This is a genomic window from Brenneria tiliae (genome assembly GCF_023347575.1).
GTDB lineage: Bacteria > Pseudomonadota > Gammaproteobacteria > Enterobacterales > Enterobacteriaceae > Brenneria > Brenneria corticis.
This window is the reverse complement of sequence record NZ_JAKPCB010000090.1, coordinates 1-115,343: the sequence shown is the minus strand read 5'-3', so window position 1 is coordinate 115,343 and position 115,343 is coordinate 1. Positions and strand designations below refer to the sequence as shown.

Here is a 115,343-nt window from a genome sequence, read left to right as displayed (position 1 = left end):
GCGGACCTGGCGGTAAAGGCCGCCTGCGTGGAAGTTTTCGCGCTCGGCGGCCGCGCCAAAAGCGATGACGCCGCCGAGTCCGCCTATTATGCCTCCCGCGCGGTGCTGGCGGATATTACCAAACACGCCGCGCGCGAGCTTATTGATATCGCCGGTAAAAAAGGCGCGGAAAAAGCGTCGGCCAGAATCACCACCTCCCAGGCGGGAAGAACGCTGGCCAGAGTGATCGACGCCGTCGCCGCGCGGCTGGGCATTACCATCACTGAGAAAATGGCCGCGCAAATCGTCCCGGTTATCGGGGCGGCGAGCGGCGCGGCCATCAATACCCTGTTTATCAACCATTATCAAAATATGGCGCGGGGACACTTCATCATCAAACGCCTGGAGCAAAAATATGGCGAAGATGAGATCAAGGCGGCCTATATCCGGCTAAAAGAGGAGATTCGGCCGCTCTGATGGGGTGCCAATGGCAATAACCCGCAACGCATAACCCTAAATATAGGGTTATACATCAATTTGCTCCATCGCCTGCAGTACGCGCTTGTCCGATACCGGGAACGGGGTGCCCAACTGCTGGGCGAAATAGCTTACCCGCAGTTCTTCGATCATCCAGCGCACCGCTTTCACGTCCTCGTCGTCGCGGCGCTCCGCCGGCAGCTTGTCGCACCACTGTCGCCACGCCTGCCGCACCTGCTCCACCTTGAGCATCTGCGCCCGGTCGCGGTGCGCATCCTGCGCCAGTTTTTCCAGCCGCCGCTCAATAGCCTGCAAATAGCGCAGCACGTCCGGCAGCCGCCGCCAGCCGTTGGCGGTGACGAAGCCGCGGAACACCAGGCCGTTGAGCTGGCTTTTGATATCGCTCAACGCCAGCGCCATCGACATATCCACCCGGCCCTTCAGGCGCTTATTGATGGCAAACACCGCGGTCAGGATCTGTTCGACCTGCCGGGCGATATCCACCACCGACTCGTTAAGTTCGGCGCGCACCTTTTCATGCAGGCGGCGGAACGCCTCTTCCTGCCACACCGGCCCGCCGAATTCGTCAATCAGCTTATCCACCGCGCAGGCGATGCAGTCGTCAATCAGATCGAGCACTTTGCCGTAAGGATTAAAATAGAGCCCCAGCTTCGCCTTATTGGGCAGTTTCTCATGCAGATACTTGATCGGCGACGGAATATTCAGCAGCAGCAAACGCCGCAACCCCTGCCGCATCGCCTGCTGCTGCTGGCGCGGCGTATCGAATAAACGGATCGCCACGCTCTCTTTTTCGTCCACCAGCGCCGGGTAGGCTTTCACCGAATAGCCGCCGCGCTTCTGCTCGTAGCAGTCCGGCAGCGAACCGAAGCTCCAGAGGTGCAGACCGCTCTGCTCCAGGCCGTCGTCCGCCACCGCGGAGAGGGTTTGCTGCACCTGGTCTTTAAGCTGCTCTTTCAGCGCGGACAGATCCTTTCCCTCCCGCAGGGTACGATTTTTTTCATCCACCACGCGAAATGTCACTTTTAGATGATCGGGCACCTGTTGCCACTGCCACTCGTCGCGCGGCACCGTCACCCCGGTCATCAGCCGAAGTTCGCGCTCCAACGCGTCCAGCAGTCCTCGTTCCAGCGGCGTGGCGCGCGCCAGAAACGCTTCGGCGTAATTGGGCGCCGGCACAAAATTACGCCGCATCGGTTTGGGAAGGGATTTAATCAGCGCAATAACCAGTTCGCGGCGCACGCCGGGGATTTGCCACTCAAACCCCTCTTCCCGCACCTGATTAAGGATCGGCAGCGGGATATGCACCGTCACGCCGTCCGCATCGGTGCCCGGTTCGAACTGATAGGAGAGGCGCAGCTTCAGGTCGCCCTGATGCCAGAAATTGGGGTAATCCAGCGCGCTGATATCGTCCGCCCCGTCCTTGATCAGCATGCTTTTTTCAAAGTTCAGCAGATCGGCATCCTGACGGCCGGCGGATTTCCACCACTGGTCGAAATGGCGGGCGGAAATGATATCGGGCGGCAAGCGCTGGTCATAAAAGGCAAACAGCGTTTCGTCGTCCACCAGAATGTCGCGGCGGCGGGATTTATTTTCCAGCTCCTCAACTTCCGCCAGCAATTTCAGATTGGCGCGAAAAAAGGCGTGACGCGTTTGCCAGTCGCCCTCCACCAGCGCGTGGCGAATAAACAGCTCGCGCGCCAACGGCGGGTCGATCTGGCTGTAGTTCACCTTGCGCGCCGCCACAATCGGCAGACCGAACAGGGTGACTTTTTCCTGCGCCATCACCGCGCCCTGCGCTTTTTCCCAGTGCGGATCGCTGTAGCTGCGCCTGATCAGGTGCTGGGCCAGCGGTTCGATCCATTCGGGATCGATACGCGCGGCGATGCGTCCCCACAGCCGGCTGGTTTCCACCAGTTCGGCGACCATCGTCCATTTGGGCGGTTTTTTAAACAGGCCGGAGCCGGGAAACAGGGCGAAACGGGCGTTGCGCGCCCCGCTGAACTCCTGCTTATCCACGTCTTTCTGGCCGATATGCGACAGCAGCCCGGTCAGCAAGGCGCAGTGGATGCTGCGATAGTCGGCGGGCGCGCTGTTGATCGGCAGCCCCTGCTCCTTCACCACCTGCCGCAGCTGGGTGTAGATATCCTGCCACTCGCGCACCCGCAGATAGTTGAGATATTCGCTGCGGCACAGACGGCGGAACTGGCCGGACGACAGCGCCTTCTGCTGCTCGCGCAGGTAATCCCACAGATTGACGAACGCCAGAAAGTCGGACTCCTTGTCCGCGAAGCGGCGGTGCTTTTCATCCGACGCCTGCTTTTTATCCATAGGGCGCTCGCGCGGATCCTGAATGGACAACGCCGCGGTAATCACCATCACTTCGCGCACACAGCCGGTGTTGCGCGCTTCCAGCACCATGCGCGCCAGGCGGGGGTCGATGGGGAGCTGCGCCAGTTGGCGCCCCTGCGGCGTCAGCTGATAATGGCCGTTTTCCGCCAGTTGGATCGCCCCAAGCTCCTCCAGCAGGCGCACGCCGTCCTGAATATTGCGTTTATCCGGCGCCTCGACAAAGGGAAACGCCGCGATATCCCCCAGCCCCAGCGCGGTCATTTGCAGAATGACCGACGCCAGATTGGTGCGCAGGATTTCCGGATCGGTAAATTCCGGGCGCGACAGGAAATCCTGCTCGGAATAGAGGCGGATGCACACCCCGGCGGCGACGCGTCCGCAGCGCCCTTTGCGCTGATTGGCGGAGGCCTGCGAAATGGCCTCAATCGGCAGACGCTGCACCTTGGTGCGGAAACTGTAGCGGCTGATGCGCGCCGTGCCGGGGTCGATAACATAGCGGATGCCCGGTACGGTCAGCGAGGTTTCCGCCACGTTGGTCGCCAGCACGATGCGGCGGCCGTGGTGCGACTGAAATACCCGGTTCTGTTCCTGATTCGACAGCCGGGCATACAGCGGCAGCACTTCCGTATGGGGTAAAGCCAGCTTGTTCAGCGCATCCGCCGTATCGCGAATTTCCCGCTCGCCGCTCATAAAGATCAGGATATCCCCCGGCCCTTCCCGGCTCAGCTCATCCACCGCGTCAAAAATCGCCTGCAGCTGATCGCGGTCGCCGTCCTCCGCGTCCTCCGCGTCCTCCACCACCGGACGGTAACGCACGTCGACCGGATAGGCGCGGCCGGAGACTTCGATAATCGGCGCGTTGGCGAAATGACGGGAAAAACGCTCGGGATCGATGGTGGCGGAGGTAATAATCACCTTCAGGTCGGGGCGCTTCGGCAGCAGCTGGCGTAAATACCCCATAATAAAGTCGATATTCAGGCTGCGTTCGTGCGCTTCATCGATGATCAGGGTGTCGTACTGCATCAACAGGCGATCCTGCTGGATTTCCGCCAGCAGAATACCGTCGGTCATCAGCTTCACCAGCGTATTGTCGCCCACCCGATCGTTAAAACGAACCTTGTAGCCCACGCTGCCGCCCAGCGGCGTTTCCAGCTCGGTTGCAATGCGCTCGGCCACCGTTCTGGCGGCCAGACGGCGCGGCTGGGTGTGGCCGATCAGCCCGCGCACGCCGCGGCCCAGCTCCAGGCATATTTTCGGCAGCTGGGTGGTTTTACCCGAGCCGGTTTCCCCGGCGACGATGATCACCTGATGGTCGCGCAGCGCCTGCAGAATACGATCTTTTTTCTGGCTGACGGGCAGTTGCTCGGGGTAACTGACGGCGGGGCGGGCGGCGCGGCGGTTTTCCACTTTCTGGCGGGCGATGGCGATCTCACCTTCGATCTCCTGGGCGATGGCGGCCTGCGCCTGCGGCGCGCCCACTTTCGCCGCTCCCTGTAAGCGGCGCTGCAGACGTTGTCGATCGCGGAGCATTACCTCGCTTAACTGCGAAGATAATGCGTCGAGAGGTGATTTCACGTTGTCATTCCTTAATGCTTGTTGCTATGGCGGCGGTGGGAACGCCTTTATTTTTCGGCGGGCATGGTAGCACATCGGCGGCGATGGCTCTAACCGCGGGCGATGAACCCTTATTCAATAAAATTGAACGATGTGCTCGAAATATTGCCCTTTCAAGCCATTGATGAGGCGGATAAGATAGCGATCAACATCATTGTTATCCTGCATTACTTTTGTGCTTGGCTGTTTATTGCGCGCCGGTCGGCGCGCTTTTCTTTATCTCTTCGCCCGCCGCGCCGGGTGATTTTTCCAGCAGCTGCGTCGCCTCTTTATCCGCCCGGATATAAATATCATGATCGATTTTAACGTTCATATTGATGGTTATCGGCTCTTTGGGCGCCGCGACTTCTATCCGCGGCACACAGCCCGTCAGTAAAAACAGGACGCCAAAGGTTCCCGATACCGCATAGAGATTTTTCATCATTCCGTCCTGAATTTAGTCATTCGCCTGCCGCTCCAGCGTGTCCTGCAAATTATCGCCGAAACGTAAACTGCGCCATAGCTGGAAAATATTCTCCTGATGGCGGTAGTTAAGTATCACCTGCCGCTCGGCGCTGAGCAGGGGATTTTTCCCCTGAATCTGCGCGTCAAGGGACAGCGCCCCCTGATTATCCAGCTCCACCGTCGCATGGGAGCGGCCGATCTCCAGGTAGCGCAGCCAGCGGATTGCCGCGCCGCTGGCCATATTTTTACTTTCCAGCTCGTCGGCGAACTGCTTATCCAGCCGCAGCGTGAGGAAACGATCGTTGGTGATTCGCCCTCCTTGGATCAGCATTTTCGGGTGGTTGAAATCAAGCGGCAATACCCCGCTCACCCGCCCGGACATCGCCAACTGCTTTATTTTCAGCAGCGGAAACAGTTCGCTGAGCTCCACGCTCTCCACTTTGAACAAAGCCGCTTCCCGCTGCGGCCAGCGCAGGGCGGAAAGCCCGACGTGCCCGCTTAATACGTCCATGGCGGCCTGCGTCATGGTCAGCGGCCTCTGTTCGCTGTAGGGGTAGAAACCTTGCAGATCGACGCTGATATTGGTCATCTTGAACAGATTATCCAGCATATCGATACGCAGCGTGACCGGCTGTTTCACCCCCAGTTGCCACTGCTGATCCTGAAGGCGGTAAGGAAGAATAAAGTTAACGCCGTCGACTTCGCCATCCTGCAGCCACAGCCCGCCGTCTTTCACTACCCAGTGGCCCCCGGCGCGGAACCCTTCCCCGCGCGCCGCGGAAAAGACGGACTGGGCATAAAACCAGCCGCCGCGGATCCTCATTTTCAGGTTGGTGGACAGCAGCGGCTGAAAGACTCGCAGCGGCTGTTGCGGCCACCAGGCGCCGCCGCGCAGCCGTTCGCCATCCCAGCGGCCGCGCAGCGCCACCGGACCAATATCCTGCGCCCGCAGATCTCCCTGCCACAGGAAGTCGCCGGGATCGCGCCCGCGCAGCTTAAGCGTTAAGCGCGACGGGGGAAGATAGCCGCCGTTATTGAACTCCGCCCGTTCGGCGGCAAGCTGCAACGCCCCCTGAAAATCGGCCCCCGCGCGGGCGCGCTGCCAGCGCAGCGGCTCGGTGATAATCAAGCGCGGCCGATGCACCTTCACCAGCCCATAGTTCAGCTGATCCAACCCGCTGGAAAGCTGCTTAATCTCGATAAGGGTATCCTGCCAGCTGCCGCGCCCGGCCAGGTCTCCCCTACTTTGTAGCGGCGGCAGCTGCCCGTTGCCCCAGTAGCGCCACTGCCAGTTTCCCTTATCCGGCCAGAAATCCTGCGCCTTGCCGTCAAGGTGTAGCTTGAAGCTTCCCCAATAGTCGTCCCGCGCCCTGACTATCGCCTGCAAACGGCCGTTCACCCCCGCGGCGCTCACTCGCAGCCCGGCCAGCGGCCAGCGGGCTTCCTCAAGCCGCAGCTGCGGCGCCGGCGTGCCCCAGGCCCGCAGCAGCGCCCCCGGTAAAATAGACAACTCCGGATCCAGCGCCGATCCCTGAATGATGCCCGGCAATGACGCCGTTAACGACAGGTCCGCCAGATTGGCCTGGCCGGTCAGCCGGAAGCGCAGTTCGCTGTTAATCAGCCCCAGATTACCCGGTCCCAGCACCAGCACCGCGTTGGCCTTGCCGTTGTGCCCCTGGGTCAGCATATTTATCCGGGCGTCAATCCGGGTTTTATCCAGCCCCTGACGCCAGTTTTGCAGGGTGAGGGACACCTTGCCGGAGAGCGGCTGCGCGGCGTAGGGCCAGCGCCAGACGCCGTCATTAACCTGAATGGCGTCTTCGCTCAGCCGCCACGGCAACGCCGCCAGGGGTTCGCCGCCGCCGACCGCGTGCAACGCCAGCTCCCCCTGCCGCGCCTGCCAGCGTAGTGTGACGGTAAGCGGGTCCGGCGCCTGTCCGCTATCCAGCTGCGCCTTTAATTCGCCCCGCACCGGCGGCAGCGCCAGGCTATCCGCCAGATCCAGCTCTCCGCCGACCCGCAGGCGGGAATCACCCGCCGGGGTCGCCAGCATGCCGTTGCGCAACGTCAGGTGCCGCTGCTTCAATTCAGCCTGCAAAACCAGCCGCTCCCCCTGATAATACAGCGTTTGCCGCCGGTCGCCGTCGGTCGTCAGGCTCATCCGGCCGGCATACTCCGGCCAGGGGCGCAGGGTGAACGTTTTAATGGCGACCTGCGCGGCGGGCAGGCGCCGCTGCCACTGTGAAAGCAGCGCCGGCGCGGCGTTATCATCCGCAGACAATAGCGGCAGGCAGTCGCTGTCCAGCGTAACGGCGTCCGCCTCGACGTGCCATCGGCCCGACTGCCGCCGCAGCGAGATGTCGCTCACCTCAAGCAGCGAGCAGTCGCCGGCCTGCAGACTAAAACCATCGCTGCGCAGCCCCCCGTCATGCCACTCGGGAGAGGCGTTGAGCGTCAGCGAAATCCCCGACGGCAACCAGGCGTTCAGCAAACGCGGCAACCATTGCGGCAGCGCCCACCATGATGCGACCAACAGCAGTAGCACCAGCGCCAATCCCGTCAGCGAGTATTTTTTAATCATCAGCGGCTATTAAGCATCCTAATTTCATTCAGGCACGTATACAGATCGCGCTCCGTTCTACCATTATGGATTAACTATTTGCTTTTTTTCATTCCCCGGCGGTTACTGTTAGCCGGGCAACAATTTGTCTATTCACTATTTTCTGATAGTTTAACCAGAGGATGTTGCGGAGAAACAGGTTATGAAACTGGCAGTTTACAGTACCAAGCAATATGACCGTAAGTATTTAGAACAGGTCAATCAGCAGTTTGGCTATCAGATAGAGTTTTTTGAATTTATGCTGACCACGCGCACCGCCAAAACCGCGGCGGGCTATCAGGCGGTGTGCATTTTTGTTAACGACGACGGCGGCCGCGAAGTGTTGACCGAACTGGCGGAGCTTGGAGTGAAAACCGTCGCGCTGCGCTGCGCCGGCTTCAATAACGTCGATCTCGACGCCGCCAAAGAGCTGGGGATCAAGGTCGTCCGGGTGCCGGCCTACTCGCCCGAAGCCGTTGCCGAACACGCCGTCGGGATGATGATGTGCCTTAACCGCCGCATTCATCGCGCCTATCAGCGTACCCGCGACGCCAACTTCTCGCTGGAAGGGCTGATTGGCTTTAATATGCACAATCGCACCGCCGGGATTATCGGCACCGGCAAAATCGGCGTCGCCGCCATGCGCATCCTGAAAGGGTTCGGCATGCGCCTGCTGGCGTTCGATCCCTACCCTAACCCGCAGGCGCTTGAACTGGGCGCCGAATATGTCGATCTGAAAACGCTGTACGCCCGTGCGGATGTGATTTCGCTGCACTGCCCGCTGACGCCGGAAAACCATCATCTGCTTAATCAGGCGGCCTTCGCGCAGATGAAAACCGGGGTGATGATCGTCAATACCAGCCGGGGGGGATTAATTGACTCGCAGGCGGCCATTGATGCGCTGAAACAGCAGAAAATCGGCTCGCTGGGCATGGACGTCTACGAAAACGAACGCGATCTGTTCTTTGCCGACAAATCCAACGACGTGATCCAGGACGACGTATTCCGCCGCCTGTCCGCGTGCCACAACGTGCTGTTCACCGGGCACCAGGCATTTCTGACGGAAGAGGCGTTAACCAGTATTTCCCAGACCACGCTGCAAAACCTGCAGCAGATAAGCCGGGACGATGAGTGCCCCAATCTGTTGAATCCCTGAGCCGGCCTGACTGATGACCTGCGGCGGACCGGCGCTGCCGCGGGCGTCAGCCGGCGGGACAAGTTCCGTTCAGCAGCGCCTGTTCGTCGCAGCGCTTACCGTTGGCCAACTGGCAGGTTCCCACGCTGGCGCCGTTCAGCTGCCTTGACGTCGCCATCGTGCCCCCCGCCAGCACACAGTTAACCTCGGCCGGCGTACTGCTCTTTAGCAGCACAATGGAATTTCTGTCGTTATCCGCCGCGGCGCCCTGCCGCTCCGCGGCCGCGTTTTTTTCACCATTACTGCAACCGGCCAGCAGCAGCGCAGCGGCAGCGAACAGCCATTGATACCATTTCATTCTCTGGCTCCAGTACGTTTTTATGATGTGACCTAACTCGTTATCCGGCGTCATTCTATAACGAACGCCGAAATCACATAAAGCAATTATCCCTGGAATTCAAATTTAGCCTATAACCCTGACCATAGGAAAAAGTAATGAAATATTAATTCATTTTCTTTATAGCCAAAAGCCGGCGTTTAATCGCCTCAATGGGTAAAAAATATGTACTTGAAACGGATTGGGAATATATTAATAGGATTCATAAAGTCACAGGTTAATTAATTTACCATAAGGATATTTTATATGATGGCCGGTATAGATAAAGAGGCATCCGTTGAAAAAGGCGGTTTGGCATATCAAGCTTTTTCAGGGCTGGCGGCAGAGTTGATAAATCAGGATGGGAAAAGAAAGCTGCTGACTCAGGCCTGGGATTTATCAGAACAGGACGCCGTATCCGCGCTTTTTAACCAGGTTAACGCGGTAGCGGAAAAAGATCGCGCCATTCATAAACTGGCGCACGATTTGGCCTCATCATTAAGAAAGAAAAAGGTCGCCAAAAACCGCGCGGCCATCGTGCAAAATCTATTACAGGAATATTCGCTCTCTTCCAGGGAAGGTATTGCATTAATGTGCCTGGCCGAGGCGCTATTGCGCATACCCGATAATGATACCCGCGACTTGCTGATAAGCGATAAAATTTCCGGCCGCGACTGGAAGGCGCATATCGGTAAGAACCGGCCTCTATTCGTTAACGCGGCGTCGTGGGGTTTAGTGCTCACCGACGCGCTCGTCAGCTATAACCATAAACCACAAGCCGCGGGCGGCCTGAAAAAAATCATCCGCATCTGGTCGCCGGCGCTGCTCAGAAAAGCGATGAATACCGTGATGCACGTGATGAGCGAGCATTTCGTTACCGGAGAAACCATAACGCAGGCATTGGAATACTCGGAAAAAATAGCAGAGCAAGGATTTACCTACACCTATGACATGCTGGGAGAAGCCGCGTTAACCCAAAGCGACGCGCAGGATTATATTCAACGCTGCCGGAATGCGCTGCATGAGATCGGTAAACGCGCCGTCGGCAAGGGAATATATTCCGGCCCCGAGTTTTCCCTTAAGCTGTCGGCATTGCATCCCCGTTATACGCGTCATCAGTATCACCGGGTATTAAATGAAATATACCCGGAGCTGAAATCATTAGTGATACTGGCAAAAGAATACAACGTTGCCATTACCATTGACGCCGAGGAAGCGGAACGTTTAGATATTTCACTGGATTTACTGACCAAACTTTGTCACGAGCCGGAACTTCAATCCTGGAACGGCATTGGTTTCGTGGTGCAGGCATATCAAAAACGCTGTTACTACGTAATAGATTTTTTGAAAACCCTGGCGAAAACCACCGGGCGGCGGCTGCGCGTCCGCCTGGTCAAAGGCGCCTATTGGGATAGCGAAATCAAACGCGCCCAAATCGCCGGACATAAAACCTATCCGGTATTTACCCGTAAAGTGTATTCTGATATCTCCTATCTGGCCTGTGCCGGCTCCCTGTTGTCCGAACCGGAACTGATTTATCCGCAATTCGCCACTCACAACGCCCAAACCCTCGCCGCCGTATACCATATCGCCGGAGATAATTTTCAGCCCGAGCAGTATGAATTTCAGTGTCTGCACGGCATGGGGGTTCCGCTTTATCAGGAAGTGGTAGGTAAGGCAAAATTGGATCGCCCCTGTCGCATTTATGCGCCGGTGGGGTCACATGAAACGCTGTTGCCCTATCTGGTGCGGCGCCTGCTGGAAAACGGCTCCAACAGCTCTTTCGTCAATAAAATCGCCGACTTAACCATTCCCCTCGATGATTTGGTGGCCAGCCCGGTGCATGAAGTCGAAAACCTGGCGCAAATAGAGCATGAACTAGGATTACCCCATCCCAAGATCCCGCTGCCTCGCGATATTTATGGCGCCTCCCGCGCCAACTCCGCCGGCTTGAATTTATATGACGAAGATTGCCTGCACCATTTATCCCATGCCCTAACCGCAAGCTCGGCGGAGCCGATTACCGTTACGCCGCTTATCGCCGCAGCCTCTGCGCTTTCGACGCCCAAACCGATAATCAACCCGGCGGAGTCGCGGGATATTATCGGCCAGGTTTACGATGCCGGCGATGAGGATATCGCTATCGCGCTGGCGGCGGCTGAAAAGTCCGCCGCCGGCTGGGCCGCCGTTCCTCCCTCCCGCCGCGCGCAAATCCTGCAACAGGCCGCCGAGATCATGGAGCAAAGAATGGGCGAACTGATCGGCGTGCTGGTCCGGGAAGCGGGAAAAACCTACGGCAACGCCATAGCGGAAGTCCGTGAAGCCATCGACTTTCTGAATTATTACGCCGGGCAGGTCAACGACAGTTTTGATAATCAAACCCATACGCCGCTCGGGGTCGTTGTTTGCATCAGCCCGTGGAATTTTCCGTTGGCCATTTTTACCGGCCAGGTGGCGGCGGCATTAGCCGCGGGCAATACCGTTATAGCCAAACCAGCCGAGCAGACGCCGCTGAACGGCTATAACGCCGTCAAAATTCTGCACCAGGCCGGTATCCCCGTCGATGTTCTGCAGCTATTGCCCGGCCGGGGCGAAACCATCGGCCAAAAGCTTATCGCCGATGACAGAGTGAAAGGGATTATGTTCACCGGCTCGACCGAGGTGGCCTCTTTTATTCAACGACAGATCGCCGGCAGAGTGGATGCGTCCGGCCGCCCAATACCGCTGATCGCCGAAACCGGCGGTATTAACGCCTTGATTGTCGATTCATCCGCCCTGCCGGAACAGGTTATTCTCGACAGCATTAATTCGGCTTTCGATAGCGCCGGCCAACGCTGTTCGGCATTAAGATTAATTTGTATTCAAAATGATGTCGCCGATCGGCTGTTAAACGCGCTGCGCGGCGCCATGGCCGAATACCGCATGGGAAACCCGGAACGGTTATCCAGCGATATCGGTCCCGTTATCGACGCCGAGGCGATGAATAATATCAATTCGCATATCAAGGAAATGGCTGATAAGGGATTTCAGGTACATCAGAGGGCGGCCAACCTGACATCTGATGATGTCGCCGCCGCAAGGGGCTGTTTTATCGCCCCGACGTTAATTGAAATAAACCACCTCGACGAGTTGCAAAAAGAGGTATTCGGCCCGGTTCTGCACGTATTAAGGTACCACAGCCGGCAGCTTCCTTCCCTGGTGGAAAAAATAAACGCCTCAGGCTACGGACTGACGTTCGGCCTTCATTCCCGTATCGACAGCACTATTGATGCAGTAACAAAAAATATTAAAGCCGGGAATATCTATATCAACCGCAATATCGTCGGAGCCGTGGTCGGCGTGCAGCCTTTTGGCGGCGAAGGGTTATCCGGCACCGGCCCCAAAGCCGGCGGGCCGCTGTATCTTTATCGCCTGCTGGCGGCCTACCCAGCCGATGCGCAACTCAAGGGGCTGAATTACACCTCCCCCTCGCTGCCCGAAAAAACCGCCGGACGGACTGCACTGCTGGCCGTGCATACCGCCTTGTCATCATGGCTGGAAAAAAATGAGCCCGCCGTTTATCCGCTGTGCGAGCAGTTTATAAAAAACAGCGCCAGTTTCACCATCAGCGACTTACCGGGTCCGACGGGAGAAGCCAATAGCTACCGCTTACTCCCCAGAGAAAGGGTCTTGTGTTTAGCGCAAAACCGGCAGGATATTTTAGTGCAGCTTGCCGCGATAACCAGTATCGGCGGCAAAGCCTTGTGGCCGGATGAACCTCACTACCTTGAGATCTATGGCTTGCTGCCCGATGCCGTGCGACAGGTTGTGGACATCGAGCCTCTGTCCGGCGTCTTTGCCCGCCCCTTTGACGCGGTAATCCATCACGGCGACGCCGACTCGCTGCAAAAAACCTGCCGACTCGCGGCCGAGCGCGGCGGCCCTATCGTTTCAGTGCAGGGGCTTAAAAGCGGGGAAACGGATATTCGGCTTGAACGCCTGCTTATCGAGCGCTCGGTGAGCGTCAACACGGCGGCCGCCGGCGGCAATACCCAATTGATGACCATAGATTAACGCGCGGTTTCGGCGGGGGTCTGAAAGACTAATATCCCTCGGATTGCAAATCAAATAACATGCTATATACTCGATGTATATAGCAACTAACAGCAACGAATAGCGAGGTGTATCATGTTCCAGCAAAGCAAAGTTTTCATGAGCAACCGAACCCAGAATGTGCGGCTGCCGGTTAATCTCCGTTTCCCCGATAACGTCAAAGAGGTGACTATCAGGGCAAAGGGCATGGAGCGGATCATTACCCCCGTCAGAAACACCTGGGACAGTTTTTTCCTTTCCGGGCCAGAGGTAACGGATGACTTTCTGCCCGAACGCCCTGAACAGGTAAGTAGCGAGCGGGAATCCTTTGATGATTAAGTACCTGCTAGACACCAACATCGTCATTTTCACCATTAAGCGGCGGCCGGAATTTTTGCTCCCGCGCTTTAATCAAAATGCGGAACTGCTGGCCATTTCAACCATCACGCTGGCAGAGCTGGTTTTTGGGGCGGAAAAAAGTAGCTCCCCCGAAAGGAATCTCGCAACGGTAGATGATTTCGTTTCCAGAGTGATGGTGCTTCCCTACGACGAGTCCGCCGCTTTCCACTATGGCAACATCAGGGCAACGCTGGAAAAAGCCGGAACCCGAATCGGGGACAACGATTTGCACATAGCCGGGCATGCCAGAAGCAGAGGGCTGATTGTCGTCACCAACAACACCAAAGAATTTGACCGGGTAGATGGGTTGCGGGTTGAAGACTGGACGCAACCTTGATATAGCCCGCAGCAATGAACGAAACGAAGACCAATTTAGCATGGCTATGCATTAAACTATGTTTGCCCCTGCGGTGCCGCCCCTTTGCAAACTGATCACATGTAAATATGAAAGAAAAACAAATGATTAATCAAAAACAGCAATACAATCTCAACAAACTACAAAAACGCCTGCGCCGTAACGTCGGCGAAGCTATCGCCGATTTCAATATGATTGAAGACGGCGACCGCATTATGGTTTGCCTGTCCGGCGGTAAGGACAGTTTCACCATGCTGGAAATTCTGCGCAACCTGCAACAGAGCGCGCCGGTCGACTTTTCTCTGGTGGCGGTCAATCTCGACCAGAAGCAGCCCGGTTTTCCTGAACACGTATTACCGCAATACCTGGAGTGTATCGGCGTTGAGTACCTGATCGTCGAAGAAAACACCTACGGCATCGTTAAAGAAAAAATTCCGCAAGGCAAAACCACCTGCTCGCTGTGCTCACGCTTACGGCGCGGCATTCTGTACCGCACCGCAACGGAGCTGGGCGCCACCAAAATCGCCCTCGGCCATCACCGCGACGATATTCTGCAAACGCTGTTTCTGAATATGTTCTACGGCGGGAAACTGAAAGGGATGCCGCCGAAACTGATGAGCGACGACGGTAAACACGTGGTGATCCGCCCGCTGGCCTATTGCCGTGAAAAAGATATCGAGCGCTTTGCCGAAGCCCGCCGTTATCCGATTATTCCGTGCAATCTGTGCGGCTCGCAGCCTAATCTGCAACGCCAGGTGATCAAGGATATGCTGCGCGACTGGGATAAGCGTTATCCCGGACGTATCGAAACCATGTTCAGCGCAATGCAAAACGTGGTGCCTTCCCATCTGGCCGACCATGCGCTGTTTGATTTCAAAAGCATTCATCACGGCGGCGAGGTGATTGACGGCGGCGATTTGGCCTTCGATCGCCAGGAGCTTCCGCTGCGGCCGTCAGGCTGGCGGCCGGAAGACGACGATGAAGCGCCGTCGCCGGCCAGGCTCGACGTAGTGGAAATTAAATAGTTTGCTGAATACAGGGTTGCCGACGGAAGCCTCTTACCCCCATAAATCAGGGAAAGGAATGTCTGTAAGCGCAGTGAGGGTTTCGTGCGCACTAACCTCAGTCGATTTCTGCAACTGCCGCAGCACGCGCCCGACATGGGACAGCTCAGTCGCCGCCGCCCCATGACCCCCGGCTTTTCGCGAAATGATGAACCCCGTTGGGGTTCACCCTACAGGCCTTATTTTCTGAGGAACCCTCAGGCTCCCGGCCACTTTTATCGGTGCGGCGGCGGATCGATAATCGGGTGCGGGTCGGGTTCCGTGGGAGGCGGTTCGGGGAGCGGCTGCGGTTTTGGCAACGGATCCGGGATGGGAATGGGATCGGTGGGGATCGTATCGACGAGCGGATAGGCCGTCAGGCTCTGCATTGGCATACTTTCCTCCTCGGGGTTGGATAAGTTTTCGTCAAATCCTGCGCCTGAAACGCCGATTGCGCGGCTAGCGAATCCAGCACTTATCGCTTAAGCATAGAAGCCGTAGGGATAGCCCGCCATAAAAAAACGTCAGGAGAAATTTTAAACGCCGCTCCGCGACGCAAAAAAAAATGCCGACGAAAACGTCGGCATGGTGTGAATCAATTGTGCTATGCAGTAATTCAAAAAAGGAAGTAAGACAATATGGAGCGCAACGCCCATCGCTTGGCGTTGCATTCACCTGCGAGCGGGATAGTGCCGCACAACCGGGTTAAAAATGTTGATATCGCTCAAGTTCGGCGGTTTTTTTTGCGCATCCGCGGCAGTCTGTGACGTTTCACGCAATAATTATTGCCAGATACTCACAGCCATTTACTGCGTTTTAACCACCAGGCAACGCCGCCAACCAATCCCACCAACATCAGGCAAAAGGTGGCGAACCCCAGCCGGGAGTCGCCTCCCGGTATCCCGCCCAGATTGACGCCGAACAAACCGGTGAGAAAGGTGGTGGGAAGAAACACCATCGCCAGCAGCGACATGGTATAGGTGCGCCGGTTCATGGCGTCGGTCATTAAGGTGGTGATTTCATCGGATAGTACCGTGGTGCGCGAAATGCTGGCATCCAGGTCCTCCAGCCCGCGCCCCAGCCTGTCGGCGATCTCCTGCATTCGGCGTCGGTCGTCGTCCTGCATCCAGGGCAGCTTCTCTCCGGAGAGGCGGGAAAACACATCCCGCTGCGGGGTCATATAGCGCCGCAATACGATAAGCTGTTTGCGGATCAGCGCCAGTTCGCCCTGCTGGGGAATTTTTTGCTCCAGCAGGTCCTCTTCCAGATCGACGATTTTTTCATGTAAATCATCGATAAAGTCGCTGGTATGGTCGGTCAGCGCTTCCGCGATGGCAACCAGCCAGCTGCCGCTGTCCGTCGGTCCATGGCCCTCTTGCAAATCGGCCAGCACTTCGTCAATCGCCAACAGCTTGCGCCGCCGGGTGGAAATAATCAGCTTGTCGGTAATAAATACCCGAATGGCGACCAACTGGTCGGGGCGTGAGTTTTCATTGCGGTTAATGCTGCGCAGCGTAATCATCGTGCCCTCGCCCAGTCGGGTGACCCTGGGGCGTACGCTTTCTCCCAGTAACGCATCGCGCACGCTGTCCGGGACCAGCGTGGTTTTCGTCAGCCAATGGGCGCTGGCCGGCTGGGTGGAGTCGAGGTGCAGCCAGCAGGGTTTGGCGTCCGTGACCACCTCGTCATCGCCTATCGGCGCTATCCCGCCCGCGCCGTTCAACTGATAGGCATACACCGCGCCGGTGCTTTGCAGCTCTTTTCCTTTAAAGGATTCCACGCTTTCCTCCGGGTCCGATATCACCCTGTTCAGTGTTTAACGATATACAGCGTGTGGCTATAAGCCACGTCCTCCGGGTTGGCGATCGGATAACCTTTTACCCAGGGTTTAATCAAACGTCCGTTGGTGTATTGATAGATCGGCGCAATCGGCGCCTCTTCCAGCAGAATCTGCTCCGCGCGGTTATAATCGGCGTTCAGCGCCTCGGCGTTGGTCTGGTTGCCCGCTTCGTCCATTAACCGGTCGTAATCAGCATGGTTAAACCGGGCGATATTACCGCTGTGGCGCGAGGTCAATAACGACAGGAAAGTCGAAGCTTCGTTGTAGTCGCCCACCCAGGACGCCCGCACCACATCAAAGTTGCCGCTGTTGCGGCTGTCAATATAGGTCTGCCACTCCTGATTGACCAGGCGTACGTCAACCCCCAGTTTGGTTTTCCACATTGAAGCGATCGCGATGGCTATTTTCTGGTGGTTTTCCGAGGTGTTATACAGCAACGAGAGCTTCATCGGCTTGCCGGGGCCGTACCCCGCGGCGAATATCAGCGCTTTCGCCTGCGCATCCAGTTCGTCCTGGCTGTATTGCTGCAACAGGCTCTGCCCCGGTTTAAAGCCGGCGGTCACGTCCGGCGTGAAGTGATAGGCCGGTTTTTCCCCGGTTCCCAACACTTTTTCCGCAATGACCTGGCGGTCAATCGCGTAAGAGAGCGCCTTACGCACCCGCACATCGTTGGTGGGCGCCCGCTGGGTGTTGAATGCGTAGTAGTAGGTGCCCAGCTGTTCCGGGGTATAGACCTGGTCGGGCAGCTCTTGCAACAGCTTGCGGTACATATTTTTGGGAAAGGATTCGGTAATATCGATATCGCCGGCCAGATAGCGTTTGGTGGCGTTCGACTCCTGATTAATGGGAACGAACGTCACTTTGGTCAATTGGGTATTGGCGTGATCCCAGTAATAGTCATTCGGCGTCAGCACCAGTTTTTCGTTCACCACCCGCTGTTGCAGTTTAAAGGCGCCGTTCCCCACCAGATTGCCGGGTTTGGTCCAGTCGTTGCCGTATTTTTCCACCGTGGCCTGATGCACCGGAAACAGGCTGAAATTGGCCAGCAGGCTGACGAAATAAGGCACCGGCTTGCTGAGCTGCACCTTGAGCGTATGGTCGTCCACCGCGGTTACGCCGAGCTGGTCCGGCGGCGCTTTCCCTTCGATGATCTGCTCGGCGTTGGCGATCCCCGCCAGACGGGCGAACCAGGCGAACGGCGAACTGTTTTCCGGCGCGACCAGCCGGCGCCAGCTGTACACAAAATCTTTTGCGGTAAGCGGCTCGCCGTTCGACCAGCGGGCATCGCCGCGCAGGGTAAAGATGAACGTGCGGTTATCGCTGGTTTGCCAGCGCTGCGCCACCCCCGGAATAATGTTGCCCTGCGCATCCTGGTTAACCAGCCCCTCGAACAGATCCCGCGAGACCTGCGCTTCCATCAGCCCTACCGCTTTTATCGGATCCAGCGAGGCGGGCTCGTCCTTGATATGGCGGACGATTTCCTGCTTGTCGGCCAACGCGGTTCCGGCCGGAACCTGCGCCGCCGCGGCATGTTCCGTCACTGCCGCGAGCAGCGCGGCATATAGTGCACAATGACCCAGTCGCATAATGCTTTTTCTCACACAATGATGAAGTTACTGAATAATATCATAGTCAGAGATCGCGCATGGTGCCGCCATTGACACTACGACTGCTGCGGGCAAAATGGTGTTTGGGATCTTTGCAGCACAGCGTGAGTTGAATGCCGAACGCACAACCGCTGGGCTTGCCTCTGCCAGAGCCCTTGGCCGGAAAGGCGGACGCCCATATAAGATGACACCCGCTTAACTGAACCTTTAAAAAGGAACAATCTCATGACCATAAGCATTAGGCATACTGTTGCAGTAACTCTGCTTGCTGCGACGCTGCCTGTATTAGCTAAAGTGCCAGAAAACTTTATCTATACCAGCTCTGGTGACCTCGAAGCAGCGTCTGTCATTATGGCGCGTAGCGACATTGGCGGTGCGCAGATCGTTTATAATTGGCGTTCACTCGAGCCTGAGAAGAATAAATACGACTTCTCGCAGATTGATAAGGATCTGGCTCGCCTCAAAGTAGCCAATAAAAAACTCTTCATCCAAATTCAGGACCGGTTTTTCGAACAAGATGCCCGGTACGTTCCTGATTATCTGATGAATGACGCCAGGTATGGCGGTGGTATATCGCCACAACTTGATAATCCTGGCGAAGGGAAGCCAGTTGCGTCAGGTTGGGTGGCACAGCAATGGGATCCTGCTGTGCGCAAACGTTATCAGGCTTTGTTGGCAGCGATTGCAGAGCGTTTCGATGGTCAAGTCTATGGTGTTAACTTACCCGAAACAGCCATTGACCTTGACAAGAAAAAGCTACCTAAAGGATTCTCCTGCGATAACTATTTTGCTGGAGAAATGGAAAATCTCACCTTTGCGCGCAAGGTGTTCGCCAAATCACATGTAGTACAATATGTAAATTTCTGGCCGTGTGAATGGAACAACGACCACAATTACATGGGCCGGCTGTTTGAATTCGCCAGTGCCAATAATATTGGACTTGGCGGCCCGGATATTGTTCCCAACCGCAAGGCGCAAATGCAGAACTCATACCCGTTCTTCAATAAATACAAAAACAAACTGGTACTCATTGCCATGGCAGTACAGGAGCCGACCTTGACCTACAGAAACCCTAATACGGGTAAGCCATTTAGCAAGGATGAGTTTGTTCAATTCGCAGAAGATTATCTAGGTGCAGATATCATTTTCTGGAGCACGACGTCTCCATGGTTAGCCAAGAAATAGGAACAGCCAGCTGCACCGGCGAGTGGTACTCCTCAGTCCCAACGCCCAGCAGGCAATGAACGTTCCTGGGGTTTGGTTATGGCGTATGTCGCATGATTTACGCAGTTTCGTAAACACTGGCACCAGTCTTTGACTGGTGCTTTTTTACATGACAGACTTAGTAAAACACTTACTTTTTCTGTGATCCTTCGGGGGTAAAATGACTACTCATACTCGATACGAGGCTGATGTTGTCGCCTGGGCTAACGAGCAGGCGGAACTTTTACGCTCCGGTAAATTTTCAGAGATCGACTGCGAGAATATCGCTGAGGAGATTGCAGACGTGGGTAAGAGCGAACAGAGGGAGCTGGCAAGCCGCATGGCTGTCTTGATTGCTCACTTGCTGAAATGGAAATATCAACCGGAGCGTCGTGGTTCGAGCTGGGAAAAGACGATTAAAGCGCAACGCAAAGATATTGCGTACGCGCTGAAAGAGTCTCTCAGCCTGAAAATTAAGCTTAATGATCCTGACTGGTATGATGTTATCTGGTCTAAAGGTGTCGCTATCGCTGCGGATGACACTCAGCTTGAAAACCTGCCTGATGAGCAAATCTGGACGGTAGAAGATGTGTTGTATTCCGAGTTCTGGCCTAATTAACCTTTCTCATGTAGCTATGGAACAAACAGTCGCGCGATCATGCTGTAAGGACTTTTCCGGATAAAATCGCGGCTTATCCCCCCATGATGGACCGGGTTAAAGACACAGAGGCCAGAGAAATGGAAAATAATATTATCTCCCAGCGGGCCCGCCGGCTGCGCGGCAATCTCCCGTCGCTGGGCGAGCCGTATGGCAAATCGCTGCTCGGCGCGCCGCTGCTCTATTTTCCGGCTGAACTGCCGCAGCAGAACGCCGGGCTGATTATTGCCGGTACGCACGGCGATGAAACCGCCGCGGTGGTGACGTTATCCTGCGCGCTGCGCACCCTGTTCCCTGGGCAGCGCCATCACCACGTGGTGCTTGCGGTTAATCCCGATGGCTGCCAGTTGGGATTGCGGGCGAACGCCAACGGCGTTGATATCAACCGCAATTTCCCCGCCGGCAACTGGCGGCCGGGCAGTACGGCATACCGCTGGAACAGCGCGGCCGACGAGCGGGACGTGGAGCTTTCCAGCGGCGAAACGCCGGCGTCGGAGCCGGAAACCAAGGCATTGTGCACGCTTATCGAGAAACTTAATCCCGCCTGGGTTGTCTCTTTTCATGAGCCTCTGGCCTGCATCGAGGATCCGCGAAACTCGCCCCTGGGCCAGTGGCTGGCGCGGCAGTTTGATTTGCCGCTGGTGGCCAGCGTGGGTTACGACACCCCCGGCTCTTTCGGCAGTTGGTGCGCCGAGCGGAGGTTGCCGTGCATTACCGCGGAGCTGCCGCCCATCTCGGCGGATGCCGCCAGTGAATACTACCTGAACGCGATGACGGCATTGCTATGCCGTAATTTTTATATCAATGTTGCCGATGTTGCCTTAAACTGAGCAACGCGTTAACCATCTGTAACTTAAGGACACATACATGTCACAGAACGTACATTTTCAAGGCAACCCAGTCCCCCTGACCGGCACCTTCCCCGCCAAGGGCGACAAAGCCAAAGCTTTTACCCTGGTTGCCAAAGACCTGTCGGACGTCTCTCTCAGCAACTATGCGGGTAAACGTAAAATTCTGAATATTTTCCCCAGCATCGATACCGGCGTATGCGCCGCCTCGGTGCGTAAATTCAACCAGTTGGCATCCGAACTGGATAATACGGCGGTGCTGTGTATCTCCGCCGACCTGCCGTTCGCCCAGGCCCGCTTCTGCGGCGCGGAAGGGTTGAACAATGTGGTGGTGCTTTCCACCCTGCGCGGCGCCGAGTTTAAAGAAAACTACGGCGTCGCCATTGCGGATGGCGCGCTGCAAGGTCTGACCGCCCGTGCCGTGGTTATTCTGGACGAGAATGACAACGTATTGCATAGCGAACTGGTGAACGAGATCACCACCGAGCCGGATTACGATGCCGCTCTCGCGGTACTGAAATAACCGCAGCGTAGCACGTTATCGCCCCGGTCAGCGGCAATGCCAGACCGGGACGATAACGACTTAATCCGATCGCGCGCCGATCGCCGCCTCACCCCGATATGCGCTTATTCGCCGCTCCCGCCGCCGCATCCAGCAGGCGCCTCCCAATAAAATCAGCATCAGCCCCAACTCCGCGCCCAATACGGCAATCAAAGACGCGGCGTAGCGCCCGTGGGTAATATGCAGCATCTGCACCAGTACCGAACCCAGCATAATCGGCCCCATCCCCAGCGCCGCCTGCTGTACCGTGGACAATAGCGCGCTGCCGGAACCGGCGTGGGAAACCGGCACATCGGACAGCCCAATGCGAAAGAAACTGCTGACGATAAACGCCTGACCGAACCCGATCGGCACCGTGGCGGGAAGCAGACCGAGCAGCGTGGGCGCCGGCCACATTTTTGCCAGCGTCGCCATCAGCAGCAGCAGACCGCTAATCTGGATAACACAGCCGATAATCAGCGTGCGGATTTTCCCCACCCGTTCCGTCACCCGTCCGCTGAGCAGCGACGCCGCGAAATAGGCCAGACCGAGCCCGATAAAACTGTTGCCCGACTGCAACGGCGAGAAACCCGCGCCGGATTGCAATACAAAGGCGACGGTGAACATAAAGCCGCTCCAACTGGAAAAAAACAACAGCGCGATGCCCAGACCGAAACGCACGCTGGGCAGCCGCAGCAGCGCAGGCGACAGCAGCGGCGCCTGCCCACGCCGCTCCAGACGGCACTCCGCCCGCCACAGCAGAGGAAACAGCCCCGCGCTCGCCATCAGGGCCGCCAGGCAGGGCCAAGGCCAGCGCCACAGCGGCCCCAGCGCCAGCGGAAACAGCAGACAGGCGATGGCCAGCGCCAGCAGCACGGTGCCCCACCGATCGATCGCCACCCGTTTTTCGCCGCGGGTATCCGGCACCCAGCGCGGCGCACAGAGCAATACCAGCACGCAGAACGGCAAATTAACCAGAAAAATGCTGCGCCAGCCGGCGCCGGCGATATCCAGTTTCAGCAGTATGCCGCCCAGTACCTGCCCGGCGACAAACGCCAATCCGCCGATAGCGCTGTAAATCCCCAGCGTCCGGGCATGCGCCCGCCCCCGCAGACAGACGTGTATCGTCGCCAGGACCTGCGGCACAATCAGCCCCGCGCCAATGCCCTGCAACGTACGCGCCAACAGCAGCAGCCATACCGACTGCGCGATCCCGCACAGCAGCGACGCCACGCCAAACACCGCAACGCCGATCATAAACACCCGTCGTCGGCCCTGGTTATCTCCCAGACGCGCCCCCATGGCCAACGACACCGCAAACGCCACCCCATAAACGGAAACCACCAGTTCGAGCTCGGCAGGCGTGGCGGCGAGCCTGTTCGCCATCGCCTCCAGCGCCACATTAACGATGGAGAAATCAATCATCGGCAACAGCTGCCCGGTTAATAGCACCATCAGACCGATACGGCTTAACCCCTGCGTCAGCGGAACCTGTTTCATTACGTCGCACCCGTTGTATTCATTACCTTTGAGCGTTAGCATCGTAGGTAATTTAAACGGGTACCAGTTCTTGATTATCCTGGTATAAACACTACCAGCCAGTGCGGAGACTTGCTCAATGAGCACGATGATGACGGATTCTCCCGCGTCCGACGCCGGGCGGCACAACAGAAAAATACTGGGCGCGTACCTGCGTTCCCGCCGCGAAAGCCTCGACCCGGCGCGGCTCGGCCTATCGCTTGCGCGCAAGCGGCGCACGCCGGGACTGCGCCGGGAGGACGTCGCGCTGCTGGCGGACGTGGGCATCACCTGGTACACCTGGCTGGAGCAAGGGCGGCCGATTCGCACCTCCGCCAAGACGCTGACGGCGATCGCCAAAGCGCTGCAATTCAACGAAGATGAAACGCGGCATCTGTTTATGCTGGCCGAGCTGCCGTTTTCACCCACGGTGCGCGCCAGCTGTGAAAAAATCAACGCCGACAGCCAGGCGATCCTCGATCGGCTCAATCCGTTCCCGGCGGTGATAGTCAACGCCCGCTTTACCATTCTGGGCTTTAATCAGGCCTGGTGTCGCCTGCTGAATATCGATCTGGCGCAGATCCCGCCGCAAGATCGCAACTGCATTTATCTGGCCTTTACCCACGCCGACTGGCAGGCACGGCTGGTGGACCTGCAGGAGTTTCTGCCCGATATGGTGGCGATGTTTCGCGCCAATATGACGGAGCACCGCGGCGATCCGCTGTGGGAAGAGCAGTTGCAGCGCTACCTGGATGCGTCCGACGCCTTTCGCCGCCTGTGGCAGCAGCGCTATGAGATTCAGGGAATCAACGACAAGGTAAAACGCTTCCGGCATCCGCTGCTGGGGATTATCGCCCTGCGGCAGATCAACTGGTGGACCGCGTCCCGCAACGGCGACCGGATGCTGGTGTATATGCCGGCCGGGGAAAACGATCGGCAGCAGTTGGAACAGCTGTCCCGGCTTGATTTCCCGGCCTGACCCCGGCCGCGTCGCCACCGGGGCAATCCTTTGTGACAACGTCACCAAGCACCAGAGATAACGACACCTCGCCCGGCGCTACGGGCTTTACCCCTCGTCGTCTTCTTCGCCAGCCGTTTTTCGGCCGCTGAGGCCATACTCCCGCAGTTTATTGGCGATGGCCGTGTGCGACACTCCCAGCCGCTTCGCCAGTTTACGGGTGCTGGGATAGGTCTGATATAGCCGGGTCAGCACCGAGCGTTCAAAACGCTTGCTGATATCATCCAGCGACCCCTCCAGCAACGCTTCGCTCTGCGGTATCTCGACCGAAAACGCCGGCAGTTCGATATCCTGCATCCGCAGCTCATAGCCTTCCAGCTGCGTCAGCGCGCGATAAATGGCATTCTTTAACTGCCGTATATTGCCCGGCCAGCCGTACTGCGGCAGGAACTGATACAGATCGGCGGCCAGCCTGGGCCGCGCGATGCCCTGCTCATCGGAAAATCGCGCCACGAACAGTTCCGTCAGCGGCATGATATCCGCCGGGCGTTCGCGCAGCGGCGGCAACGTCAGGGTCAATACGTTGAGACGATAATAGAGGTCTTCGCGAAATTCCCCCCGCTGCACCATTTCCAGCAGGTTTTTCTTGGTGGCGCAGATAACCCGTACGTCCACGTGCATTTCGTGATCTTCGCCAACCCGGCGAAAAGTGCCGTCATTGAGAAAGCGCAGCAGTTTGATCTGCATCTGCGCCGACATTTCGCCCACTTCATCCAGCAGCACCGACCCGCCGTTGGCCTGCTCGAAAAAGCCCTTCTTGCCTTCCAGCGCATTGGGATAGGCGCCCGGCGCATGGCCGTAAAGCTCACTTTCCATCACCTCGTCAGGCAGCGCCGCGCAGTTCAGCGCCAGAAAAGGCTGTTTGCCTCTGGGACCGCGCAAATGGCAGGCGTGGGCCAGCATATCTTTACCGGTGCCGGTCTCCCCGACGATCAGCAACGGCGCATCCAGCATCGCCAGCTTGCGGGCCTGGTCGACCACGTGGCGCATTTTGGGGCTGACCGCCACGATATGCGCAAATTCGCTATCGTCGTTAACCGACAAATCCTGCAACTGCCGACCCATGCGCGCCGTGGACTTGAGCATCGCCAGCACGCCCGCCGTCGAATCTTTCCCCCCATCATCTTCCAGACGGATGGGGGTAATCTCCAGCAGAAAATCCTGCCCGCGGATCACCACCCGTTCGGTTACCGGCCCGCCGCCCTGCTCCAGCCAGTCGGTGAAGCTATATCCGCTAATCAGTTGCGCAATGGTCAGGTGGCGAAGTTTATCCGCGCTGACGTCGAACAAGGCGACGGCCGCCGGGTTGGACAGCTCGATCTTGCCTTTCATATCGAGCGACAGTACCGGCTCCGGCATCGATTCCAGCAGCGCGTTCAGCGCCCGGTGCTCGCGCTCGGAAGGCATACAAGCCACGGTGCGCACGTCGCTCACGCTTTCAATCCGCCGGATTTCCGCCATCAGCAGGCGAAAATCATCAAAATCCAGCGTGGCGAAGTTCAGATAAATACGGCCGGCCGGGTCAATCTCTATGCCGCGCAGATCGATATTGCGCGACGCCAGCAGATCCAATAACTCGCGGGCCAGGCCAATACGGTCTTCACAAAAGACTTCCAAACGCATCAAGGACTACCTTCTTCAACGGGGAGACAGGCTAATAAGTTCCGATAATACTCTTTCGCCCAGGCGGGATGAAGCAGGTGTCAGTAAAAGTTGACACTCAGCGCGATCTTTTTTCCCTAAAGCGGACCGCCAATGCGCGCGCCATCTTTTGACAAAGCCGCATAACCTATACCGTTTTTTATATTTGTTACTGCGGCGCGCAGTTCATAGAATCGCGCTAAATGCCACGCGCGGGCGGCGCAGCAGAGCTCCGGCCCAACGCCAACGTAACGGCGGCATAAAAACCATAACCCGATAAATGCGTTTAGCGGACGCGATGTCTCCCGCGTTGACCTCGCCGTCGAGGTTGTTCCTACCAGGGGTGTTAATCATGCATCAAAAGAATCTTGCCATTACCTTTGGCGCGCTGGCCGTGGCGATTAACGTTATCGCCGGCAGCGTCGTCGAGCATTTGAAAATTCCGTTTCTGTTTCTTGATACCGTGGGCACCATCTTTATCGCCGCGGTTTTCGGTCCGCTGTGGGGGGCGCTGGTGGGGTTATTGACCAATCTGGTTTTGGGCGTCACCACCAGCTATACCGCCATTCCCTTCGCCCTGGTCAATATCATTGTCGGCCTGGTGGTCGGCTACAGCGCACGCAATGGCTTTCGTCTCTCATCCGCGCTGTTTTCCGGCATTCTGCTCGGCTTTTTATGCCCCGCCGTGGGGACGGTCATCGCCATCGGCCTGTTCGGCGGATTAACCGGCGGACTGCACGACGTGGCGGTGCTGTGGCTGAAGCAGGCCGGAACCAGCCTGTTTACCGCGGCATTTCTGCCGCGTCTGGCCGAAAACCTGGTGGATAAGATTCTGTCGGCGCTGCTGGTCTATTACGTAGTGAAAAACCTGCCGCCATCGCTGCTGAAACGCCCCGCTCATGTATTAAAGGACCCCGCCCGTGCAAAGGAGTAGAACGGTTATCGTCACCTCCCACTGCGTGATCAACCAGAATGCGGTGGTGGGCAGCCTGGCGCGCAGCCGCGGCATGATGAAATCGGCGGTCGACTGGATGTACCGGCAGGGGTACGGCGTGATCCAGCTGCCCTGCCCCGAATTCACCTTTCTCGGCCCGGCGCGGCCGCCGATGACGGTGGAAGGGTACGACACGCCGGCGTTTCGCGCTCATAGCCGCAAAATCCTGCTGCCGGTGGTGGAGCAGTTGAAAACCTACCAGGATAACGGCTACGTCATTGCCGGCGGGTTGGGAATTTCCGGCAGCCCCTCCTGCGATCCGGGACGGGGCGTCTTTATGCGGGTATTTCTGGCGCTGCTGGCGGACGCCGGAGTACGGGTCGATTTTTTCTGGCAGATACCGCAGACGGAAGACGGCGTATTCGATCCCAGCGCGGCGGAGAGCGTTTACGGCCCGGTCAAGCGCCCCTCCCGGCGGCGTGGAGCGGAAAAAATCATCGCCCGCCTGACGCCGCAAGACGACGCCCGATGATCGCCGTTCACGACGTCACCTTTTGTTACCATGGCGCCGCGTCCCCGGCGCTGTCGCAGGTATCGCTGGAGATTCGCCCCGGCGAGTTCATCGCGCTGCTCGGCCGCAACGGCTGCGGCAAGTCGTCGCTGGCCCGGCTGCTGAACGGCATCGAACTGCCGGCGCAGGGGCGGGTCGTCGTCGACGGCCGCTCCACCGCGGACAGCGACGCGATCCCGGCCATCCGCCGGGCGGTGCAGATCGTGTTTCAGAACCCGGAAAATCAGCAGGTGGGGCTCACCGTCGGCGAGGATATCGCCTTCGGCCTGTCGAATATCGGTTGGCCGCAGCGGGATATCGCCGGCCGGGTGGCCTGGGCCATCCAACTGACGGGGCTGGATGCGGAGCAACAGCGCCCGGTGGCGCAGCTGTCCGGCGGCGAGAAACAGAAGCTGGCGCTGGCCGCCGTACTGGCGCTGGCGCCGCGTTACCTGATCCTGGATGAAGCCACCTCGATGCTCGACCCGGCGGCGCGACGCCAGTTCGTCGCCACGCTGCATGAGGTGAGAAAACGCACGCCCTTCGCGCTGATCTATATCACCCACCACCTCGACGAAGTGCTCGACGCCGACCGCTGGATACTGTTCAGTCAGGGGCGGCAGCTGGCCGCCGCGCCGCCGGCGGAGCTGCAAACCCAACTCGAACTGTTGCACCACTGCGGGCTGGAACTGCCCTATTACCACCACCTCGCCGCGCTGCTGCGCCAGCGCGGGATCCCCGTTTCCCCTGCCCTGAACCCGCAGGAGCTGATGGCGCTGTTATGAAAATCACCCTCAGCGATGTGGCCTTCAGCTATGGCAAACGGCACAGAAACCGGCCGCCGGCCGGCGCGCCGCTGCTGGAAAATATTTCCCTTACCGTGGAGCAAGGCGAAATGCTGGCGCTGGCGGGAAAGTCCGGTTCGGGTAAAACGACGTTACTCCAGTTGATAAAAGGATTTATCGCCCCCTGCGCCGGGCAGATTCGCCTGGACGAGGCGGATCCCCACGCCGAGCGCCGGGCGGAATGCTTCGATCGCATCGGATATATCTTTCAGTATCCCGAACACCAGCTGTTCGCCAGCACGGTTTTCGCCGATATCGCCTTCGGGCTGCGCCATCGGCGTCTCGATGAGGCGACAAAGCGGGAGAAGGTGCGCCAGGCGATGGCGGCCGTGCAGTTGGACTATGACGCTTTCAGGGAACGTAGCCCTTTCGAGCTGAGCGGCGGCGAGAAACGCCGGGTGGCGATCGCCGGCATCGTGGTGCTGGAGCCGGAGGTGCTGATACTGGACGAACCCACCGCCGGGCTGGATCTGCAATCCCGCGACGCCCTGTTCCAGCTGCTGCACCGTCTGAATCGGGAAAAAAACCTGACGGTTATCTGGGTCAGCCATCAGTTGGACGAAATCGCCCGGCACGCCGCCCGTCTGGTATTTATCCGCAACGGCGCCATTCAGGCGGACGGCCCGCCGGCGGCGCTGTTCGCCGATGCCTCTTTGCGCCAGGCCTTTGATTGGGAAGAGCCGCCGGCGCTGGTCGTCGGCCGCTTGCTACAGGCCGCCGGACATTCCGCTGCGGGATGGCTGTCGCCGCAGCAGGCGGCCGACGCCATTATCCGGCTGCGCGGCCGTTATCCGCAGCGCGAAAACGCCCCACGGGAGCCCTGATGTCGGACGCCTACGGTTTGCTTTATCAGCAGCGCCGCTCCTGGCTGGATCGGCGCGATCCGCGGGCGAAAATCATCGCCGTTCTGCTGGCGGGCGCGGCGCTGCTGCTTACCCAGCATCCCGGCTTAAAAACCTTGCAGCTCCTGCTGTTGCTCGCCCTGTGGGCGGTCGCCGGGCTGCCGTGGAAAATGCTGCTGCTGACGCTGCTCTCCCTGTCGCTTTTTTTTGTTTCCACCATGATTTATCAGGCCGTGCTGACCGCCCGGCCGGGGGAGGAGCTGGTGACCTGGGGCGGGATCGTTTTTTCCGCTCAGGGCGTTGTGCGCGGCGTGATGATGTGCGAGCAGATTGCCGGCATCGTCTTGCTATTGGCGCTGCTGGTCAGAACCACGCCCCCGGTTCAGTTGGCGGAGGGGCTGGAAATTCTGCTCGGCGGTCTGAAGAAATGGCGCTTTCCGGTACACGAAGCGGTGATGATGTTTTCCATCGCCCTGCGCTTCCTGCCTGGCCTGTTCGAAGAGTTCGACAAGATCCGCAAAGCCCAACTGGCGCGCGGCGGCGGTTTTCATCGCCAAAACCTGTTTATCCGTATTCAGGGCATATTTCCCATGCTGATGCCGCTGTTCGTCACCTCGATCCTGCGGGCACAAGATCTGGCCGTCGCCATGGAGTCGCGCTGCTACCGCGGCGACGTCGGCCGCACGCCCATCAGGATTTACCGCTTTCATCGCGCGGATTACGCGCTGCTGGCGGGCGCGGCGCTGGAACTGCTGGCGGCGGCGTTCTGGCGCTGAAAGCCGCGCCTCGCCGCCGCAGGCGGGGAAACACCCCGCCGCCGGTCGCGCTATTTGGCCTTTTGCAACGTGGCTTTCACCTGCCCGATGAGTTCACGGCGAAAATCGCCCAGCCGCGGTTTGTCGCCCAGCCAGGGCAGCGGACGGCACAGCTCCATCGCCTTGATGCCCAGACGGGCGGTCAGCAGTCCGGCGCCGATGCCCTGCGCCGCGCGCGCCGACAGCCGCGCCGCCAGATCCTGCGACATCCAGTCCATGCCGATCTCACGCACCAGTTCCGACGCGCCGGCGAAGGCGATATTCAGCAGCACCAGACGGAAAAGACGAATACGGCTGAAATAGCCCAGTTCGATGCCGTACAGCGCGGCGATGCGGTTTATCAGCCGCAGATTGCGCCAGGCGATAAACGCCATATCCACCAGCGCCAGCGGGCTGACGGCGATCATCAGGGTGGATTCCGCCGCCGAGCGGCTGATCTCCCGCCGCGCCTGGCTATCCAGCACCGGCTGCACCAGCCGGGCGTACAGCTCGATCACTTCACGGTCGTTATGGGTTTCGTGCAGCGACGCCTGCCAGCGCTGCAACGCGGGATGGCCGTTATCCAGCCCCGCCTGGCGGGCCAGCTTTTCACAAAACTCGCGCCCGCGCCCGATGCCGTGGCTGTGCAGTAAATCGCCGGCGATGTCCCGCTCTTCCGCCCGCTGACGCAGCCGGTACAGGCGCCGCCACTCGACGGCGATCGACCCCACGCCCGCCGCGACGATCAACGCGCCGGCGCTAATGCCGCCCAGCGCGATCCAGTCCTGCTGCACCCAGGAATTATGCAGCGATTGCACCCCCTGGGCGACGGCGCTGACGCCGAACAGCGCCAGCCCGGCCATCACCATACGCCGCCACAGGCTGCGTTTGGGGCGTAACGCCGCGCTGACCGCCTCTTCCGCCGCGCCCTCCTCGGGCACTTCCTGCTCGCGGGCGACCGGTGAAAAATGCTGCGCATCCTGCTCATCAAAGGCCTGGCCGGCGCGCAGCTGCGGCTGAGGCTCCGCCGGCGCGGCGTTATCGAACGTCATGCGCGGTTTCAGTGGTTCGTTCATCGCAATTTATCTCCCAACAAAAATTCCATTACCGTATCCAGGCGGATGTGCGGCAACGGGGTGTCCACCGTCATTTCACGCGGACGAAACTGATCGAAATGAAATCCCTGCTCTTGCCAGAATGCCGCGCCCGGCAGGCGGGCCGGCACTTCCCCCGGGAAGACCGTCAACGGCTGACCGTCGCTCAGGCGGTTGCCTTTCAGCGCCGGGATTTTCTGCCCCTGATGCTCGATAACGCCGCTTTGCGTCGATTGAATCGAGGCGATGCCGGCGCAGTCCATGCTGATCCCTTCAAAGGCGGCGTTCTGCCAGGCTTCCTGCACCAGTTGCTGCAGCAGCGACACCAGATTGGCATGCTGGTCGGCGGTAATGTGATCCGATTTACTGGCGGCAAACATCAGCTTGTCGATACAAGGCGAAAATAGACGCCGGAACAGCGTGCGTTTGCCGTAATGAAAGCTCTGCATCAGCTGGGTTAACGCCAGCCGCATATCGTTAAAGGCGTGAATGCCGCTGTTCAACGGCTGCAGGCAGTCCACCAGTACGATCTGGCGATCAAAACGCACGAAATGATGCTTATAAAAACCTTTCACCACCGACTGGCAGTAATAGTCGAAACGCTGGCGCAGCATACCGATATTGGTTTTGGCGTCCGCCTGCGCCAGCCGGGCCTCGCCCAGCTTATCCACCTGCGGCCACGGAAAAAATTGCAGCACCGGCGCGCCGGCCAGATCGCCCGGCAGCACGAAACGTCCCGGCTGAATAAAATGCAGCCCCTGCTGCTTGCAGCGCAGTAAATAGTCGGTATACGCCTGGGCAATCGCCGCCAGCTGGTTTTCATCAGCCGGCGCCAGCGGGTCGAGCCGCTCGCACAGCGCCAGCCAGGGTTTGGCCCACTCGGCGCGATCGCCCTGCAACAGCCCGGACATCTGGCGCGACCAGCTCAGGTAGCTTTGTTCCAGCAGCGGCAAATCCAGCAGCCACTCCCCGGGGTAATCGACGATTTCCAGATACAGCGTGGAGGTATCTTTAAAGTGCCGCAGCAGCGAGTCATTGGAGCGATAGCGCAGCGCCAGGCGGATTTCACTCACCCCGCGCGTCGGCGTCGGCCAGTCGGGGGGCGAACCATATAACGCCGCCATGCCCTCATCATAGGCAAAACGCGGCACGCCGAGATCGCGCTGCGGCACGCGTTTCGCTCCCAGCAGCCGCCCTTCGCGCACGGCGGAGAACAGCGGCAGATGGGCGCCGCTGTGGATATTCAACAGCTGATTCACAAAGGCCGTAATAAAGGCGGTTTTCCCGCTGCGGCTCAGCCCGGTGACGGCCAGCCGCAGATGACGATCCACACCGCGGTTAACCAGCGAATTAATCTCATTTTGTAATCGCTTCATTGGATAAACCTGACTCCTTGATACTTAATCTTATATATACCCGTCATACTTCGAGCTGCAGATGCGTTGGCTTTATTACCCGGTCCGGCCATAAGACTCGTCTATTTCGGGACGCTGCTTCGGCGGCAGGGGCGCAAAATAACCGACGATCAGGATCAGAAGCGCCACCCCGATAAAGGCCACCGCCCGCGCCAGTCCGCCGCCTCCGGCGCTATCCACCAGAAACAGTTTGGCTACCGTCAGCCCCAGTAGCAATGCGCCGGCCAGCCAGCCGCCGCGCAGCTGTCGCCGGGTCGACCATATCATGCCGACCAGTGCGGAAAGCGTCCACAGCAGGGCGAAAGCGGTTTGTATCAGACGAGACGCCCACAGCGCGTCCGCCGACCACGGGATCTGCGCGTACCAGGCCAGCGAGCGCAGCAGCAGGCCGTTCAGCAACCAGAAACTCAATAGCCACAGCGCCAGACGGCATTGGCGTCTTAACGGAGTATGCGGTGAAAACGCCGCCAGCGTGCGGCGATACCACAGGATCAACGCCGCCGTCGCCAGCGCCATGCCGGCTTCCAGCGGATTAAACAGCGGCAGATAGAAGCCGTCCGCGCCGCGCCAGGCTATCTGTCCGTCCAACAGGTTGGCGGCGCCCGTCAGGGTAAACAGGGCGGCGACCAGCGGCACCAGCCCGGTCCGGTTGTACAACGCCGCCCAGCGCGTCAGCGGCCACAGCCGATGGCGCGTCGGCAGCGCCAAGGCGATGACGACGACGGACAGCAACGCCAGCGTCAGTACCGGTTCCCCCTCATCCACCGCCGCGGGAATCAACGGATACAGATACTGTGACGCCATCAGCAACAAAAAGCCAACCGCCATCCACAGCAGCGTCAGATGAAAACCCTGGGTCAGCCGCAGCGGCAGCGCGTCTTCATCGCGGTAAAGCACCCCGTAGGCGATAGCAAAACTCGCCAGCCAGCCGGCCAGCGAGGCAAGCTGCTCGCCGCCGTTCAGCAACGGAAACTGCCGGTACTCCGCCGCGATAAATTGCTGTAACACCGCCAGCAGCAGCGCCCCCCACAGCAACCAGACGCTATGGCGCAGCGCCGCCCAGTCGAGTCGCCTGCCCGCCGCCTGCCAGAGCGCCGCGGACGCCGCGACGGCCAGCAGAACCCCGGGCGTATACAGCAACGCGTGGGTGCGCCACGGCGGCATAAACTCGCCGCCGTGCCAGAACGCCGCGAGATAGGCGGCCAGCGCGCGATCGACGGCATAAAGCAGCCAGCCGAACCAGGTCACGATCCCCAGCAGGAAAAAGCCCTGACTGAAGCGGCGCCAGCGCGCATCAACCTGAGGGTAGCGCCGCCAGCACAGGCCCGCGGCCAGCGCGCTCAGCGTCAGAATGCCGAAGATAAACAGGAATGATGCCGTGCCGAGCGGCGCGGAAAACAGCGCATACCAGGCGGACAGCACGCCCAGCAGCATAACGGCCGAACCGCTCCATCCCATGCGCCGCTGGCCCTGGTACAGCCCGGCCCACAGCACGCACAGCCCTTCCAGCAGCCAGGTCATCGCCGTCCAGCGGGCGGAAAACGCCAGCGGCACGGCCAATGTCAGAAAACAGCCGCCAAGGGCGAGCGAAAACAGTCCCAGGCGCGGCGTTGTCCGGCGGGTCCGTCTCCCCAATAGCAGGTAAAATACGCCGTAACCCACCGCGGAGAGCGCCGGGCCATAGGTCCACCGCTGCACGATCAGATACTGCATGCCGAAGCCGATCAGCGGCGGAGCGAACAGCAGCACGCCGTCCACTAGCTGTTTGCCCGCCGGCTGGTGGCGGAGCGAGAAAAGCAGCGCGCCCACGCCGAATATCAGGATATTGGCGATCAGGAACAGCTGGCTGCTGAGGTAGTACTCCGGCCGATAATGCTCCGCTCCCCAGAGCAGCGCCGCGCCAAAGGTAAAAATCAGCCCCAGCAGATTAAGCTCCCGCCAGGACTGGCGCGCGCTGATGGCCAGAATGCCCAGCGACAGCAGCAGATAATAGGAAAACAGCACCACGTGGTTGCCGCCTTCCGGCGACAGCAGGAGCGGCGCCAGATAACCGCCGGCGCTGGCCAGCATCGCCAGACTGAGCGAACGCTGCAACACCGCCAGCCCGACGCTGGCCGCGCAAATCACCAGCAGCAGAGCGAAGGCCGGCGCATAGGGCAACAGCAGATAAAGCCGAAAAGCGCCGAATACCGTGATATACAAGGCGCCGACCGCGCCGCCCTGTAATATCAGGGCATACAGCCGTTGCTTATGGCGCAGACACCAGCCAAAAGCCAACAGCCCGCCGCTGATTAACGCCGCGATGCCCAGCCGCCATTCGATCGCCAGCATATCGCGCTCAATGCTGTACTTCATCAGGTACGCCAGGCCGAAAAACAGCAGCAAAATACCTATTTTCGCCAGCGGATTGCCTTGCAGCAGCCACCTCGTCAGCGAGGAAAATAGCCCTGACGGCGATTCGGACGAGAGGGGTTGCCAGGGGTTTTCCGTCGGCTGCGCGGCTTGGGGCGCCGGTTGTTCTTTTATCGCCGGCGCGGCCTGTCGATATTCGCCCTTGGCCGCGGCGGGTGGCGTTATCTCCGCCGCCGGTTCCGGCGCGGATAAGGGGCGGTCGCGGCCCAGCAATTGACTCAACTGCGCCGACGCCCGGGCCAGCTCGGCCTGCAAGGCGGCGACCGCACGCTCAAGCCGCGCGGTTTGCCGCTGATGACGCGCGGCGCGCCTGAAGATTATCCATACGGCGATCGGCAACGCCAGCATGTAGACCAGCAACATCACCGTAGCGATCAAAAGCATTGTCTCATCCATGAAGTACCTTTTTATTTAGTTGAGGCGAATGCTGCGTTTGTACATGAAATTATGGTCGCTAACAAATTGAGCGCAAATTATAGCCGAGGAAAACGGTCGGACTCGACGCGACGTTATCCTGTGGTAATGACACGGGTGGATAACATCGGCGTCGTAGGGGGTGGCCTGGCTTAAAGCTGGCGGAAACGGCTCTCAACGCCGAAGGTATCGGAGGTGACATAGCGCTCGATATTGCGCAGGCGCCGTTCGCTGGCGTTCAGGGTGGCATCCGCGTCGTCCAGCAGTTGTCGCGGAGCGTGCGGCGACGCAGTCTGGTAGCTGCCCTCCGGCGCCGGCTCAAGCATAAAGCTGAGGATGATATAGGCCAGTATGGTGAAGAAGAACAGGCCGAAGAACATCGACAGCACTACAATCACCCGCAGCAGTTTTACCGGCACGTCGAAGTAGCGGGCCAGCCCGGCGCAGACGCCTTTCAGCATCCCCTCTTCCGGTATGCGGTATAAGGTTTTACCCGACCAAGTATTTTTCATTACGATTTTCTCCAGTCCGGATGTTCCGCGTCCAGAATTTCTTCCAGCGCCTGAATGCGCTCGCGCATGCGGCGGGCATCTTCCGTCAGCCGCGTCAGACGCTGCATGTCGTTTTGTCCCAGTTGAGCATTGTTTTGCTTGCGCTGACTGTAATGCAGCCAAAGCCATATCGGCGCCACAAAGAGAAAGAAAATGGTCAGCGGTATGGCAAGAAACAAAGCACTCATCGTGTCTCCTTAGTTATTATGTTCACCGGTGGTCCCCGTTGCTTTCGCCGCGGGGAACGACGGCCGCAGCCAACCTTGACGGCGGCCGGTCCGGTTATTCGGCTGGTTTAACTTTAGCTTTAAGCGCCGCCAGTTGCTCGCTGATTTCATCATTGGCCCTCAGTTCGGCGAATTGCTGATCCAATGATTTTTGTTTGCCAATTCCCACGCTTTCGGCTTCGGCCTCGATGGTATCGATACGACGCTCAAACTGTTCAAAACGCGCCAGGGCTTCATCCAGTTTACCGCTGTCGAGCTGACGGCGGACATCGCGTGACGACGAAGCGGCCTGATGGCGCAGCGTCAACGCCTGCTGACGGGCACGGGTTTCGCTCAGCTTGTTTTCCAGTTCGCCGATTTCGCGCTTCAGGCGCTCCAGCGTTTCATCCACGTTTTCCGCTTCGTGCTGCAGTATCGCGATCAGGTCGGTCAGTTTCTGCTTTTCAATCAGCGCCGCCCGGGCCAAATCGTCTTTATCTTTGCGCAGCGCCAGTTCGGCTTTTTCCTGCCACTGGGCCTGCTGCGTCTGAGCCTGATCGATACGGCGGGCGATCTGTTTCTTTTCCGCCAGCGCGCGCGCCGAGGTGGAGCGCACCTCGACCAGCGTATCTTCCATTTCCTGGATCATCAGCCGCACCAGCTTCTGCGGATCCTCGGCTTTGTCCAGCAGCGAATTGATGTTGGCGTTCACGATGTCGGCAAAACGAGAAAAAATACCCATAATCAAATCCTCTTAATGATTTCCAGCGTCTGATTACGCCTGATTTATTATCACCACCGTGCAGTGGCGATATGGTTATACATATCAATAACCGTGCCAATTTTTATTTATCCATAACCTATTGAAAAATAAATAAGTTGAAATTTTGACTATTCGCCAACATCCGCTAGATTAGTCAAATAAGCCAACTATTGGTAAAAATCACAGGATGAAAATCGATGGTCCAGGAAAAAGAGAACTTATTGGGGGAAGCCAACAGCTTTCTTGAAGTGCTGGAACAGGTTTCACAGTTGGCGCAGCTCAACAAACCGGTGCTGGTTATCGGCGAACGCGGCACCGGCAAGGAGCTGATCGCCAGCCGTCTTCACTATCTCTCCCCCCGCTGGCAAGGCCCCTTTATCTCGCTGAACTGTGCCGCGCTGAATGAAAACCTGCTGGACTCCGAACTGTTCGGCCACGAGGCCGGCGCCTTTACCGGGGCGCAGAAACGCCATCTCGGCCGTTTTGAACGCGCCGACGGCGGCACGCTGTTTCTCGATGAGCTGGCCACCGCACCCATGCTGGTGCAGGAAAAACTGCTGCGGGTGATTGAATATGGCGTGCTGGAGCGCGTCGGCGGCAGCCAGTCGCTACAGGTGGACGTCCGGCTGGTATGCGCCACCAATGACGATCTTCCCGCGCTGGCGGCCAGCGGAAAGTTTCGCGCCGACCTGCTGGACAGGCTGGCGTTTGACGTGGTTCAGCTGCCGCCGCTGCGTGAACGCCGGCAGGACATCATGCTGCTGGCGGAACATTTCGCCATCCAGATGTGCCGCGAACTGCACCTGCCCCTGTTTCCCGGCTTTACGCCCCACGCCCGCGACACGCTGCTGAGCTACGCCTGGCCGGGAAATATCCGCGAACTGAAAAATGTGGTGGAGCGTTCGGTTTACCGCCACGGCAGCAGCGATCGGCCGCTGGACGCCATTATCATTAACCCCTTTCGCAAAACCGCGCCCGGCGCCGAAACCGCCGCCGACTCGGCGCCGGGCGGCAGCGTCGCCGATTTCCCGCTGGATATGAAGCAGTGGCAACGCGCCCAGGAACAGGCGCTGCTGGAACAGGCGCTGGCAAAGGCGCGCTTCAACCAGCGCAAGGCCGCCGAGCTGCTGGGGCTGACCTATCATCAGCTGCGCGGACTGCTGAAAAAACACGCCATCGCGGTCAATGAATAGGTGCGATATCGTCATCAACCAAGAGAAAAAACCATGCAGACATTGTTCTCCCCTCGTTTAATTTTGCGCCAGTGGCAACAGGTCGATCGCGGTGCTTTCGCCGCGATCTGCGCCGATCCGCAGGCCATGGAATTTCTACTCCCGCTACCGACGGTGGACGACAGCAATGGATGGATTGACCGGCAAATCGCGCACCAGTCGACACACGGTTTTTGCTTTTGGGCGCTGGAGGATAAAACCACCGGTGATTTTATCGGGACGGCGGGCCTTGTCCGGATTGGCTATGATGCGCACTTCACGCCCGCCGTCGAGATTGGCTGGCGTATTGCCCGCAAATTCTGGGGCAAGGGATACGCGCCGGAGGCAGCGCGCGCCGCGCTGGCATTCGGTTTTAGGCAATTGAAGCTGGATGAGATTGTCGCCACCACCGTCGCCGCCAATGTGAAGTCACGCCGCATCATGGCCAAACTGGGCATGACGCATGATGCCGCCGACGATTTCGACTATCCACGGGTGCCCGACGGGCATCCGCTCAAATCGGTGATGTTATATCGGTTGTCGCGCGAACAATGGATGAAAGACCAGCGATAATTCATAACTACTTATTGTTCAGTTACTTGAAAAAGAGCTTCAATAACCCCACGCCGAGGCGCATATCCGGCCTCTCAGATTGCTGACAAACCCACTCCGCCATAGTCATCCCCGCGCAGGCGGGGATCTGCTTTCAGCTAGTGCGTTGATATAAGGAAGATTCCTGCCTACTCAGGAATGACGGATTTGGATTTGCATCACCAATGGCTACTTTGTCAATGGTCTGCGAATATGCGGCCTCTTTACAATGTGCCGGGCATGCTCAGCAGCTCGGGGAAAGTCCCCTGTCCAGCCTGATGGTGGCTAAATAAGACATAGTCATGGCTCGCCGTCTTTGCCTGCGGCGTATTGCCGTCGCCACGCCCGGCAGTGAGTATCCGAAAAGCATAATCCGTCGGATGGCCGGCGATCCCGGCGTTTTAGTGCACTGTTGGCTCGCCGATATTGATGCTATAACCCTTGTTCAGGTTTCCTCTGTTATCGATAAGGTGTTCCATGCCCGCCCCTATACCGTTGCAATGCCGCATTATTGATGATTACCAGAACGTCGCGTTGTCGTTCGCCGATTGGTCGGCGCTGGCGCCCCGGGTTGAGTGCCGCGCGCTGACGCGACACATTGACGATGAAGCCCAACTGACCGCCATGCTGGCCGATGCGGATATTGTGGTGATTATGCGTGAACGTACGCCGTTTACCGCCGAGCTATTCGCCCGTCTGCCGCGCTTAAAACTGCTGATTACCTCCGGCATGCGTAACGCCGCCGTGGATCTGGCGGCGGCCAAGGCCCGCGGCGTGATCGTGTGCGGTACGGACAGTGGATCGGCGGCACCGGTTGAACTCGCCTGGACGCTGATCCTCGGGCTGGCCCGGCATATGATAAGCGAAAATCTGGCGTTACGACAGAACGGTCCATGGCAAAGCACCGTCGGCATCGGGCTGAGCGGCAAACGACTGGGATTGCTGGGGTTAGGTAAAACCGGCCAGCGCATGGCGCGCATTGCGCTGGCCTTTGGCATGGAAGTCAGTGCCTGGAGCCAGAATCTGACGGCGGCGGACACCGCACGACAGGGAGTCGCGCTCGCCGCCTCGAAAGAATCGTTGCTGAGCAGCAGCGACATCGTGTCGATTCATCTGGTGCTTGGCGAACGCACACGCGGCTTACTCGGCGCGGCGGAGCTGGCGCGCATGAAACCCTCCGCGCTGCTGATTAATACCTCGCGGGCGGCGATTGTCGACCAATCCGCCTTGCTGCACGCGCTGCGCGCGGGAAATATTGCCGGCGCCGGGCTTGACGTTTTTGACAGCGAACCGTTGCCCGCCGATCATCCGTTCCGCACGCTGCCCAATATGCTGGCGACGCCGCATCTCGGCTATGTCGCCGACGATAATTACCGCACCTATTTCACGCAGGCGGTTGAAGATATTCAGGCGTTTCTGGCGGGAACACCGCTGCGCGCGTTGGGGTAGTGGGACGCCAACGATGAACATGGAATGGTATCCGACCTGGCGGGATGCTTTTTTATGCCGGGCAGGACGCCCGGCATAAAAAAAAAGCCAGCGCTTAGGCTGGCTAAAATAATACTGGAAGCAATGTGAGCAATGTCGTGCTCTCCTTCAGTGCCTGCGAAGAAGCAACCGTTGAAGCGCGAAAATGATGATAATAGTTATCAGTATCATCTGTAAAGCACTTTGTTGAGAATTTTTCTCATTTCCATACTGATTATGGGGTTCCTGGCCGCCTGCCCTTGGCGCTTTTTTATGCCCTTTTCAGCATTTTTTCGGCGTGCGCTGGGCGTATTTTTGTACAAAATCCTCCCAGCGATCGGCCAGCAGGCTTAAGTGCTGCAACTCGGTATTCAACGTCGATGCTTCGCTGCCGCGATTTCTCAGCATCATTTCAAACTGGTCGAGCATATCGACGGCGCTGCAGGCGTTATCGGCGATCGATAACGCCTGAGACATGTCGACCTGCGTGTAATGCGTCCCCTGTTTCAGGGCTGCAATATCATCCCGCACCGCGGCGGCGTACCGCTCCTCCCCCAGTCCCGAGGCCAGCAAAAATTCCGCGTTGGCGGCGCCCAGCCGGATACCATCCCGCCGCGCCGCCAGTTCGCCGATATAGTCGTCAATGATTTGCGCGGCCTGCGGCCGATGCGCTTTGGTGATAAACGCCAGGTTGATAAAAGCGAGCATCTGTTTTTTCACCGCTATTTCAAAAGTCTCCAGCATTGCCGTCTTTTCGACATTCAACGGGGTTGAGAAAGCGTCATGCAGCGCATTGGCAAGTTGAGTAACCGAAGAATGCGTGTTTTCTACGGCCAGAATAAAAAACGCGGCGGCCCGATCGGAGGCGCGATCCTGCGGCGCGGCAAGCGTGGCGTCGGCCAGCCGCTTTATCTTCTCATGCTGCGCGTTGAGTTCCGCTGCGGTTAACGCCCGCTGCGGATTTTGCCGATACCCGTCGGCCTCATTTTCTATGCGGCCCATACCGTCATCCGCCGCAAATTCAATCGCCTCGAATGTCGCCGCGCCGGCGTCTGAATCATCGGGGTTATCGATAGCGTCTTCCGAGCCAGGCGAGAATTCGCCGTCATGCGGGCGACGAGGCCTGATAGCGTCCATCCGGAATCACTCCATTTTTCGGGCAAAGTGTTAGCTATAACGGCATTTTTTCCACAGAACTTAGTAAATTATCCGCCATTATGGGGATAAAACGGCCCTTATATGATCCAGAGCAAAAATGCGCCATAAGCAATACCGGCGGTTGGAAAGTCGCCATCCGCGCATAACGGAGTGGGGAGGATGGCCAGAGTGCGGTACACTCTGTGTATTACGTATTGACTGAAAAATATCCCGTATGTCTGGAAAAACCTGTTTCGCACTGGCATTCGTCTGGCTGGCTATGCCTTCGCTGGCGGCTCCCTTGCCGACGGCGCCGGTCAGCGCGCCGCTGGAAGATATCCGCCAAAGCGGCTTCGTCTATTGCGTAAACGACGTACTGAATACCTTTAATCCGCAAATGGCGCGCAGCGGCGTGACCGTCGATACGCTGGCCGCCCAGCTTTACGATCGCCTGCTGGACGTCGATCCCTATACCTATCGCCTGATGCCGGAGCTGGCCCAGCGCTGGGAAGTGCTGGACAACGGCTCGACCTATCGCTTTTATCTGCGTCGCGACGTCCCTTTTCAAACCACCGCCTGGTTCAGCCCCAGCCGCAACATGAATGCGGATGACGTGCTGTTCAGCTTTCAACGCATGCTGGATAAAAAGCATCCGTATCATGACGTCAACGGCGGCGAATATCCCTATTTCGACAGCCTGCAATTTGCCGACTCGGTGCAGAGTATCCGCAAGCTGGGCGAATACGGCGTTGAAATCCGGCTCAACAGCCCGGACGCCTCTTTCCTGTGGCACCTGGCAACGCACTATGCGCCGGTTCTCTCGGCCGAATATGCCCGGGCGCTCTCCACCAACGATAAGCAGGAATTGCTGGATCGCGAACCGGTCGGCACCGGCCCCTATATGCTGAATGAATACCGCAACGGGCAATATATTCGCCTGACGCGCAACGCCGCCTACTGGCGCGGCCTGCCCCGAATGCGCCAGGTGGTGGTGGATCTGGGCGCCGGCGGCACCGGACGCCTGTCCAAGCTGCTGACCGGCGAATGCGACGTGCTGGCGTATCCCGCCGTCAGCCAGCTGGCGATTTTACGTAACGATCCGCGACTGCGCCTGTCATTACGTTCCGGCATGAACGTCGCCTATCTGGCGTTCAACGTGCGCAAGCCGCCGCTGGACGACCGCCGCGTGCGTGAGGCCATTGCGCTGGCGATTAACAATGACCGGCTGATGCAGTCCATTTATTACGGCACCGCCGAAACCGCCGCCTCCATCTTGCCGCGCGCCTCCTGGGCCTATGACGACGAGGCCCGGATAACGGAATACAACCCGGAGAAATCCCGCCGGCGCCTGCAGGAGCTGGGGATAAGCAATCTGAACCTGCGCCTGTGGGTGCCCAGCGCGTCGCACTCCTACAATCCCAGCCCGCTGAAAACCGCCGAGCTGATACAGGCCGATCTGGCTCAGGTAGGAGTGCAGGTGACCATTGTGCCCGTCGAGGGGCGTTTTCAGGAAGCGCGGCTGATGGAGCTCAGTCATGATTTGACTCTGGCCGGCTGGACCACCGACAGCAACGATCCCGACAGTTTTTTCCGCCCGTTATTAAGCTGCGCCGCCATTCGCTCGCAAACCAACTACGCCCACTGGTGCGATCCCACCTTTGATGAAGTATTGCAAAACGCGCTCTCTTCACAACAGTTGGCGAAGCGTATCGAATACTATCAACGGGCGCAGCAGATTCTGGCCGAACAGCTGCCGGTGTTGCCGCTGGCCTCCTCTTTACGCCTGCTGGCCTACCGCTATGATATGAAAGGACTGGTGCTCAGCCCGTTCGGCAGCGCCTCGTTCGCCGGGGTTTTCCGGGAAAGCGGCAATCCTCGCCGCGAGCCAGGCGCCGCCCCGCCCCCCTCTTCTTCCCGGCCGGTCGATGAAGGAGAACAACCGTGATTATCTTTACCCTGCGGCGCCTGCTGCTCTTGCTGGTTACGCTGTTCCTGCTGACGCTGCTGGGTTTCAGCCTGAGCTATTACACGCCGCACGCCCCGCTTAACGGCGCCGCGCTGCTTGACGCCTATCGCTTTTACCTCTCCAGCCTGCTGCAGGGCGACTTCGGCCGTTCCAGCACCAACGGCCAGGCCATTATCGTGCAGTTGAAAATCGTGCTCCCGGCGACGATCGAGCTCTGCCTGCTGGCGTTCGTGCTCTCTTTGCTGGTGGGGATCCCGCTGGGGATCACCGCCGGGGTGATGCAGAACAAAGGGCCGGACATCGTTATCAGCACGCTGTCGCTTATCGGCTTTTCCCTGCCGGTATTCTGGCTGGCGCTGCTGCTGACGCTGTTTTTCTCACTGCATCTCGGCTGGCTGCCGGTTTCCGGACGCTTCGATCTGCTGTATCAGGTAAAAACCGTAACCGGTTTTGCCCTGATCGACGCCTGGCTGTCCGACTCCCCCTATCGCAATGAGATGATGGTCAGCGCGATCCGGCATCTGATTCTGCCGGTTAGCGTACTGGCGGTGGCGCCGACCACGGAGGTGATACGGCTGATGCGCATCAGCACCACCGAGGTTATCGGCAAAAGCTATATCAAGGCCGCCGCGACCCGCGGTTTGTCGCCGCTGACCATCATTCGCCGCCATGTGCTGCACAACGCGTTGCCGCCGATTATTCCCAAGCTGGGATTACAGTTTTCCACTATGCTGACGCTCACCATGATTACCGAAGTGGTCTTTAACTGGCCGGGGCTGGGGCGCTGGCTGGTCAACGCCATCCGCCAGCAGGATTTCGCGGCGATTTCCGCGGGAGTCATCGTGGTCGGCGCCCTGGTTATTACGGTTAACGTGCTGTCCGACATCTGGGGAGCAATAACCAACCCGTTGAAACACAAGGAGTGGTATGCCCTTCGATAACGTCTACAGCGAAAAGCGCATCCCCAGCCGTCTGGGCGATACCTGGCGGGTGTTTCATCAGGATACGCTGGCGATGATCGGCTTTTACGGCTTTCTGTTGCTGCTGGGCCTGTGCCTGTTCGGCAGACTGCTGGCGCCTTACGACGTCGGCCAGCAATTCCTGGGTTACCAGATGCTGCCGCCCTCCTGGTCGCACTACGGCGAAGTCTCGTTCTTCCTCGGCACGGACGACCTGGGGCGCGATCAGTTGAGCCGGCTATTGAGCGGCGCCGCCCCCACCGTCGGGTCGGCGCTGATCGTCACCCATGCGGCGGCGCTGTGCGGCATCCTGTTGGGCGTTTTCGCCGGCGTCACCCGCGGATTGCGTTCCGCGGTGTTTAACCACATTCTCGACACCCTATTGTCCATTCCGTCGCTGCTGCTGGCCATCGTGGTGATCGCCTTTATCGGCCCGAAGCTTGAGCACGCCATGCTGGCCGTGTGGCTGGCGCTGTTGCCGCGCATGGTGCGCACCATCTACAGTACGATACACAACGAGATGGATAAAGAGTACGTCGTCGCCACGCGTCTTGACGGCGCGTCCACCTTTTATACCGTCTGGTATGTGGTGCTGCCCAATATTGCGGCGGTGCTGGTGTCGGAGTTCACCCGCGCCCTGTCCATCGCCATTCTGGACATCGCCGCCCTGGGTTTTCTCGACCTCGGCGCGCAGTTGCCCACCACCGAATGGGGAGCGATGCTGGGTAATTCGCTGGAGCTGATCTACGCCGCCCCCTGGACGGTAATGTTGCCCGGCGCGGCCATTGCCCTGAGCGTGCTGATCGTCAACCTGCTGGGGGACGGCATTCGCCGCGCCCTGCTGGCGGAGACGGAATAATGGCGGAGACGACCTATGCCCTTGCTTGATATTCGCAATCTGACCATCGAGTTTCTCACCTCCGAGGGCGCGGTAAAAGCGGTCGACCGGGTCAGCATGACGCTGACCGAAGGGGAAATCCGCGGTCTGGTGGGTGAATCCGGATCGGGCAAGAGCCTGATCGCCAAAGCCATCTGCGGGATTACCAAAGATAACTGGCGGGTGACCGCCGATCGTTTCCGCTTTGATGATATCGACCTGCTGCGGCTGTCGCCGCGCGAGCGCCGCAAGCTGGTGGGCCATAACGTATCGATGATTTTTCAGGAGCCGCAGTCCTGTCTGGATCCTTCCGAAAACATCGGGCGGCAATTAATCCAGACCATCCCCGGCTGGACCTATAAAGGCCGCTGGTGGCAGCGCTTCCGCTGGCGCAAACGCCGGGCAATCGAGCTGCTGCACCGCGTCGGCATCAAAGATCATAAAGATATCATGGGCAGCTATCCCTATGAGCTGACCGACGGCGAGTGCCAGAAAGTGATGATCGCCATCGCGCTGGCGAACCAGCCGCGCCTGCTTATCGCCGATGAGCCCACCAACGCCATGGAGTCCACCACCCAGGCGCAGATTTTTCGTTTATTGTCGCGGCTCAACCAAAACAATAACACCACCATTCTGCTGATCAGCCACGACCTGCAAACCATGAGCAAATGGGCCGATCGGATTAACGTGCTCTACTGCGGCCAGACGGTGGAAAGCGCCACCAGCGAAGACCTGATCAGCGCGCCGCACCACCCCTACACCCAGGCGTTAATCCGCGCGATGCCGGACTTCGGCCGCTCGCTGCCGCACAAAAGCCGGCTGAATACCCTGCCGGGGGCGATCCCCTCGCTGGAGCATTTACCCGTCGGCTGCCGTCTCGGCCCGCGCTGCCCCTACTCGCAGAAACAGTGTATGCAGACGCCCCTGCTGCTGCCGGTGAAGAACCATTGGTATGCCTGCCACTTCCCGCTCAATATGGAGGAGTCCTGATGGTCGAAACCCTGCTGGAAGCCCGCAACCTGACCAAAACCTTCCGCTATCGCAGCGGTCTGTTTCGCCGCCAGCACGTCGAAGCGGTGAAGTCGGTCAGTTTTACCCTGCGCGAAGGCCAGACCCTGGCGATTATCGGCGAAAACGGTTCGGGGAAATCCACGCTGGCCAAGATGCTGGCGGGCATGATCGCCCCGACCTCCGGCGAGCTGCTGATCGACGATCATCTATTGCATTACGGTGATTATCGCTACCGCAGCCGGCGTATCCGCATGATTTTTCAGGATGCGGGCAATGCGCTGAATCCGCGCCAGCGCGTCGGCCAACTGCTGGACGTGCCGCTGCGGCTGAATACCGATCTCAGCGCCGCGGCGCGCGAAAAGACCATCAACCTGACGCTGCAACAGGTGGGGCTGCGACCGGACCACGCTTACTATTATCCCCACGCGCTGGCCCCCGGCCAGAAACAGCGCATCGGGCTGGCGCGCGCGCTGATCCTGCAGCCGAAAGTCATCGTGGCGGACGAGGCGCTGGCGTCGCTGGATATGTCTATGCGGTCACAGATTATCAATCTGATGCTGGAACTGCAGGAAAAGCACGGTATCTCTTATATTTACGTCACCCAGCATCTGGGGATGATGAAGCACGTCAGCGATCAGATCCTGGTGATGCAGGCGGGGGAAGTGGTGGAGCGCGGCAGCACCGCCGACGTGCTGGCTTCTCCGCTGCATGAACTGACCAAGCGGCTGATTGCCAGCCACTTCGGCGAGGCGCTGAGCGCCGACGCCTGGCGGCGCGACGGCGCGCAGCTGTGAGTATCGCGCCGCTCTAATATGACGGGTAACGACTGCTCGGAGTACCCCAATCGGCTCCGGGCATGCTAGAATCGCCCGGTTTATTCATCTCGATCATCAATAACAGCTCATTTTATGACTGATGGTCGCAGCAACAACGATCACAAGGATTACTGCTATGGGTTTTCTTACCGGTAAGCGCATTCTGGTCACTGGCGTCGCCAGTAACCGCTCCATTGCATTCGGTATCGCACAGGCGATGCACCGCGAAGGTGCCGAACTGGCGTTCACGTATCAGAACGATAAGCTGAAATCGCGCGTTGAAGGCTTTGCCGGCGAACTGGGTTCCAGCATTGTGCTGCCGTGCGACGTCGCGGAAGACGCCAGTATTGAAGCGCTATTCGTCGAACTGGCCAAAGTCTGGCCGAACTTTGACGGTTTCGTGCACTCCATCGCTTACGCGCCGGCCGATCAGCTTGACGGCGATTATGTCGACGCGGTAACCCGCGAGGGCTTCGGCGTGGCGCACGATATCAGCTCATACAGCTTTGTGGCGATGGCGAAGGCCAGCCGCAAGTTGCTGAACCCGAATTCCGCGCTGGTGACCCTGACCTATCTGGGCGCGGAGCGCGCCATTCCCAACTATAACGTTATGGGTCTGGCGAAAGCGTCGCTGGAAGCGAACGTACGCTATATGGCGAACGCCATGGGCGCGCAGGGCGTGCGCGTTAACGCCATTTCCGCCGGCCCAATCCGTACGCTGGCCGCGTCAGGCATCAAGAACTTCAAGAAAATGCTGTCGCACTGTGAAGCGGTTACGCCAATCCGCCGCGTCGTCACCATCGAAGACGTCGGCAATTCCGCGGCGTTCCTGTGCTCCGATCTGGCGGCCGGCATCTCCGGCGAAGTGCTGCACGTGGACGGCGGCTTTAACATCGCCGCGATGAACGAGCTGGAACTGGATAATTAATCTCCCCGGCGGCAAACCCCGCGCTTGTGGGGTTTGCCGCCTCCGCTATTCCTGCGCAGGCAGGGGCTCACTCCTCGCCGCCGGCGCAAATTAATTCATAGTCGTCGTCGAGCCGTTCGAAATCGTAATGACGACGCGAAGAAAGAATGATTTGTTTATCTTTGGTGACAAAGATGGCCTCGATATCCGCCCTGGGGCGTAAATAGTCGATTCCGGCCGCGACGCCCATGCCGTACAGCAGCGTGGTATAGCTATCGCCGTCGATGGAGTTGTCCGAAATAACCGTGACGCTATGCAGTTCGTTATCCAGCGGATAGCCGCTGCGCGGATCCAGGATATGGTGATATATCCGCTCGTCAACGGTGAAAAATCGCTCATAGACGCCGGACGTCACCACGGATTTGCCGTTCACGCGGATAACGCCAAGCAGATCATCCCGCTCGGCGAACGGTTTTTGCAGCCCCACGCCCCACCGCCCCTGCCCATCCGTCAAGGAGCCGCCCAGCGTCAGCACGTTGCCGCCCAAATTGATAAGCGCATGATAAATGCCGTGCCGGCAGAGCAAATCTCTCACCAGATCGGCGATATACCCCTTGGCGATGGCGCCTAAATCGATCTCCATCCCCGCGGTTGGCAGAAAAACGGCGCACTGCTCCTCATTGAGCAAAACGCTTGCCGGATTGGTCAGCGCCAGCGCCTTTTCTATTGCCGCCGCGGCGGGAACCGCGCGGCCGTCGAAGCCGATTTTCCACAGCTTCACCAGCGGACCGATGGCGAAGTTAAAACAGCCGTCTTTAATCAGGCTGATTTCTCTGGCGCGCTTAATCAGTTGGAACACCACGGGGCTGACCGCAACGTAGCCTTTACCCGCCGCGCGATTGATGCTCATCACTTCCGAGTGCGCGCGATTAACGGTCAGCAGGTCTTCCAGCCGTTTGATGCGCTGGAATACCCGCCTGACCGCCGTTTCGTCATCAACAAACAGTTTTAATGAAATGGGGCTGCCCATCAGCCGGGTGGAGTAGGAATAGATATTATTTACCGATGTCATTATGCCGAAGTCAGATAGCCGATGTTATTTCAGGCGCTGCGGGCGCATCGCCCGCAGAAGTGGTCGGAACAGAGAGGCGCCCTGGCGGACGCGCTCTCCCGCACTAATCAGTCTTCAATCAGCACCGGCCGTTTCTCCGCCGCGCCGGGCGCTTTTGCGGCGCTGTTACCGGCATCGGTTGCCCGCGCATTATCCGGCGATCTGGCGTAGGCCGCCGCCCGTTTGCCGGCCTGAATGCCGAAAATAATGATATCCGCCACCGCGTTGCCGCCAATACGGTTGGCGCCGTGAATACCGCCGACCACTTCCCCGGCGGCGTAGGCGCCGGGAATGGCGTTATTATGGCTGTCCAGCACTGCGGCGCCGGCATCGATCGCCACGCCGCCCATGGTGTGGTGAACGCCCGGCGCGACTTTAATGGCGTAGTAAGGCGCCTGATTCAGCGGATCGCGCATTCCCGTCACCCGGCCAAAATCGTCGTCGCGTTTCTGGCTGACGAAGCTGTTGTAGCGCTCAAGCGTCTGTTGCAGCGTATCCGCGTCGACGCCAATCTGTTGCGCCAGCTCGCCGACGCTTTCGCCGCTTACCGCCAACCCCTGAGCCACATACTCCTCCACCGCCATATTTCTGTTTCTCACCTGCTGATCGAACAGGATATAGGCGTATTTCTCCGGCAGGTTAACGATCGCCGCCGAAACGTTGTCGCGGGTATCCAGCTCGTTGAAGAATCGCTCCCCGCGCTGGGAAACCAGAATGGCGCCGCCGCCGCGGATCGATTCGGAGATCAGATAAGAGGTCGTTTGCTCCACCGTCGGGTGGGTCTGGATTTCTCCCATATCGACCGTGGCCGCGCCGATATTCTCCAGCAGGCGAATACCGCCGCCGGTCGCGCCCTTATGATTGGTGGTGACGTAGCCGTTCAGGTCGGGACGATATTTGACCACCATCTGCTCATTGGCGCTGAATCCCCCCGTCGCCACGATAACGGCTTTTGCGGCAATGACTTTTTCCTCATGCTCGTCATTGACGATGCGAACGCTGGCGACCTTACCCTGCTCGCGGATGATTTCCGTTACCGAGGTATCCAGCAGGACGTCGATATTGTGCTTGTTGAGGTTTTTAATCAGCCCGCTGATTAAATAGCCGCCGACGGCCGCCCCGTTGGCCGGCCGGTGCGTTCTGTCAACGCTCATGCCGCCGGTGGTGGTAATGTCGCTCAGTTCAATATCGTGTTCGGCGAGCCAGTCAACGGCGCGCGGCGCATGCTCGACGAAATATTTCACCAGGTCGGGGTTATTTTTCTGTTTGCCGCTTTTCAGGGTTTCGTTATAGAAAAGGGTTTGGCTGTCTTCAATGCCTTTAAGCTGCTGGAATACCGTTCCGGCGGCGTTCATCCCGGCGGAGGCCTTAATGGTATTGCCGCCGATAACCGGCATTTTTTCGACGATAATGACGCGCGCGCCCTCTTCGCTGGCCTGAATCGCCGCCGCCAGTCCGGCGCCGCCGCTGCCGATCACCACCACGTCGGCCGCCAGACCCGCATCCGGGTCGCCGCCTTCGGCGATAATCGCGTCCTTGCAGGATTTCACCATCGCCTTGGTGACGGCCTTTTTAATCGCTTCGCTCTGCGTGGTCGCGCCGGTTACCGCATCAACGTGCGGGCTGTTGGTGTCCAGAATCCGCTCGCGAATTATTTCAAAACTTATCATCAGCGAATCGTCAATATCGGCGTCGTCTTCCAGCGCGATATTTTTTATCCGCTCGGCTTCAAAGCTGATATTAACCGTCAGTTCGCCATTTTCATCCCGGACTTTTTCCTGATAAGTTCCGGCATTGAATTTCTTCCCGACTAAATTGACGTCGCGGATCATCGCTTCCACCAGCGAAAAACGCCACAGCGGTTCAGGGATCGTTAATGCTTCGCGCTGGTCGCTGGGGATATAAAGATCGATTTTTTCCCGGGCGGAAATCTGTTCAATCCAGTCAGGATAAGCGATACAGCCGCGGCCCACGGCGACCAGGTCATAGCCGCATTCCAGCGCCGTTTCGGCATCCGCTTTATTAACCACTTCGCCGACGCCGATTACCGGAATAGCGGCCAGCCGGGCCGAGCGTTTTGCGAGATATTTTTTAATCAACGGCGTAGGGTCGCCGGTCTCGACGATGGACGGACGCAAAATATGCCCCATGGAGAAGTGCACATAGTGCAAACCTTTTTCCGCCAGTTTCTCCAGCAGATACAGCGAATCTTCAAAACGAATGCCGGGCTCTTCTATTTCTTCCGGCGAGAAGCGATAACCGATAATAAACCCGCGGTCCGCATACTTATTAACCCTATCATGGGTGATATCCAGCACGGCCAGCGGAAACGCCGCGCGATTATCCCGACTGCCGCCCCATTTATCGGTGCGGTGATTGGAATTGGGAGAATAGAACTGCTGAATAAGGTAGGTATTGGCGCCGTGAATTTCCACGCCGTCATAGCCGGCCTGAATGGCGCGGTATACCGCATCGCCAAACTTGGCGACCATCGCCTCGACCTCATCCCCGCTCAACGCCTCGGGAACCGCCGCGCCGGCGCGCGGCGCGGCCACGGCGCTGGGGGCCACCGGCGAGGCGCCGCCGATAAAGCGCGGCTCCACCATGCGCCCGCCGTGATAAATTTGCAGTATCGCCTTCGACCCTTTTTCTTTAATCGCCGCCGCGATTTTCGCCAGCCCGGCGATTTTATCGTCGTGGTCTATTCCTATCGCTCCGGGGAAAGCCAGCCCCCGGTCATCCACAAAGCAGCACTCCACGATAACCGTGCCGATACTTCCCGCGCGGGCCTGATAATATTCCACCAGCTCTTTGGTTACGCTGCCGTCAAAAAAGCCGCTGCAGGTGGTCATCGGCGCCATAACCACCCTATTTTTCAGCGCGATGCCGTTTGGCAGGGTGAAAGAATTTAATAAGTCCCGGTTACTATTCGTCGTATTCTTCATAGCGAACGCTCCACTTAAAAATAAAAAATTGCTCAAAAATAAATCAACCATGAAGCCATGATTTTTATGATAATTAGTTATTTTGGCTGATAGTTTTCGGGCTAATTATGTGTTTTTTTTTAATGTAAAAATACGTTTTTTTACTATTTTAACTGCCGGATAGAATCACTTTTTACAGGGTTATTGGCGCAATTGTTTTTAAAATTAATATTCGCTATTTTTTATTAACATTTATTTATCTTGATACCAACTTAAATAGCATTATCAATCACGAAAATATCGCGAAAATATAATGCTGAGAGAATGATTTTTATACCGTGCTATTTAACAACATTTATTGTGTGGATATAAAATAAGCACATATAATGCAAGGACATTGATATATTCGCCGGCCGCCTGTTTATTATATCGCCGCCGCCGCGTTAATATTAATCAACGGGACGGCGGTCCTTGTATAGATAACTGCCCGCCTATACTATTCAGACTGGGCAGTTGGGAGAGCCGCATCCGATGATCGATAAACACTCTTTTATCCCTTTTTATCTGCAAATCGAGCAGATTCTAAGCCGCCAGATCCGGGAAAATGCGCTGCGGCCCGGCGATCCATTGCCTACCGAAGCGGAAATGTGCCGGCAATATCAGGTTTCGCGCATGACGGCGCGCAAAGCGGTGGATTATCTGGTCAGACAGGGATTGGTCGAGCGTTTTCGCGGCCGCGGCACCTTTGTCGCCCGGCCGGATACCCGCGTCAAAGTTCAACTGCCGCTGGATCAGCACCTGACCTCCAGCGAGGTCGCCAGCAGCGTCCGGCGGAAGGTCGTCAATCGTTTGCTGCATTTTTCCCAGCAACCCGCCACGCCGGAGGTCGCAGCCGCGCTCCAGGTGCCGGAACAGGCCGCGGTTCACTATATGCTGCGCCTGCGGCTGATTGACGGCACGCCCTTTGTTTATGAACAATCCTGGATGAATCAGGCGCTGTTTCCCGACCTGAGTACCCAGGCGCTCAGTCAGTCGAAATACGCCTACCTCAAGTCAAAAGGCTATGACGCCGTCGGCAGCCATAAACAGATATTCGCCGAGCTTCCCTCGGCCGAAATACGCGAAGCGCTGGGGCTGGCGCGCGATGAACCGGTGCTGCGCGCCAGCGTGATCGCCTTTTTCGCCGACGGCGTTCCCTTTGAGCTGTCGAACGTCTATTACAACCAGCGGTACTATACCTTTACGCTCGACGCGCCGCCGCGTCCGCTGCTGGCGCTATAACCTCCCCGGCGGCTACTTCAGCTGCGGCCAATAGCCTTTGTTGGCTTCAATCAGCGCATCCAGCACCTGGCGGGCTTTTTTGGCGTCCACCACCAGCCGGTTAAGGGTCAGCGCCTGCAGCGCCTTGTGATAAGAGCCCTCAAACCAGGCCTCGACCGTCAGGCGCTCATAGGCGAACTGCTGCTCGATCATCCCCTTGTAGAAGGTCGGGATGGGACCGACGCCGAAAGGCCGCGGGCCGTTGATGCCCAACGTGGCGGCCACCTCCACCATCGCGCTATCATCCAGATTGTTTATCAGGCCGTTGTTTTCCACAATCACCACAAAAATCCGCCGCTGGTTGCCGGCGATCGACTCCGCGACCTCGACGATCATGTCGCCGTGGGCGTCGTTGTGCACCACGCTGGCGTCTTTAGTGGTGCCGGCCTGCACCGCGGCGCGGCAGGTTTCAAATACCCGCTTCTCCCTTCCGGCCATCACCTCGTTGGCGCGGGTATAGTTCGGGTCCAGCTTGCTCAGCTTATACTCGGGATAGAGGTAATATTGCAGATAGGTGTTGGGCAGATAGTCGGGGAAATCGCGCATCATGTCGGCAACCACCGCATAGGTGTCCAGCCATGAGCGATCGCGCTGCTCCGCGTCCGCCGGTTTAAACCCCTGATTGAGAATAATCTCTTGCAACTGCGGCAGCAGGTCCGTTCCCTGCCGGTCATACAGATGGGTAAACCAGCCAAAATGGTTAAGACCGAAGTAGACCGGTTCGAACTCATCGGCGTCGCGTCCCAGCAGCCGGGCGTAAGAACGCAGCAAATTGACCGGCTGATCGCAAATATTGAGGATGCGCCGATCGTGGGGAAATTTCACCCGCAGCGCATCGGCGACGATCGCCGCCGGATTGGTGTAATTAAGGATCCACGCGTCCGGCGAACGGGCTCGGACGTTCTGCACCAGTTCAATCATGTCGCCGATGGAGCGCATGCCATAGGCGAAACCGCCGGGGCCGCAGGTCTCCTGCCCGATAACCCCCAGCGACAGCGGGATTTTCTCGTCCTTTTCGCGCATGGCATAACCGCCGGTGCGCATCTGGCAGAAAACAAAATCCACCTCGCGGAACGCCTCTTCCACATCGGTAGTGTAGTAAAAGTCCACCTCCGGGTACTCTTCGCTGAACAATAGCCGGGCAAAGTCGCCGATCACCGCCTGCCGCCCGGCGTCGACGTCATACATCACCAGCCGCCGCAGCGGAAACGTGGCCTGACGTTTGCACAACGCTTTTAGCAGACCCGGCGTCCAGGTCGATCCGCCACCGACGATTACCATGCTGTACCGCTTTGTCATAGCCCTATCCTGTTTGGTTTGATTGAAAGAAAGGTTACCCTGTCACGCCAAGCGCGCTTTTGACGTCATTGGCGATTTTCTCCACTTTCGGACCGTAAATAACCTGGATGTTATGCTCATTAACCCGCTTGATGCCGTTGGCGCCGGTGGTCATCAAGGTTTTGTCCACCACCAGCGTCATGTCTTTTACCTGCACGCGCAGACGGGTAAAGCAGCAATCCACCTCGGCGATATTGCTCTCGCCGCCCAGTCCGGTGATGATGTTTTGCGTGCGCTGGTCGGCGCTGACGGCGGTGGCTTCCGGCGGCTGCTCTTCCGACTCCCGTCCCGGCGTCTCGACGTTCATGCGACGGATAACCAGCTTGAAGATGAAGTAGTAGGCCAGGAAGTAAATCACCCCAAGCAGCACGGCATACCACCAGCGGGTTTCCGCCCCGCCCAGCACGCCGAACACCACCAGGTCAATCGCCCCGCCCTGAATATTGCCGATCATCAGATGCAGCACGGACATCAGCATAAAGGAGAGCCCGCTCAGTACGGCGTGGATCAGATATAACAGCGGCGAGACAAAAATAAAGCAGAACTCCAGCGGTTCGGTGATGCCGGTGGTGAACGAGGCCAGCGCCCCGGCCAGCACCAGCGCCTTCACCCGTTTTTTATGCTTTGGCTGAGCGCAGTGATACATCGCCAGCGCCGCCCCCGGCAGACCGAACATCATGATCGGGATCTTGCCTTGGGCGAGAAACCGGGTTGCTTCGCGAATAGCGTCGTCGCTCACCGCGCCGGGGTTCGTCAGCGACGCATTAAAGATATTCAGCGCGCCCACCACCGTTTGATTATCGATGGTGGCGATGCCGCCAATCGGCGTAAAACGCACCGTTTCATTCAGAATATGATGCAGCCCGGTCGGGATCAGAATGCGTTCCGAAAAACCGTATAGAAACGCGCCATACTGCCCGCTGTGGCCGATCAGTTCCCCCACCCAGGCGATGCCTTTGCCGATGGTCGGCCAGATCAGCGCCAGTCCGACGCCCACCAGCGGCAGGCACACCACGGTGATGATGGGCACAAAGCGCCGCCCGCCAAAAAAGCTGATGGCCGTGGGCAGTTCAATGGTGTAGAAGCGGTTGTGCAGCAGCGCGGTGAGCACCCCGGCGATCACCCCGCCCAGTACGCTCATGTTATAGGTGAAGATCCCCAGCGTTTGGGTGAATTCGGCGGCGTACATCAGCGCGGCGGTGTGGTCCATCCCCGCCGCGGTAAGCGCGTCGACGGCGGTGGTGGCGGGCGTCAGGTTTTGCGCGGTAAGCGTCGCCTTGACCCCGACGTGCATGGAAATAAAGCCGATCACCGCGGCGAACGCCGCCGTCGGCTTCTCGGCGTTCGCCAGGCCGATGGCGCTGGCGACGGCGAAAAACAGCGGCAGGTTGGCAAACAGCGCGCCGGCGATCTGGCGAATAAAGCCGATGATCAACTGGGGAATTTTCATCTCCGCGAAGGCGTCGCCGGTGATGGCCGGGTTTTGCATCGCCGCCGCCAGTCCCAGGAAAATCCCGGCGGCGGCGATCACCGAAATCGGCATCATCAGCGCCTTGCCGAAAGCATGAACCTTATTGCCCAAATCTTTCATCATTTGCCCTTCCTGTTTTCCGCTACTGGTTAAGTAATAGCTGGAAAACGGCACTATTTGTCTATACAACTAGACAAAAAATTCACAGTTTGCGCCTGGTCACATTTTCCTCAATAATTCATCACCCGCTATCGCGCCGTCGCCAACGGCCCGGCGCGCCGCGAGCGGCCTATCCGTACGCCGGATCATCCGCACATCAAGCTTGCCGCCGGCCCCCGATTCGCGTAAAACTGTCTGCCGCTAATCGAGCTACTTATAACCGTATTTCTGGACGCTATGTTTCAAGATAATCCGCTGCTTGCACAGCTAAAACAGCAACTTCATTCGCAGACGCCACGGGTTGAAGGTGTCGTCAAAGGCACAGACAAAGGGTTTGGCTTTCTGGAAGCTGACGGACAAAAAAGCTATTTCATCCCGCCGCCGCAGATGAAAAAAGTGATGCACGGCGACCGCATCAGCGCCACGCTGCACACCGATAAAGATCGCGAAATCGTCGAGCCTGAAAAGCTGATTGAGCCTTTCCTGAGCCGCTTTGTCGGCCGCGTTCAGAAAAAAGACGATCGCTTGGCGATTATTCCCGACCATCCTTTATTGAAAGAGGCCATCGGCTGCCGCCCCGCCCGCGACCTCGGCCATCAGTTCCAGGACGGCGACTGGGCGGTGGCGGAGATGCGCCGCCATCCGCTCAAGGGCGACCGCGGTTTTCATGCCGAATTGACCCAGTACATCACCACCGGCGACGATCCGCTGGCGCCGTGGTGGGTGACATTGTCACGCCATAATCTGGAACGCGCGGCCCCTGACGCCGCGACCAGCGAGCTCAACGACGGCGCGCTGGTGCGCGAAGATCTCACCGCCCTGAATTTCGTCACCATCGACAGCGCCAGCACCGAGGATATGGATGATGCGCTGTACGTGCAGGACAACGACGACGGCTCGCTGCTGCTGACTATCGCCATCGCCGATCCCACCGCGTACGTCGAAGCCGGCAGCGAGCTGGATAACATCGCCCGCCGGCGCGCCTTCACCAATTACCTGCCCGGCTTCAATATTCCGATGCTGCCGCGCCAGCTGTCCGACGATATCTGCTCGCTGCGCGCCGACGAACGCCGTCCGGTCCTCGCCTGTCGCGTCACCATCGCCGCCGACGGCACGCTGGGAGACGATATTCACTTCTTCGCCGCCTGGATCGAATCCAAAGCCAAGCTGGCCTACGACGACGTATCCGACTGGCTGGAGCAACAGGGCGAATGGCAGCCGCCGAGCGACGCCATTGCGCAACAAATTCGCCTGCTGCACCGCGTCTGCCTGGCGCGCAGCGAATGGCGCAAGGCCCACGCGCTGGTATTCAGAGACCGTCCGGACTACCGCTTCCTGCTGGGCGAAAAAGGCGAAGTGCTGGATATCGTCGTCGAACCGCGGCGCATCGCCAACCGCATCGTCGAAGAGGCGATGATCGCCGCCAACGTCTGCGCGGCCGTGGTGCTGCGCGACCGGCTGGGATTCGGCATCTACAACGTCCATAACGGCTTTGACCCGGCGACCGTCGAACAGGCGGTGGCGGTACTGGATTCGTTTGGCGTGCGGACCGATGCGCAGTCATTGCTGACCCTTGACGGTTTCTGCGCCCTGCGCCGCGAACTGGATGCGCAGCCCACGCCGTTCCTGGACAGCCGCATCCGCCGCTTCCAGTCATACGCCGAAGTCAGCACCACGCCGGGGCCGCATTTCGGGCTGGGATTGGAAGCCTACGCCACCTGGACCTCGCCGATTCGTAAGTATGGCGATATGGTCAACCATCGGTTGCTGAAAGCGGTGATCGCCGGACAGCCGGCGGAGAAACCGCAGGACGAGGTGACCGTGCAGCTCGCCGAGCGCCGCCGTCTTAACCGTATGGCCGAGCGGGACGTCGGCGACTGGCTCTATGCCCGTTTCCTGAATGATAAGGCCGGCAGCGGCGCCCGCTTCCCGGCGGAAATCATCGATGTGACTCGCGGCGGCCTGCGCGTTCGCCTGCTGGATAACGGCGCGGTGGCGTTTATTCCCTCCTCCTTTGTCCACGCGGTGCGCGACGAACTGGTTTGCAGCCAGGAGAACGGCACGGTGCTGGTAAAAGGCGAAGAGGTTTACCGCCAGGGCGATACCCTGGATGTGGTTATCGCCGAGGTTCGCCTCGCCACCCGCAGCATCATCGCCAAACCCGCCGCATAATGTTCCTTTGCCGCCGGCTCATTCGTGGGCCGGCCACGGCATATTTTTCTATAGCAGGAGATTGCAGGTGAAAAAAATCACAATAGGCGCATCCAGGTTACACGCGTCGAATATTGCTCTAGGCTGCATGAGAATGGATTCGCAAACGCCGGATCGGGCCGCCGCCGTTATTCGGGCCTCGATTGACGCCGGAATCGATTTTTTCGATCATGCGGATATTTACGGCGCGGGGAAATCAGAAGAGATTTTTGCCGCCGGATTGCAGAAAACCGGCGTCAGCCGCGACGCTATCCTGCTGCAATCCAAATGCGGCATCCGCAAAGGCTTTTTCGATTTTTCCCGAGAGCACATCATCTCCTCGGTGGAAGATAGCCTGCGGCGCTTGAAAACCGACTACCTTGACGCCCTGCTGCTGCATCGTCCGGATACCCTGTTCGAACCCGACGAGGTGGCCGAGGCCTTCGATGCGCTGGAAAAAAGCGGCAAAGTGCGTTATTTCGGCGTCAGCAATCAGCATCCGCTGCAAATCGAACTGCTTAAAAAAGCGGTGCGCCAGCCGTTGATCGCCAATCAGCTTCAGTTCAGCATTATGCACACCGGCATGATTGACGCGGGCTTTAACGTCAATATGACCAACGCGTCCGCCGCCGATCGCGACGGCGCCATTCTGGAATATAGCCGGCTGCACGATATGACCATCCAGGCATGGTCGCCGTTTCAATACGGGTTCTTCGAAGGCGTTTTTCTGGATAACGAAAAATTTCCTGAGCTGAACGCCGTTATCGACCGTATCGCCGGCCGGTATCAGGCAAAAAACACCACCATCGCCGTCGCCTGGATCTTGCGCCACCCGGCCAATATGCAGGCGATCGTCGGCAGTATGAACCCTGCGCGCATTCAGGATATCGCGCTCGCGTCCGAGCTGCGGCTGAGCCGTGACGAGTGGTATGAGATCTACCGCGCGGCGGGTAACGTTCTTCCCTGACCGATCGTCAGCCCTGTGATTAACCGCAGGGCTTTCTTACTACAACAAATTCCGCGTTTATCACCCACCTTTCACGCTGTTTTACAGATAGTAATCGCCTGCGCGTTTAAATTTCTTTACAGAAATTTATGGTTGCTCACATTTTCATATCCGGCCGCTTCTCTTCGGCAACAAACCCACTATTGTTAAATTGCCTTAACACTCGCGCTACACATCTTCCTGAGTAACGAAGGAGCCGTTGTTATGAATAACGTCAAGAGCATCGTGATCTGGCTGTTGGTTGGATTGGCGGGGGCTATCGCGTTCGCCATGCTGGCCCTGAGCCGCGGTGAGCACGTGAATGCCGTATGGTTGGTTGTCGCATCCGTAGCTTGTTACAGCATCGCCTATCGTTTCTACAGTCTATTTATCGCCAAGAAAGTCTTTGAACTCGACGACCGGCGTCTGACGCCGGCGGAACGCCATAATGACGGACTGGACTACGTTCCCACCAATAAATGGGTGCTGTTCGGTCACCATTTTGCCGCCATTGCCGGCGCCGGCCCGCTGGTCGGCCCGATCCTCGCCGCGCAGATGGGATTCCTGCCCGGCACCATCTGGATTTTAGTCGGCGTGATGCTTGCCGGCGCGGTGCAGGATTTTCTGGTGCTGTTTATCTCCACCCGCCGCGACGGGCGTTCCCTGGGAGAAATGGCGAAACAGGAGCTGGGCGCCTTTGCCGGGGTAATTACCATGCTTGGGGCGCTGGGGGTCATGATCATTATCCTCTCGGCGCTGGCGCTGGTGGTGGTAAAAGCGCTGGCGGACAGCCCCTGGGGACTGTTCACCATTGCCGCGACCATTCCGATCGCTCTGTTTATGGGCGTTTATATGCGCTTCCTGCGTCCGGGAAAAATCGCCGAGATATCCCTTATCGGCTTCGTGCTGATGATGCTGGCGATTGTTTATGGCGGCAATATCGCCGCGCATCCCTACTGGGGCCCCTTCTTCACTTTGAAAGGCACCTCGCTGACCTGGGCGCTGGTGATTTACGGCTTTATCGCCTCCGTGCTGCCGGTGTGGCTGCTGCTGGCGCCGCGTGACTATCTCTCCACCTTTCTGAAAATCGGCGTTATCGTCGGGCTGGCGGTGGGCATCGTCTTCGCCATGCCGGAGATGAAAATGCCCGCCGTTTCCCGCTTTATCGACGGCAGCGGTCCGGTATTCTCCGGCAGCCTGTTTCCTTTCCTGTTTATTACCATTGCCTGCGGCGCGATTTCCGGTTTCCATGCGCTGGTTTCCAGCGGCACCACGCCGAAACTGGTGGAGCGCGAGAGCCATATCCGCTTTATCGGCTACGGCGCCATGCTGATGGAGTCTTTTGTCGCCATTATGGCGTTAATCTGCGCCTCGGTGATTGAACCCGGCGTTTATTTCGCCATGAACTCGCCGGCGGCGCTGATCGGCACCACGGTGGAAAATGCCTCGCAGGTGATTAACAGCTGGGGATTCGTCATTACGCCGGAAGCCCTTTCCGGGATTGCCAGAGACGTGGGCGAAGCCTCGGTGCTGTCGCGCGCGGGCGGCGCCCCTACCTTCGCGGTGGGAATGGCTTATATCATTACCGAAATCTTTAACAGCCGGGCGATGATGGCTTTCTGGTACCACTTCGCCATTCTTTTTGAAGCGCTGTTTATTCTCACCGCCGTGGACGCCGGCACCCGCGCCTGCCGCTTTATGGTGCAGGATCTGGTGGGCGTGGTGATCCCCAGGCTGGCGAACAGCCATTCGTGGCTGGGCAATCTGGCGGGCACCACCGTCGCCGTCTCCGGCTGGGGCTTCTTCGTCTATCAGGGGGTTATCGATCCGCTGGGCGGCATCAATACCCTGTGGCCGCTGTTCGGCATCGGCAACCAGATGCTGGCGTCCATGGCGCTGATTCTCGGCACCGTGGTGCTGTTCAAAATGAAAAAACAGCGCTATGCCTGGGTGACCATCCTGCCCACTATCTGGCTGTTCATTACCTCGATGACCGCCGGCTGGCAGAAAATTTTCCATGAACAGGCCAATATCGGCTTTCTGGCTCAGGCCAGGCGTTTCTCCGCCGGTATTGAGCAAGGCACGCTGATCGCCCCGGCCAAAACCATCAAGGATATGGAGACCATCGTGTTCAGCAACCAGATTAACGCCGCGCTGTGCGGGTTCTTTATGCTGGTTGCCGTCACCATGCTGATATCGGCGCTGTTTGTTATCCGCCGCGCGCTGAAAAGCGCGAAGCCGACGGCTCAGGAAACGCCGGCCGTATTCCGCGAGGAAGCGCCGCATGGTTAAGCCAGGCGGTTAGTATTCGGTCCCGACAAAATCCCTCCGCAACGGAGGGTTTTTTTCTTGCGGCGCTTATTGTCCGTAGTAGGCGTTTTTACCGTGCTTGCGCAGGTAGTGCTTATCCAGCAGCGTTTGCTGCATGGCGCCCAGGTCCGGCGTCAGCTGGCGCGAGAATATGCCCATATAGGCAATTTCCTCCAGCACCACGGCGTTATGCACGGCGCCGGCGGCGTCTTTTCCCCAGGCAAAGGGACCGTGCGAATTCACCAGCACCGCCGGAATATCCGTCGGGGAAAGCCGGCGGGAATGAAAGGTTTCCACAATGACCCGGCCGGTCTGCCATTCGTAACGCCCGTTAATCTCGTCATCCGTCATTAAACGGGTACAGGGAACGGCGCCATAAAAATAATCGGCGTGGGTGGTGCCCCAGGCGGGAATATCTCTGCCGGACTGCGCCCAGATGGTGGCATGGCGGGAATGGGTGTGAACTATACCGCCGATGGCGGGGAACTCCAGGTACAGCACCCGGTGGGTATCGGTATCGGAAGAGGGTTTTTTCGTCCCGGCGACCACGTTGCCGCTCGCCAGTTCCACCACCACCATGTCATCCACGGTCATCGCGGCATACTCGACGCCGGACGGTTTAATCACCATCAGACCACTTTCCCGGTCCACCGCGCTGACATTTCCCCAGGTAAAGGTCACCAGGCGATGCTGCGGCAACGCCAGATTGGCTTCCAGTACCCGTTGCCTGAGTTCATCTAACATCGTCCGCCCTCTCAATGGTGTTTAACGCCATTCTCCCGGCCGCCGGGCAGCGCCGCTATGGGCTAAATCGCTAAAGATCCGGCAGCGTTCTGCTGTAACGCGATATTTATTTTCATTCCGGCGGCTAAAAAACAACCATCTTTACCAATTGTTGCTATCGTTATCCTAATGTAAGGGAATTAAGATTTTTTACCTGTTGCGGTTTTTACCGAGCATTATACTCGTCACCAGGCCACGGAAGGCGCGGTACGCTTATTTAATGTGGTAAAAGTGTTGCATTACGATATTTCCTCACTGAAAAAAAAGTGAGGTCGAGAGTGAAAGGGGAAAATATGAAACTGAACAAACAATTTGCCAGCGCGGCTTTAGCCATCGTACTGTCAGTGGCGCTGGTCGGCTGCTCGAATATGTCCAAGCGCGACCGTAATACCGCGATTGGCGCAGGCGCAGGCGCGGTCGGCGGGGCCATTTTAACCGACGGCGGCACCTTAGGCACGCTGGGCGGCGCCGCCATCGGGGGGATTATCGGCCGTCAGGTTGATTAAACATGTAAATCACCGTCATCGTTTTTATGAAATGGAGCCGAAACGGCTCCATTTCAGACCATTGACAAAGTAGCCATTGGTAATAGCGAATCCAAATCCGTCATTCCTGCGTAGGCAGGAATCTTCCTGATATCAACGCATTAGCTGAAAAAGAACCCCGCCTGCGCGGGGATGACTATGCCGGAGTGGGTTTGTCAGCAACCTCATTTCATTTTCCGTCAGGCGGCGACGTGCCGATAGCGGATCGTCCCTTCCAGCGGCTGCGGACGTTTAATCAGATTCAGCACCGGACACCAGGTTTCCACCGCCTGATGCAGAGCGGTAATTTCCGCTTCATCGGCCGACGAGTCTATTTCCACCGTATAGCGCAGATTAAAAGGATAAAAGGGAATATCTTCATAACCCTCCTTCCCGGCGCGTAAATCAACATCAGCCTGCACTTCAACTTCCAGTCGGGAAAGCGGAATTTGCCGATCTGCCGCATGAATCAGAAATATATGCGTCAGACAGCTGGATAACGAACCAATAAAAATTTCCGGGGAAGCGGGCCCAAGATTATATCCGGCAAAATCCGGCGGGCTGTCGCTGATAATATGATGTTCGCGAATACGAATATGTCGAATCCCGCTGCGCCCTTCCGCCGTGGCGCGGGCGGTAATCGTCTCCGGTTTTATCGTTGCCGGATCGCGGGCATTGCGAATCAACAGCGCCGCCCTTTTTTGCGCCAGATATTCATTCAGATCGCTCATCGTCACTCCTGGTTAAAATATTACGCGGTCGGTTCAATATTGTCTTCCATTCCCAGTAATTCCAGCACCTGGGTACGCAGCTCAACCAGGTGAGGATCGTTACGGCGGCGCGGATAAGGCAAGGTCACCTCGATGGTTTGCAAAATACGCGCCGGGCGCGGGCTGAAAACAACCACTTTATTGGCCAGCAACAGCGCCTCTTCCACATCGTGCGTCACCATTAGCGCGCTGTAGCCGCTCTCCTGCCACAGACTGAGCAATTCCCCCTGCATGCGAATGCGGGTCAGGGAATCCAGTTTGCCGAGGGGCTCATCCAGAATCAGCAGGCGCGGCTTGTTCACCAGCGCTCTGGCCAGCGAGGCGCGTTGCGCCATTCCGCCCGATAGCTGGCGCGGCCAGGCGCGGGCGAACTGATCCAGGCCGACATGCTGCAAAAAGCGATCGACGCGCTGTTTCCCCGCCTCATCCAGCTCCCCGCGCGCCTGAAGCCCCAGCGCGACGTTCTGCCAGACGGTGCGCCACGGATAGAGCGTCGGGTCCTGGAACACCACCACCCTGGTGGGATCGGGACGGGTGATGGGCTCTCCGTCGGCCAGCAGTTGCCCCTGCAAGGGTGTTTCCAGACCGGCGATCAGGCGCAGCAAAGTAGACTTGCCGCAGCCGGAGGGACCCAGCAGCGCGATAAACTCACCCGGCGCCACCGAAATGGAGACATCGTTCAGTACCGGCAGAATACTGCCTTCCAGGGTAAACGCATGGCTGACGTGATTAACCTCTAAATTTAATCCGGATAAATTTTCCTTATTGGCGCTAGCAGCGGCACGAGTAATAGCCATAACGAGTACACTCCCGAAAATAATCATTTCCGTTAAATAAAAAAAATCAATGACGTTGACGTTTGCATGAAAATAAATTCATGGGCCGGCGCCGGGAAACTTTATCCTGGCCTCAGGATAGAATAAAGCGTTCTGTTTTAGGTAGCATAATTATGAATAAGCATTGCCAGATAACGCCAGATGTATTAATAACGTTAAATACATCACAAAAATAATAATATCGATCTGTTATGAATATTTCAGAATATTAAATTACATAAAGTTATTTATTATTTCCCGCCAAATGACATTTTATAAGGACATATAGCCGGTCTCTTCCTTTCCATGAGCAACACAGTTTATCTATAAGATATTTACCTAAAACAAGGGGCATGTTTATGTCTGATCGCGCATTTTTACTTTCAAGACGACGCTTTCTGGCGTCACTGGGTGTTGCCGGCGCCGGCGCTGCGGCCGGACTGAGCGCATTTTCCGCGCTGGGCGCGCAGCCTGCCGCTCCGACGCAGAACGCCGCGCTCACCACCATAAAGCTGGCATGGGGTCAGACGGCGGTCTGCCAGGCGCCCATCTCCGTGGCGCTCAGGCAGGGACTGTTTGAAAAATACGGTCTGAAAGTGGAGCCGGTGAATTTCAGCGGCCCGACCGACGCGCTGTTGCAGGCCATCGCCACCGGCCACGCCGACGGCGGCATCGGTATGGCGCTGCGCTGGCTGAAACCGCTGGAACAGGGATTTGACGTTAACCTGACCGCCGGCACCCACGGCGGCTGCATGCGCTTACTGGTGGCGCGCGGCAGTAATATCGGCAGCATTGCCGATCTGGCCGGAAAATCGGTGGCCGTCACCGATCAGGCCAGCCCGGTGCGCAACTTCTTCGCCATTCAACTGGCGAAACAGGGGATCGATCCCGATCGGCAGGTGAATTGGGTGCAGTATCCCGCCGATCTGTTCGGCGAAGCCCTGCGCAAGGGGGAAGTTCAGGCGATTGCCGGCGAGGACCCGCAATCATGGCTGATCAAGCGCAACGACCAGTTGGTGGAAATTTCCAATAATCTGGTGGGCGAATACGCCAATACCACCTGCTGCGTGCTGGGTCTGCGCGGCTCGCTGGTACGCGAGCGGCCCGAGATCGCCAGAGCCATTACCCAGGCCATTGTGGATGCACAGCAGTGGACGGCCGACCATCCGGCGGAGACGGCGGAAATCTTCGCGCCTTACCTGCCCAGCAATATTCCGGCCCAGGATATCGCCACCATCCTCACCGAGCATACCCACAACCATCACTCAACCGGCGAACAGCTGCGCAAAGAGGTGGCTTTTTATGTCAATGAGCTGAAAACCATCAAGGTCATACGACCGGATACGGATGCCGAAAGTTTCGCCGTTCACTATGTGCCGGACGTGCTGAACGCCGCCGGGAACGCCAAGCACGCCCATTCCTGATCCGGCGCGGCAGGTCATATGTGAATTCACCACTTTCGGCTAGCGGGAGAGTCTATGTCGGATAAATCTCTTTTATCGGAGAGCCGCGTCCATTCATCTTCGGATGCGCCCAGTGAGGTTCGCGGCGTCTCGCCATTCTGGTACAGCGGGCTGATCGCCGCACTGCTGTGGGGGGCGCTGGCGCTGCTGATATTGCTGTGGCCGGATAAGGTCAGCGGCTTCGTCAAGCCGCGCTATGTCGCCGAAACCAACGTTATCGTCGCGGTGTTTGCGGCGATCATTCTGTCGCTGGCGCTGCTGGAGCGGCTCCCTGGTCTGCGGCTGTTTTTCCGGCCGGTGACCAAAACCGTGCGCAACAGCGGTCGCTGGCTGATTGCGCTGGCGTTGCTGTCCACCCTGTGGGAAATCGCGACGGCGAAACTCGGCCTGTTGCCCGTTCCCTTTTTCGCCGCGCCCCATGCGCTTGTTGAGGCCTACGCCACCGACTGGGTCCGGCTGGGCGAAAGCGTGCTGCATTCGCTCAGGCTGCTGGGGCTGGGGTTCCTGTTCGGCAGCGTCGCGGGATTTATTACCGGCGTGGCCATCGGCTGGTCGCAGGTGCTGGGCTATTGGGTTCATCCGGTGCTGCGCTTTCTCGGACCGGTTCCGCCCATTGCCCTGCTGCCGCTGTCGCTCTATATTTTTCCCTCCAGCTTTGCCGCGGCGATTTTTTTGATCGCCCTGGCCAGTTGGTTCCCGCTTACGGTATTAACCTGGTCCGGCGTGGCCAGCGTGGATAAAAATTACTACGACGTGGCGCGCACCCTGGGGGCGGATTCCCGCTTTCTGATCCTGCGCGTGGCGATCCCCGCCTCGCTGCCGCACGTGTTCACTGGCCTGTTTATGGGGCTCGGCGCCTCTTTTTCGGTGCTGGTTACGGCGGAAATGATCGGCGTGAAGGCGGGACTGGGCTGGTATCTGCAGTGGGCGCAGGGCTGGGCGGCCTACTCCAATATGTATGCCGCGCTGATTGTGATGGCGATACTGTTTTCTTCCCTGATAACGCTGCTGTTCGCCATTCGCGATCGCCTGCTGGCATGGCAAAAAGATGCGGTCAAGTGGTGAGCGGCCGGTTTTACGGCGCCGGGGCAGGCGACGCCGCCTGCCTCATCCGCCGGCCAGCTTGACCCGCATTCCCTTCGCTTCCAGCAGCTGTTTGAGCAGGTCGCGCTTGTCGCCCTGAATTTCGATGACGCCGTCTTTCACCGCGCCGCCGCAGCCGCACTTTTTCTTTAATTCGGCCGCCAGCTTATCCAGCGCGGCGTCGTCAAGATCGATGCCGCTGATTACGCAAACGCCTTTTCCCTTACGTCCGCTGGTCTGACGCTGAATACGCACGATGCCGTCTCCCCGGGGGCGGGCGACTTTCTCTTCTTGCTGATTGATGCGCCCGGTCTCCGTGGAGTACACCAGGCGGCTGTTGTCGTCACCGCTCATTTCTCACTCCTCCGCCGTCAGCGAGGCGCGGATATCGCGCAGGGTTTGCGCCGGATCGGCGGACTGGGTAATCGGCCGGCCGATCACCATATAATCCACCCCGGCCTGCTGCGCCTGCAGCGGCGTCATAATCCGCCGCTGATCGCCTGCCTCGCTGCCCGCCGGACGAATGCCCGGCGTAACCAGTTTAAACTGTTCGCCGCATAGCTGTTTCAGACGCTGCGCCTCATGGGCGGAACAGACCACGCCGTCGAGACCGCAGTTATAGGCCAACTGCGCCAGCCGTTCCGCCTGCTCCGCCGGGCTGGCGGTGATGCCCAGTTCGCGCAGATCTTCCGCTTCCATACTGGTCAGCACCGTCACGGCGGTCAATAACGGCGCGTCGCCGGCGAATGGCGATAGCGCGTCTTTCGCCGCCATCATCATTCTCGCTCCGCCGCTGGCGTGCACATTCACCATCCATACCCCAAGATCGGCCGCCGCGGCGACGGCATGGGCGACGGTATTGGGGATATCGTGAAATTTCAGATCGAGGAATACGTCAAAGCCCCGCTGCCGAAGCGATTGCACAAACGCCGGGCCAAACAGGGTGAACATCTCTTTGCCGACTTTTAACCGGCAGTCCCGCGGGGAGATACGGTCGACAAACGCCAACGCCGCCGCTTGATCGGCATAGTCCAGCGCCACAATAATCGGGGATGATGCAGATTGGTTATTCCGTTCTCTGTTCTGGTTTTTCACGTGTCACCCGTTGCTGTTAGCCATGATTCGCGTTCAAAATTCCCGCCGCATTCTACATGCCCGGTGGCGGAAATCCCAGCCGCCTGTTAAGCGAATGCCTTTATCGATAGCCGCTGAAACGGCGGATTTGCGGCATTGTTTAGTATGTTGTAACTAAATAGTTCAATCTGCTAGGTTTCGGGACCACAATAGCGTTACTGGCCGTCCAGGCCGCGGATTGGTTTGATGCTTGCCCAGGAGCGGCAGGAAGGACAGTGCCAGTAGAGCGACTGCGAGGTGAAGCCGCACTTGCGGCAGGTATAGCGCGGTTTGGTGCGGATTTGCTCCCCCACCATGTCGCGCAGCACCAGCAGGCTCTCTTTTGCCCGGCCGTCCTCCGCGTCGTTGAGGTGAAAATCCATCAGCCGATGAAATACGCGCATCGTCGGGTGGCGCTGAAGCTGGCGGGTGATGTATATCTGCGCCGCTTCCGTCCCCTGCTCCTGCTCAAGAATATCGCCCAGCAACAGCTCCGCGGTCGCGCCGGTGTTCTCCTCCACGCAGCGTTTCAGAAACTCGGCCCAGACCTGAGGCTGCTGCAAATGCTGATAGCACTCCTGCAGCATCGGCAACGTTTCACTGACCAGCTCTTTATCCTGGTCGAGCACCTGTTGCAGCGAGTCTACGGCGCGGGGATACTGCTGCTGCGCCATATAGATGCGCCCCATCATAATCGATATGCGGGCGCACTGTTTATCCGCCGCGGCACCCTTTTTCAGCAACGCCAGCGCCTTGTCCAGGTCGTCGCTTCCCATCATGAGCAGCGCCTGCTCGCAGTAGAAATGCGCAATATCCACCCGCAGTTGATCTTCACCCATTTTGACCAGCTTTTCCGCCACATCAATGGCGTTTAGCCAGTCGCTGGTGGCCTGGTGGATCAGCAAAAGCTGCTGCAAGGCGCTGCGGCGGAAATCCTCTTCATCCACCAGTTGGTTGAAAATTTCTTCGGCGCGGTCATACAGCCCGGCCGCCATATAGTCGCGCCCCAGTTGCTGTACCGCCAGTAAACGCTGCTCGAAGGTAAGCGAGGTGCTTTCGGTCAAGGCCTGATGAATGCGGATGGCGCGATCGACTTCGCCGCGGGAACGAAACAGATTGCCCAGCGTGAGATGGGCTTCAAAGGTGTTGCTGTCGTCCTTGAGCATGTCGAGAAACAGTTCGACGGCTTTATCCTGCTGGTTGGATAGCAGAAAGTTCACCCCGGTGACGTACTCACGCGACAGGCGGTTGGACTCCTGCTCTTTGTCCTGCTGCGCACTTCTGCGGCCCATGTACCAACCGTAAGCGGCGGCCACAGGCAGCAACAGAAACAGCAGTTCTAACATAGAGAATGATTCCTTAGTGGGTGGCGGGCTGTACCGGCGCCACGCTTTCCTCGTTAGAGGCAGAGAGTTGTTGTTCCAGACGCTTGATTTTACGTTGCGCGCGGCCTAATGCAATGCGCTGACGAAGATAAAACAGACCGCAGATTACCCAGCCAAGGATAAATCCCAGCGCAAACAGGGTGGCGAGCAGCGTTGATACGCGATAATCCCCTTGCGCCAGCAGATAATTAAACGTAATCACCCGATCGTTGTGCGCGCCCAGTGTGACAGAAATGATGAATATCGCCAGCACGAGTAAAAAAATCAGCAAATATTTCACGTTTTCTTTCCTGTTATTTCCTATTAACTAAATGAATTATGCCAAATTTTGGCGATATACCCTATTAAATTACCATTTCCCCGACCGGCTGGGAAATCTCGCCCCCTGCCGTATGCCGCGACTGTCGCCTGCGCTTGTTATTTATTCCAAGCTGAATAAAAATGATAGGCGCGCGTCAACCGGAGGGGTAAAAATGTCAAAACAGGACGAACAGCGGCTGTTGGTCAAGATCGCCACGCTTTATTATAGCGAAGGGATGAAACAATCAGAAATCGCCGACGCCCTCCATTTGTCGCAATCTTTTGTATCCCGCGCCCTTACCCGCTCGGTTAAAGATGGGGTGGTCAAAATCAGCGTGGTTCAGCCCGCCAATATGTTTATGGCGCTGGAATCGGCCATTCAGAAACGCTACGCCATCGACCAGGCAATTGTGGTCGATGTGGCCGATACTGCCAACCTTTCCCAGGTGAAACAGGCCATTGGTTCGGCGGCGGCCCATTATCTGCAGACCAGTATCCGCCCTGACGATCTGGTGGGCATCTCATCGTGGAGCAGCACGCTGCGCGCGATGGTGGATAATCTCCACCCTCTCGGCACCAAGGCGCGGGGCGTGATTCAATTACTCGGCGGCGTCGGCCCCAACGGCAACGTGCAGGCCACCATCCTGACGCAAACCCTGGCCAACCTGCTCAACTGCCCGGCCTATCTGCTGCCGGCGCAAAGTATAGAACGCTCGGTGGAAGATCGCACCCGGCTGATTACCAGCGATGAAGTGTCCAGCGTAGTGGCCAAATTCAGCGACGTCAGCCTGGCCCTGGTTGGCATTGGCGTACTGGAACCCTCGCAGCTGTTAAAAAATTCCGGCAACTATTACCACGAAGAGATGCTGCAGTTATTGGCGCGGCGCGGCGCGGTGGGCGACCTGTGCCTGCACTACTATAACGCGCAGGGGGAACCGGTATTGCTGGATGGGGAAGATCCGGTTATCGGCATGGCGCTGCCGCAGTTGCGCCGCTGCCCGCGGGTGGTCGCCCTGGCCGGCGGCGTGGACAAGAGCGCCGCCATTCGGGGCGCGTTGACGGGCAACTATATCGACGTGCTGATTACCGACCGGCTGACGGCCGAATCGCTGGTGTAATATGCCCGCCGGAGAACCCGGCGGGCGGTCTATCCCTATTCTTCGACGTTGATCGACGAGAGCAGCGCATCCTGTACGATACGCTGCGCCCGTAAGGCATCCTGCGCTTCCTGCGCCGCCTGCAGCGCGGGAATATCCAGTTTATCCAGCGCCCGGTAGACGTGTTTCAGAAAGCGGATCGATAGCCGGGCGGCTTCGACGTGATTTTCGCGGAAGGGGAACTGATCCAACTGCCAGACGCCCTGCCAGTTATTGATTTTTAGTACATAGAAGAATTCGAAAATTTCGGTCATATGCACGGTGCCGACCACCAGGTCGTCGTCCCAGCCGCGCAGATTGTCATTGACGTCCATGCCGAATAAGCGGCCGCGATCGATGATTAACTGAGCAGAGTCGGCGGGAGATTCGCCGCCGTACAGCGCGTGACCGAAATCCAGCAGCACGCCGACGTTATCCAGACCGATATCTTCGATGCCCAGCAGCGTGCGGGCGGCGGAGTCCCAGGTCATTTTGACGCGCGGTTCACGCGGTTTATATTCAATGGCGAATTTAACGTCCGGGTTGGCGCCGGCCAGATCGCGCATGCCGTCGACCGCCAGTTTCCACAGGTTTTTATGGCTTACCTGAAACGGATAGTCCCAGCCATCCTGTCCCGGCCAGACTTTGACGTAATTCGCGCCCAGTTCACGCACAACGCCGGCCGACTCATTCATCAGTTCAAAGGCCGCCGCCCGCGCCGCGGCATCGGGGTTGGTAAACGCGCCGCGCGACCATTTACGCAGATAGATTTCCGGCGTGATGCCAATCGCTTTTAACCCGGCGTCTTTCAGGGCGTCTTTTACTTCCGCCAGCGTGACGCCGGGCGTGAACGGATAGGGTAAATCGACATATGAGAGCTCGCCGACCTCTTTCGCCGCTTTAATCTGATCCAGCGTACTCAGCGCCGGACCATAGCCATCGACGGCGTAACGATCGATATAGTTGGCGAAATGCCATAAACCGGCGCCGAATTCAGGATAGGTGTAGGTTGCCATAATTAAGTCGTCCTCATTTATTAGTAATCAGCCAGGCACATCTATTGTTGCCTGGCATATCAAAGAGACCGGGTGAAACGGGCGCGGGCCACCGCCGTCTGCCACTGCGCATAACTCTCCTGGAGCGCCCCATTCGGCGCCTGCGGCTCGATAAACTCCACTTCTCGCGGCAAGGCGGCGATCTGCTCGCCGTCACGCCACCATCCCAGCGTTTTGCCCCCCAGATAGGCCGCCCCCAGCGCCGAGACTTCGGCGTTATGATTGCGGATAAGGGGACGTTGCAGCAGATCGGCCTGAAATTGCATCAGCCAGCGGTTTTGCGTGGCGCCGCCGTCTACGCGCAGCGCCGGCAGCGCGCATTGCGCCGCCTGCTCCATGGCAAAAAAAACATCGGCGATCTGGTAGGCAATCGATTCCAGCCCCGCTCTGGCGATGGTCGCCGGCGTGGTGGCATCGGTCAGGCCGCAGAGCAGACCGCGGGCATGGGTATCCCAGTGCGGCGCGCCAAGCCCCGATAACGCCGGGACGAAAAATACCCCTTGCGACGACGCCGCGCTCAAGGCCAGCTCCGTCAACTGCGCGACGGAAGGAATGCCCAGCATCTGGCCTATCCAGGCAAAGCCGGAGCCGGTATGGGTAATGTTTCCTTCCAGCGCATAGCGCAGTTCGCCGTCATGCCAGGCGATAGTGGTGCTTAATCCGCTGGAGTGAGCGTGCGGGTTGGCGATGGTGGTCATCAACGACGAGCCGGTGCCATAGGTGGCCTTGATGGCGCCGCTTTTATTGATCCCCTGTCCGTATAACGCGGCGTGGGAATCGCCAATCAGCGCGACGATGGGTATACCGGCCGCCAACCCTTTGATTTCCGTCAGCGCGGTATGCCCATGCAGCGCCGCCGAAGGCGTCACCGCGGGAAGGCATACGCTGGGAATGGCGAAAAGCGCCAGCAGGTCTTCATCCCAGCATTGGCGGTGAATATCGAAAAGCTGGGTGCGGGCGGCATTGGAGTGATCCGTCGAATAGGCCTGGCCGCCGCTGAGCTGCCAGTTAAGCCAGCAGTCGACGGTTCCGACGCATAACTCGCCGTGGGCGGCGCGGGACACGCCGTCCGGCAACTCGGCCAGCATGCTGTGGATTTTGGCCGCCGGGAACAGCGGATCCAGCGGCAGACCGGTGCGGGCTTCGATCAGCTTTTCTTCGGCGCTGCCCTGCAAGTCCTGACAAAAGCGTTCCGAACGGCGATCCTGCCAGCTGACCAAGGGCGTCAGCGGCTGCCCGGAACGCCTTTCCCAAATCAGCACCGACTCACGCTGATTGCTGATGGCGATACCCGCCACCTGCACCCGGTTCAGCGATGACAGACAGGCCTCCACCGCCTGGCAAACGGCGCGCCAGATAGCCATAGCGTCCTGCTCCGCCCGCCCCGGCTCAGGGTGGGCGATCTGCAAAGCCACCGACGCCTTGGACAGAATACGCCCCTGGGCGTCTACCGCGACCGCTTTAGCATTAGTCGTGCCTTCGTCTATTGCCAAAATAACCGGTGTAAACATGATTAGGCTCCCGGACAGAGACGCAGCGCCGCCTGCACAATACCTGCCGCGTCCAGGCCGTGATGCGCGCGCATCGCCGCCCGATCCGCCGCTATCGCATACTGGCCGTCGGGAATACCCAGACGCAGCAGGGAAATACCGCTGCCCGCCTCCGCCAGGACCTCGGCCACCAGACTGCCGGCCCCGCCGTTGACGTTATGCTCTTCAACGGTGATGACCCGCGGCGCCGTGCGCAGAATTTCAAGCAGTCGACGAGTATCGCACGGCCGTACCGAAGAAAGGTTGACCACCGTAGCAGCGATACCTTTTTCCGCCAGTAATTCAGCGGCGGTAACCACTTCGTGCACGGTAGACCCCAGCCCGACCAGCGTGATATCGCTTCCCGTACGCAGCACGTCGATTTGCCCCGGCGCAAAGCGGTAATGTTGATCGTGCAATGCCGGTAACGGTTTGCCGTCCAGGCGGATATACACCGGCCCCTGATGCTCCAGGGCATAGTCGATAATCTGGCGGCACTCTTCGGGGCTGGACGGCGCATAGATTTCAATGTTGCCGAAACCCCGCAGTACCGCGATATCGTCGATACTGTGATGGGTACTGGCGAGCGGGCCGTAGCTGCACCCGGCGTTCAACCCGAACAGCTTGACGTTGCTGTTGTTGTAACAGACATCGACCTTGACCTGCTCATTGGCGCGCGAAATCAAAAACGGCGCGGCGTTACAGGTCACCGCCACCTTGCCGCCGATGGAAAGCCCCACCGCCGTTCCCACCATGGTTTGCTCCGCAATCCCCACGTTGACGATACGGTCGGGGAATCGCTTGACAAAGGGGGCGATTTTCGCGGTGGAGGTAGAGTCGGCCACCACCGGCACCAGATCGATGCCCCGGTCAACCGCTTTAATAAATTGCTCGACCATCACACTGGCCAGATGTTCTGCGTTACTCATCTTTTAATTCCTCCAACGCCAGCGTAATCTCTTCGCCTTTCGGCACCCTGTGATGCCATTCCGCGCGCCCCTGAATAAAGGAGACGCCCGCACCTTTTTCCGTATTGGCGATCACCACGTTGGGTTTACCGTTAGCGGGCAGGTTCTCCAGCGTCTCCACCACCGAGCGCATATCATTGCCGGCGCATTCGGTTACGTTCAGGCCGAAAGCGCGCCATTTATCCGCCAGCGGGTCGGTATTCATAATGGAACAGGTGGTGCCGGCCAGCTGCAGCTTGTTCTTGTCGTTGATGATGACCAGGTTATCCAGCTGGTAATGCGCCGCCGCCAGGGCCGCTTCCCAGTTGCTGCCTTCGGCCAGTTCGCCGTCGCCGGTCACCACAAAAACCCGCCGCGGGCTGTTATCCCGTTTCGCCGCCAGCGCGATCCCGACGGAAACCGGCAGGCCGTGGCCCAGCGCGCCGGTATTCAGCTCGATCCCCGGCGTCTTGTACTTCACCGGATGTCCCGGCAAATGCGAGTCCGGGTGCTGATAGGTCGCCAACCAGGATTCAGGAAAAAATCCCGCTTCCGCCAGGCAGCAGTAATACCCTCCCACCGCGTGTCCCTTGGACTGGATATAGATGTCCCGCTGCGGGTCCTGAAGACGGTCCGGCGCGCAGTTCAGGATACGAAAGTAAAGCGCCGTCAGGATTTCAACCTGTGAAAGGTCGGCCCCGGTATGGCCGCCCGCCGGGCTGTTGGCATTCAGATTAATGATACGGCGCCGAATGGCGCGAGCTTTTCGCGTCAGCGCCTCCACCGACAATGCGTACGGATTCATACTTCACCTCGCCTTGAATTTTTACTCAAATTCGAATATTTATTCCACAACAGACAAAAAAAACAGCATGTGCGATCTGGCGCGTTTCGCCGGCTGCCTCCTCCCGCTTGCTGAGCAGCAATCGGCAGCAAATCGATGCCAGACCGCTACGCCCCTTCCGCTGCTACCTTTTGCGATACAATCGCCGCTTTGTGCTGCATGCGGTTTTGCATCTGGTCAATGATGACCGCCACAATAATTACAATGCCTTTAATCACCATCTGCCAGAATTCACTTACCCCCATCATCACCAGGCCGTCCGCCAGAATGCCGATGACAAAAGCGCCAATCAGCGTTCCCAGTATCGTTCCCCGTCCCCCGGCCAGCGAGGTTCCGCCAAGCACCACCGCGGCGATGGCGTTCATTTCAAACGCCGTCCCGGTGGCCGGATGGCTGGCGACCAGTTGGGAGGAAACCACAATCCCGGCAATGGCGGCGCAGAAACCTGAAATGGTGTATACCCAGACTTTTACCTGGCGCACTTTCACCCCGGATAGTTCGGCGGCGCGTTCGTTATCGCCAATGGCGTAGACATGGCGGCCGAACGGCAGGCGGCGAGCCACGTAGGCGATAATCAGCGCCAGTACGAACATCAGCCAGATGGCGAACGGAAGGCCGAGGATCGTGCCCGCGCCAATCAGCTCAAAACCGGTATTGCCCAACTGGGGATTCCCCGCCAATCCCGGAAAGGTTTCACCGCCGGAAATCAGCATGGCGGCGCCGCGTACGATGTACATCGTACCCAGGGTACAGATAAACGGCGCTACGTTGTAACGGGTGATGATCCAGCCGTTAATCGCCCCGATAAAGGCGCCGATCAGCAATACCATCGGCACAATCACCCATACGCTGGGGAAAATGGCGACGCCGAACATCGGCAGTACAATCCCCTGGGTAATCATATAGCCGGCGATCATGCCGCATAGCCCCAGCGTGGCGCCTATCGACAGATCGATGCCGGCGGTGATGATGACGAAGGTGATCCCCAGCGCCAGAAACGCATTGATGGCGATGTGTTTGACCATAATGATCAGGCTGCCGGTCGCCAGAAAACCCGGAACGGTAAAGGCGAAAAAGCCGAGAATCAGGAACAGCGCGATAAAAGTGCGCAACCTGAGGATCAACAACAGCATGTTCTCCCGAGAGCGTACGAACTTGCCGGGTAATAGCGCGCCGGACGCCGCCGGAAGCTTAGTCGTTTTCATTGTCAGAACCCTTGTGCACTTGCCGAAACCAATGCCGACTCGCTGGCGGACTGACGGGCGATATTCGCCGTCAGTTTGCCGTTCGACATCACCAGAATACGATCCGATACCGCCATGATTTCCTTCAGGTCCGAGGTGGAAAACAGTATGCCGATCCCCTTCTCCGACAGTTTGACCATCATTTCAAACACGTCGGCCTTTGCCCCCACGTCGATTCCGCGGGTCGGTTCATCCAGCAGCAGGATTTTGGGGCTGGTCAGCAGCGAGCGGCCGATAACCACTTTCTGCTGATTGCCGCCGCTCAGCGCCTGAATCTCCACCTGCGGCGAGGAAACCTTGATACCCAGACTGCCTATAGTGGTGGCGACCACTTTCTCTTCCTGCTGGCGAAATATCGCCATACCGTATTTCAGCCGCCGCCATAGGCTGGCGATGGTCAGGTTGGACGCCACCGACGATAAGGGGAAAATGCCGGTTTTTTTGCGGTCTTCCGGCACCAGGCTCATGCCCATGCGGATACGCTGGGCGGTGGATAGACGCGTATGCACCGGCTTGCTATCGAGGTAAATCTTGCCCAGATAGTCATGCTGCGTTCCCAGCAGGCACTCGAACAGTTCGGTGCGTCCCGCCCCCATCAGACCGTAAATGCCGACGATTTCGCCTTCCCTCACCATAAAGGAAACATCGTTGACCACTTTGTTGCCCGCATCGTTGAGGCAGGTGATGTGTTCCGCTTCCAGTACCGGCGCGCCGAACGTCCTTCCCGGGTTGAGAAAACTGGATACGGGATCGCCGCCCAGCATTTCCCGAATGATCCACGGCACGTCGATTTCACTGACCGCCGCTTCGGCCTGAAAACGGCCGTCGCGCAAAATGGTGATGTAATCGCCAATGGCCATCAGCTCTTCCAGACGGTGGGAAATATAGATAATGGAGACGTTTTGCCGGGTAAGTTCGCGGATCACCCGAAACAGGATGTCCACTTCGGTTTTACTTAGCGCCGAGGTGGGCTCATCCAGAATCAGGATATCGGCCTGTTCGGCCAGCGCCTTGGCGATTTCCACCAGCTGCTGCTGCCCCACTTTCAGGCCGGCCACCTCGGTGCGCGGCGAAATATCCTGATCGAGGCGCGCCATCAGCTGCGCGGCGATTTCCTCCTGTTGCTGGTAATCAATGGGCCGCAGCCCTTTCTGAATCTCCCGCCCCAGAAAAATGTTTTCCGCCACGGTCAGGTTTTCAGACAGGTTAAGCTCCTGATGCACCATGCCGATGCCTTTGGCCGCCGCATCGCGGGTATTGGCGATACGCACCACCTCGCCGTTCAGCAGGATCTGGCCGGAGGTCGGCTGCTGCACGCCGGCCAGTATTTTCATCAGCGTCGATTTTCCCGCGCCGTTCTCCCCGATGATCACATTCACCTTGCCGCGATAAACGTTGTAATCCACGTTATCCAGCGCTTTGGTGCCGGGAAACAGCATCGTGACGCCGCGGGTAGCCATGACAATATCCGGTTTCTGGGTCATTTACTGCGCCTCCCTGGGTGATTCCGACGGGAGCAATTCGAGCGGCACCGCGTCGCGGATCTCCTGCCCGGTCAGCCTTAACGCGGCAAGCACCTGGATATCTTTTCCCTGCCAGTCGTCATCAATAGCCGGCAAACTCTCCAAGGCCTTTTTATTCAGCGAACGCGCCAACTGGGCGAACTGCACCTGATTTTTAAAATCCTCAAAGCGAATAAACCCGGCGGCATCGCGAATCGCGTTGCCCTTGACGATAGGCCCCAGCTGCAACGCAACCGTCTCGCCCTGCACGGCGATCTCCAACCGTCCTTCTCGGCCTTGACGATCGACTTTCACCACCTGTCCCTGAAACCGCGCATACACCGCTTTGCCGGCGCTGCCCGTCAGCGTCGCCTGCTGCTTTTTCAGTTCATCCCAACTCAGCGCCTGTTGCTGCGCCAGCGGCAGCAGCTTCGGCTGCCAGAGTTCGGCGGCAATAGAATCCGGCGTCATGTTGTTATAGCTCGGGATCGCGGACGGATCGACGGGGATAATCGGTTTGCCGTTTTCATCCAGATCCACCACCGTACAAGCCGACAGCAACAGCGCGCATAAACCGATCCACCCGGTACGGCATCGTTGATAACGCTGCATAATGGCTCCTCTATTGTTGCTCTTTCCTGACTCGGGGCGCTTGCGCTCCCCGGTCACTCCTTTTTACGGTTGTCGCGCTTAGGGTTTCAACGCAAAGGTACTGAGCTTGCCGGCGTTGGACTCATCAATCAGAATGCAGTCCATCAGCTGTTTTTCGTCATGCTGGGCTTTACCGTTTTTCAGGTAATAGTCGGCCTGTTCCACCGCCATCTGGGCCTGCTCCCAGCCGGGTTGCAGCACCGTCGCCTTGATGTTGCCTTTATTGATAATGGAGTCGCGCACGTAGTCGCTGCCGTCAAACCCCACCACAATGACATCATGCCGCCCCGCCGCTTTCAGCGCCGCTTCGGCGCCCAGCGCCATGGTATCGTTGCCGGAAATGACCCCGGTGATATCCGGATTGGCCTGCAGGATGGCTTCCATACGGTTGAAGGCTTCGGTCTGGCTCCAGTTGGCGGTCTGCCGGGCGACCATCTTCAGATCCTGGTATTCATCGATCACGTCGTGATAGCCCTGGGAACGAACGTGCGCGTTGGTGTCCGACTCGCGGCCGATCAATTCAACGTATTTGCCCTTTTGCCCCATCAATTCAACAAACTTCTCGGCGCCAAGCTGCGCGCCCTGATAGTTATTGGAAACAATCTGCGCCACCGCGACGCCGGTTTCGTTAATCTCGCGATCGATGAGAAAGGCCGGTATTCCCGCCGCCTTGGCTTTTTTCAACGGCCCGATGGTGGCATCGGCGCCGGCGTTATCCAGCACGATGGCTTTTGCCTTGCGGCCAATCGCCGTTTCAATCAGTTGGTTTTGCTTGCTCACGTCATCATCGTGGGAAGCGACCAGGGTGGTGTAGCCCAATTCAATGGCCTTGGCCCTGGCGCCTTCCGCCTCGGCTTTAAAAAAGGGGTTATCGTGGGATGGGGTAATAATGGCGATCAACCCGTTGTCGGCCGCAAAGGCAGCGGCGGAAAGGGAAAGCATGATGGCCGTAAGGCAGGGTTTCAGTAGGTAAGGTTTCATTATTATTCTCCTCTTTGAATATATATTCAATATTGAATTAACATTCATACGGAGTTTTACAAGCAAACTGAAAATTGTCCAATGGTAAAAACAGGAATAGCGAAGCAGCTCACAAATTGTTTACATTTGTGATTCAGCGCAGAATAAGGCGGGAATTGAGCGACGTGAAAGCGGATGACGACCGGTCATCCGCGGAGATTCAGAATAGTATTAAACCATTTGGGCGATTTACGCTTTCCCCTGCGAGGCGTCGTCCTGTTGCTGCTCGGCGATCTCTTCACGCTGCAGCGAAAGCGGGCCGCACCATTGCTGGGCCAGCCAGCAGGCAATCACCACCAGCAGCCAGCTTATCAGCGTAGCGGCCACCAGATCCCGCGGCCAGTGCATCCCCAGCACCAGACGGCTTGCCATTACCGCGCTCGCCCACAGCATTAAAACCACCACCGTTTTGTAATGCCGGCGCGCCCACAATAAACCGACGCCCAGCAGCGCCCAGGTGGCGGCGAACATGGTATGTCCTGAAGGAAAGGCGAACCCGGTTTCAAACTGCCAGTGCTGACGCAGCCAGTGGGGGATCAGCCGTTCGTTATGCAGTTGCTCTTTTACCACGTCGGCGCGTTCCTTACGCGGCAGGGAATAGAAATAGCTGTTGTCAATCTGGTGATTATTCTCTAGCCAGACGACAAACGGGCGCGGCTCCTGAACCCACTCTTTAATCGCCGATTTCATCCCCTGGCCGATCAGTACCGTGATGATCATGATCGCCAGCAGACCGAGCGCGGGTTTCAGTCGAAAGCGCAGGCACCACAGAAACCAGAGGCCCAGAATAATGCTGGTCAAGGTTCCCCAGGGCGAGGTCACCGTTTCCGTCGTCCAGAACAATATACGCAGCCATAAACCACCATATTCCGGTTGCCACTGCCACCCGCTGGCCCAAATAATCAACGGCATGATCAGTAAAAACAGTGCGCCGATAGTGGTCCGTTTGGCGATGTCGTACATCATTTCTCCCTATAATTCAGTGTGATGTCTAAAGCAATATTTTCACAATTCTAGCAGAAAAACCGGCATCGGCCGTCAGTATGGCGTAAAATAGCCCGCGGTTTCGTCAATGGGAAAACCATCGCCTCACTATTTCCCCGTCGTTTAAGCACGATCGGTGAGTGCAATGCCTTAACTTTTTAGCTATGGTTTTTCGCTGGTCAAAGCCCCTATCCGGCAGTAGGATGCGCGTCAGCATTTTTTTGTTTTTTTGGAGAATAACATGCAGCTAAAACGGGTGGCAGATGCCAAATTACCCACCCCCTGGGGCGATTTCCTGATGGTGGGATTTGAAGAGATCGCCACGGGACATGATCATCTCGCATTGGTTTATGGTGATATTTCCGGCTCGATTCCGGTTTTGGCCCGAGTGCACTCTGAATGTCTGACGGGTGATGCATTGTTTAGCCTGCGCTGCGACTGCGGATTTCAGCTTGAAGCCGCTTTGAGCCATATCGCCGAGGAAGGCCGCGGTATATTGATCTACCATCGGCAGGAAGGCCGCAATATCGGTTTGCTGAATAAAATCCGCGCCTATGCGTTGCAGGATCTGGGCGCCGATACGGTTGAAGCCAACCATCAGCTGGGTTTTGCCGCCGACGAACGCGACTTCACGCTGTGCGCCGATATGTTCAAACTGCTGGGCGTTGATGAGGTCCGCCTGCTGACCAATAATCCGCAAAAAGTAAAAATCCTCAATGAGGCGGGCATCAATATCGTCGAGCGCGTGCCGTTAGTGGTGGGCCGCAACCCGAAAAACGAACGCTATCTGGCGACCAAAGCCGCCAAGATGGGACATCTGCTGGATATGAAATAACGCGCCGGTCAAAGCGAATGCCAGGCTACCCCTGGCATTCCTCCACTCTTAATGCTTGATGATATAAATATCCTTGCTGTATATATTCGCTTTCTGGTCAGGCTCAAATCCGCCGATATAGGGTTTTACCAGCTGCGCGCGCACATAGTAATAGATAGGGAGCAGCGGAGCCTGCTGCTGAAGAATTTTTTCCGCCTGATGATAGTCGCTATTACGTATCGCCAAGCTGTCCGCGTTGACCGCGCGATCCAGCAGGGCGTCGTATTCGGCGTGGGTGAATTTACCCTGATTATTGCTGTTGCCGGTACGCAGGATATCAAAATAGGTGGAAGGCTCGTTATAATCCGCCGCCCAGGACGATCTCACCACCTCGAAATCGCCGGTCCGCATGGTGTCCAGCATACTCTTCCACTCCTGATTTTTCAGCCGCGCCTCCACGCCCAGCGCCTGCTTCCACATGGAGCTGGCGGCGATGGCGATGCGTTGATGCGACTCGGAGGTATTATACAGCAGGTCGAACTTTAACGGCCGCTGCGCGCTGAACCCCGCCTCGGACAGCAGCTTTTTCGCCTCGGCGTTTCTCTGCGGCTGGCTCCAGGCCGCCCATTCCGGCTGTTGGCTGGCATAACCCGCCATACCCGGCGGCAAGATGCTATAGGCGGGCACTTGTCCCATCCCCAACACTTTTTCGGCAATCACCGTTTTGTCCAGCGCCAGATCCAGCGCCCGTCTGACGCGCGGGTCGTTAAACGGCGGTTTTTGCGTATTGAATTTATAGTAGTAGGTGGATAACTGCGGGTTCACCTTAACCTGATCGGGCAATTCCGTCTTGAGCGCTTTGAACAGATGCGGCGGCAGCGTAAAAGTCACCGCCACCTCCCCGGCCTTGTAGCGATTCACCTCCGCCGTGTTTGACACGATGGGCAGATAGGTCACCTTGTCGAGTATGGTATGGGCGTTATCCCAATAATAGGGATTGCGTTTGGCGACAATGCGCTCGTTGACCACCCACTCGTCAAGGGTAAAAGGACCGCTGCCGACGAAATTGCCGGGCTGGGTCCATTTATCGCCATACTTTTCAATCGCCGCTTGCGGCAGGGTGACGACGGCAAAATGGTCGACCATCGCCAGAAAATAGGACAAAGGCCGATCCAGCTCGATTTGCACCGTTCGCTTATCCAACGCCCTGATGCCCAGCTCGCTGGCGGGCTTCTTCCCTGCCGCGATATCCGCCGCGTTGCGCACATGCATGTTGGGGATATAGGACTGATAGGGGGAAAGGGTTTGCGGATCGACCAGACGCCGCCAGCTAAAGACGACATCGTCGGCGGTGAGCGGAGTGCCGTCGGACCACGTCAGATCCGGACGCAAATGGAACGTCCAGAGCCGATGGTCCCGCTGCTCCCACTTTTCGGCCAGGCCGCCGGAAATGCCGCCGTCATCACGCACCGCAATCAGTTTTTCAAAAAAATCATGAATAATATTGGCTTCGACATCGCTTTCCACTTTATGCGCATCGAGCGAGGCGGGTTCGGAACCGTTGCCGCGCACCAGCTCCTGTTTTTCCGCCAGTTGCACCCCCACGGGCACCTGCGCCGCATCAACGACGGCCGGGGCCAACGCTGAACAAAGCGAAAACAGCAAAGCGCCGCGCGCTTTTTTACCGACGGTTAACGCTAAATTCATACCCTCTCCTTATGCACCGTTTAACACCGATATGAGTAATACCGCGCGGATGCCCTCCACGGCAAGGGGATATAATGCGGTCGTCAGGAATAGCGCCCGGCGCGGGAATATCCTACGCCAGGCGCGGGCTGGTTTATCCCCGTTTTCCGCCGAGAGTAAAGCGATAGCGCAGGTAAAGCCGAATGTCGTCGAAGTTCTCTCCTTTCTCCGCATCGATAAACGCGTAGCGCAGACGTACGCTGAATCCGTCAAGGGCGCCGGAAAAATCGTACTGCACGCTTAAGTCGGTCTCACTGACGTCTTTTGCCTGCTGGGTGGAGTACTGAAGCCTGTCGGTATCGTAATAGGCGTGGAAGATATAGGCGTTAAGTCCTTTGACGCCGATTTGCGAGAAATCGTAAGCGACTCTCAGCGCATAGGCGGTCTCGTCGGCCCGACCGGCGGCGTTGATCTGCTGGATGATGACTTTTTCATCGCCCCAGGGCACATAGAGCTCGTCGTTGCCGGTTTTGGCGTAGAACGCGGTGATATGGAAACCATGAGCCTTGAAGCCGGTGTTGAAACCATATTGGTAAGTGTCGAATTCCCTGCCGCCCAGCTCCTTGCCGATCGACTTCTGAAACAGCACCGACGGCGCGAAAAACAGCTGGTAATCGCCGACGTCCTTCGCCGCGTGAACTTTGAAAAAGCCGGTGTCGAATACATCGTCCATGTGGTATATCCAGCCCTGGAGCTGAACGTCGGCGACATCGACGGGGAGCCGGTATTTCGCTCCGCCGGCGACCAGATCCCGGTTCACCTCTTTGCCGTCGACGGATATCATCGAGGTGAACTGATCGTCCCACCAGCCTTCGAACGCCGTAATATAGTAAGCGGACAACTCCAGATTCTCTACGCTGTTATTCACCACGGAGAGACCCCGGTAGGTCTTGGGCAGCAGCCGGATATCATGACCGCTCATAAAGGGGGTGTTTATCTCCTGCGCGCCGAATTTTATGCGGGTATCGAACCAGTCGCCCTGCACATAATATTCCTGAAGACGCGAGAAACTCTGATGCTTCTTGGTGCCGTATCCCTGAACCAGACCGTAGACCTGATGACTATCGTTGCTGCCGATATCGTTGGCGCTGGCGAAAGCGGCGCCGGCGCTTATTCCGTTAACGGGCGCGGTGTTGTAGTAAAATAAAGTGCCGGCGGCCAGATCGGCCCTTTTATCGCTTTTATCAAAATTCCTTTCGAAATAATAGCCTCTCAGTTCGCCTTTAAGCGTTCCCTGTTCAAAGGCCTGTTGCAGATTGTCCGCGGCAAATGCGGTAGGATTTGATATTAATAATATCGATGATAGAAATAGCGCAAAATTTTTCATTTTGCTTCCCTCTAAAAAAAGAGAAAATACCCGCCGTATACCCGTCATACTTCAAGCTGCAGATGCGTTGGCTGCGCTCAGTCACCCGAATCACTTACCGGTGTAAGCTCATCGGGATTGAATGAGAGACATCCTGTCTCTCACCGGAGGCCAGCCGTTGGCTGGTCAAATTCGTTCCCGACGAATTTGTCCTTCACTTGCCGCCTTCCTGCAACTCGAATTATTTAGGGTATATATATAAATACGGCGAGGGAGTCGCGGATATTTATTTTATATACTTAACCGCGTTTTCCGCGGCGATCCGCCCTGCGTTCAGCGCGAAAGCGAAACTGGCTCCGCCCATTTCCAGGCCGTAGCTGTCGCCATACATGCCGCCCGCATCAAGCCCGCCCGCGTAAAGCCCGGGAATGGTTTTTCCCTGCGCGGTCACGACTTCCGTTTTCTCATTAATCCTTATGCCGCCGAACGTACCCAGCGCCCGGGGCTGCAGCTTGGTCACATAGAACGGCCCTTTTTCCACCGGCCGCAGAAAGTCGGCGTTTTTAAAGAACTGTTCGTCCTTATGTATCGTCGCCGCTTTATTGTTATTGGCAATGGTTTCTTTCAGCACCTTGGGGTCCGCGCCGATTTTCTGCGCCACCTCATCGATGGTATTGCATTTGAAAACGTTGCCGTTGTTTTTGGCCAGCTCTTTATTAAACTCCTCGTCAAGTTTATCCAGCTTGGTGCCATAGATTACCCATTCGCCCAAGGAGCTCTGGATGCCGTCGTTGAGAAACAGCTGTCTTGTCTGCTCGTCGTAGATGGAGTAGGCCACGCCGCCGATGCGTTCCAGCGCGTTGCCGGAGAAAGGCCACTCGGAGATATTGTGCTCATCGGTGTACCGCCTGCCGTTGGGATCGACGTAGAGATAGGGCTGAACCGCGGCCGCGATAAGGTGCGACGTGGTAGAAAAATCAGGCAGACCGGGACGATAGGGGATCATAATCTCCGCCCCCTCCTCGCCCGCTCCCGCGTCCCAGGCCATCTGAATGCCTTCGCCGTCCTTGCCCGCCTGACCGACCATAATCACGTCGGGAAATCGGGCGTATTTTTTCAGCATTTCCTTATTGTTGCCGTAACCGCCGGTGCCGATGATCACCGCCTTGGCGTTGACGATGACCTTTTCACCGTCTTTATTGACCCCTTCAACGCCGACAATACGGTTGTCCTTTTTAATCAGTTTCTTACCCGGCGTCTGCAGCAGAATCGTGCCGCCCAGATCGAGAAATTTCTTGTTCAGCGCCGCCATTACCGCGCTGCCGTGATTGTAACGTTTGCCGTTAATCTCAAGCTCGCCCACCACGTGCCAGGTCAGGGGACCGCCGAAAGCGCCTACGCCGATAAACTCATAATTCACCCCGAACTGTTGCAGCCATTCGAGAGTCTCGGCGGATTTGAGCACAATAGCGCTGACCAGCGGCGCGTTGGCCCGCCAGTGGCTGTAGTTCATGATCGCATGGAAGGCGAACTTCCTCGACACATCAATGCCCTGTCTTTTCTGCATCGTGCTTTCCGCGGCGAAAATGCCTTCGGCGTAATTTGCCGAACCGCCGGCAATGGCTTGTTTCTCCAGTATGATTACCTCGGCGCCGAGCATTTTTGCCTGCACGCCCGCGGCGAGACCGGTTCCGCCGCCGCCGACGACGACAATATCGGTGTCGTATACTTTGTCCGCATAGGCCGGGAAAGAGAGTAACGCCGCGATCAGCGCGGCGAGCAGCGTCCTGATAGAAAATGCATGTTTCATGAGTCAGTCCCTCTTAATATATATTTTATTTATTCGGCTTCCTGTTACCGATGCCCGACACGCTAATTCAGCGTTTATTTTCAAGCGGCATCGGCGTTGGCTCATTGCTTTTAATCCGATAAATCCATGGAAAATATTCCGGTATAGCCTTGGCGATATATTGAAATCCACGTCCGCAGCTATTGAAGGTATTTGATTTAAAAAGAATGAGATTTATGCCTGACTGTCTTTAAAAGGAAATGGACGATTGAATGCGAGGACATCCCTGTAATGGAGCACAGGCGCGCTATCGCCCTAAAACTATCCTGCCGGCATCTGAAAGCCAGTATGCGAGAGGGGTCAAACCCTGACTATCCGTGAGAACGGGCCATATCTCCATCTTTCAGGGTAAGAAACGCTCGCCGGGGATCACCTTAGCGCGGCGCAGAGGGCGGAACTGTGAACATGGTCATTTATTGTACAAAATACAATCAACTAAATAATTGAAATTTGATCCAGCGCCTAATCTGGCTTGCATTCGCTGCGCTAGCGGGCTTATCCGCTAGCGCGATTCAGCATTCAGAGCATATTGCGAATGACATAATGCAGAATGCCGTCGTTCTGGTAATAGGTCAGTTCGTTGCGGGTATCGATACGGCAGCGGGTTTTAATCACCCGGCTATTCCCTGCGTTATCGGTAATGGTTACGTCCACCGCGGCGCCGGGCGTTAACTGGTTCAATCCGCTAATCGATATCTGCTCATCGCCGGTTAATTCCAGCGTCTTGCGCGTTACTCCGCTTGGGAACTCCAGCGGCAGAATCCCCATACCGATAAGATTGGAACGGTGAATACGCTCAAAGGATTCGGCGATAACCACGCGCACCCCCAGTAAACGCGGCCCTTTCGCCGCCCAGTCGCGGCTGGACCCGGAGCCGTACTCCTTGCCCGCCAGCAGCGCCAGCGGGACATCTTCCTGCTGATAGCGCATGGCGGCGTCATAGATGGTCATCTCGTTTTGCGATGGGATATGCCGGGTATACCCCCCTTCCGTGCCGGGCACCATCTCATTGCGGATACGAATATTGGCGAAGGTGCCGCGCATCATCACCTCGTGATTGCCGCGGCGCGAGCCGTAAGAGTTGAACTCTTTGGTCTCTACGCCGCGCTCCAGCAGGTAGCGTCCCGCCGGGCTGTCGCGTTTGATATTACCCGCAGGCGAGATATGGTCGGTGGTGACGGAGTCGCCCAGCATGGCCAGAATGCGGGCGTTATGGATATCCCGCACCGGTTCCGGTTCTTTTTCCATCTGGAGGAAAAACGGCGTCTGGCGGATATAGGTCGATTCCGCAGGCCACTGATAGGTGGGATTGTTATCGACCTCGATATCTTTCCATTCCTGAGTACCTTCAAATACCGCGGCATACTGTTTATGAAACATATCCGCGCTGACGTTCAATACGGCGTCGGCCACCGCTTTTGCCGTCGGCCAGATATCCCGCAGATAGACCGGGCGGCCCTGGCTATCTTCTCCCAGGGGGGCGCTGGTAAGATCAATATTCATGTTTCCCGCCAGCGCATAGGCCACCACCAGCGGCGGCGAGGCCAGCCAGTTGGTTTTCACCAGCGGATGAATACGCCCTTCAAAGTTGCGGTTTCCCGACAACACCGCGCCGACGCTCAAATCACCGGCTTTAATCGCCGTTTCGATGGCGTCAGGCAGAGGACCTGAATTACCGATACAGGTGGTGCAGCCGTATCCCACCAGATTAAAGCCCAGCTCATCAAGATAGGCCGTTAAGCCGGCCTTGGCGTAATAGTCCGTTACCACGCGCGAGCCCGGCGCCAGCGATGTTTTAACCCAGGGCTTTTTCTTCAGCCCTCGCTTTACCGCATTCTTCGCCAATAATCCGGCGGCCATCAGTACGCTGGGATTCGAGGTATTGGTACAGGAGGTGATCGCCGCAATCACCACCGCGCCCTGATGCAGCTGGTGCGTCTCCCCGTCCAGGGTAAATTCTTCATACTCCGGCCGGGTTTTCACCGTATTGATATCCAGCTCCCTGCTCGCTTCGAACGCCTGGGGCACCGCCGCCAGCGCCACCCGATCCTGCGGACGTTTCGGGCCGGCCAGACTGGTCTCCACGCTATCCAGATCCAGCGCCAGCTGGCTGGTGAATACCGGCTCATCGCCGGTATTGCGCCATAATCCCTGTTGCTTGCTGTAGGACTCGACCAGGGCGATCTGGTCGTCGCTGCGGTTGGTCAGGCGCATATATTCCAGCGTGATGTGGTCGACGGGGAAAAAACCGCAGGTCGCGCCGTACTCCGGCGCCATATTGGCAATGGTCGCCCGATCGGCCAACGGCAAATAGTTCAGGCCGTCGCCGTAGAACTCGACGAATTTGCCGACCACGCCGTGTTTGCGCAGCATCTGCGTCACGGTGAGCACCAGATCGGTCGCGGTGATCCCCTCGCGCATTCTCCCGCTCAATTTAACCCCGACCACGTCCGGAATAAGCATGGAAATCGGCTGGCCCAGCATGGCGGCTTCGGCTTCAATTCCCCCGACGCCCCAGCCCAGTACGCCAAGGCCGTTAATCATGGTGGTGTGCGAGTCCGTTCCGACCAGCGTATCGGGATAGGCCAGCAGTTTGTCCTGCCGCTGTTCATGCCACACCGCTTTCGCCAGATATTCCAGATTCACCTGATGGCAAATGCCCGTTCCCGGCGGCACCACGCTGAAGTGGCTGAAGGCGTTTTGCCCCCAGCGCAGAAACTGGTAACGCTCATAGTTGCGTTCCATTTCCAACTGCGTGTTATCCGCCAGCGCCAGCTCGTCGCCAAAGTGATCCACCGTCACCGAGTGGTCGATCACCAGATCGACCGGCGACAGCGGATTCACCTTATTGACGTCGCCGCCCAGGCGTTGCACCGCGGCGCGCATGGCGGCGAGGTCGACCACCGCGGGCACGCCGGTAAAATCCTGCATCAGCACGCGCGCGGGACGGTAGGCTATCTCCCGCTCGACGTGACCGGTTTTCAGCCAGGAAACCACCGCCTGCAGATCCTCTTGCCGGACGGTATCGCCATCCAGATGGCGCAGCAGGTTTTCCAACAATACTTTTAATGACTTGGGTAAGTTATCAATCTCCCCAAGTTGCCTGGCCGCCAGGGGCAAACTGTAATAGTGATAGGTTTGTTGCCGTACCCTAAGCGTATCCAGACAGCTGTCGCGAAGAAAATGAGATGACATGCTTCCTCCCAAAGTGACCTGATTAATCATTATTTTGCGTCAACCGGCCATTCAATACCCAGCCTGAACATACGGTCTTGTTTAAATATAACACAAACAAAAAACAACATTTTTGCAACAACACCCAATAACCGCAGCGATAGCCTCTGGCTATTGATAATTGGCGTTAAGGAGAGATTTTTCCCGGTGGAAAATTAAGTAAAGTTAGCGGTCGTTTTAGCCGATAGTAAATAAGGCTAACGATCTCTTCGCTATCGTTCTTTGGGGGGGGGTGACAAACGTTTTGCCGGATGGCTCACAGCCTGATATCGCCAGTTGTAGTAAAAATAAAAACGCGTTCAGTGAATAAACCGCAGCCCATCTGTTGATGGATAAAAAAATAATATCAAGGGGTTATACATGAAGCTGTTTTATAAGCCGGAAAGCAGTTCCCTTTTTGCTCATATTGTTTTGCTGGAGTCCAAGTTGGACTTCAAACTCGAAAAGGTGGATTTCAAAACCAGGAAAACCGAACGCGGGACGGATTACCTATCGATTAATCCCAAAGGGCTGGTGCCCGCCTTAATGCTTGATGATAATTCCGTGCTGACCGAGGGCGTCGCCATTGCGCTGTATATCGCGGACAAGGTTCCGCACTGCAATCTTATTGCGCCGATAGGCAGTATGGCGCGCTACCACACCATTGAATGGCTTAACTACATCTCCGCTGAATTACATAAAACCTTCTCCCCGATATTTCGTCCCGGCACGCCGGAAACCTACAAAGAGCTGCTGTTTGAGTATCTGCAGGTAAGATTTCGTTATATCAATCTGGTGCTGAGCGAACAGAATTACCTGGTCGCCAACCGGTTCAGCATCGCGGACGCCTATCTGTTTACCGTTATGCGCTGGGCGCAGTCGCTGAAGCTGGATATGTTCCGCTACCCTGCGCTGGCCGCTTACCTTGAACACATTGCCGAACGGCCTTCGGTGGCAACGGCGCTCAAGGTTGAAAGGCTGAAAGGCTGAACATAAAGGCGCGGCGACCGCCGCGCTTTATTCTTACCTCTACAGACGCACCGCCTGAAAATGATGGCGCGGATTAACGATGCCGTCCTGAGCGGCGACCAGCTGCAGCTCATATTGGTTCATCTCTTTGGTTATCAGCATAACGTCGTACACCGCCGAGGTGGTGTGCTCCAGCGCTTTATCCAGCGCCACGCCCTTGAGTAAATTCACCAGCAGTAATCCGCTGGTCAGATCGCCGACGCCGACGGGCTGACGTTCGAACTCCACCAGCGGCCGGCTGATATGCCAGGCATCCGTCGGCGTGACCAGCAGCATTTCAAAGCTGTCGCTGCGGTAAGCCGCGCGGCTGAGGTGCTTGACCAGCACGATTTTCGGCCCCTGTTCGCACAGCGCCCGCGCGGTGTCTACCGCTTCCGCCACATTGTGTACCGCATGGCCGCTGAGCTGCTCCAGCTCGGGCAGGTTGGGCGCAATCACATCCGCCGCCCGTAGCGCCTGACGGCAATGAAAGTCCGCCACCCCCGGCGCGACGATGCAGCCTTTTTCCGGCGAGCCCATTACCGGATCGCAGAAATAGAGCGCCTGCGGATTTACCGCCTTGACCTGCCGAACGATGCCCAGAATATGCTCGCCCTGTTCAGGCGAACCGATATAACCGCTCAGCACCGCATCGCAATCTTTCAGTCGGTCGATATCCGCAATGCCCTGCACAATCTCGGTCAGATGGCCGGCGGGCATGACGCAGCCGGTCCAATGGCCGTATTGGGTATGATTGGAAAATTGCACCGTATTAAGCGGCCAAACGTTTGCGCCCATCCGCCGCATGGGAAACTCGGCGGCGCTATTGCCGGCGTGGCCGAAAACAACGTGTGACTGAATGGAGAGTATGTTTTTCATTTGCTGTGACTCAAATCCTTGCCAGCGCATGCGCGCATCAATAACCGCTAAAAGAGACAGGGAGCTTGCGCTCCCTGATTTCCCGTACTTATGCTTTCCAGCAGATCAGGCAGTAGTGTTTTTTACCCCGGCGCAGCAGGGTGTAACGGCCGAACAGGCGATCGCCGTCGCCAAAGGCATATTCCGCATCGGCCTGTTTTACGCCGTTGACCGTCACCGCGTTGGAGGCGATCATGGTGCGAGCCTGGCCGCGCGACGGCACCAGCTCGGCGTTGACCAGCGCCTGCTGTAAATCGGCGCTTTGCTCCAGCTCGACGATCGGCATGCCATCCTGAGCCAGCTGGGCGAAATCTTCTTGCGTCATATCCTGCAGCGAACCGGAAAACAGGCTCTGGGTAATGCGGCGCGCCGCCGCCAGGCCCGCTTCGCCATGCACCATACGGGTCACTTCTTCCGCCAGCACATGCTGCGCGCGCGGCGCCTTACCGCTGTTTTTATCCTCTTCTTCCAGCGCATCGATCTCTTCAAGGCTCATAAAGGTGAAGAATTTCAGGAAGCGGTAAACGTCGGCATCGGCGGTATTGATCCAGAACTGGTAAAACTTGTAAGGACTGGTCTTGCTGGCGTCCAGCCAGATTGCGCCGCCTTCGGTTTTACCGAATTTGGTGCCGTCGGACTTGGTGATCAGCGGCACGGTCATGCCGTAAACCTGTTGCTGATTCATGCGGCGGGTCAAATCAATACCGGAGGTGATATTGCCCCACTGGTCGGAACCGCCGATTTGCAATTCAACATAATGCTGCCGGTTCAACGAGGCGAAGTCATAGCCCTGCAGCAGATTGTAGGAAAACTCGGTAAAGGAAATGCCCACGTCGTCCCGGTTCAGACGCTGCTTGACCGCTTCCTTGTTAATCATCTGATTAACCGAGAAATGCTTGCCGATGTCGCGCAGGAAATCCAGCACGTTCATACTGCCGAACCAATCATAGTTATTGGCGGCGATCGCGCTGTTTTCGCCGCAGTCAAAATCCAGAAACGGCGAGACCTGGCGGCGGATTTTTTCCACCCATTCGCTGACGGTTTCCGCGGTATTCAGCTTACGCTCCGTGGCTTTAAAACTCGGATCGCCGATCAGGCCGGTCGCCCCGCCCACCAGCGCCACCGGTTTGTGCCCCGCCAGTTGGAAACGTTTCAGGCAAAGCAGCGGAACCAGATGTCCCAAATGCAAGCTGTCGGCGGTAGGATCGAAGCCGCAATACAGTGCGATCGGCCCTTGCGCCAGTCGCTCCGCCAACGCTTCCTCGTCCGTCACCTGGGCAATCAGCCCCCGCTCTTGCAGTTGTTTAATCAGGTTACTACTCGCCATCGATAACTCCGTTTTTATGCCAAATATCGTGTTGTACGCCCATCCCGCTCAAAAGCGGCGATGGCGCGAAACGCCATAGGATAAAGCGCTCACGGCAGGATCGCCAGAGTTTAACCAGGATATTTCAAGATTAAGGCGCTAAACGATCAACCTTCCAGCCGTCGCCCTGCCGTTGATAGAAGAAGCGGTCATGCAGGCGGTGCTCGCCCCCCTGCCAGAACTCCATGGAGTCGATAGTAATGCGGAAACCGCCCCAGAAACTCGGCAGCGGCACTTCGCCTTGCTGGAATTTCTGTTTGAGCTCCAGAAATTTGCTCTCCAGAATGCCGCGGGCCGAGATCCTGCTGGACTGTTTGGAGACCCACGCGCCGATCTGGCTCTCTTTCGGCCGGCTGTGGAAATACTTAATGACATCAAGCGCGGGCAGCTTCTCGGCACGCCCCAGCACCATGACCTGTCGATCCAGCATGTGCCAGGGAAACAACAGGCTCACCTGCGGATTGTGCGCCAGATGCCGCGCCTTGCGGCTTCCCATATTGGTGTAAAACACCATGCCCTGTTCATCGTAATGTTTTAACAGCACGATACGCTGATAGGGTTGCCCCTGCTCATCGACGGTGGCGACCGACATGGCGGTGGGATCCGCCAGCCGGGCTTCACATGCCTGCTTCAGCCAACGCTCAAACAGATCCAGCGGATTGTCGGTAAGGTCGCGGCGGCGCAGTCCTCCGAGCGTATACTCACGGCGCAGATCCGCGATATCGGGTACCTGAAAGGAAGGCGTACTTTCCTGTGTCATAGTGTGATGATGTCCCGCTGTGGCAAGTTAAAAGAGGAGATGAATCTCGTTATTCTGCGCCCGTACCCGCAAAATCTCAATCGCCGGCGACACCATCGGTCGTTGTCGGGTCAGCATCAACCCGAGCAAAAACGCCGCGTTACAGCTCGCTCATCGCAAAACGCAGTCATCAACGATTACCCGTTCGCCGCGCTGGATAAAGGCGTGGTTTCCCTTGCTCCAGAAAGTGTAGTTTCCATCGCTGAATCTTGCGCCGGAGGCAGAGGGGATCTGCGGTAGGGTGTGACGTTCTCCGTCCAGCAGGAAAACGACCTGTGACGCCGATTTATCGTCCTGCCGCATCGTTACCGTCAGCGGCATGGTGCCGCACTGATAAGACAGGGTGTTAACCGACCGTTGATGACCAAAATAGCTGCATCCGCTTAATAGGACCAGCACCGCCCCTGTCAGCAGTGATTTCATTATTCTTCTCCCGTTGTTGCCGATAGCGGTGAAACGCGCGACGCGCGGACGGCATCGACGCTTTCGCCGCGTTCAGTGTAGCAACAGGCCGGTCGATGACATCTCAGCAAAATCCGATTAGTCGATCGCGGCGGGGTAAATCGCCCCCAGCACCGTTTCCCGGCTGGCGCCGGTAACGGATGGCAGATTTCCCGGCAAGCCGGATAGCGTGCGGGAAGCCAGCCAGGCGAACGCCAGCGCTTCCATATCATCGCCGCTGACGCCGAATTCATCCGTCGGGCCGACTTCAATACCGGGCAGCAGGGCCGAAAGCCGCGCCATAATCAGCGGATTCCGGGCGCCGCCGCCGCACACCAATAATCGTTCGCAGCCGCCGGCCAGCAGAACCTGATCGGCAATACTGACGGCCGTGAGTTCAACCAGCGTGGCCTGAACGTCCTGAGCCGGGATCGGCGGCAGCCCGACCAGTTTTTTCTCCAGCCAGCCCAGATTAAAGTATTCACGCCCGGTGCTTTTCGGCGCCGTCAGGGAAAAATAGGGATCGGCCATCATTCGCCGCAGCAACTGCGGTTCAACCTGCCCCGCCGTGGCCCATTTGGCGTCTTTATCGTAGGGTTGCGCGCAATGACGCCAGATCCAGGCGTCCAGTAGCATATTTCCCGGACCGCTATCATAGCCGCGCACGGCGGCCCCCGGAACCAGCAGCGACAAATTGGCGATGCCGCCGATATTCAGTACGATGCGGCGCTCGGTCGGGTGCTGCAGCAGCGCGTGATGAAACGCCGGCACCAGAGGCGCCCCCTGCCCGCCGTAAGCCAGATCGCGGCGACGAAAATCGCCCACGGTGGTAATGCCGGTCATGGCGGCAACGCGGTTGTTATCGCCGATTTGCAGCGTACAGCCCGCCGTGCCGTTCGGCTCATGCCAGACGGTCTGCCCGTGACAGCCGATGGCGGTGATATCCCGCGCATTCACTCCCGTCTCTTTAAGCAATGCCAGTACCGCCTCGGCGAACAGGATCCCCAGGCGGGTATCCAACTGCCCCAGTGCGGACAGCGTGACCTGCTGTCCCTGGCACATGCCCAGAACGGCCTTTTTGATATCCTGCGGCAGCGGGTGGCTATAGCTGGCCTGCTGCGCAACTGTGTATTCATCAATAGCCGCCAGCACCACGTCAATACCGTCGAGGCTGGTGCCCGACATCACACCGATATATCTGCCTGATCTCATTTCATGACCTTTTCCCCGCAGGGTAAAGAAAACTAACAATTAAACATGGGTCCGGGATAAAAATAGCATTTTAAAGCACTGAATTATTATATTTTTTATGTTTTGTTATCGCGGTTGAATTTTTGTTAAAAATGTGGCCGGGTGATGAGGTGCAGTATAGCAAAAACCGGGACGGCGGATTTTTCTCTCCGTTTACCATCAATTTAAAGACACTATTATATTCTGCAAAAAAGAGTAAAAAGAGTGGAATGGAACATTAAGCCAGACCATAATTTAACCGTATACCATCGTCGGCCGAGGCAGAGCCAACCCGACATATCGCCATTACAGGAGTATTTATTATGATGAAGCGTTTGCTTGTGGTTACCCTAGCTGGTATCACCCTGGCTGGTTGCGCCAATACCAGTACGCTTTCAGGAGATGTTTACAGCGCATCCGAAGCCAAGCAGGTGCAAACCGTCACCTACGGCACCATCGTATCAACGCGTCCGATACAAATTCAGGCGGGTGAGGACTCCAACATCATCGGCGCGCTTGGCGGTGCGGTTTTGGGGGGCTTTCTGGGCAACACCGTCGGAGGGGGATCCGGCCGTAGTCTGGCAACGGCCGCAGGCGCGGTTGCGGGTGGCGTAGCCGGTCAAAGCGCTACGGGCGCGCTAAATCGGACTCAAGGCGTGGAGCTGGAAATCCGTAAGGATGACGGCAGCACCATTATGGTGGTTCAAAAACAGGGCGACACCAGATTCAGCGCCGGGCAACGCGTGGCGATGGCCAGCAACGGCCGCAGTATTACCGTTTCTCCTCGCTGATTCCTGACCATAATCACCACCCGCACGGTGGTGATTACCATCAATAATCATTACGTTGTTGTTAAAAATGTAGCAAAAATATAACCAACAAGATCGTCAAAGACTATTTCTTATGCCGCAAAGACGGCGATGAAAAATGAACTAAGACTGGCTCTCATGTAACGCCAGTATATTTTTTTCCAAACGCGAAATCAGCAAGGCCAATTCATCGACCTGTTCAGGAGTGATGCCGAATAGAATTTCGTTACGGGTGCGGCTAACTACGTCATTGACCGCCTGTATGATCGGTTCCGCGGCTTCGGTAAGCATTATAAGCTTGGCGCGTCGGTCGTGTGAGCACACATGTCGGGTAATCAAACCCTTATCTTCCAATTGATCCAGCGTTCGGACCAATGAAGGCTGTTCGATCCCTATCGCTTTCGCCAGTTGAATCTGCGACTGACCGGGCGGAAGATGGTAGATATTATGTAGCGTCACCCAATGCGTTTGCGTCAGTTCCAGCGGTTTTAGCCGATGATCAATTAGTGCGCGCCAAACTCGCACCAAACGAGCTAAATCAGATCCTAATGGCAATTCCATAAACTCTCCTTATAATTAGCATGCTAAGTTATATCCCTGGATTGCAATCAACTCTGATTTATAAAAATGGAAAATGATTTTTATTATTTTGAATAATGAGATTCTACCAAATAAACGGATGGTAAAAATGATCTCGGGCTTATTTTATTCAGTGACCGTTTAGAGAGCGTTAAAATAAAGACGGCTGCCGCGACTCCGCGGGCGGCTCTGATTTCCCGCTGCGCAACTGGCGTTTCATCCGTTGCCGGCACAAACGCAGCACCTCCTGTTTCTGCACGTCGCTCATCTGCCCCCAGCCAAAACGCTCATTGCGGCTGCGAAAACAACCGCGGCAAAAACCTCGCTCATCAGACTGACAAACGCCACGGCAAGGATTGGGAACAGCAAAGAGTTCAAGTTGCTCAGGCACCGCGCCTCCTTCTACCACCCCGTTTATTGAAGCCTCGATCGCTCTCGCTGGCAAGTCTTTGCTGACAGTAACAGATGAAATAATTAGATAGCCATTGTAATTAAAGGGGATTTTCCTACGTCATCGTTCTGCCTGGCCGGCAATGGCTTGGACTCGGCATAGCTACAACGCTATACTTCTTATCCGTTAGCTTTTTTTCGCCATGTTGCCGTTCATCACGGCGGCCAACCGAGGAAATTAAAATTATGCGCCTACTTCACACCATGCTGCGTGTTGGTGATTTACAACGCTCAATCGACTTTTATACCAACGTGTTGGGTATGCGCCTGCTGCGCACCAGTGAAAACGCGGAGTATAAATATACCCTGGCATTCGTCGGTTATACCGAGGAAAGCGAAGGCGCGGTCATCGAGTTGACTTATAACTGGGGCGTAGAGCGTTACGATCTGGGCAATGCGTATGGTCATATCGCCCTGGGGGTGGATGACGTGGCCGCCACCTGCGATCGCATCCGCAAAGCGGGCGGAAATGTGACCCGCGAAGCCGGCCCGGTCAAAGGCGGCACCACGATTATTGCGTTCGTCGAAGATCCGGACGGTTATAAAATCGAACTGATAGAAAAATCTCAATCCGGCCAGGGGCTCGGCAATTAATCAATCTCGGCGGGCGCCTGATTGGCGCCCGCCGGATTCCCGCGCATACTGCATCTCTCGCCAAAATTTGCCATAATACGCGCTGTATTTTGTTAAAGATTAAGAGACTAATGGCTGATAATAATGACCTGAACGCCCTGAGCGGTCGTTTCCGTGGGTTTTACCCGGTGGTGATCGATGTTGAAACCGCCGGGTTTAACGCCAAAACCGATGCCTTGCTGGAGGTCGCAGCAATAACATTAAAAATGGACGCCGAAGGTTGGTTGCAGCCGGATGAAACCTTACATTTCCACATTGAGCCTTTTGAGGGCGCAGTATTGGAACCCGCGGCCCTGGCGTTTAACGGCATCGATCCCGGCAACCCGCTACGCGGCGCGGTCAGCGAATACGAAGCCCTGCATGAAATATTCAAGGTCGTGCGCAAGGGATTAAAAGATCAGGGCTGCAACCGGGCCATTATCGTGGCGCATAACGCGACCTTTGATCATGGCTTTATCATGGCCGCCGCCGAACGCTGCAGCCTGAAACGCAATCCCTTTCATCCTTTCGCCACCTTTGACACCGCCGCGCTTAGCGGGCTGGTCCTGGGACAAACCGTGCTTGCCAAAGCCTGTATCGCCGCGGGCATCGCTTTTGATTCCAGCCAGGCGCATTCCGCCCTCTACGACACCAATCAGACGGCGCTGCTCTTCTGTGAACTGGTCAACCGCTGGAAGCGCATGGGCGGATGGCCGCTCGCGTTGGATGAAAATCAACCGGCAGCCGCCTCCGCGGCAAGCTAAGCCCGCTGAAAAAAAGAGAGGGTGGCTTGCGCTCCCCTCTCTTTTCGTTATGCAGGTTTCGTTATACGGCAGGCATCGCGCTTGTACACGCGACTCCAGGCTGGCTTACTCCTGATCCTGCTGCTGGGATTTGTATTTATCCGCCGTCTCTTTAATCAGCGGCTGCAGCTCGCCGCGCTGATACATTTCAATAATGATGTCGCAGCCGCCGACCAGCTCACCGTCGACCCACAGTTGGGGAAAAGTCGGCCAGTTGGCATACTTGGGCAACTCGGCGCGGATATCCGGGTTCTGCAGGATATCGACATAGGCAAAACGTTCGCCACACGCAGACAACGCCTGTACCGCCTGGGCGGAAAATCCGCAGCTTGGCAATTTAGGTGAACCTTTCATATACAGTAGAATCGGGTTTTCAGCGATCTGGCGCTGAATCTTTTCAATTGTCGTTGTCGTCATTCTCTCGCTTCCTCAAACCTTTAGGATGGCTAACGTCACTTTCTTTACATCAGATGAGCCATTACGGCGCCATCCACTCAACGTTATTGTACCGAGGGCGGCAGCCACAAAAAAACGCTATTTTTTATGTGGGTATATTTTCGCCGCGGTGCGGGCCTTATGGGATGAAATTCACGGCGGCAGTGACGATAAATCCACCGAAAAAACCACCATTAACTTTTTTTCACTATTTTGTATGAAGAAAAGAGAGATTCCCACTGTTTTATAATGCCGTTTTCGGGAATACTGTGCGCCATTGGCGATTTAAGGACTATTACCGATCGTTGCTATCATGCGCTTATTTACCGGCCTCTTTATATTATGTTTCAGCCCCCTGTTGGTGAATTTAGCGCAGGCGGCGCCTTATACGCCGAATTCGGCGCCGCAAAAATCCGCGCTGAACGGCGCGCAAGCCAATGCAGGCGCCGATAAGGCTAAAACACCCCGCGCCGCCAAGCATCAACGGCAGCAGGCGTCGTCAAGAACGACGGGCGGCACGCCGGCGCTGGTGCGAAAAAACCTTAAAAAATTGCCGCCGGAAACCCGCCACAGGCTTTACTCCGCACGCTCCAAAACCAAAGCCGCGCTGCAAGACAAAACGGGAACAGGACTGGCGCTGAGCGAGGCGCATAAAAAACGCTATCAGCATGCCAAATTAACGGCGATGAATAAGCTGATGGGCCAGATGGGTAAACCTTATCGCTGGGGAGGCGCATCGCCGTTCACCGGCTTTGACTGCAGCGGTCTGGTTTATTACGCCTATAAAGACGTGGTCAAAATCCCTATCCCGCGCACGGCGAATGAAATGTACCACCTGCGCGACGCGGCGCCGATTAACAAAAACGAGCTGGAGAGCGGCGATCTGGTGTTCTTTCGCATCAACAAGCGCGGCGCGGCCGATCACGTCGGGGTTTATCTGGGAGAGGGGAAATTCATTCAGTCACCGCGTAGCGGCGCGGATATTCGTATCAGTAAATTGAACGAGGATTACTGGCGGGAGCACTATGTCGGCGCACGCCGCGTGGTCACTCCCCAGACCGTTCGCTAACCGGCTCGGGGTCAGCGCCTGCGCGCAAATAATGCGGACGGGTTTTACGCTTAAAACCCGTCCGCGAAGATAAAAAAGAGGCTCGGCCCAGGGCCGGTTAATTCAGTACGGCGGTAAAGCTAAATACGATGATCATCGCCAACGCACCAATGGTGGTCAACAACGACATCTTCAGGTCAGTATCCATAGGCGTCTCCTTTTTTGCGCACACCCATTATCAAAAGAAAGTATCGACCGTCCTGGGAAGATTCAACCAAACTTCAGGGTAAAACTGCATATCACGATTGCCAGTCTTCCATAGTTTGAGAAAAAAATCTCATACCGGCGTCTCGCTAATAGTATAAATTACCGCTTCCACTTTTGCGGCAAATCGGACAAAATCCGCTGTTTGACGACACGCCGCGTATTGGTCGAACAACGCCAGCCTTGCCCCTTCAGGTGTAACATTCGGCATTCTCCTTCTGAAACCCTGTTTTTTTTATCTGGGAAGAGAACATTAAACGCAGGCAAACGATTAACAATATACTTACGACTGTAATAAGTCGTTTCAGGAGTCATTTTTACATGGCAACGATCAAAGATGTGGCAAAACGTGCTGGCGTTTCTACCACAACCGTATCGCACGTGATCAACAAAACACGTTTCGTCGCCGAAGAGACCAGGGCCGCCGTCAGGACGGCAATCAAGGAATTACACTATTCACCCAGTGCCGTCGCCCGCAGCCTTAAAGTCAATCACACCAAATCCATTGGGTTGCTGGCGACCTCAAGCGAAGCCCCCTACTTCGCTGAAATCATCGAAGCCGTCGAAAACAGCTGTTACGCCAAAGGCTACACGCTGATTTTGTGTAACTCACATAACAATCTCGATAAACAGCGCGCCTATCTTTCCATGCTGGCCCAAAAACGCGTCGATGGCTTGCTGGTCATGTGCGCGGAATACCCGCCTGAATTGCTCGCCATGCTGAAAGACTATCGCAACATTCCGATGGTGGTCATGGACTGGGGGCAGGCCCACAGCGATTTTACCGATACCATTATTGATAACGCTTTTGAGGGCGGCTATATGGCGGGCCGCTATCTTATCGAGCGCGGCCATCGGGATATCGGCGCCATTCCCGGCATTCAGGAACGGAATACCGGCAGCGGGCGCTATCTTGGATTTTTAAAAGCGCTGAAAGACGCCGATATTCAGATTCACGATGAATGGATCGTTCAGGGAGATTTCGAGCCCGAATCCGGCTATAAGGCGATGCAGCAGATTCTGGCGCAGAAACATCGGCCGACGGCGGTGTTCTGCGGCGGGGATATTATGGCCATGGGGGCAATCTGCGCCGCCGATGAGCTGGGGCTGCGCGTTCCCCAGGATATTTCGGTCATCGGATACGACAATATCCGCCACTCCCGCTTTTTCACCCCGGCGCTGACCACCATCCATCAGCCCAAAGAACGGCTGGGGCAATCGGCTTTCGCCATGCTGCTGGACCGCATCACCAGCAAGCGGGAAGACGCGCAGACCATTGAGGTTCACCCTAGCCTTATCGAACGTCGTTCCGTGGCCGACGGTCCATTCCGCGATTACCGTCGTTACTCCTGAGAACGGAAACGCACGCCACGCCAACAATGCTTCGGCCAATTTATACTTGTACCTTGGCCGAAGCAGTCATAAACTGATCAGCAGTTTTTAGCACAACAATCATAAATTATCTTTTCACTATCCTTTGAGTGTTCAGCGCATAGGGAGTTTGCGTATTTATCTTAAGGATAAGTGCCTCTACGTGTTTGCGTACCGGCTTTTTTCTCTTCATTTTCCTCTGATATCCGGAGGGTAGACGATGGGTGATCCCACCGATACACCGCTTAATAGGTAATAATTGTCTATGCTTTCCTTGCGGGTACTTCGCGAGCAGCAAGGTAGGGAGAAGTTATGAGTTCATCATGTGTAGAGGATGTCGAGGAACTGGGTCGTCATCATACGTCCTGGTTCCAGATTGTGCGTGAAATGCTGGACATGGCCGATGTCAAAATCAACGGTTCCCGCCCTTTTGATATCAAGGTCAAGAATCCTGATTTCTTTAAACGCGTATTGCGCGAAGGATCATTGGGATTGGGTGAAAGCTATATGGACGGCTGGTGGGAATGTGAGCGGCTGGACGTTTTTTTCCATCGCATACTACGCGCCGGACTGGATGAAAAAATACCTCACCATCTGAAAGATATTTTGCGCGTCGCCGCCGCACGGCTGATGAATCTGCAATCCAAAAAACGCGCCTGGATAGTCGGCGAAGCGCATTATGATCTGGGTAACGACTTGTTTTCGCTGATGCTGGACCCCTATATGCAGTACTCCTGCGGCTACTGGAAACAGGCATCCACCCTGGAGCAGGCGCAGGAAGACAAACTGGAGATGATCTGCGAAAAGCTGCAGCTTCAGCCAGGAATGACGCTGCTGGATATCGGCTGCGGCTGGGGCGGATTGGCGGAATTCGCCGCACGCCGGTACGGCGTCTCCGTTTGGGGCGTCACTATTTCCAAAGAACAGCAAAAATTAGCCCAGCAGCGCTGCAAGGATCTCGACGTCACGATTTTGCTGCAGGACTATCGCGATCTGGATATGCAATTCGATCGGGTGGTTTCGGTGGGCATGTTCGAGCACGTCGGACCGCGTAACTACGACACCTATTTCCGGGTGGTCAGTAAAAATCTTAAGCCGGACGGGTTATTTTTACTGCACACCATCGGCGCCAAAAAAACCACCTCCGAAGTCGACCCGTGGATTAATAAATATATTTTCCCCAACGGCTGCATTCCTTCCGTACAACATATCGCCCATGCCAGCGAACCCTATATGCTGATGGAAGACTGGCATAACTTCGGCGCCGATTACGATCGCACCCTGATGGCCTGGCACCAGCGTTTCCAGCAGCATTGGCCGGAAATTTCCGATCGCTATTCCGCGCGATTCCGCCGTATGTTCAGCTACTACCTTAATGCCTGCGCCGGCGCGTTCCGCGCCCGCAATATTCAGCTGTGGCAGGTGCTGTTCAGCGTTAACGGCATCGAGGGCGGCGTACGGGTTCCGCGCTAAAATAGCAAACCGCCCCCCGCAAGCCGGACGCTTATCCAACCGGCGGGGGGCGGATTTACGCGTTACGCCTCGGGCAGCAGTTCGGACGCCTGTCGGCCGGCCAAGACCCGTTCCACCGTATCTACCACCGCCTGTGTCTGCGGATCAATTTCGATATTCACCCGCTGCCCCAGGCGCCGCTGTCCCAGCGTGGTGCGGTGCAGCGTCTCGGGAATCAAATGCACGCAGAAACGGTTGCGGGTAACTTCACCAATCGTCAGGCTGATCCCGTCAATGCCGATAAACCCTTTATGCAGCACATACTTCATCAGCGATTCGTCCGCCAGGCGGAACCAAATCTGATGGTTATTTTCTGAAACCAGAATCTTCACCACTTCCGCGGTACAGATAATATGACCGGACATAATATGCCCGCCGATCTCGTCGCCATATTTCGCCGCCCGCTCCAGGTTGACGGTATCGCCTGGGGTAATATCCCCCAGATTGGTCAGCCTCAGGGTTTCTTTCATCAAATCAAAACTGACGCGGTCGCCCTCCACCGAGGTTACCGTCAAGCAGCAGCCGTTATTGGCCACCGAAGCGCCGGGAACCAATCCCGGCAGTAATTCGGGCGGAAGTTGCACCACATGGGTACGGAAATTTGCTTTTTCATCGATGGACACCACCGGCGCGGTGCCTTGAACAATACCGGTAAACATCAGGCTTGCCTCTTAAAACGGTGTAAAGGAATAGCTGTCGGGCGATACCGCCGACGCGCGCATCGCTGATTGAAATAGGTCGCTATCATGCAGTGTGCCCCATATAAAGCTGAAAACCAAACCCCATTGCCAATAATCGCCGGGCATATTCACCGCAATGATGTCCACCGCTAATTTATTCGCCGGCAAGCTGGTTTACTTCTGGCGAGTCGTTACAATATCAACCTTATCGCTATCGGCAATATCATTGTTTTTATCCAGGTTTAATTATCCCGCTATCCGGTTGGTCAATTCAAGGAAGGTGTTTGTGCAGAAGTACCTGTCTGAAACGCGTAAGTTATTGGCGCTAGCGGTTCCTGTCATCATTGCGCAAGTGTCTCAGACATCCATGGGTGTGGTGGATACCATTATGGCCGGCGCCTACAGCGCCACCGATATGGCGGCGGTTGCCGTAGGCACCTCTATCTGGCTGCCCGCCATCCTGTTCGGTCACGGATTATTGCTGGCGCTGACGCCGGTGGTGGCCCAGTTAAATGGTTCCGGCCGCCGCGATCGTATCGCACATCAGGTTCGGCAATCCTCCTTGCTGGCGCTGGCGGTTTCCCTGTTAACCATGCTGGCGCTTTATCAGGGACAGCATATTATCCGCCTGATGAACAATGACTCGCCCGAACTGGTTGAAAAAGCCATCGGCTATTTACACGCCCTGCTGTGGGGCGTACCTGGCTACCTGTTCTATCAGGTTTTACGCTGCCAGTGCGAGGGCCTGTCGAAAACCCTGCCGGGCATGATTATCGGGTTTATCGGATTGTTGATTAACATCCCCATTAACTACATTTTCATCCACGGCAAGTTCGGCATGCCGGAACTGGGCGGCGTGGGCTGCGGCGTGGCGACGGCGTCCGTTTACTGGATCATGCTGCTGCTGATGGCGGCCTATACCAGGCGTGCGGTCTGGCTGCGCGATATCAGGTCGCCGCAGCGATTCACACCGGACTGGCACACGCTGAAGCGCCTGTTTAGTCTCGGCCTGCCCATTGCGCTGGCGCTGCTCTTTGAGGTGACGTTATTCGCCATCGTCGCGCTGCTGGTTTTACCGCTCGGAGTGGTGGACGTCGCCGGTCATCAGATCGCGCTTAACTTCAGCTCCCTGATGTTCGTTCTGCCGCTTTCCGTGGGTATAGCCACGACAATACGCGTCGGCCACCGACTGGGAGAAGGCTCGGTGGACAATGCCCGCATTTCATCGTATATGGGACTGCTAACCGGCGTGGTACTGGCATTCTGCACCGCAATTTTCACTACGCTGCTGCGCGAGCCCATCGCCCTGCTTTACAACCAGGAGCCGGCGGTGGTGGCGATGGCGTCGCAGTTGATGCTGCTGGCCGCCGTTTATCAAATATCCGATGCGATTCAGGTTATCGGCAGCGGCGTACTGCGCGGCTATAAAGACACCCGCTCGATCTTTTACATAACCTTTACCGCCTATTGGATGCTGGGGCTGCCGAGCGGCTACCTGCTGGCGCTAACCGATTATCTTGTGCCCAGAATGGGACCGGCGGGCTTTTGGTGGGGATTTATCATCGGCCTGACCGCGGCGGCGATCATGATGGTCACCCGCATTCGCTGGCTACAGCGGCAACCCGCGGAAAAAATCCTGCTGCGCGCCGCGCGCTAATGCAGATTCCGTTAAGGAATCAGCCGGATAGCGCGGAAAATGATGAAAAAAAGCACGGTCTGGATAGAAGCGCAGCAATCGCGCGCCGCACAGAACAAATTTGCGTTTTTCTCCTTGCCAGCCGCGGTATAGCCCGTTAATATTCGTCCCCGTTGTCGCCCTGACAGCGCGGCGTTAACGCCGCCAGCATCACAATGCGTTCTTAGCTCAGTTGGTTAGAGCACCACCTTGACATGGTGGGGGTCGATGGTTCGAGTCCATTAGAACGCACCATTTCTTGCTCCCGCGGTTTCCACTGAAATCTCCCCGTATCCGATACATTTAACGCGCTATGATGACGCTCAACCTCTGGCGTTCATGTCGACATTGCTATTTCTTGACTGCAGTCTGAGCTCCGTTTGACTCGCATGCATCGATAGCAGCGATTTTGTCGGCGGGAACGAAATATACCCGTTTATTTGCCTGCTTTTGCAAACGGACACGATAAGATCCGTCGAGTTCGATAAGCAGCCGTAACGGGAGGCTCACTCGGCCCTGCTCCTTATTCACAAGATCACCAAACCCTGCCGGCATGTCCTCTGTCCAAGTCAGGACCACGCATCGCCGGGCCCCGGACGATGTCATTTCAAAAACTAATCCCGTCAGGGCTGAGCCTGTAGGCGAATAGAATCCCAGGAGTGTAATAAATATACCAATACGCATCAGCGCTTGTTTAGGACTCCCCCCGTTTTGCTGGCACGAAGAGGGTCATCGTTGGAACCAGTAACAGCCCAGCAATCAAGCCTGTAAACAGGATCACAAACCCCATAAGCCAGGGTATCGAGGCAACCAGTGCCGGCGACGTGATGCTGATTGGAATATTTTCCTCGCGGATAAAACTGAAAAGAAACATTACCACCACGATAAGTAAGCACCCGGTCAGCGGCCATGCCCGATCGTGGAACCACTTCAATACGTCTCCAATTTGTTGCCTCAGATCACCGTCGGCAACAGGTTGAACCGAACAAGTCGTCTTCTTGTTTTCTTTTTTCATATTATTCTCGGAACAATAACGATGTAATGAGATTCCGACATAGCTTTATGCTGGTCTCAACAATACTTCCTTATAGCTAAGTGGTCAGTTCGCTCGAAATTTTAAGTCCATCGGCAACAGGGTCGAGTTCGAGTGCTCCCGCCCTGATACCAACACAGAGCGGCTTTTTCAATCGACAGTCCAGTTCAGAAAATCGGCCGGTCCGAGTATTTCGATGCTATGGAACGGATGTAGTTCCAGCAGATCAAGGTCACCGGTCAGGATGAGCCGCGCCTCGCCATTCAGCGCCGCATCGAGGAATTTGTCATCCTTGGGATCGCGGCACGCAGAGATCCGGCGCGTTACGCTGACCATCCTTACAATCCCGCCGAGCAGGCGCAAGAACTGCTGGCGATCTTCCCGGGTCACATAGCGGTCGAATTTCGGCCGGGCAAGCACATCGGCCAGCTCGTCCAGCATTTCCTCGGTCATCAGCGGAACGCCCCAAGCGAGCCCATGATCCACCGCCTTGGCCGCCGTGCCGCCAGGCATGAGCAAACGGCTGATCCACAGGTTGGTATCGATCACCAGTTTGTGCTCAATCCTCATCATTCAGCAGTCCCTGCAGTACCTCGTCGGTCATGCCGGCTTCCTTCGCCTGGGCTCCAACGCGATCGCTGAAGCGCTGGAATTCGGCCACGTTCAGGTGCACCAGTCGCTCATACTCGTCCATCGACATCACCACGGCAACATCCCGCTTCTGGCGCTGGATGACGACCGGCTCTCGACGTACAGACTCGAGCAACTCGGCCAGCCCCTGCCGGGCCTCACTTGCTGTAACCGTTCGCATAGCCCCCTCCTATGTACAATTTGTACAAATTGTACATAAATGCTCGACAAAAATCCATGTGTCAGCCGGCCTGGAGTTGCAGCAGCTACGTAACCTGAGGACTTTGCATGATGCCTTCCAGAGAACCTAGACCTTGAGATGCGCCTCGCTCAGTTGGGAACGGCGAAAGAGCACTAGCGCTTGCCTATTAGTGACTGGCGCCCAGCAGACATAATCGCCGCCCTGAAAAAGAAGGGCACCACTCTCACTGCCGTTTCGCATGAAGCGGGTCTCAGTTCATCGACGCCGGCAAATGCCCTGAATCGGCCTTGGCCAAAAGCGAGTTGTTGATCGCAAAAAACTTGCCCTCTCCCCTTCTGAAATCTGGCCCAGCCGCGATTTCGATTCAAATGGACTGACAACTCGCAGGAGCATAAGACCCAAATAATAATGTCAGCCGCATCATCGCCTGGATGAAACCGGAAGAGCACGCCAGGCGCGTTACCGGTCCAGTTTTTGTTTCCATCGAACGGCATGTGCTGAGCTATCCGGCTCAAAGCGCTCTTGGGGGAATTAATTATCGGTGATTGAGTTCTGCACCACGTAAACCCTCTTGTTCGCCTTACCACCCTCAGAAACAAACACGTCGAAATCAGTTAGAGCCAGATAAGACAAGTACTCCTTCACCAGACGCTCTTCATCCGTCCCAGTTTTCTTCAATTTTAAATTGGTAAGCAACCAGCCTTTGCGGCGAGACAAAACTATATTTGGGGTCAAACAATTTATCTCTTCACAATCATCCCATCCAGTCAAACTCATGCATATGAAATAGTCTTTCTGCTCATCCTTATCCAGGTATTCTTTTGATTTCTTATAAAAATAAGATACTAATTCAGTGCCCTTCTTGATAAACAACTTGTTTTTTTCATCGAATGACAGCGACGAAAGGAATGAAATCTGATTCCATCTCGAAAATAACGGCACCTCTTCAAAAGAGTCGTAATCTGCATAGTACACGTCTACCTTATCCAGCCCCTCCTTATGCAGAAGGCGCTTCATTTCTCTATCAAAAATTTTCATAGCCAGTCATCCACAATCCACCCATGATCTTCCGACTATTTTAATGTCTTCTTGGGAAAACATGGCTCTCAATCATGTGTTGAACAGCTTGATTTAAAGCACGATTCTTCCCTTTTTTCTGGTTTCGCCTTAAATTTAGCCAATATCAAGCCGGAAGAATCACTTAGATCGCTTCCGGCTGTTTTATTAATCCAAGAAATCATCGTTTTCGAGATAATAGATTATGGCATTTAATAAATCATCTTTGCTGGATTTCGGATGATGGTCCAGCTTGTTTAGAATAATGGCCTTGAATGTCGGGTATTCCAGCCATGTTTTATAGTTATCTTCCATCTCCTCATCCTCTGATTCGGCAAGATAATAATTAGAACTTTCTATTGCATCCTTATTGTTAAGAAAGTCCTCATCAACATAAAAACCACCCACTTTAGGCAGATCTTTATATACAGATAGCAAACCGTCAAAGCCTTTAATCGTCTTCATAACCCGCTCTTTTGTTTTCAGCGACAAGTAGAACCACCACCCCATTTTTTTCGGCCACCGGAGCCATCAGGATGGTAGATTTTGTGATATGACCTATGATCATCGTAGTCAACCAAGCTAAGCACTCCGCTTTTATTTTCATGATGCCATGTCATATCTGGAGGCGAATACTTACTAAACTTACCCTTCGAATTAGGTTGAACATGTTCAACTACCCCAGGATATTTCGTTTAACCGACATATTGCCCGCCCCGGCCTCGGCAATAGTGTCGCGCGCCGACGTGGCCGCCGCCGCCGCAAGAGAGCCGACGGCAAAACTCAATACGACCAGCACCAGGCCGACGCCGATGCAGGACGCTGCCAGACCTGCCATCATCAGCGCGCCGGCCGCGATACCGCCGGCAGCAGCCAACAGGCCGCCCACCAGGGTGCCGGCGATCATGCCGGCCATGGCATGGGAATGACCGATAGGATCATCAATGCGTGCGGCTTCAAACATATCAGGATCCCTTACTGATGGTCGGCTGGACTGAAGCTGCCGAGCAACGCCTGGAATAACGCCTTGTCCGCATCGCTGAGCCTGTCGTTTTTACTCTGGGTAAAAACCAATACCGACCCGTCAGTCAGGGCAAACACCGCCTGCTGCTGCCAGATGCGTTTGCCGTCCCGCAGATAGCTGGCCGGCACGCATTCACCTTGCACGGTTTGCCCCAGCGCCACAGGCTGGCGTTCATCGGAGCGCCAGCCTTTAAGATGCTGAGCCAGCAATTGCACTTGACGGTCAATATAAGCAGAGAGGGTTTCGGTCGGCTGTAAGGTATCGCGGGAAATATTTATCGAGGAGGCACAGACAATTAGAACAGAGGGAAAAATGGCGCCAGCGCAATAATTATCAAGCGCAGACCACCATCCCTCTCCCGCATGAGTTGGATGCGATCGCCACGGACTCCATAAAGCTTCAGTTCCTTTCAGCGGCTAAAAGTGCGGCCTGAAGCTCATCTTTAGCCATGCGGACGCAGTAGGAAGGCATTCCCCGTTCAAAACGCCATCCCTCGGAAAGAGGACCTGCGTCGACGGCATCAAAACCAAATGATTCGTAAAGCGCTGCGGCAAGCTTCTTACCTTCCTCATCGTCGCCCGCAAGCGGTAATGCGCGCCTGCCCGGCGTACCCGCGGGGAGCCCATCGCTTTCAAGCTGCGTCATGGGGATGGCATTAAACGCCTTGGTAATTTTAGCTTCGGGCAAATAACCGGCCAGAAGTTCACTGGTCGTTGTCTGTCGGGACTCCAGAATATCCACTTTGCCATCCCGGTCGGGATAGTAGTTAACGGCGTCAATGACCCGTTTTCCCCTGAGTTCGTCAGCCGGAAGGGTGTTGATGGCCGACAGGGGAACGGCAACGATGACGATATCGCCAAATCCGGCGGCTTCGGTCACCGTACCGGTGTCGCAGCCGATCATGGGGCGCAGACTGAAAAGCGTCTGCGGTCCGCGCGAATTGCTCAGCATGACCTGATGCCCTGCGTTAATGGCGAGCGTGGCGACGGCTCTGCCGACAAATCCCGCGCCAATGATGCCTATCTTCATTTTTACTCCATCTGCGTTTTAGCAATGAGAAGTTAATATTATTCCCTCACAGATAAAGATAAAGCGCATTATTGTAGTTTGAAAAACAACTAACAGGAGGGAATCATGGACAAGCTGACCAGCATGAAAGTTTTCGTGAAAGCTGCGGAGCTGGGGTCGTTTGCGGCAGTGGCGGACGCGTTAGGCATGTCGCCGCAAATGGTCGCCAAGCATGTGGCGGCGCTTGAATCCCACCTTGGCACCTCCCTGATTAACCGCACAACGCGGCGGCAGAATCTGACCGATATCGGACGCAGCTATTATGAACGGTGCCGGGTTGTGCTCACGGAAGCGGAAGAGGCGGATGCGGTTGTTCTTAATATGAAGGCCACTCCGTCTGGGATCATCAGGGTAAATGCGCCCGTGACCTTTGGATCGCACGTACTTTCACCCTTTATCACACGCTACCTTGGCTCTTATCCGGAAGTTCAGGTTGAACTGACATTGAGCGATCGTATCGTTAATCCAATTGAAGAAGATTTTGAAGTCATCATCCGCATTGGGGAACTGGCCGACAGTTCAATGGCGGCATGGCCGCTGACGCCCTACAGGCTGATCGCATGCGCATCGCCGTCGTATATTGAACGGCATGGTCTGCCGCAAACGCCGGCAGATCTCCATCGTCATGCCTGTCTGGTTTATGGGCACTGGTCGGCATCCATGCCCTGCCGGTGGATTTTTCAGAAAGATGGCAGAAAAGAAGAAGTCAGACCCGAGGGAAGATTCAGAGCGAATGACTGGAAAGCGCTTATGCATGCGGCGCTTGAAGGGTACGGAGTGACCCTTGGCCCTGAAACGGTGCTGAACGATGAAATCAGTAAAGGGCGTCTAATCCGGATTCTCCCCGGCTATGAAGGCCCGTCGCGGCCAATGCACGTCCTTGTTCCGGCCGCGAGGAAACAGACGGTCAAAATCAGATGTTTTATTAATGCCCTCAGAACGGCTTTTAGTCCTGAAAGAGCGGGCTGACGCCAAGATCGATAATCTCATGCTCCCCGCTAATAACGGGTTTACAGAGAATTTTATAGCCATCGCTGTCGAAGCCCGGCGCGGCAACCATTAACTCCCCCGCCTCATTCAGGCTGTCTACGGCGCCAAGCCATAGCCAGTGGTGAATAATATGATACTGCGCCATATCGGGCCCCTGCTCGCGCAGGGCGATCGGGCCGTTCCACTGCCAGCACACCACTCTGCTCTGCTCCAGCGCCGCCGCCAGGCGCTGGTGATGAGCGGCCGGGCTTTCTTTGCCGCAGCAGGCGCCGGCGCAACGCTTCAGCGCCGAACGAAAGCATGGGCGCCCCCGGCTCAATGGCTCAAGCCCCAATAACCCATAACAGAGTTGATACTGGTCGGCGATGGATTGCAGCGCCTGCAGCGCCGCCCGCCGGTTGGCGAAAAGCCCGAACAAACCGCATGTGCGATCAAAATCCACCTCTTTGGCGTAAACCACTTCAGGCTTGTCACCGTTAAGCTGCAGTGCGCAAAGCTGCTTGTTGCGGCGCAGGCGTTTATTAAATAGCGGTTGCAGCTTTTTAATCAATTGCGCTTCCAGCAATAACGCCCCTATTTCTCCGGCGGTCCTGATGAAAGTGATACGCCTCGCCTGACGCAGCATGGCGGCTTCATCCGGGGTGCGCAAATGCGAAAGCACCCGGCTGCGAATGTTCACGCTTTTACCAATGTAGAGCGGCATGGTTTCACTCTCGCCGTGGAACAGATAAACCCCAGGCAAAGAAGGTAAACCATCAAGCCATTGGCGCAGGTGCTCCGGGTACTGATAAATAGCCGCCGCTTCAAATTCCAGCCTTGGCGCGGTATGACGTCTGACCAATTAACCCCCCTGTACTGATTTTTTATCCAGTATAGCGCCGTTAAATGAAGTTTTACATGGCGATAAGCAAAACGATTATTCAGCGACTCCTTTAAGAGATATTCGGCCGCAGAGTCTGCCATATATCATAGGCGGCCACGACGGTTTCCATCTGTGCGGTATGGCCGGCGATGAAATCCTCGCCGTAGATCGTTTCGTCCGGATACTCGGTTATCAGCGTAATAGGTACGGTATGCCGGTCGTCCACGGAGGACAAACAGGGGAAGCCATTGATGATTTGGAAGCCGGTATCGCCAGCATGGATTTCGTAAAGTACAATCTGCCGATTATTGTAGTCGAGAAGGCCGGGAATGGTGCTCAGATGGCGCGTCAAGCGGTCCAGCAGCATTTCAGCCTGCTCTTCCCAGCCCTTGTGGTGACGAACCACCAAAAAGAACCCCTTGGGCAGTGTCCACATGGCGAAATTTCGCGGCACATAACCTGACAGCGGACGCGTCCATTCATGCGAGGGATAGCCGTGCAGATTGACATGCAGCTTCGCCCCGCTCAATGCCTGCGCCTGTAGACGTATTTCCTTCTCGTTGAGATAGACGCCGGCATTCTCGCGGGTGCGGTACTCCAAATCGTCGCCGAGAGCCGTATAACGTGCGGCATGGTGCATATGACGCGGATTGTCGATGCGCAGGCGCTGATGCAGCGCATATCCATCCGGATTCTCAAGCGGCGAAATGGTGAAATGCGCGCCGGGTTTTTCCGCCAGTTTGCGCGCGGCGCGGATTGCACCCACGATGCCGGTTGTTTCGTTCGGATGCTGACCGCCGCTAATCATGACGGCAGCGTCGCTGCCGGCGATATAGCGGGCCGTCAGCATCCGGCCCGAGCGTGAGCGGACATGGAACGCTTCCCCTCCTATCTCGGCCAGCAGCTGTGCGATCTGCCGCGCCGCAGGCGGTTCAACGGCCTTATCGATAGTCTGGGCCGCGCCATCGAAAAAGGTGGTTGTTAGCGCTCGGACAGCGACCCGAGTCGACACTTCCCCTGCGCTTTTGACGATTTCCGGAACGATTTGGCCGGGCTTCAAACCGCGATCTCCAAGCGGCCTGCCGGATTTCTTCTGGAAAAATTCCAGCAGCGAGAAATAGAAATCCTCGTGCAACGCCTCACGAAGGCTGATCACCTCATCGCCGACGGCAAGCGGGAAGTCTCCGGCCGGGTGCGCCACGCGGATATTAAGTTCCTCGAAATAGGGCTCGTCGTCTCCCCAGTCATGATCGGCGATAGCCTGGACTACTTCGTTGAAAAGGCACTCGTAATCCGTCTCTAACCTTTCACCCGTTTCCTCTCCGGCAAGCCTGTACCAGCCGCACGGCGATACGTTGATTTCGCCGACGATATCGGAGTGAACACGATTCGGCGCCAATATCTGCAATATTTCGGTTTTTCCGCGTCGCGTAAGCGCCACATCGTAGAAAAATGCGCCATCCTCCCGAGCAATAAACTCGATCGCCCGGTCACCGACCAAAGCAGCGAGTGGATAGGCTTCCAACCGAAACCGGTTCGTCGGCGCATGCTTATGCACCGGATAACGCACCTGGATCGCCGAGACGCCGTCAAGGTCGATCTCTTCCAGAAAAGCGAAGAGCAGCGGCTTGTAGGCGCTGCGAATACGCGCGGCGACGCCCTTGGCGTGCAGCTGCTGCTCTGCAATACGGCGGCTCTTTGCGTCATCGAACGTCCAGGCCTCGAAGGAGCGGCCGGGAACCGCGCGCTCAATCAGCCGATCGAGGCTGCGCTTAAAGGATTTCTCGAAAATCGAAGTCATGTCCAGTTACCTTGAGGTTCTGCCGGTTGGATCGAGATCATCCCGCAGCCAGTCTCCCAGCAGGTTGAGACCGAGCACCGTGAGCAGGATGGCAAGCCCTGGAAATACGCTGACCCACCAAGCGGTCTGCAGATAAGTTCGGCCGTCGGCCAACATACCCCCCCAGCTCGGAATGGTCGGATCGACGCCAAGGCCGAGGAAGGTCAGGCTGCTTTCCAGCAGGATATTGTTGGCGATGTTGAGCGTCATCAGCACGATCACCGGACCGACCAGATTCGGCAGCAGATGCTGGAGGATAATGCGCCAGTCTTTCACGCCAATCGCACGCGCCGACAGAATGAACTCGCGTTCGCGAAGCGTCAGCACCGAGCCACGCACGAGACGGGCATATTGCACCCACTGCGAGACGATCAGCAGAATAATCGTATTGGTCAAGCTACCGCCGACTATAGCGATAAAGGTAATCGCCAAAAGGATAAACGGCATGGCGAGCTGCAGATCGGCAAACCGCATGACCAACATATCCCAGAAGCCGCGATAATAGCCGGCGATCAGGCCCATCATAACGCCGAAGATCACGGCGCCGATAACCGAAGTGAAGCCGACAAGAAGCGAAATTTTGCCGCCCGCGACAACCCGAGCCATGACGTCGCGGCCGAGGGGGTCGGTGCCAAGCGGATGCGCGGCATTGGCGAAGGGTTTGGTAAGCCGCGCCATCAGATCAATCTTCTCCGCCCCGCCCGGGAAGAGTACGTCGGAGAAAATAACGGCAAGACAAATAACGACGGTGAGTAACGCGCCAAGAATGAATTCCAGGTTCGCGAAACGTGAAAGGCGTGAGGTTGCGGTAGCCATTAGCGATTACTCCGTGCGAATACGCGGATCGACAAGACCGTAGGCGATGTCGACCAAAAGGTTGATGCCGACGATCATCAGCGACAGTACGGTGATGACGCCCTGGAGTACGGGATAATCGCGCGCCGCAACGGCGTCGAAGGCAAGCGACCCAATGCCCGGCCAGTTGAATACCCGCTCAACGACGACGATACCGCCGAGAAGGCCGCCAAACTGCAAACCGAAATAAGTGAGCAATGGAATAGCGCAGTTACGCAGCGCGTGCTTGTAAAGGACCTTGTTTTCACTCAGCCCCTTGGCGCGCGCCACCATGATATCGGTAGCTGTCAACGAAGTTGACACCCTTATTCGTTTTTATGCTGCCGTTTTCAGCCCAGTTTCTGGCTTATCTGGATTCAACATCACCACCTCGACCCGCTGCCATTGACGGCATGAGGTTGA

Annotated in this window: 105 protein-coding genes, 1 tRNA gene and 3 pseudogenes (1 of these 109 running past the window's edge); 46 read left to right on the top strand and 63 right to left on the bottom strand. The window is 57.1% G+C overall.

All coding sequences use genetic code 11. From position 1 onward, the window contains the following. Window positions 1–456 carry the 3' portion of an EcsC family protein gene (locus MFP24_RS05260; protein ID WP_249229460.1) on the top strand. Its footprint begins 387 nt before the window's first position, so 456 of the gene's 843 nt are visible here — the last part of the coding sequence; its start codon lies beyond the left edge, outside the window; its stop codon occupies window positions 454–456. Between the two features lie 48 nt (window positions 457–504). Here MFP24_RS05260 and hrpA read toward each other — a convergent pair whose 3' ends face one another. The 3 genes from hrpA to MFP24_RS05245 form a co-directional block, all read right to left on the bottom strand. After that, window positions 505–4,401 (bottom strand): ATP-dependent RNA helicase HrpA, encoded by a 3,897-nt coding sequence (hrpA, locus tag MFP24_RS05255; protein WP_249229461.1) that lies wholly within the window; start codon window positions 4,399–4,401, stop codon window positions 505–507. A gap of 226 nt (window positions 4,402–4,627) precedes the next feature. Beyond that, entirely contained in the window at window positions 4,628–4,861 is a 234-nt protein-coding gene (locus tag MFP24_RS05250; protein WP_249229462.1) for a YnbE family lipoprotein, read from the bottom strand. A gap of 15 nt (window positions 4,862–4,876) precedes the next feature. Further along, entirely contained in the window at window positions 4,877–7,465 is a 2,589-nt protein-coding gene (locus MFP24_RS05245) for a YdbH family protein (protein ID WP_249229463.1), read from the bottom strand. 181 nt (window positions 7,466–7,646) lie between these two features. Here MFP24_RS05245 and MFP24_RS05240 point away from each other — a divergent pair, with 181 nt between their 5' ends. Further along, window positions 7,647–8,639, top strand: a complete 993-nt coding sequence (locus MFP24_RS05240; protein WP_249229464.1) for a 2-hydroxyacid dehydrogenase — start codon at window positions 7,647–7,649, stop codon at window positions 8,637–8,639. 46 nt (window positions 8,640–8,685) lie between these two features. On the opposite strand, the gene MFP24_RS05235 is transcribed toward MFP24_RS05240, so the two are convergent. Continuing rightward, entirely contained in the window at window positions 8,686–8,976 is a 291-nt protein-coding gene (locus MFP24_RS05235) for a putative hemolysin (RefSeq protein ID WP_249229465.1), read from the bottom strand. Between the two features lie 288 nt (window positions 8,977–9,264). Here MFP24_RS05235 and putA point away from each other — a divergent pair, with 288 nt between their 5' ends. The 4 genes from putA to ttcA all read left to right on the top strand — a co-directional run bounded on the left by putA (window position 9,265) and on the right by ttcA (window position 14,844). Further along, window positions 9,265–13,047: a trifunctional transcriptional regulator/proline dehydrogenase/L-glutamate gamma-semialdehyde dehydrogenase gene (gene putA, locus MFP24_RS05230; RefSeq protein WP_249229552.1), complete on the top strand. Its 3,783-nt coding sequence runs from the start codon at window positions 9,265–9,267 to the stop codon at window positions 13,045–13,047. 114 nt (window positions 13,048–13,161) lie between these two features. Further along, entirely contained in the window at window positions 13,162–13,404 is a 243-nt protein-coding gene (gene vapB / locus MFP24_RS05225) for a type II toxin-antitoxin system VapB family antitoxin (RefSeq protein ID WP_249229466.1), read from the top strand. Beyond that, window positions 13,397–13,801, top strand: coding sequence for a type II toxin-antitoxin system tRNA(fMet)-specific endonuclease VapC (vapC, locus tag MFP24_RS05220; protein WP_249229467.1), 405 nt, complete (start codon window positions 13,397–13,399; stop codon window positions 13,799–13,801). Before vapB ends, vapC begins: the two co-directional genes overlap by 8 nt. A gap of 107 nt (window positions 13,802–13,908) precedes the next feature. Next, window positions 13,909–14,844, top strand: coding sequence for a tRNA 2-thiocytidine(32) synthetase TtcA (gene ttcA / locus MFP24_RS05215; protein ID WP_249229468.1), 936 nt, complete (start codon window positions 13,909–13,911; stop codon window positions 14,842–14,844). A gap of 254 nt (window positions 14,845–15,098) precedes the next feature. Here ttcA and ynaL read toward each other — a convergent pair whose 3' ends face one another. The 3 genes from ynaL to MFP24_RS05200 form a co-directional block, all read right to left on the bottom strand. After that, a complete protein-coding gene (ynaL, locus tag MFP24_RS05210) occupies window positions 15,099–15,257 on the bottom strand; it encodes a proline-rich small protein YnaL (RefSeq protein WP_249229557.1) in 159 nt (52 codons plus the stop codon). Between the two features lie 401 nt (window positions 15,258–15,658). Further along, window positions 15,659–16,642, bottom strand: a complete 984-nt coding sequence (zntB, locus tag MFP24_RS05205) for a zinc transporter ZntB (protein WP_249229469.1) — start codon at window positions 16,640–16,642, stop codon at window positions 15,659–15,661. Between the two features lie 29 nt (window positions 16,643–16,671). Further along, on the bottom strand, window positions 16,672–18,288 hold the full coding sequence (locus MFP24_RS05200; RefSeq protein WP_249229470.1) for a peptide ABC transporter substrate-binding protein: 1,617 nt from the start codon (window positions 18,286–18,288) through the stop codon (window positions 16,672–16,674). 58 nt (window positions 18,289–18,346) lie between these two features. On the opposite strand from MFP24_RS05200, the pseudogene MFP24_RS24365 reads away from it, so the two are divergent. From MFP24_RS24365 to tpx, 5 genes and pseudogenes are all read left to right on the top strand, one after another. Next, window positions 18,347–18,502 (top strand): annotated as a pseudogene (locus tag MFP24_RS24365) (recombinase family protein); the annotation flags it as partial. 32 nt (window positions 18,503–18,534) lie between these two features. Continuing rightward, window positions 18,535–19,494: a hypothetical protein gene (locus tag MFP24_RS05190; RefSeq protein ID WP_249229471.1), complete on the top strand. Its 960-nt coding sequence runs from the start codon at window positions 18,535–18,537 to the stop codon at window positions 19,492–19,494. 199 nt (window positions 19,495–19,693) lie between these two features. Beyond that, the gene (locus MFP24_RS05185) at window positions 19,694–20,131 is read left to right on the top strand and encodes a DUF29 domain-containing protein (protein ID WP_249229472.1); all 438 of its coding nucleotides are present in this window, start codon (window positions 19,694–19,696) and stop codon (window positions 20,129–20,131) included. A gap of 119 nt (window positions 20,132–20,250) precedes the next feature. Next, window positions 20,251–21,000 (top strand): murein tripeptide amidase MpaA, encoded by a 750-nt coding sequence (mpaA, locus tag MFP24_RS05180; protein ID WP_249229473.1) that lies wholly within the window; start codon window positions 20,251–20,253, stop codon window positions 20,998–21,000. 37 nt (window positions 21,001–21,037) lie between these two features. Further along, window positions 21,038–21,541: a thiol peroxidase gene (gene tpx / locus MFP24_RS05175; RefSeq protein ID WP_249229474.1), complete on the top strand. Its 504-nt coding sequence runs from the start codon at window positions 21,038–21,040 to the stop codon at window positions 21,539–21,541. 60 nt (window positions 21,542–21,601) lie between these two features. Here tpx and MFP24_RS05170 read toward each other — a convergent pair whose 3' ends face one another. After that, window positions 21,602–23,059, bottom strand: coding sequence for an MFS transporter (locus MFP24_RS05170; protein ID WP_249229475.1), 1,458 nt, complete (start codon window positions 23,057–23,059; stop codon window positions 21,602–21,604). Window positions 23,060–23,177: 118 nt separating this feature from the next. On the opposite strand from MFP24_RS05170, the gene MFP24_RS05165 reads away from it, so the two are divergent. Continuing rightward, window positions 23,178–24,056, top strand: coding sequence for a helix-turn-helix transcriptional regulator (locus MFP24_RS05165; RefSeq protein WP_249229476.1), 879 nt, complete (start codon window positions 23,178–23,180; stop codon window positions 24,054–24,056). An 87-nt stretch (window positions 24,057–24,143) separates the two neighbouring features. On the opposite strand, the gene tyrR is transcribed toward MFP24_RS05165, so the two are convergent. Further along, window positions 24,144–25,718 (bottom strand): transcriptional regulator TyrR, encoded by a 1,575-nt coding sequence (gene tyrR / locus MFP24_RS05160; protein WP_249229477.1) that lies wholly within the window; start codon window positions 25,716–25,718, stop codon window positions 24,144–24,146. Window positions 25,719–26,088: 370 nt separating this feature from the next. Between tyrR and MFP24_RS05155 the strand changes: the two genes are divergently transcribed. From MFP24_RS05155 to MFP24_RS05135, 5 genes are read left to right on the top strand one after another with little or no spacing between them, the layout of a single operon-like run. Further along, window positions 26,089–26,670: a CD3073 family putative ECF transporter S component gene (locus tag MFP24_RS05155; protein WP_249229478.1), complete on the top strand. Its 582-nt coding sequence runs from the start codon at window positions 26,089–26,091 to the stop codon at window positions 26,668–26,670. Continuing rightward, entirely contained in the window at window positions 26,657–27,202 is a 546-nt protein-coding gene (locus tag MFP24_RS05150) for a CD3072 family TudS-related putative desulfidase (RefSeq protein WP_249229479.1), read from the top strand. The genes MFP24_RS05155 and MFP24_RS05150 overlap by 14 nt, the downstream gene beginning before the upstream one ends. Continuing rightward, on the top strand, window positions 27,199–28,005 hold the full coding sequence (locus tag MFP24_RS05145; protein ID WP_249229480.1) for an ATP-binding cassette domain-containing protein: 807 nt from the start codon (window positions 27,199–27,201) through the stop codon (window positions 28,003–28,005). The genes MFP24_RS05150 and MFP24_RS05145 overlap by 4 nt, the downstream gene beginning before the upstream one ends. Further along, window positions 28,002–28,889, top strand: coding sequence for an ATP-binding cassette domain-containing protein (locus MFP24_RS05140; protein WP_249229481.1), 888 nt, complete (start codon window positions 28,002–28,004; stop codon window positions 28,887–28,889). Before MFP24_RS05145 ends, MFP24_RS05140 begins: the two co-directional genes overlap by 4 nt. Beyond that, the gene (locus MFP24_RS05135) at window positions 28,889–29,683 is read left to right on the top strand and encodes an energy-coupling factor transporter transmembrane component T family protein (RefSeq protein ID WP_249229482.1); all 795 of its coding nucleotides are present in this window, start codon (window positions 28,889–28,891) and stop codon (window positions 29,681–29,683) included. The genes MFP24_RS05140 and MFP24_RS05135 overlap by 1 nt, the downstream gene beginning before the upstream one ends. 50 nt (window positions 29,684–29,733) lie before the next feature. Here the strand turns inward: MFP24_RS05135 and MFP24_RS05130 are convergent, their stop codons facing one another. The 6 genes from MFP24_RS05130 to pspA all read right to left on the bottom strand — a co-directional run bounded on the left by MFP24_RS05130 (window position 29,734) and on the right by pspA (window position 36,535). Then, window positions 29,734–30,777 carry a YcjF family protein gene (locus tag MFP24_RS05130; RefSeq protein WP_249229483.1) on the bottom strand — a complete coding sequence of 348 codons (1,044 nt, stop codon included), beginning with the start codon at window positions 30,775–30,777 and terminating at the stop codon, window positions 29,734–29,736. Then, complete coding sequence (locus tag MFP24_RS05125; protein WP_249229484.1) at window positions 30,774–32,171, bottom strand: YcjX family GTP-binding protein; 1,398 nt, start codon at window positions 32,169–32,171, stop codon at window positions 30,774–30,776. The genes MFP24_RS05130 and MFP24_RS05125 overlap by 4 nt, the downstream gene beginning before the upstream one ends. 75 nt (window positions 32,172–32,246) lie before the next feature. Continuing rightward, entirely contained in the window at window positions 32,247–35,006 is a 2,760-nt protein-coding gene (locus MFP24_RS05120) for a DUF2339 domain-containing protein (protein ID WP_249229485.1), read from the bottom strand. A 182-nt stretch (window positions 35,007–35,188) separates the two neighbouring features. Then, window positions 35,189–35,548, bottom strand: coding sequence for an envelope stress response membrane protein PspC (gene pspC / locus MFP24_RS05115; RefSeq protein WP_249229486.1), 360 nt, complete (start codon window positions 35,546–35,548; stop codon window positions 35,189–35,191). Then, window positions 35,548–35,775, bottom strand: a complete 228-nt coding sequence (pspB, locus tag MFP24_RS05110) for an envelope stress response membrane protein PspB (protein WP_249229487.1) — start codon at window positions 35,773–35,775, stop codon at window positions 35,548–35,550. Before pspB ends, pspC begins: the two co-directional genes overlap by 1 nt. Window positions 35,776–35,869: 94 nt before the next feature. Continuing rightward, window positions 35,870–36,535, bottom strand: a complete 666-nt coding sequence (pspA, locus tag MFP24_RS05105; protein ID WP_009112484.1) for a phage shock protein PspA — start codon at window positions 36,533–36,535, stop codon at window positions 35,870–35,872. Window positions 36,536–36,753: 218 nt separating this feature from the next. Between pspA and pspF the strand changes: the two genes are divergently transcribed. The 3 genes from pspF (at window position 36,754) to MFP24_RS05090 (ending at window position 39,807) form a co-directional block, all read left to right on the top strand. Then, a complete protein-coding gene (gene pspF, locus MFP24_RS05100; protein WP_249229488.1) occupies window positions 36,754–37,749 on the top strand; it encodes a phage shock protein operon transcriptional activator in 996 nt (331 codons plus the stop codon). 33 nt (window positions 37,750–37,782) lie between these two features. Then, entirely contained in the window at window positions 37,783–38,340 is a 558-nt protein-coding gene (locus MFP24_RS05095; protein WP_249229489.1) for a GNAT family N-acetyltransferase, read from the top strand. A 507-nt stretch (window positions 38,341–38,847) separates the two neighbouring features. Then, on the top strand, window positions 38,848–39,807 hold the full coding sequence (locus tag MFP24_RS05090; protein WP_249229553.1) for a D-2-hydroxyacid dehydrogenase family protein: 960 nt from the start codon (window positions 38,848–38,850) through the stop codon (window positions 39,805–39,807). A 300-nt stretch (window positions 39,808–40,107) separates the two neighbouring features. Here the strand turns inward: MFP24_RS05090 and MFP24_RS05085 are convergent, their stop codons facing one another. Further along, complete coding sequence (locus MFP24_RS05085) at window positions 40,108–40,962, bottom strand: hypothetical protein (protein WP_249229490.1); 855 nt, start codon at window positions 40,960–40,962, stop codon at window positions 40,108–40,110. Between the two features lie 235 nt (window positions 40,963–41,197). Between MFP24_RS05085 and sapA the strand changes: the two genes are divergently transcribed. The 6 genes from sapA (at window position 41,198) to fabI (ending at window position 47,518) form a co-directional block, all read left to right on the top strand. Then, window positions 41,198–42,907, top strand: coding sequence for an ABC transporter substrate-binding protein SapA (gene sapA / locus MFP24_RS05080; protein ID WP_283164085.1), 1,710 nt, complete (start codon window positions 41,198–41,200; stop codon window positions 42,905–42,907). Further along, window positions 42,904–43,869: a putrescine export ABC transporter permease SapB gene (gene sapB / locus MFP24_RS05075; protein WP_249229491.1), complete on the top strand. Its 966-nt coding sequence runs from the start codon at window positions 42,904–42,906 to the stop codon at window positions 43,867–43,869. The genes sapA and sapB overlap by 4 nt, the downstream gene beginning before the upstream one ends. After that, window positions 43,856–44,746: a putrescine export ABC transporter permease SapC gene (sapC, locus tag MFP24_RS05070; RefSeq protein ID WP_249229492.1), complete on the top strand. Its 891-nt coding sequence runs from the start codon at window positions 43,856–43,858 to the stop codon at window positions 44,744–44,746. Before sapB ends, sapC begins: the two co-directional genes overlap by 14 nt. A gap of 15 nt (window positions 44,747–44,761) precedes the next feature. Next, a complete protein-coding gene (gene sapD / locus MFP24_RS05065; protein ID WP_249229493.1) occupies window positions 44,762–45,754 on the top strand; it encodes a putrescine export ABC transporter ATP-binding protein SapD in 993 nt (330 codons plus the stop codon). Further along, window positions 45,754–46,569: a putrescine export ABC transporter ATP-binding protein SapF gene (gene sapF, locus MFP24_RS05060; RefSeq protein ID WP_249229494.1), complete on the top strand. Its 816-nt coding sequence runs from the start codon at window positions 45,754–45,756 to the stop codon at window positions 46,567–46,569. Before sapD ends, sapF begins: the two co-directional genes overlap by 1 nt. A gap of 157 nt (window positions 46,570–46,726) precedes the next feature. Next, on the top strand, window positions 46,727–47,518 hold the full coding sequence (fabI, locus tag MFP24_RS05055; protein WP_136166255.1) for an enoyl-ACP reductase FabI: 792 nt from the start codon (window positions 46,727–46,729) through the stop codon (window positions 47,516–47,518). Window positions 47,519–47,585: 67 nt separating this feature from the next. On the opposite strand, the gene MFP24_RS05050 is transcribed toward fabI, so the two are convergent. Further along, window positions 47,586–48,569, bottom strand: coding sequence for an FAD:protein FMN transferase (locus MFP24_RS05050; RefSeq protein WP_249229495.1), 984 nt, complete (start codon window positions 48,567–48,569; stop codon window positions 47,586–47,588). A 107-nt stretch (window positions 48,570–48,676) separates the two neighbouring features. Beyond that, a complete protein-coding gene (locus MFP24_RS05045; RefSeq protein ID WP_249229496.1) occupies window positions 48,677–51,553 on the bottom strand; it encodes a flavocytochrome c in 2,877 nt (958 codons plus the stop codon). Window positions 51,554–52,063: 510 nt separating this feature from the next. On the opposite strand from MFP24_RS05045, the gene MFP24_RS05040 reads away from it, so the two are divergent. After that, on the top strand, window positions 52,064–52,813 hold the full coding sequence (locus MFP24_RS05040) for a GntR family transcriptional regulator (protein ID WP_249229497.1): 750 nt from the start codon (window positions 52,064–52,066) through the stop codon (window positions 52,811–52,813). 12 nt (window positions 52,814–52,825) lie between these two features. Here the strand turns inward: MFP24_RS05040 and MFP24_RS05035 are convergent, their stop codons facing one another. After that, window positions 52,826–54,151: a 6-phospho-alpha-glucosidase gene (locus MFP24_RS05035; RefSeq protein WP_249229498.1), complete on the bottom strand. Its 1,326-nt coding sequence runs from the start codon at window positions 54,149–54,151 to the stop codon at window positions 52,826–52,828. A gap of 34 nt (window positions 54,152–54,185) precedes the next feature. Then, window positions 54,186–55,781, bottom strand: coding sequence for a PTS transporter subunit EIIC (locus MFP24_RS05030; protein WP_249229555.1), 1,596 nt, complete (start codon window positions 55,779–55,781; stop codon window positions 54,186–54,188). A gap of 276 nt (window positions 55,782–56,057) precedes the next feature. On the opposite strand from MFP24_RS05030, the gene MFP24_RS05025 reads away from it, so the two are divergent. The 3 genes from MFP24_RS05025 (at window position 56,058) to MFP24_RS05015 (ending at window position 61,287) form a co-directional block, all read left to right on the top strand. Further along, window positions 56,058–57,992 carry an exoribonuclease II gene (locus MFP24_RS05025; RefSeq protein WP_249229499.1) on the top strand — a complete coding sequence of 645 codons (1,935 nt, stop codon included), beginning with the start codon at window positions 56,058–56,060 and terminating at the stop codon, window positions 57,990–57,992. A gap of 67 nt (window positions 57,993–58,059) precedes the next feature. Beyond that, the gene (locus tag MFP24_RS05020) at window positions 58,060–58,977 is read left to right on the top strand and encodes an aldo/keto reductase (RefSeq protein WP_249229500.1); all 918 of its coding nucleotides are present in this window, start codon (window positions 58,060–58,062) and stop codon (window positions 58,975–58,977) included. 243 nt (window positions 58,978–59,220) lie between these two features. Beyond that, entirely contained in the window at window positions 59,221–61,287 is a 2,067-nt protein-coding gene (locus MFP24_RS05015) for a carbon starvation CstA family protein (RefSeq protein WP_249229501.1), read from the top strand. Between the two features lie 66 nt (window positions 61,288–61,353). On the opposite strand, the gene araD is transcribed toward MFP24_RS05015, so the two are convergent. Then, window positions 61,354–62,049 carry an L-ribulose-5-phosphate 4-epimerase gene (gene araD, locus MFP24_RS05010; RefSeq protein WP_249229502.1) on the bottom strand — a complete coding sequence of 232 codons (696 nt, stop codon included), beginning with the start codon at window positions 62,047–62,049 and terminating at the stop codon, window positions 61,354–61,356. Window positions 62,050–62,381: 332 nt separating this feature from the next. Between araD and osmB the strand changes: the two genes are divergently transcribed. Then, complete coding sequence (gene osmB / locus MFP24_RS05005) at window positions 62,382–62,594, top strand: osmotically-inducible lipoprotein OsmB (RefSeq protein WP_249229503.1); 213 nt, start codon at window positions 62,382–62,384, stop codon at window positions 62,592–62,594. A 218-nt stretch (window positions 62,595–62,812) separates the two neighbouring features. Here the strand turns inward: osmB and MFP24_RS05000 are convergent, their stop codons facing one another. Both MFP24_RS05000 and MFP24_RS04995 read right to left on the bottom strand, forming a co-directional pair. Beyond that, window positions 62,813–63,343 (bottom strand): OsmC family protein, encoded by a 531-nt coding sequence (locus MFP24_RS05000; RefSeq protein WP_136166263.1) that lies wholly within the window; start codon window positions 63,341–63,343, stop codon window positions 62,813–62,815. A 20-nt stretch (window positions 63,344–63,363) separates the two neighbouring features. Beyond that, window positions 63,364–64,179 (bottom strand): ABC transporter ATP-binding protein, encoded by an 816-nt coding sequence (locus MFP24_RS04995; protein ID WP_249229504.1) that lies wholly within the window; start codon window positions 64,177–64,179, stop codon window positions 63,364–63,366. A 377-nt stretch (window positions 64,180–64,556) separates the two neighbouring features. Between MFP24_RS04995 and MFP24_RS04990 the strand changes: the two genes are divergently transcribed. Further along, window positions 64,557–65,621 carry an ABC transporter substrate-binding protein gene (locus tag MFP24_RS04990; protein WP_249229505.1) on the top strand — a complete coding sequence of 355 codons (1,065 nt, stop codon included), beginning with the start codon at window positions 64,557–64,559 and terminating at the stop codon, window positions 65,619–65,621. Window positions 65,622–65,675: 54 nt separating this feature from the next. After that, window positions 65,676–66,725 carry an ABC transporter permease gene (locus MFP24_RS04985; RefSeq protein WP_249229506.1) on the top strand — a complete coding sequence of 350 codons (1,050 nt, stop codon included), beginning with the start codon at window positions 65,676–65,678 and terminating at the stop codon, window positions 66,723–66,725. A 42-nt stretch (window positions 66,726–66,767) separates the two neighbouring features. On the opposite strand, the gene yciH is transcribed toward MFP24_RS04985, so the two are convergent. The 4 genes from yciH to MFP24_RS04965 all read right to left on the bottom strand — a co-directional run bounded on the left by yciH (window position 66,768) and on the right by MFP24_RS04965 (window position 69,521). Further along, the gene (gene yciH / locus MFP24_RS04980) at window positions 66,768–67,097 is read right to left on the bottom strand and encodes a stress response translation initiation inhibitor YciH (protein ID WP_249229507.1); all 330 of its coding nucleotides are present in this window, start codon (window positions 67,095–67,097) and stop codon (window positions 66,768–66,770) included. A 3-nt stretch (window positions 67,098–67,100) separates the two neighbouring features. Further along, complete coding sequence (gene pyrF, locus MFP24_RS04975; protein ID WP_249229508.1) at window positions 67,101–67,838, bottom strand: orotidine-5'-phosphate decarboxylase; 738 nt, start codon at window positions 67,836–67,838, stop codon at window positions 67,101–67,103. Window positions 67,839–68,032: 194 nt separating this feature from the next. After that, entirely contained in the window at window positions 68,033–69,202 is a 1,170-nt protein-coding gene (lapB, locus tag MFP24_RS04970) for a lipopolysaccharide assembly protein LapB (RefSeq protein WP_249229509.1), read from the bottom strand. A gap of 13 nt (window positions 69,203–69,215) precedes the next feature. Beyond that, window positions 69,216–69,521, bottom strand: a complete 306-nt coding sequence (locus MFP24_RS04965) for a LapA family protein (RefSeq protein ID WP_009112455.1) — start codon at window positions 69,519–69,521, stop codon at window positions 69,216–69,218. A 193-nt stretch (window positions 69,522–69,714) separates the two neighbouring features. Between MFP24_RS04965 and MFP24_RS04960 the strand changes: the two genes are divergently transcribed. Next, the gene (locus tag MFP24_RS04960) at window positions 69,715–70,659 is read left to right on the top strand and encodes a sugar-binding transcriptional regulator (protein WP_249229510.1); all 945 of its coding nucleotides are present in this window, start codon (window positions 69,715–69,717) and stop codon (window positions 70,657–70,659) included. 35 nt (window positions 70,660–70,694) lie between these two features. Here the strand turns inward: MFP24_RS04960 and MFP24_RS04955 are convergent, their stop codons facing one another. The 9 genes from MFP24_RS04955 to pgpB all read right to left on the bottom strand — a co-directional run bounded on the left by MFP24_RS04955 (window position 70,695) and on the right by pgpB (window position 80,432). Further along, the gene (locus MFP24_RS04955) at window positions 70,695–71,693 is read right to left on the bottom strand and encodes a sugar phosphate isomerase/epimerase family protein (protein WP_249229511.1); all 999 of its coding nucleotides are present in this window, start codon (window positions 71,691–71,693) and stop codon (window positions 70,695–70,697) included. Window positions 71,694–71,752: 59 nt separating this feature from the next. Beyond that, window positions 71,753–73,243: an FGGY family carbohydrate kinase gene (locus MFP24_RS04950; RefSeq protein ID WP_249229512.1), complete on the bottom strand. Its 1,491-nt coding sequence runs from the start codon at window positions 73,241–73,243 to the stop codon at window positions 71,753–71,755. Between the two features lie 2 nt (window positions 73,244–73,245). Continuing rightward, window positions 73,246–74,190: a transketolase family protein gene (locus tag MFP24_RS04945; protein ID WP_249229513.1), complete on the bottom strand. Its 945-nt coding sequence runs from the start codon at window positions 74,188–74,190 to the stop codon at window positions 73,246–73,248. Further along, window positions 74,183–75,013 (bottom strand): transketolase, encoded by an 831-nt coding sequence (locus tag MFP24_RS04940; RefSeq protein ID WP_249229514.1) that lies wholly within the window; start codon window positions 75,011–75,013, stop codon window positions 74,183–74,185. Before MFP24_RS04940 ends, MFP24_RS04945 begins: the two co-directional genes overlap by 8 nt. Before the next feature lie 146 nt (window positions 75,014–75,159). Further along, window positions 75,160–76,257: an ABC transporter permease gene (locus MFP24_RS04935; RefSeq protein WP_249229515.1), complete on the bottom strand. Its 1,098-nt coding sequence runs from the start codon at window positions 76,255–76,257 to the stop codon at window positions 75,160–75,162. A 2-nt stretch (window positions 76,258–76,259) separates the two neighbouring features. Beyond that, window positions 76,260–77,780 (bottom strand): sugar ABC transporter ATP-binding protein, encoded by a 1,521-nt coding sequence (locus tag MFP24_RS04930; RefSeq protein WP_249229516.1) that lies wholly within the window; start codon window positions 77,778–77,780, stop codon window positions 76,260–76,262. Further along, the gene (locus tag MFP24_RS04925; protein WP_249229517.1) at window positions 77,781–78,410 is read right to left on the bottom strand and encodes a DUF2291 family protein; all 630 of its coding nucleotides are present in this window, start codon (window positions 78,408–78,410) and stop codon (window positions 77,781–77,783) included. It abuts the gene before it with no gap. Window positions 78,411–78,488: 78 nt separating this feature from the next. Next, window positions 78,489–79,430 carry a D-ribose ABC transporter substrate-binding protein gene (locus MFP24_RS04920; protein WP_249229518.1) on the bottom strand — a complete coding sequence of 314 codons (942 nt, stop codon included), beginning with the start codon at window positions 79,428–79,430 and terminating at the stop codon, window positions 78,489–78,491. 228 nt (window positions 79,431–79,658) lie between these two features. Continuing rightward, window positions 79,659–80,432 carry a phosphatidylglycerophosphatase B gene (gene pgpB, locus MFP24_RS04915; protein WP_249229519.1) on the bottom strand — a complete coding sequence of 258 codons (774 nt, stop codon included), beginning with the start codon at window positions 80,430–80,432 and terminating at the stop codon, window positions 79,659–79,661. 262 nt (window positions 80,433–80,694) lie between these two features. Between pgpB and ribA the strand changes: the two genes are divergently transcribed. Next, the gene (ribA, locus tag MFP24_RS04910; protein ID WP_249229520.1) at window positions 80,695–81,288 is read left to right on the top strand and encodes a GTP cyclohydrolase II; all 594 of its coding nucleotides are present in this window, start codon (window positions 80,695–80,697) and stop codon (window positions 81,286–81,288) included. A 48-nt stretch (window positions 81,289–81,336) separates the two neighbouring features. Here ribA and MFP24_RS04905 read toward each other — a convergent pair whose 3' ends face one another. The 4 genes from MFP24_RS04905 to acnA all read right to left on the bottom strand — a co-directional run bounded on the left by MFP24_RS04905 (window position 81,337) and on the right by acnA (window position 89,363). After that, window positions 81,337–82,974, bottom strand: a complete 1,638-nt coding sequence (locus tag MFP24_RS04905; RefSeq protein WP_249229521.1) for an ABC transporter substrate-binding protein — start codon at window positions 82,972–82,974, stop codon at window positions 81,337–81,339. Between the two features lie 133 nt (window positions 82,975–83,107). Continuing rightward, window positions 83,108–84,340, bottom strand: coding sequence for an OprD family outer membrane porin (locus MFP24_RS04900; RefSeq protein ID WP_249229522.1), 1,233 nt, complete (start codon window positions 84,338–84,340; stop codon window positions 83,108–83,110). Window positions 84,341–84,605: 265 nt separating this feature from the next. Continuing rightward, window positions 84,606–86,129 (bottom strand): FAD-dependent oxidoreductase, encoded by a 1,524-nt coding sequence (locus MFP24_RS04895; protein ID WP_249229523.1) that lies wholly within the window; start codon window positions 86,127–86,129, stop codon window positions 84,606–84,608. A gap of 558 nt (window positions 86,130–86,687) precedes the next feature. Beyond that, complete coding sequence (gene acnA, locus MFP24_RS04890; protein WP_249229524.1) at window positions 86,688–89,363, bottom strand: aconitate hydratase AcnA; 2,676 nt, start codon at window positions 89,361–89,363, stop codon at window positions 86,688–86,690. A gap of 399 nt (window positions 89,364–89,762) precedes the next feature. Here acnA and gstA point away from each other — a divergent pair, with 399 nt between their 5' ends. Then, entirely contained in the window at window positions 89,763–90,371 is a 609-nt protein-coding gene (gstA, locus tag MFP24_RS04885) for a glutathione transferase GstA (protein WP_249229525.1), read from the top strand. A 39-nt stretch (window positions 90,372–90,410) separates the two neighbouring features. On the opposite strand, the gene pdxY is transcribed toward gstA, so the two are convergent. From pdxY to anmK, 5 genes are all read right to left on the bottom strand, one after another. Next, window positions 90,411–91,268: a pyridoxal kinase PdxY gene (gene pdxY / locus MFP24_RS04880; protein WP_249229526.1), complete on the bottom strand. Its 858-nt coding sequence runs from the start codon at window positions 91,266–91,268 to the stop codon at window positions 90,411–90,413. 88 nt (window positions 91,269–91,356) lie between these two features. Further along, on the bottom strand, window positions 91,357–92,634 hold the full coding sequence (tyrS, locus tag MFP24_RS04875) for a tyrosine--tRNA ligase (protein WP_249229527.1): 1,278 nt from the start codon (window positions 92,632–92,634) through the stop codon (window positions 91,357–91,359). A 130-nt stretch (window positions 92,635–92,764) separates the two neighbouring features. Then, window positions 92,765–93,433 carry a pyridoxamine 5'-phosphate oxidase gene (gene pdxH / locus MFP24_RS04870; RefSeq protein ID WP_249229528.1) on the bottom strand — a complete coding sequence of 223 codons (669 nt, stop codon included), beginning with the start codon at window positions 93,431–93,433 and terminating at the stop codon, window positions 92,765–92,767. A 150-nt stretch (window positions 93,434–93,583) separates the two neighbouring features. Beyond that, entirely contained in the window at window positions 93,584–93,895 is a 312-nt protein-coding gene (locus MFP24_RS04865; protein WP_249229529.1) for an MliC family protein, read from the bottom strand. A 117-nt stretch (window positions 93,896–94,012) separates the two neighbouring features. Continuing rightward, the gene (anmK, locus tag MFP24_RS04860; RefSeq protein WP_249229530.1) at window positions 94,013–95,125 is read right to left on the bottom strand and encodes an anhydro-N-acetylmuramic acid kinase; all 1,113 of its coding nucleotides are present in this window, start codon (window positions 95,123–95,125) and stop codon (window positions 94,013–94,015) included. A 341-nt stretch (window positions 95,126–95,466) separates the two neighbouring features. Here anmK and MFP24_RS04855 point away from each other — a divergent pair, with 341 nt between their 5' ends. After that, entirely contained in the window at window positions 95,467–95,934 is a 468-nt protein-coding gene (locus MFP24_RS04855; protein WP_136166288.1) for an outer membrane lipoprotein, read from the top strand. Between the two features lie 141 nt (window positions 95,935–96,075). Here MFP24_RS04855 and slyA read toward each other — a convergent pair whose 3' ends face one another. Together slyA and MFP24_RS04845 are read right to left on the bottom strand one after the other, a co-directional pair. Next, window positions 96,076–96,513 carry a transcriptional regulator SlyA gene (gene slyA, locus MFP24_RS04850; RefSeq protein ID WP_249229531.1) on the bottom strand — a complete coding sequence of 146 codons (438 nt, stop codon included), beginning with the start codon at window positions 96,511–96,513 and terminating at the stop codon, window positions 96,076–96,078. Window positions 96,514–96,682: 169 nt separating this feature from the next. Next, window positions 96,683–96,922, bottom strand: a complete 240-nt coding sequence (locus tag MFP24_RS04845; protein ID WP_249229532.1) for a DUF1289 domain-containing protein — start codon at window positions 96,920–96,922, stop codon at window positions 96,683–96,685. A 245-nt stretch (window positions 96,923–97,167) separates the two neighbouring features. Between MFP24_RS04845 and gloA the strand changes: the two genes are divergently transcribed. Beyond that, window positions 97,168–97,575, top strand: a complete 408-nt coding sequence (gloA, locus tag MFP24_RS04840) for a lactoylglutathione lyase (RefSeq protein ID WP_136166291.1) — start codon at window positions 97,168–97,170, stop codon at window positions 97,573–97,575. 110 nt (window positions 97,576–97,685) lie between these two features. Further along, window positions 97,686–98,357: a ribonuclease T gene (gene rnt / locus MFP24_RS04835; protein ID WP_249229533.1), complete on the top strand. Its 672-nt coding sequence runs from the start codon at window positions 97,686–97,688 to the stop codon at window positions 98,355–98,357. 105 nt (window positions 98,358–98,462) lie between these two features. Here rnt and MFP24_RS04830 read toward each other — a convergent pair whose 3' ends face one another. Beyond that, complete coding sequence (locus MFP24_RS04830) at window positions 98,463–98,813, bottom strand: Grx4 family monothiol glutaredoxin (RefSeq protein ID WP_009112939.1); 351 nt, start codon at window positions 98,811–98,813, stop codon at window positions 98,463–98,465. A 331-nt stretch (window positions 98,814–99,144) separates the two neighbouring features. Between MFP24_RS04830 and MFP24_RS04825 the strand changes: the two genes are divergently transcribed. Further along, window positions 99,145–99,900: a C40 family peptidase gene (locus MFP24_RS04825; protein ID WP_249229534.1), complete on the top strand. Its 756-nt coding sequence runs from the start codon at window positions 99,145–99,147 to the stop codon at window positions 99,898–99,900. A 97-nt stretch (window positions 99,901–99,997) separates the two neighbouring features. Here MFP24_RS04825 and cydH read toward each other — a convergent pair whose 3' ends face one another. Then, entirely contained in the window at window positions 99,998–100,087 is a 90-nt protein-coding gene (cydH, locus tag MFP24_RS04820; protein WP_249229535.1) for a cytochrome bd-I oxidase subunit CydH, read from the bottom strand. 377 nt (window positions 100,088–100,464) lie between these two features. On the opposite strand from cydH, the gene purR reads away from it, so the two are divergent. Both purR and cfa read left to right on the top strand, forming a co-directional pair. Further along, on the top strand, window positions 100,465–101,496 hold the full coding sequence (gene purR, locus MFP24_RS04815) for an HTH-type transcriptional repressor PurR (RefSeq protein WP_249229536.1): 1,032 nt from the start codon (window positions 100,465–100,467) through the stop codon (window positions 101,494–101,496). A gap of 330 nt (window positions 101,497–101,826) precedes the next feature. After that, window positions 101,827–102,987 (top strand): cyclopropane fatty acyl phospholipid synthase, encoded by a 1,161-nt coding sequence (gene cfa / locus MFP24_RS04810; RefSeq protein WP_249229537.1) that lies wholly within the window; start codon window positions 101,827–101,829, stop codon window positions 102,985–102,987. Window positions 102,988–103,049: 62 nt separating this feature from the next. Here cfa and MFP24_RS04805 read toward each other — a convergent pair whose 3' ends face one another. Next, window positions 103,050–103,685 carry a riboflavin synthase subunit alpha gene (locus MFP24_RS04805; protein WP_249229538.1) on the bottom strand — a complete coding sequence of 212 codons (636 nt, stop codon included), beginning with the start codon at window positions 103,683–103,685 and terminating at the stop codon, window positions 103,050–103,052. A gap of 307 nt (window positions 103,686–103,992) precedes the next feature. On the opposite strand from MFP24_RS04805, the gene MFP24_RS04800 reads away from it, so the two are divergent. Next, window positions 103,993–105,363, top strand: coding sequence for an MATE family efflux transporter (locus MFP24_RS04800; protein ID WP_249229539.1), 1,371 nt, complete (start codon window positions 103,993–103,995; stop codon window positions 105,361–105,363). A gap of 196 nt (window positions 105,364–105,559) precedes the next feature. After that, window positions 105,560–105,636 (top strand) — tRNA-Val (locus MFP24_RS04795). A gap of 439 nt (window positions 105,637–106,075) precedes the next feature. Here the strand turns inward: MFP24_RS04795 and MFP24_RS04790 are convergent. The 3 genes from MFP24_RS04790 to MFP24_RS04780 all read right to left on the bottom strand — a co-directional run bounded on the left by MFP24_RS04790 (window position 106,076) and on the right by MFP24_RS04780 (window position 107,225). Beyond that, window positions 106,076–106,396: a hypothetical protein gene (locus MFP24_RS04790; RefSeq protein WP_249229540.1), complete on the bottom strand. Its 321-nt coding sequence runs from the start codon at window positions 106,394–106,396 to the stop codon at window positions 106,076–106,078. A 168-nt stretch (window positions 106,397–106,564) separates the two neighbouring features. After that, on the bottom strand, window positions 106,565–106,987 hold the full coding sequence (locus MFP24_RS04785) for a putative toxin-antitoxin system toxin component, PIN family (protein WP_249229541.1): 423 nt from the start codon (window positions 106,985–106,987) through the stop codon (window positions 106,565–106,567). Further along, window positions 106,974–107,225 (bottom strand): type II toxin-antitoxin system Phd/YefM family antitoxin, encoded by a 252-nt coding sequence (locus tag MFP24_RS04780; protein ID WP_263458405.1) that lies wholly within the window; start codon window positions 107,223–107,225, stop codon window positions 106,974–106,976. The genes MFP24_RS04785 and MFP24_RS04780 overlap by 14 nt, the downstream gene beginning before the upstream one ends. Window positions 107,226–107,405: 180 nt before the next feature. Here MFP24_RS04780 and MFP24_RS04775 point away from each other — a divergent pair. Further along, window positions 107,406–107,652: pseudogene (locus MFP24_RS04775) on the top strand (helix-turn-helix domain-containing protein). A gap of 125 nt (window positions 107,653–107,777) precedes the next feature. Here the strand turns inward: MFP24_RS04775 and MFP24_RS04770 are convergent. The 6 genes and pseudogenes from MFP24_RS04770 to MFP24_RS04745 all read right to left on the bottom strand — a co-directional run bounded on the left by MFP24_RS04770 (window position 107,778) and on the right by MFP24_RS04745 (window position 110,355). Further along, the gene (locus tag MFP24_RS04770; protein ID WP_249229543.1) at window positions 107,778–108,284 is read right to left on the bottom strand and encodes an Imm15 family immunity protein; all 507 of its coding nucleotides are present in this window, start codon (window positions 108,282–108,284) and stop codon (window positions 107,778–107,780) included. Window positions 108,285–108,470: 186 nt separating this feature from the next. Then, a complete protein-coding gene (locus tag MFP24_RS04765) occupies window positions 108,471–108,767 on the bottom strand; it encodes a DUF7716 domain-containing protein (RefSeq protein WP_249229544.1) in 297 nt (98 codons plus the stop codon). Between the two features lie 17 nt (window positions 108,768–108,784). Continuing rightward, window positions 108,785–108,925: pseudogene (locus MFP24_RS04760) on the bottom strand (HNH endonuclease); the annotation flags it as partial. A gap of 53 nt (window positions 108,926–108,978) precedes the next feature. Next, window positions 108,979–109,266, bottom strand: coding sequence for a hypothetical protein (locus MFP24_RS04755; protein ID WP_318011314.1), 288 nt, complete (start codon window positions 109,264–109,266; stop codon window positions 108,979–108,981). Between the two features lie 11 nt (window positions 109,267–109,277). After that, window positions 109,278–109,598 carry a DcrB-related protein gene (locus MFP24_RS23980; RefSeq protein WP_318011318.1) on the bottom strand — a complete coding sequence of 107 codons (321 nt, stop codon included), beginning with the start codon at window positions 109,596–109,598 and terminating at the stop codon, window positions 109,278–109,280. Between the two features lie 127 nt (window positions 109,599–109,725). Beyond that, the gene (locus tag MFP24_RS04745; RefSeq protein WP_249229546.1) at window positions 109,726–110,355 is read right to left on the bottom strand and encodes an NADPH-dependent F420 reductase; all 630 of its coding nucleotides are present in this window, start codon (window positions 110,353–110,355) and stop codon (window positions 109,726–109,728) included. A gap of 105 nt (window positions 110,356–110,460) precedes the next feature. Here MFP24_RS04745 and MFP24_RS04740 point away from each other — a divergent pair, with 105 nt between their 5' ends. Then, complete coding sequence (locus tag MFP24_RS04740; protein WP_249229547.1) at window positions 110,461–111,363, top strand: LysR family transcriptional regulator; 903 nt, start codon at window positions 110,461–110,463, stop codon at window positions 111,361–111,363. Here the strand turns inward: MFP24_RS04740 and cho are convergent. The 4 genes from cho to MFP24_RS04720 form a co-directional block, all read right to left on the bottom strand. After that, entirely contained in the window at window positions 111,341–112,225 is an 885-nt protein-coding gene (gene cho / locus MFP24_RS04735) for an excinuclease Cho (RefSeq protein WP_249229548.1), read from the bottom strand. The two genes, MFP24_RS04740 and cho, sit on opposite strands and share 23 nt — an antisense overlap. Before the next feature lie 91 nt (window positions 112,226–112,316). Next, window positions 112,317–114,047, bottom strand: a complete 1,731-nt coding sequence (locus tag MFP24_RS04730; RefSeq protein ID WP_249229549.1) for a M14 family metallopeptidase — start codon at window positions 114,045–114,047, stop codon at window positions 112,317–112,319. Window positions 114,048–114,053: 6 nt separating this feature from the next. Next, window positions 114,054–114,902, bottom strand: a complete 849-nt coding sequence (locus tag MFP24_RS04725) for an ABC transporter permease (protein WP_249229550.1) — start codon at window positions 114,900–114,902, stop codon at window positions 114,054–114,056. A gap of 6 nt (window positions 114,903–114,908) precedes the next feature. After that, window positions 114,909–115,232: an ABC transporter permease subunit gene (locus MFP24_RS04720; RefSeq protein WP_249229551.1), complete on the bottom strand. Its 324-nt coding sequence runs from the start codon at window positions 115,230–115,232 to the stop codon at window positions 114,909–114,911. Window positions 115,233–115,343 lie beyond the last annotated feature (111 nt).

Coding starts and splice junctions, on each gene's coding strand:
- pdxH (WP_249229528.1), bottom strand. CDS start 93,433: ATGACACAGGAAAGTACGCCTTCCTTTCAGGTACCCGATATCGCGGAT.
- pspA (WP_009112484.1), bottom strand. CDS start 36,535: ATGGGTATTTTTTCTCGTTTTGCCGACATCGTGAACGCCAACATCAAT.
- pspF (WP_249229488.1), top strand. CDS start 36,754: ATGGTCCAGGAAAAAGAGAACTTATTGGGGGAAGCCAACAGCTTTCTT.
- MFP24_RS05165 (WP_249229476.1), top strand. CDS start 23,178: ATGAGCACGATGATGACGGATTCTCCCGCGTCCGACGCCGGGCGGCAC.
- yciH (WP_249229507.1), bottom strand. CDS start 67,097: ATGAGCGGTGACGACAACAGCCGCCTGGTGTACTCCACGGAGACCGGG.
- MFP24_RS05050 (WP_249229495.1), bottom strand. CDS start 48,569: ATGACATCGGTAAATAATATCTATTCCTACTCCACCCGGCTGATGGGC.
- vapB (WP_249229466.1), top strand. CDS start 13,162: ATGTTCCAGCAAAGCAAAGTTTTCATGAGCAACCGAACCCAGAATGTG.
- sapC (WP_249229492.1), top strand. CDS start 43,856: ATGCCCTTCGATAACGTCTACAGCGAAAAGCGCATCCCCAGCCGTCTG.
- MFP24_RS04935 (WP_249229515.1), bottom strand. CDS start 76,257: ATGAAAACGACTAAGCTTCCGGCGGCGTCCGGCGCGCTATTACCCGGC.
- MFP24_RS05170 (WP_249229475.1), bottom strand. CDS start 23,059: ATGAAACAGGTTCCGCTGACGCAGGGGTTAAGCCGTATCGGTCTGATG.
- MFP24_RS04895 (WP_249229523.1), bottom strand. CDS start 86,129: ATGAAACATGCATTTTCTATCAGGACGCTGCTCGCCGCGCTGATCGCG.
- sapA (WP_283164085.1), top strand. CDS start 41,198: ATGTCTGGAAAAACCTGTTTCGCACTGGCATTCGTCTGGCTGGCTATG.
- MFP24_RS05190 (WP_249229471.1), top strand. CDS start 18,535: ATGACCATAAGCATTAGGCATACTGTTGCAGTAACTCTGCTTGCTGCG.
- MFP24_RS04920 (WP_249229518.1), bottom strand. CDS start 79,430: ATGAAACCTTACCTACTGAAACCCTGCCTTACGGCCATCATGCTTTCC.
- MFP24_RS04830 (WP_009112939.1), bottom strand. CDS start 98,813: ATGACGACAACGACAATTGAAAAGATTCAGCGCCAGATCGCTGAAAAC.
- ynaL (WP_249229557.1), bottom strand. CDS start 15,257: ATGCCAATGCAGAGCCTGACGGCCTATCCGCTCGTCGATACGATCCCC.
- MFP24_RS04740 (WP_249229547.1), top strand. CDS start 110,461: ATGGACAAGCTGACCAGCATGAAAGTTTTCGTGAAAGCTGCGGAGCTG.
- MFP24_RS04930 (WP_249229516.1), bottom strand. CDS start 77,780: ATGACCCAGAAACCGGATATTGTCATGGCTACCCGCGGCGTCACGATG.
- MFP24_RS04790 (WP_249229540.1), bottom strand. CDS start 106,396: ATGAAAAAAGAAAACAAGAAGACGACTTGTTCGGTTCAACCTGTTGCC.
- MFP24_RS04785 (WP_249229541.1), bottom strand. CDS start 106,987: ATGATGAGGATTGAGCACAAACTGGTGATCGATACCAACCTGTGGATC.
- slyA (WP_249229531.1), bottom strand. CDS start 96,513: ATGGAATTGCCATTAGGATCTGATTTAGCTCGTTTGGTGCGAGTTTGG.
- osmB (WP_249229503.1), top strand. CDS start 62,382: ATGAAACTGAACAAACAATTTGCCAGCGCGGCTTTAGCCATCGTACTG.
- MFP24_RS04950 (WP_249229512.1), bottom strand. CDS start 73,243: ATGTTTACACCGGTTATTTTGGCAATAGACGAAGGCACGACTAATGCT.
- pdxY (WP_249229526.1), bottom strand. CDS start 91,268: ATGAAAAACATACTCTCCATTCAGTCACACGTTGTTTTCGGCCACGCC.
- pspB (WP_249229487.1), bottom strand. CDS start 35,775: ATGAGTGCTTTGTTTCTTGCCATACCGCTGACCATTTTCTTTCTCTTT.
- cfa (WP_249229537.1), top strand. CDS start 101,827: ATGAGTTCATCATGTGTAGAGGATGTCGAGGAACTGGGTCGTCATCAT.
- tyrR (WP_249229477.1), bottom strand. CDS start 25,718: ATGCGTTTGGAAGTCTTTTGTGAAGACCGTATTGGCCTGGCCCGCGAG.
- MFP24_RS04940 (WP_249229514.1), bottom strand. CDS start 75,013: ATGAATCCGTACGCATTGTCGGTGGAGGCGCTGACGCGAAAAGCTCGC.
- MFP24_RS05135 (WP_249229482.1), top strand. CDS start 28,889: ATGTCGGACGCCTACGGTTTGCTTTATCAGCAGCGCCGCTCCTGGCTG.
- MFP24_RS04770 (WP_249229543.1), bottom strand. CDS start 108,284: ATGAAAATTTTTGATAGAGAAATGAAGCGCCTTCTGCATAAGGAGGGG.
- MFP24_RS05025 (WP_249229499.1), top strand. CDS start 56,058: ATGTTTCAAGATAATCCGCTGCTTGCACAGCTAAAACAGCAACTTCAT.
- MFP24_RS04765 (WP_249229544.1), bottom strand. CDS start 108,767: ATGAAGACGATTAAAGGCTTTGACGGTTTGCTATCTGTATATAAAGAT.
- MFP24_RS05185 (WP_249229472.1), top strand. CDS start 19,694: ATGACTACTCATACTCGATACGAGGCTGATGTTGTCGCCTGGGCTAAC.
- fabI (WP_136166255.1), top strand. CDS start 46,727: ATGGGTTTTCTTACCGGTAAGCGCATTCTGGTCACTGGCGTCGCCAGT.
- gstA (WP_249229525.1), top strand. CDS start 89,763: ATGAAGCTGTTTTATAAGCCGGAAAGCAGTTCCCTTTTTGCTCATATT.
- MFP24_RS05085 (WP_249229490.1), bottom strand. CDS start 40,962: ATGGACGCTATCAGGCCTCGTCGCCCGCATGACGGCGAATTCTCGCCT.
- MFP24_RS05130 (WP_249229483.1), bottom strand. CDS start 30,777: ATGAACGAACCACTGAAACCGCGCATGACGTTCGATAACGCCGCGCCG.
- MFP24_RS04945 (WP_249229513.1), bottom strand. CDS start 74,190: ATGAGTAACGCAGAACATCTGGCCAGTGTGATGGTCGAGCAATTTATT.
- MFP24_RS05000 (WP_136166263.1), bottom strand. CDS start 63,343: ATGAGCGATCTGAATGAATATCTGGCGCAAAAAAGGGCGGCGCTGTTG.
- MFP24_RS05145 (WP_249229480.1), top strand. CDS start 27,199: ATGATCGCCGTTCACGACGTCACCTTTTGTTACCATGGCGCCGCGTCC.
- MFP24_RS04730 (WP_249229549.1), bottom strand. CDS start 114,047: ATGACTTCGATTTTCGAGAAATCCTTTAAGCGCAGCCTCGATCGGCTG.
- MFP24_RS05240 (WP_249229464.1), top strand. CDS start 7,647: ATGAAACTGGCAGTTTACAGTACCAAGCAATATGACCGTAAGTATTTA.
- MFP24_RS04825 (WP_249229534.1), top strand. CDS start 99,145: ATGCGCTTATTTACCGGCCTCTTTATATTATGTTTCAGCCCCCTGTTG.
- MFP24_RS04960 (WP_249229510.1), top strand. CDS start 69,715: ATGTCAAAACAGGACGAACAGCGGCTGTTGGTCAAGATCGCCACGCTT.
- tyrS (WP_249229527.1), bottom strand. CDS start 92,634: ATGGCGAGTAGTAACCTGATTAAACAACTGCAAGAGCGGGGGCTGATT.
- MFP24_RS05245 (WP_249229463.1), bottom strand. CDS start 7,465: ATGATTAAAAAATACTCGCTGACGGGATTGGCGCTGGTGCTACTGCTG.
- MFP24_RS05200 (WP_249229470.1), bottom strand. CDS start 18,288: ATGCGACTGGGTCATTGTGCACTATATGCCGCGCTGCTCGCGGCAGTG.
- araD (WP_249229502.1), bottom strand. CDS start 62,049: ATGTTAGATGAACTCAGGCAACGGGTACTGGAAGCCAATCTGGCGTTG.
- MFP24_RS04755 (WP_318011314.1), bottom strand. CDS start 109,266: ATGTTTGAAGCCGCACGCATTGATGATCCTATCGGTCATTCCCATGCC.
- cydH (WP_249229535.1), bottom strand. CDS start 100,087: ATGGATACTGACCTGAAGATGTCGTTGTTGACCACCATTGGTGCGTTG.
- MFP24_RS05040 (WP_249229497.1), top strand. CDS start 52,064: ATGATCGATAAACACTCTTTTATCCCTTTTTATCTGCAAATCGAGCAG.
- MFP24_RS04900 (WP_249229522.1), bottom strand. CDS start 84,340: ATGAAAAATTTTGCGCTATTTCTATCATCGATATTATTAATATCAAAT.
- MFP24_RS05125 (WP_249229484.1), bottom strand. CDS start 32,171: ATGAAGCGATTACAAAATGAGATTAATTCGCTGGTTAACCGCGGTGTG.
- pspC (WP_249229486.1), bottom strand. CDS start 35,548: ATGAAAAATACTTGGTCGGGTAAAACCTTATACCGCATACCGGAAGAG.
- MFP24_RS04925 (WP_249229517.1), bottom strand. CDS start 78,410: ATGCAGCGTTATCAACGATGCCGTACCGGGTGGATCGGTTTATGCGCG.
- pgpB (WP_249229519.1), bottom strand. CDS start 80,432: ATGTACGACATCGCCAAACGGACCACTATCGGCGCACTGTTTTTACTG.
- vapC (WP_249229467.1), top strand. CDS start 13,397: ATGATTAAGTACCTGCTAGACACCAACATCGTCATTTTCACCATTAAG.
- MFP24_RS04905 (WP_249229521.1), bottom strand. CDS start 82,974: ATGAATTTAGCGTTAACCGTCGGTAAAAAAGCGCGCGGCGCTTTGCTG.
- MFP24_RS04990 (WP_249229505.1), top strand. CDS start 64,557: ATGTCTGATCGCGCATTTTTACTTTCAAGACGACGCTTTCTGGCGTCA.
- MFP24_RS05035 (WP_249229498.1), bottom strand. CDS start 54,151: ATGACAAAGCGGTACAGCATGGTAATCGTCGGTGGCGGATCGACCTGG.
- MFP24_RS04865 (WP_249229529.1), bottom strand. CDS start 93,895: ATGAAATCACTGCTGACAGGGGCGGTGCTGGTCCTATTAAGCGGATGC.
- MFP24_RS04995 (WP_249229504.1), bottom strand. CDS start 64,179: ATGGCTATTACTCGTGCCGCTGCTAGCGCCAATAAGGAAAATTTATCC.
- gloA (WP_136166291.1), top strand. CDS start 97,168: ATGCGCCTACTTCACACCATGCTGCGTGTTGGTGATTTACAACGCTCA.
- purR (WP_249229536.1), top strand. CDS start 100,465: ATGGCAACGATCAAAGATGTGGCAAAACGTGCTGGCGTTTCTACCACA.
- rnt (WP_249229533.1), top strand. CDS start 97,686: ATGGCTGATAATAATGACCTGAACGCCCTGAGCGGTCGTTTCCGTGGG.
- MFP24_RS05250 (WP_249229462.1), bottom strand. CDS start 4,861: ATGAAAAATCTCTATGCGGTATCGGGAACCTTTGGCGTCCTGTTTTTA.
- ttcA (WP_249229468.1), top strand. CDS start 13,909: ATGAAAGAAAAACAAATGATTAATCAAAAACAGCAATACAATCTCAAC.
- MFP24_RS05015 (WP_249229501.1), top strand. CDS start 59,221: ATGAATAACGTCAAGAGCATCGTGATCTGGCTGTTGGTTGGATTGGCG.
- MFP24_RS05235 (WP_249229465.1), bottom strand. CDS start 8,976: ATGAAATGGTATCAATGGCTGTTCGCTGCCGCTGCGCTGCTGCTGGCC.
- tpx (WP_249229474.1), top strand. CDS start 21,038: ATGTCACAGAACGTACATTTTCAAGGCAACCCAGTCCCCCTGACCGGC.
- MFP24_RS04725 (WP_249229550.1), bottom strand. CDS start 114,902: ATGGCTACCGCAACCTCACGCCTTTCACGTTTCGCGAACCTGGAATTC.
- MFP24_RS04805 (WP_249229538.1), bottom strand. CDS start 103,685: ATGTTTACCGGTATTGTTCAAGGCACCGCGCCGGTGGTGTCCATCGAT.
- lapB (WP_249229509.1), bottom strand. CDS start 69,202: ATGTTAGAACTGCTGTTTCTGTTGCTGCCTGTGGCCGCCGCTTACGGT.
- sapD (WP_249229493.1), top strand. CDS start 44,762: ATGCCCTTGCTTGATATTCGCAATCTGACCATCGAGTTTCTCACCTCC.
- MFP24_RS05140 (WP_249229481.1), top strand. CDS start 28,002: ATGAAAATCACCCTCAGCGATGTGGCCTTCAGCTATGGCAAACGGCAC.
- MFP24_RS04745 (WP_249229546.1), bottom strand. CDS start 110,355: ATGAAGATAGGCATCATTGGCGCGGGATTTGTCGGCAGAGCCGTCGCC.
- MFP24_RS04855 (WP_136166288.1), top strand. CDS start 95,467: ATGATGAAGCGTTTGCTTGTGGTTACCCTAGCTGGTATCACCCTGGCT.
- sapF (WP_249229494.1), top strand. CDS start 45,754: ATGGTCGAAACCCTGCTGGAAGCCCGCAACCTGACCAAAACCTTCCGC.
- MFP24_RS05030 (WP_249229555.1), bottom strand. CDS start 55,781: ATGAAAGATTTGGGCAATAAGGTTCATGCTTTCGGCAAGGCGCTGATG.
- MFP24_RS04780 (WP_263458405.1), bottom strand. CDS start 107,225: ATGCGAACGGTTACAGCAAGTGAGGCCCGGCAGGGGCTGGCCGAGTTG.
- MFP24_RS04985 (WP_249229506.1), top strand. CDS start 65,676: ATGTCGGATAAATCTCTTTTATCGGAGAGCCGCGTCCATTCATCTTCG.
- MFP24_RS04955 (WP_249229511.1), bottom strand. CDS start 71,693: ATGGCAACCTACACCTATCCTGAATTCGGCGCCGGTTTATGGCATTTC.
- MFP24_RS05155 (WP_249229478.1), top strand. CDS start 26,089: ATGCATCAAAAGAATCTTGCCATTACCTTTGGCGCGCTGGCCGTGGCG.
- mpaA (WP_249229473.1), top strand. CDS start 20,251: ATGGAAAATAATATTATCTCCCAGCGGGCCCGCCGGCTGCGCGGCAAT.
- anmK (WP_249229530.1), bottom strand. CDS start 95,125: ATGAGATCAGGCAGATATATCGGTGTGATGTCGGGCACCAGCCTCGAC.
- MFP24_RS05120 (WP_249229485.1), bottom strand. CDS start 35,006: ATGCTTTTGATCGCTACGGTGATGTTGCTGGTCTACATGCTGGCGTTG.
- MFP24_RS05095 (WP_249229489.1), top strand. CDS start 37,783: ATGCAGACATTGTTCTCCCCTCGTTTAATTTTGCGCCAGTGGCAACAG.
- acnA (WP_249229524.1), bottom strand. CDS start 89,363: ATGTCATCTCATTTTCTTCGCGACAGCTGTCTGGATACGCTTAGGGTA.
- ribA (WP_249229520.1), top strand. CDS start 80,695: ATGCAGCTAAAACGGGTGGCAGATGCCAAATTACCCACCCCCTGGGGC.
- MFP24_RS05045 (WP_249229496.1), bottom strand. CDS start 51,553: ATGAAGAATACGACGAATAGTAACCGGGACTTATTAAATTCTTTCACC.
- putA (WP_249229552.1), top strand. CDS start 9,265: ATGGCCGGTATAGATAAAGAGGCATCCGTTGAAAAAGGCGGTTTGGCA.